The 111,216-nt window shown below is 67.5% G+C and carries 107 protein-coding genes, 1 tRNA gene and 3 pseudogenes (1 of these 111 only partly in view); 53 read left to right on the plus strand and 58 right to left on the minus strand.

Going from position 1 to position 111,216, the window contains the following annotated elements; translation table 11 throughout:
• A partial coding sequence (locus BXA03_RS27470) for a DUF4357 domain-containing protein (protein ID WP_143476446.1) occupies positions 1-256 on the plus strand: 256 nt, incomplete at its 5' end.
• 88 nt (positions 257-344) lie between these two features.
• Here the strand turns inward: BXA03_RS27470 and BXA03_RS24440 are convergent.
• The 7 genes from BXA03_RS24440 to BXA03_RS24465 all read right to left on the minus strand — a co-directional run bounded on the left by BXA03_RS24440 (position 345) and on the right by BXA03_RS24465 (position 6,118).
• Entirely contained in the window at positions 345-1,064 is a 720-nt protein-coding gene (locus BXA03_RS24440) for an AbiV family abortive infection protein (protein ID WP_076511787.1), read from the minus strand.
• An 804-nt stretch (positions 1,065-1,868) separates the two neighbouring features.
• Positions 1,869-2,654, minus strand: a complete 786-nt coding sequence (locus BXA03_RS26415; RefSeq protein ID WP_083716446.1) for an HNH endonuclease — start codon at positions 2,652-2,654, stop codon at positions 1,869-1,871.
• Positions 2,655-2,695: 41 nt separating this feature from the next.
• A complete protein-coding gene (locus BXA03_RS26740; RefSeq protein WP_143476447.1) occupies positions 2,696-3,697 on the minus strand; it encodes a hypothetical protein in 1,002 nt (333 codons plus the stop codon).
• Between the two features lie 231 nt (positions 3,698-3,928).
• Positions 3,929-4,360 (minus strand): hypothetical protein, encoded by a 432-nt coding sequence (locus BXA03_RS24460; protein WP_076511791.1) that lies wholly within the window; start codon positions 4,358-4,360, stop codon positions 3,929-3,931.
• A 23-nt stretch (positions 4,361-4,383) separates the two neighbouring features.
• Positions 4,384-4,782 (minus strand): hypothetical protein, encoded by a 399-nt coding sequence (locus BXA03_RS26745; RefSeq protein WP_143476448.1) that lies wholly within the window; start codon positions 4,780-4,782, stop codon positions 4,384-4,386.
• Between the two features lie 126 nt (positions 4,783-4,908).
• On the minus strand, positions 4,909-5,433 hold the full coding sequence (locus BXA03_RS26750) for a hypothetical protein (RefSeq protein ID WP_143476449.1): 525 nt from the start codon (positions 5,431-5,433) through the stop codon (positions 4,909-4,911).
• Positions 5,426-6,118, minus strand: coding sequence for a hypothetical protein (locus BXA03_RS24465; protein WP_076511792.1), 693 nt, complete (start codon positions 6,116-6,118; stop codon positions 5,426-5,428). Before BXA03_RS24465 ends, BXA03_RS26750 begins: the two co-directional genes overlap by 8 nt.
• Before the next feature lie 104 nt (positions 6,119-6,222).
• On the opposite strand from BXA03_RS24465, the gene BXA03_RS27590 reads away from it, so the two are divergent.
• Both BXA03_RS27590 and BXA03_RS26755 read left to right on the plus strand, forming a co-directional pair.
• A complete protein-coding gene (locus tag BXA03_RS27590) occupies positions 6,223-6,468 on the plus strand; it encodes an excalibur calcium-binding domain-containing protein (protein WP_369822471.1) in 246 nt (81 codons plus the stop codon).
• A gap of 764 nt (positions 6,469-7,232) precedes the next feature.
• Positions 7,233-7,712: a hypothetical protein gene (locus BXA03_RS26755; protein ID WP_143476450.1), complete on the plus strand. Its 480-nt coding sequence runs from the start codon at positions 7,233-7,235 to the stop codon at positions 7,710-7,712.
• Positions 7,713-7,727: 15 nt separating this feature from the next.
• On the opposite strand, the gene BXA03_RS24480 is transcribed toward BXA03_RS26755, so the two are convergent.
• Positions 7,728-7,976: a helix-turn-helix transcriptional regulator gene (locus BXA03_RS24480; RefSeq protein WP_076511794.1), complete on the minus strand. Its 249-nt coding sequence runs from the start codon at positions 7,974-7,976 to the stop codon at positions 7,728-7,730.
• 209 nt (positions 7,977-8,185) lie between these two features.
• On the opposite strand from BXA03_RS24480, the pseudogene BXA03_RS24485 reads away from it, so the two are divergent.
• The 3 genes and pseudogenes from BXA03_RS24485 (at position 8,186) to BXA03_RS24500 (ending at position 11,279) form a co-directional block, all read left to right on the plus strand.
• Positions 8,186-9,141: pseudogene (locus BXA03_RS24485) on the plus strand (Bug family tripartite tricarboxylate transporter substrate binding protein).
• 45 nt (positions 9,142-9,186) lie between these two features.
• Positions 9,187-10,509: a fumarylacetoacetase gene (gene fahA, locus BXA03_RS24495; RefSeq protein WP_076511797.1), complete on the plus strand. Its 1,323-nt coding sequence runs from the start codon at positions 9,187-9,189 to the stop codon at positions 10,507-10,509.
• The gene (locus BXA03_RS24500; RefSeq protein WP_076511798.1) at positions 10,506-11,279 is read left to right on the plus strand and encodes a cyclase family protein; all 774 of its coding nucleotides are present in this window, start codon (positions 10,506-10,508) and stop codon (positions 11,277-11,279) included. The genes fahA and BXA03_RS24500 overlap by 4 nt, the downstream gene beginning before the upstream one ends.
• A 181-nt stretch (positions 11,280-11,460) precedes the next feature.
• Here BXA03_RS24500 and BXA03_RS24505 read toward each other — a convergent pair whose 3' ends face one another.
• From BXA03_RS24505 to BXA03_RS24530, 6 genes are all read right to left on the minus strand, one after another.
• Positions 11,461-12,990 carry an ABC transporter ATP-binding protein gene (locus BXA03_RS24505; protein WP_083716451.1) on the minus strand — a complete coding sequence of 510 codons (1,530 nt, stop codon included), beginning with the start codon at positions 12,988-12,990 and terminating at the stop codon, positions 11,461-11,463.
• On the minus strand, positions 12,987-13,808 hold the full coding sequence (locus tag BXA03_RS24510; RefSeq protein WP_083716454.1) for an ABC transporter permease: 822 nt from the start codon (positions 13,806-13,808) through the stop codon (positions 12,987-12,989). The genes BXA03_RS24505 and BXA03_RS24510 overlap by 4 nt, the downstream gene beginning before the upstream one ends.
• Positions 13,805-14,713 carry an ABC transporter permease gene (locus BXA03_RS24515; RefSeq protein ID WP_234983830.1) on the minus strand — a complete coding sequence of 303 codons (909 nt, stop codon included), beginning with the start codon at positions 14,711-14,713 and terminating at the stop codon, positions 13,805-13,807. Before BXA03_RS24515 ends, BXA03_RS24510 begins: the two co-directional genes overlap by 4 nt.
• A gap of 128 nt (positions 14,714-14,841) precedes the next feature.
• Entirely contained in the window at positions 14,842-16,425 is a 1,584-nt protein-coding gene (locus BXA03_RS24520; protein ID WP_083716492.1) for an ABC transporter substrate-binding protein, read from the minus strand.
• An 86-nt stretch (positions 16,426-16,511) separates the two neighbouring features.
• Positions 16,512-18,617 carry a TonB-dependent siderophore receptor gene (locus tag BXA03_RS24525; RefSeq protein ID WP_369822469.1) on the minus strand — a complete coding sequence of 702 codons (2,106 nt, stop codon included), beginning with the start codon at positions 18,615-18,617 and terminating at the stop codon, positions 16,512-16,514.
• A 258-nt stretch (positions 18,618-18,875) separates the two neighbouring features.
• The gene (locus tag BXA03_RS24530; RefSeq protein WP_076511887.1) at positions 18,876-19,217 is read right to left on the minus strand and encodes a DUF2946 family protein; all 342 of its coding nucleotides are present in this window, start codon (positions 19,215-19,217) and stop codon (positions 18,876-18,878) included.
• A 772-nt stretch (positions 19,218-19,989) separates the two neighbouring features.
• Between BXA03_RS24530 and BXA03_RS24535 the strand changes: the two genes are divergently transcribed.
• Together BXA03_RS24535 and BXA03_RS24540 are read left to right on the plus strand one after the other, a co-directional pair.
• A complete protein-coding gene (locus BXA03_RS24535; protein WP_076511800.1) occupies positions 19,990-20,739 on the plus strand; it encodes an enoyl-CoA hydratase/isomerase family protein in 750 nt (249 codons plus the stop codon).
• 584 nt (positions 20,740-21,323) lie between these two features.
• Complete coding sequence (locus BXA03_RS24540; protein ID WP_076511801.1) at positions 21,324-21,641, plus strand: hypothetical protein; 318 nt, start codon at positions 21,324-21,326, stop codon at positions 21,639-21,641.
• 157 nt (positions 21,642-21,798) lie between these two features.
• On the opposite strand, the gene BXA03_RS24545 is transcribed toward BXA03_RS24540, so the two are convergent.
• The 8 genes from BXA03_RS24545 to BXA03_RS24580 all read right to left on the minus strand — a co-directional run bounded on the left by BXA03_RS24545 (position 21,799) and on the right by BXA03_RS24580 (position 30,919).
• Complete coding sequence (locus BXA03_RS24545) at positions 21,799-22,779, minus strand: IS5 family transposase (RefSeq protein WP_076511802.1); 981 nt, start codon at positions 22,777-22,779, stop codon at positions 21,799-21,801.
• Between the two features lie 147 nt (positions 22,780-22,926).
• Positions 22,927-23,622, minus strand: a complete 696-nt coding sequence (locus BXA03_RS24550; RefSeq protein ID WP_076511803.1) for a prepilin-type N-terminal cleavage/methylation domain-containing protein — start codon at positions 23,620-23,622, stop codon at positions 22,927-22,929.
• Positions 23,623-23,651: 29 nt separating this feature from the next.
• Positions 23,652-24,770, minus strand: coding sequence for a type II secretion system protein (locus BXA03_RS24555; RefSeq protein WP_076511804.1), 1,119 nt, complete (start codon positions 24,768-24,770; stop codon positions 23,652-23,654).
• On the minus strand, positions 24,767-25,819 hold the full coding sequence (locus tag BXA03_RS26935; RefSeq protein WP_159444753.1) for a prepilin-type N-terminal cleavage/methylation domain-containing protein: 1,053 nt from the start codon (positions 25,817-25,819) through the stop codon (positions 24,767-24,769). The genes BXA03_RS24555 and BXA03_RS26935 overlap by 4 nt, the downstream gene beginning before the upstream one ends.
• Before the next feature lie 5 nt (positions 25,820-25,824).
• Positions 25,825-27,033 carry a hypothetical protein gene (locus BXA03_RS26940; protein ID WP_076511806.1) on the minus strand — a complete coding sequence of 403 codons (1,209 nt, stop codon included), beginning with the start codon at positions 27,031-27,033 and terminating at the stop codon, positions 25,825-25,827.
• Positions 27,030-28,283: a type II secretion system F family protein gene (locus tag BXA03_RS24570; protein ID WP_076511807.1), complete on the minus strand. Its 1,254-nt coding sequence runs from the start codon at positions 28,281-28,283 to the stop codon at positions 27,030-27,032. The genes BXA03_RS26940 and BXA03_RS24570 overlap by 4 nt, the downstream gene beginning before the upstream one ends.
• Entirely contained in the window at positions 28,280-30,091 is a 1,812-nt protein-coding gene (locus BXA03_RS24575; RefSeq protein WP_234983827.1) for an ATPase, T2SS/T4P/T4SS family, read from the minus strand. The genes BXA03_RS24570 and BXA03_RS24575 overlap by 4 nt, the downstream gene beginning before the upstream one ends.
• A gap of 123 nt (positions 30,092-30,214) precedes the next feature.
• The gene (locus tag BXA03_RS24580; RefSeq protein ID WP_076511809.1) at positions 30,215-30,919 is read right to left on the minus strand and encodes a hypothetical protein; all 705 of its coding nucleotides are present in this window, start codon (positions 30,917-30,919) and stop codon (positions 30,215-30,217) included.
• A gap of 265 nt (positions 30,920-31,184) precedes the next feature.
• On the opposite strand from BXA03_RS24580, the gene BXA03_RS24585 reads away from it, so the two are divergent.
• The 6 genes from BXA03_RS24585 to BXA03_RS24610 all read left to right on the plus strand — a co-directional run bounded on the left by BXA03_RS24585 (position 31,185) and on the right by BXA03_RS24610 (position 37,773).
• Positions 31,185-31,748: a recombinase family protein gene (locus BXA03_RS24585; protein WP_076511810.1), complete on the plus strand. Its 564-nt coding sequence runs from the start codon at positions 31,185-31,187 to the stop codon at positions 31,746-31,748.
• A 535-nt stretch (positions 31,749-32,283) separates the two neighbouring features.
• Positions 32,284-32,751, plus strand: a complete 468-nt coding sequence (locus BXA03_RS24590; protein WP_083716473.1) for a FecR family protein — start codon at positions 32,284-32,286, stop codon at positions 32,749-32,751.
• Positions 32,748-33,392 carry an OmpA family protein gene (locus BXA03_RS24595; RefSeq protein WP_076511811.1) on the plus strand — a complete coding sequence of 215 codons (645 nt, stop codon included), beginning with the start codon at positions 32,748-32,750 and terminating at the stop codon, positions 33,390-33,392. Before BXA03_RS24590 ends, BXA03_RS24595 begins: the two co-directional genes overlap by 4 nt.
• A gap of 8 nt (positions 33,393-33,400) precedes the next feature.
• Entirely contained in the window at positions 33,401-35,467 is a 2,067-nt protein-coding gene (locus BXA03_RS24600) for a CHASE2 domain-containing protein (protein ID WP_083716475.1), read from the plus strand.
• A gap of 135 nt (positions 35,468-35,602) precedes the next feature.
• Positions 35,603-36,598: a DUF533 domain-containing protein gene (locus BXA03_RS24605; RefSeq protein WP_076511813.1), complete on the plus strand. Its 996-nt coding sequence runs from the start codon at positions 35,603-35,605 to the stop codon at positions 36,596-36,598.
• A 194-nt stretch (positions 36,599-36,792) separates the two neighbouring features.
• Positions 36,793-37,773 (plus strand): sensor domain-containing diguanylate cyclase, encoded by a 981-nt coding sequence (locus BXA03_RS24610; RefSeq protein ID WP_076511814.1) that lies wholly within the window; start codon positions 36,793-36,795, stop codon positions 37,771-37,773.
• 58 nt (positions 37,774-37,831) lie between these two features.
• On the opposite strand, the gene BXA03_RS24615 is transcribed toward BXA03_RS24610, so the two are convergent.
• Positions 37,832-38,845: a TerC family protein gene (locus tag BXA03_RS24615; RefSeq protein ID WP_076511888.1), complete on the minus strand. Its 1,014-nt coding sequence runs from the start codon at positions 38,843-38,845 to the stop codon at positions 37,832-37,834.
• A gap of 109 nt (positions 38,846-38,954) precedes the next feature.
• Between BXA03_RS24615 and BXA03_RS24620 the strand changes: the two genes are divergently transcribed.
• Positions 38,955-39,845 (plus strand): LysR family transcriptional regulator, encoded by an 891-nt coding sequence (locus BXA03_RS24620; protein WP_076511815.1) that lies wholly within the window; start codon positions 38,955-38,957, stop codon positions 39,843-39,845.
• Between the two features lie 112 nt (positions 39,846-39,957).
• Here BXA03_RS24620 and BXA03_RS24625 read toward each other — a convergent pair whose 3' ends face one another.
• From BXA03_RS24625 to BXA03_RS24640, 4 genes are all read right to left on the minus strand, one after another.
• Positions 39,958-40,311: a VOC family protein gene (locus tag BXA03_RS24625; RefSeq protein ID WP_076511816.1), complete on the minus strand. Its 354-nt coding sequence runs from the start codon at positions 40,309-40,311 to the stop codon at positions 39,958-39,960.
• A 131-nt stretch (positions 40,312-40,442) separates the two neighbouring features.
• Positions 40,443-41,042 carry a DUF938 domain-containing protein gene (locus BXA03_RS24630; RefSeq protein ID WP_076511817.1) on the minus strand — a complete coding sequence of 200 codons (600 nt, stop codon included), beginning with the start codon at positions 41,040-41,042 and terminating at the stop codon, positions 40,443-40,445.
• A gap of 31 nt (positions 41,043-41,073) precedes the next feature.
• A complete protein-coding gene (locus tag BXA03_RS24635) occupies positions 41,074-42,261 on the minus strand; it encodes an acetyl-CoA C-acyltransferase family protein (protein WP_076511818.1) in 1,188 nt (395 codons plus the stop codon).
• A 40-nt stretch (positions 42,262-42,301) separates the two neighbouring features.
• Complete coding sequence (locus BXA03_RS24640; RefSeq protein ID WP_076511819.1) at positions 42,302-43,087, minus strand: enoyl-CoA hydratase/isomerase family protein; 786 nt, start codon at positions 43,085-43,087, stop codon at positions 42,302-42,304.
• Positions 43,088-43,291: 204 nt separating this feature from the next.
• On the opposite strand from BXA03_RS24640, the gene BXA03_RS24645 reads away from it, so the two are divergent.
• A complete protein-coding gene (locus BXA03_RS24645) occupies positions 43,292-44,074 on the plus strand; it encodes a transporter substrate-binding domain-containing protein (RefSeq protein WP_076511820.1) in 783 nt (260 codons plus the stop codon).
• A 177-nt stretch (positions 44,075-44,251) separates the two neighbouring features.
• Here BXA03_RS24645 and BXA03_RS24650 read toward each other — a convergent pair whose 3' ends face one another.
• The 3 genes from BXA03_RS24650 to clpB all read right to left on the minus strand — a co-directional run bounded on the left by BXA03_RS24650 (position 44,252) and on the right by clpB (position 48,773).
• Positions 44,252-45,598, minus strand: coding sequence for an amidase (locus BXA03_RS24650; RefSeq protein WP_076511821.1), 1,347 nt, complete (start codon positions 45,596-45,598; stop codon positions 44,252-44,254).
• Positions 45,599-45,649: 51 nt separating this feature from the next.
• On the minus strand, positions 45,650-45,997 hold the full coding sequence (locus BXA03_RS24655) for a hypothetical protein (protein WP_234197022.1): 348 nt from the start codon (positions 45,995-45,997) through the stop codon (positions 45,650-45,652).
• A 154-nt stretch (positions 45,998-46,151) separates the two neighbouring features.
• Positions 46,152-48,773, minus strand: coding sequence for an ATP-dependent chaperone ClpB (clpB, locus tag BXA03_RS24660; RefSeq protein WP_076511823.1), 2,622 nt, complete (start codon positions 48,771-48,773; stop codon positions 46,152-46,154).
• Positions 48,774-49,005: 232 nt separating this feature from the next.
• On the opposite strand from clpB, the gene BXA03_RS24665 reads away from it, so the two are divergent.
• Complete coding sequence (locus BXA03_RS24665; RefSeq protein WP_076511824.1) at positions 49,006-49,962, plus strand: Bug family tripartite tricarboxylate transporter substrate binding protein; 957 nt, start codon at positions 49,006-49,008, stop codon at positions 49,960-49,962.
• A 126-nt stretch (positions 49,963-50,088) separates the two neighbouring features.
• On the opposite strand, the gene BXA03_RS24670 is transcribed toward BXA03_RS24665, so the two are convergent.
• The gene (locus BXA03_RS24670; RefSeq protein ID WP_076511825.1) at positions 50,089-50,568 is read right to left on the minus strand and encodes a molybdenum cofactor biosynthesis protein MoaE; all 480 of its coding nucleotides are present in this window, start codon (positions 50,566-50,568) and stop codon (positions 50,089-50,091) included.
• A 387-nt stretch (positions 50,569-50,955) separates the two neighbouring features.
• On the opposite strand from BXA03_RS24670, the gene BXA03_RS24675 reads away from it, so the two are divergent.
• Positions 50,956-51,864 (plus strand): 4-hydroxy-tetrahydrodipicolinate synthase family protein, encoded by a 909-nt coding sequence (locus tag BXA03_RS24675; RefSeq protein ID WP_076511826.1) that lies wholly within the window; start codon positions 50,956-50,958, stop codon positions 51,862-51,864.
• A gap of 50 nt (positions 51,865-51,914) precedes the next feature.
• Here BXA03_RS24675 and moaD read toward each other — a convergent pair whose 3' ends face one another.
• The 6 genes from moaD to BXA03_RS24705 all read right to left on the minus strand — a co-directional run bounded on the left by moaD (position 51,915) and on the right by BXA03_RS24705 (position 58,039).
• The gene (gene moaD, locus BXA03_RS24680) at positions 51,915-52,172 is read right to left on the minus strand and encodes a molybdopterin converting factor subunit 1 (RefSeq protein WP_076511827.1); all 258 of its coding nucleotides are present in this window, start codon (positions 52,170-52,172) and stop codon (positions 51,915-51,917) included.
• Positions 52,169-53,464 carry a molybdopterin molybdotransferase MoeA gene (gene glp / locus BXA03_RS24685; protein ID WP_076511828.1) on the minus strand — a complete coding sequence of 432 codons (1,296 nt, stop codon included), beginning with the start codon at positions 53,462-53,464 and terminating at the stop codon, positions 52,169-52,171. Before glp ends, moaD begins: the two co-directional genes overlap by 4 nt.
• Positions 53,457-54,002, minus strand: a complete 546-nt coding sequence (gene mobB, locus BXA03_RS24690) for a molybdopterin-guanine dinucleotide biosynthesis protein B (protein WP_076511829.1) — start codon at positions 54,000-54,002, stop codon at positions 53,457-53,459. The genes glp and mobB overlap by 8 nt, the downstream gene beginning before the upstream one ends.
• Positions 53,999-55,417: a threonine synthase gene (gene thrC, locus BXA03_RS24695; protein WP_076511830.1), complete on the minus strand. Its 1,419-nt coding sequence runs from the start codon at positions 55,415-55,417 to the stop codon at positions 53,999-54,001. Before thrC ends, mobB begins: the two co-directional genes overlap by 4 nt.
• Positions 55,418-55,427: 10 nt before the next feature.
• Complete coding sequence (locus tag BXA03_RS24700; protein WP_076511831.1) at positions 55,428-56,750, minus strand: homoserine dehydrogenase; 1,323 nt, start codon at positions 56,748-56,750, stop codon at positions 55,428-55,430.
• Positions 56,751-56,815: 65 nt separating this feature from the next.
• Positions 56,816-58,039, minus strand: a complete 1,224-nt coding sequence (locus tag BXA03_RS24705) for a pyridoxal phosphate-dependent aminotransferase (RefSeq protein ID WP_076511832.1) — start codon at positions 58,037-58,039, stop codon at positions 56,816-56,818.
• A 67-nt stretch (positions 58,040-58,106) separates the two neighbouring features.
• On the opposite strand from BXA03_RS24705, the gene BXA03_RS24710 reads away from it, so the two are divergent.
• The 6 genes from BXA03_RS24710 (at position 58,107) to BXA03_RS24735 (ending at position 62,806) form a co-directional block, all read left to right on the plus strand.
• Entirely contained in the window at positions 58,107-58,493 is a 387-nt protein-coding gene (locus BXA03_RS24710) for an Mth938-like domain-containing protein (protein WP_076511833.1), read from the plus strand.
• A gap of 152 nt (positions 58,494-58,645) precedes the next feature.
• A complete protein-coding gene (locus tag BXA03_RS24715; RefSeq protein WP_076511834.1) occupies positions 58,646-59,122 on the plus strand; it encodes a peroxiredoxin in 477 nt (158 codons plus the stop codon).
• A 194-nt stretch (positions 59,123-59,316) separates the two neighbouring features.
• Entirely contained in the window at positions 59,317-61,041 is a 1,725-nt protein-coding gene (locus tag BXA03_RS24720; RefSeq protein WP_076511835.1) for a PhoH family protein, read from the plus strand.
• Positions 61,042-61,208: 167 nt separating this feature from the next.
• Positions 61,209-61,580: a VOC family protein gene (locus BXA03_RS24725; protein WP_076511836.1), complete on the plus strand. Its 372-nt coding sequence runs from the start codon at positions 61,209-61,211 to the stop codon at positions 61,578-61,580.
• A 4-nt stretch (positions 61,581-61,584) separates the two neighbouring features.
• The gene (locus tag BXA03_RS24730; protein WP_369822470.1) at positions 61,585-62,088 is read left to right on the plus strand and encodes an EVE domain-containing protein; all 504 of its coding nucleotides are present in this window, start codon (positions 61,585-61,587) and stop codon (positions 62,086-62,088) included.
• Between the two features lie 16 nt (positions 62,089-62,104).
• On the plus strand, positions 62,105-62,806 hold the full coding sequence (locus BXA03_RS24735) for a helix-turn-helix transcriptional regulator (RefSeq protein ID WP_076511838.1): 702 nt from the start codon (positions 62,105-62,107) through the stop codon (positions 62,804-62,806).
• Between the two features lie 139 nt (positions 62,807-62,945).
• Here the strand turns inward: BXA03_RS24735 and dnaB are convergent, their stop codons facing one another.
• The 6 genes from dnaB to ppsA all read right to left on the minus strand — a co-directional run bounded on the left by dnaB (position 62,946) and on the right by ppsA (position 68,639).
• Entirely contained in the window at positions 62,946-64,358 is a 1,413-nt protein-coding gene (gene dnaB / locus BXA03_RS24740) for a replicative DNA helicase (protein WP_076511839.1), read from the minus strand.
• A gap of 186 nt (positions 64,359-64,544) precedes the next feature.
• Positions 64,545-64,997, minus strand: a complete 453-nt coding sequence (rplI, locus tag BXA03_RS24745; protein WP_076511840.1) for a 50S ribosomal protein L9 — start codon at positions 64,995-64,997, stop codon at positions 64,545-64,547.
• 19 nt (positions 64,998-65,016) lie between these two features.
• A complete protein-coding gene (rpsR, locus tag BXA03_RS24750; RefSeq protein WP_017757858.1) occupies positions 65,017-65,298 on the minus strand; it encodes a 30S ribosomal protein S18 in 282 nt (93 codons plus the stop codon).
• A gap of 20 nt (positions 65,299-65,318) precedes the next feature.
• Positions 65,319-65,624 (minus strand): primosomal replication protein N, encoded by a 306-nt coding sequence (gene priB, locus BXA03_RS24755; protein WP_076511841.1) that lies wholly within the window; start codon positions 65,622-65,624, stop codon positions 65,319-65,321.
• Position 65,625: 1 nt separating this feature from the next.
• Entirely contained in the window at positions 65,626-66,006 is a 381-nt protein-coding gene (rpsF, locus tag BXA03_RS24760; protein ID WP_017757860.1) for a 30S ribosomal protein S6, read from the minus strand.
• A gap of 239 nt (positions 66,007-66,245) precedes the next feature.
• On the minus strand, positions 66,246-68,639 hold the full coding sequence (gene ppsA, locus BXA03_RS24765; RefSeq protein WP_076511842.1) for a phosphoenolpyruvate synthase: 2,394 nt from the start codon (positions 68,637-68,639) through the stop codon (positions 66,246-66,248).
• Positions 68,640-68,841: 202 nt separating this feature from the next.
• Between ppsA and BXA03_RS24770 the strand changes: the two genes are divergently transcribed.
• Positions 68,842-69,663 (plus strand): posphoenolpyruvate synthetase regulatory kinase/phosphorylase PpsR, encoded by an 822-nt coding sequence (locus BXA03_RS24770; RefSeq protein WP_076511843.1) that lies wholly within the window; start codon positions 68,842-68,844, stop codon positions 69,661-69,663.
• On the opposite strand, the gene BXA03_RS24775 is transcribed toward BXA03_RS24770, so the two are convergent.
• Both BXA03_RS24775 and BXA03_RS24780 read right to left on the minus strand, forming a co-directional pair.
• Entirely contained in the window at positions 69,657-70,004 is a 348-nt protein-coding gene (locus BXA03_RS24775) for a DUF3861 domain-containing protein (RefSeq protein ID WP_076511844.1), read from the minus strand. The two genes, BXA03_RS24770 and BXA03_RS24775, sit on opposite strands and share 7 nt — an antisense overlap.
• A 26-nt stretch (positions 70,005-70,030) precedes the next feature.
• On the minus strand, positions 70,031-70,606 hold the full coding sequence (locus BXA03_RS24780; protein WP_083716481.1) for a PadR family transcriptional regulator: 576 nt from the start codon (positions 70,604-70,606) through the stop codon (positions 70,031-70,033).
• A 189-nt stretch (positions 70,607-70,795) separates the two neighbouring features.
• Here BXA03_RS24780 and BXA03_RS24785 point away from each other — a divergent pair, with 189 nt between their 5' ends.
• Together BXA03_RS24785 and BXA03_RS24790 are read left to right on the plus strand one after the other, a co-directional pair.
• Positions 70,796-73,666, plus strand: coding sequence for an adenosylcobalamin-dependent ribonucleoside-diphosphate reductase (locus BXA03_RS24785; protein ID WP_076511846.1), 2,871 nt, complete (start codon positions 70,796-70,798; stop codon positions 73,664-73,666).
• A gap of 105 nt (positions 73,667-73,771) precedes the next feature.
• The gene (locus tag BXA03_RS24790) at positions 73,772-74,548 is read left to right on the plus strand and encodes a Crp/Fnr family transcriptional regulator (RefSeq protein ID WP_076511847.1); all 777 of its coding nucleotides are present in this window, start codon (positions 73,772-73,774) and stop codon (positions 74,546-74,548) included.
• Between the two features lie 62 nt (positions 74,549-74,610).
• Here the strand turns inward: BXA03_RS24790 and hrcA are convergent, their stop codons facing one another.
• Positions 74,611-75,624, minus strand: a complete 1,014-nt coding sequence (gene hrcA, locus BXA03_RS24795; RefSeq protein WP_076511848.1) for a heat-inducible transcriptional repressor HrcA — start codon at positions 75,622-75,624, stop codon at positions 74,611-74,613.
• A 94-nt stretch (positions 75,625-75,718) separates the two neighbouring features.
• Here hrcA and BXA03_RS24800 point away from each other — a divergent pair, with 94 nt between their 5' ends.
• Genes BXA03_RS24800 through rapZ form a run of 3 tightly spaced genes read left to right on the plus strand, consistent with a single transcriptional unit; the run spans position 75,719 to position 79,188 of the window.
• A complete protein-coding gene (locus BXA03_RS24800) occupies positions 75,719-76,618 on the plus strand; it encodes an NAD kinase (protein WP_076511849.1) in 900 nt (299 codons plus the stop codon).
• Positions 76,619-78,301, plus strand: coding sequence for a DNA repair protein RecN (recN, locus tag BXA03_RS24805; RefSeq protein ID WP_076511850.1), 1,683 nt, complete (start codon positions 76,619-76,621; stop codon positions 78,299-78,301).
• Between the two features lie 5 nt (positions 78,302-78,306).
• Positions 78,307-79,188, plus strand: coding sequence for an RNase adapter RapZ (gene rapZ, locus BXA03_RS24810; protein ID WP_076511851.1), 882 nt, complete (start codon positions 78,307-78,309; stop codon positions 79,186-79,188).
• 65 nt (positions 79,189-79,253) lie between these two features.
• Here rapZ and mutY read toward each other — a convergent pair whose 3' ends face one another.
• From mutY to mutM, 3 genes are all read right to left on the minus strand, one after another.
• The gene (mutY, locus tag BXA03_RS24815; protein WP_369822472.1) at positions 79,254-80,348 is read right to left on the minus strand and encodes an A/G-specific adenine glycosylase; all 1,095 of its coding nucleotides are present in this window, start codon (positions 80,346-80,348) and stop codon (positions 79,254-79,256) included.
• A 5-nt stretch (positions 80,349-80,353) separates the two neighbouring features.
• Positions 80,354-82,324, minus strand: coding sequence for a dynamin family protein (locus BXA03_RS24820; RefSeq protein WP_076511852.1), 1,971 nt, complete (start codon positions 82,322-82,324; stop codon positions 80,354-80,356).
• A gap of 100 nt (positions 82,325-82,424) precedes the next feature.
• The gene (mutM, locus tag BXA03_RS24825) at positions 82,425-83,240 is read right to left on the minus strand and encodes a bifunctional DNA-formamidopyrimidine glycosylase/DNA-(apurinic or apyrimidinic site) lyase (protein WP_076511853.1); all 816 of its coding nucleotides are present in this window, start codon (positions 83,238-83,240) and stop codon (positions 82,425-82,427) included.
• Between the two features lie 226 nt (positions 83,241-83,466).
• Between mutM and BXA03_RS24830 the strand changes: the two genes are divergently transcribed.
• From BXA03_RS24830 to BXA03_RS24865, 8 genes are all read left to right on the plus strand, one after another.
• Positions 83,467-85,095 (plus strand): tetratricopeptide repeat protein, encoded by a 1,629-nt coding sequence (locus BXA03_RS24830; RefSeq protein WP_234983828.1) that lies wholly within the window; start codon positions 83,467-83,469, stop codon positions 85,093-85,095.
• Positions 85,092-85,589, plus strand: a complete 498-nt coding sequence (locus tag BXA03_RS24835) for an outer membrane lipoprotein LolB (protein WP_076511855.1) — start codon at positions 85,092-85,094, stop codon at positions 85,587-85,589. Before BXA03_RS24830 ends, BXA03_RS24835 begins: the two co-directional genes overlap by 4 nt.
• Positions 85,586-86,455 carry a 4-(cytidine 5'-diphospho)-2-C-methyl-D-erythritol kinase gene (gene ispE / locus BXA03_RS24840; protein ID WP_076511856.1) on the plus strand — a complete coding sequence of 290 codons (870 nt, stop codon included), beginning with the start codon at positions 85,586-85,588 and terminating at the stop codon, positions 86,453-86,455. The genes BXA03_RS24835 and ispE overlap by 4 nt, the downstream gene beginning before the upstream one ends.
• A gap of 69 nt (positions 86,456-86,524) precedes the next feature.
• A tRNA-Gln gene (locus BXA03_RS24845) sits at positions 86,525-86,601 on the plus strand.
• A 53-nt stretch (positions 86,602-86,654) separates the two neighbouring features.
• Complete coding sequence (locus BXA03_RS24850) at positions 86,655-87,629, plus strand: ribose-phosphate pyrophosphokinase (protein ID WP_076511857.1); 975 nt, start codon at positions 86,655-86,657, stop codon at positions 87,627-87,629.
• A 127-nt stretch (positions 87,630-87,756) separates the two neighbouring features.
• Entirely contained in the window at positions 87,757-88,392 is a 636-nt protein-coding gene (locus BXA03_RS24855) for a 50S ribosomal protein L25/general stress protein Ctc (protein WP_076511858.1), read from the plus strand.
• A 141-nt stretch (positions 88,393-88,533) separates the two neighbouring features.
• Positions 88,534-89,163: an aminoacyl-tRNA hydrolase gene (gene pth / locus BXA03_RS24860; RefSeq protein ID WP_076511859.1), complete on the plus strand. Its 630-nt coding sequence runs from the start codon at positions 88,534-88,536 to the stop codon at positions 89,161-89,163.
• Between the two features lie 29 nt (positions 89,164-89,192).
• Positions 89,193-89,693, plus strand: coding sequence for a hypothetical protein (locus BXA03_RS24865; protein ID WP_143476454.1), 501 nt, complete (start codon positions 89,193-89,195; stop codon positions 89,691-89,693).
• Positions 89,694-89,726: 33 nt separating this feature from the next.
• Here the strand turns inward: BXA03_RS24865 and BXA03_RS24870 are convergent, their stop codons facing one another.
• Complete coding sequence (locus tag BXA03_RS24870; RefSeq protein WP_076511861.1) at positions 89,727-90,011, minus strand: YfhL family 4Fe-4S dicluster ferredoxin; 285 nt, start codon at positions 90,009-90,011, stop codon at positions 89,727-89,729.
• 102 nt (positions 90,012-90,113) lie between these two features.
• On the opposite strand from BXA03_RS24870, the gene BXA03_RS24875 reads away from it, so the two are divergent.
• The 8 genes from BXA03_RS24875 to BXA03_RS24910 all read left to right on the plus strand — a co-directional run bounded on the left by BXA03_RS24875 (position 90,114) and on the right by BXA03_RS24910 (position 97,872).
• Positions 90,114-91,073 (plus strand): ABC transporter permease, encoded by a 960-nt coding sequence (locus tag BXA03_RS24875; protein WP_076511890.1) that lies wholly within the window; start codon positions 90,114-90,116, stop codon positions 91,071-91,073.
• A gap of 47 nt (positions 91,074-91,120) precedes the next feature.
• Positions 91,121-91,963, plus strand: coding sequence for an ABC transporter permease (locus tag BXA03_RS24880; protein WP_234983829.1), 843 nt, complete (start codon positions 91,121-91,123; stop codon positions 91,961-91,963).
• A gap of 58 nt (positions 91,964-92,021) precedes the next feature.
• Positions 92,022-93,017, plus strand: coding sequence for an ABC transporter ATP-binding protein (locus BXA03_RS24885; RefSeq protein WP_076511863.1), 996 nt, complete (start codon positions 92,022-92,024; stop codon positions 93,015-93,017).
• Positions 93,018-93,096: 79 nt separating this feature from the next.
• Complete coding sequence (locus tag BXA03_RS24890; protein ID WP_076511864.1) at positions 93,097-93,915, plus strand: ATP-binding cassette domain-containing protein; 819 nt, start codon at positions 93,097-93,099, stop codon at positions 93,913-93,915.
• A gap of 93 nt (positions 93,916-94,008) precedes the next feature.
• On the plus strand, positions 94,009-95,499 hold the full coding sequence (locus BXA03_RS24895; protein WP_076511865.1) for an ABC transporter substrate-binding protein: 1,491 nt from the start codon (positions 94,009-94,011) through the stop codon (positions 95,497-95,499).
• Positions 95,500-95,533: 34 nt separating this feature from the next.
• Entirely contained in the window at positions 95,534-96,889 is a 1,356-nt protein-coding gene (locus tag BXA03_RS24900; protein WP_076511866.1) for a tetratricopeptide repeat protein, read from the plus strand.
• A 3-nt stretch (positions 96,890-96,892) separates the two neighbouring features.
• On the plus strand, positions 96,893-97,597 hold the full coding sequence (locus BXA03_RS24905) for a phosphoribosyltransferase (protein WP_076511867.1): 705 nt from the start codon (positions 96,893-96,895) through the stop codon (positions 97,595-97,597).
• Between the two features lie 23 nt (positions 97,598-97,620).
• Complete coding sequence (locus tag BXA03_RS24910) at positions 97,621-97,872, plus strand: oxidoreductase-like domain-containing protein (protein ID WP_083716484.1); 252 nt, start codon at positions 97,621-97,623, stop codon at positions 97,870-97,872.
• Here the strand turns inward: BXA03_RS24910 and BXA03_RS24915 are convergent.
• The gene (locus tag BXA03_RS24915; RefSeq protein WP_076511868.1) at positions 97,860-99,044 is read right to left on the minus strand and encodes a M20 aminoacylase family protein; all 1,185 of its coding nucleotides are present in this window, start codon (positions 99,042-99,044) and stop codon (positions 97,860-97,862) included. The two genes, BXA03_RS24910 and BXA03_RS24915, sit on opposite strands and share 13 nt — an antisense overlap.
• A 153-nt stretch (positions 99,045-99,197) precedes the next feature.
• Here BXA03_RS24915 and BXA03_RS24920 point away from each other — a divergent pair, with 153 nt between their 5' ends.
• The 6 genes and pseudogenes from BXA03_RS24920 to BXA03_RS24940 all read left to right on the plus strand — a co-directional run bounded on the left by BXA03_RS24920 (position 99,198) and on the right by BXA03_RS24940 (position 104,644).
• Positions 99,198-100,793, plus strand: coding sequence for an ABC transporter substrate-binding protein (locus BXA03_RS24920; protein ID WP_076511869.1), 1,596 nt, complete (start codon positions 99,198-99,200; stop codon positions 100,791-100,793).
• Positions 100,794-100,811: 18 nt separating this feature from the next.
• Positions 100,812-101,108 (plus strand): annotated as a pseudogene (locus BXA03_RS27595) (ABC transporter permease); the annotation flags it as partial.
• A 102-nt stretch (positions 101,109-101,210) separates the two neighbouring features.
• Positions 101,211-101,777: pseudogene (locus BXA03_RS27600) on the plus strand (ABC transporter permease); the annotation flags it as partial.
• A 25-nt stretch (positions 101,778-101,802) separates the two neighbouring features.
• Positions 101,803-102,699, plus strand: a complete 897-nt coding sequence (locus BXA03_RS24930) for an ABC transporter permease (RefSeq protein ID WP_083716490.1) — start codon at positions 101,803-101,805, stop codon at positions 102,697-102,699.
• Positions 102,696-103,760 (plus strand): ABC transporter ATP-binding protein, encoded by a 1,065-nt coding sequence (locus tag BXA03_RS24935; protein WP_076511871.1) that lies wholly within the window; start codon positions 102,696-102,698, stop codon positions 103,758-103,760. Before BXA03_RS24930 ends, BXA03_RS24935 begins: the two co-directional genes overlap by 4 nt.
• Positions 103,757-104,644 carry an ATP-binding cassette domain-containing protein gene (locus tag BXA03_RS24940; RefSeq protein WP_076511872.1) on the plus strand — a complete coding sequence of 296 codons (888 nt, stop codon included), beginning with the start codon at positions 103,757-103,759 and terminating at the stop codon, positions 104,642-104,644. The genes BXA03_RS24935 and BXA03_RS24940 overlap by 4 nt, the downstream gene beginning before the upstream one ends.
• Positions 104,645-104,707: 63 nt before the next feature.
• On the opposite strand, the gene add is transcribed toward BXA03_RS24940, so the two are convergent.
• From add to BXA03_RS24960, 4 genes are all read right to left on the minus strand, one after another.
• On the minus strand, positions 104,708-105,751 hold the full coding sequence (gene add, locus BXA03_RS24945) for an adenosine deaminase (protein ID WP_076511873.1): 1,044 nt from the start codon (positions 105,749-105,751) through the stop codon (positions 104,708-104,710).
• 70 nt (positions 105,752-105,821) lie between these two features.
• Complete coding sequence (locus BXA03_RS24950; protein WP_076511874.1) at positions 105,822-106,754, minus strand: nucleoside hydrolase; 933 nt, start codon at positions 106,752-106,754, stop codon at positions 105,822-105,824.
• Positions 106,755-106,762: 8 nt separating this feature from the next.
• The gene (locus BXA03_RS24955; protein WP_076511893.1) at positions 106,763-107,434 is read right to left on the minus strand and encodes a histidine phosphatase family protein; all 672 of its coding nucleotides are present in this window, start codon (positions 107,432-107,434) and stop codon (positions 106,763-106,765) included.
• Positions 107,435-107,473: 39 nt separating this feature from the next.
• Positions 107,474-108,088, minus strand: a complete 615-nt coding sequence (locus BXA03_RS24960; protein ID WP_076511875.1) for a Yip1 family protein — start codon at positions 108,086-108,088, stop codon at positions 107,474-107,476.
• Positions 108,089-108,207: 119 nt separating this feature from the next.
• On the opposite strand from BXA03_RS24960, the gene BXA03_RS24965 reads away from it, so the two are divergent.
• Entirely contained in the window at positions 108,208-108,927 is a 720-nt protein-coding gene (locus tag BXA03_RS24965) for an alpha/beta fold hydrolase (RefSeq protein WP_076511876.1), read from the plus strand.
• A gap of 17 nt (positions 108,928-108,944) precedes the next feature.
• Here the strand turns inward: BXA03_RS24965 and coaD are convergent, their stop codons facing one another.
• The 3 genes from coaD to BXA03_RS24980 all read right to left on the minus strand — a co-directional run.
• Positions 108,945-109,448, minus strand: a complete 504-nt coding sequence (coaD, locus tag BXA03_RS24970) for a pantetheine-phosphate adenylyltransferase (RefSeq protein WP_076511877.1) — start codon at positions 109,446-109,448, stop codon at positions 108,945-108,947.
• 96 nt (positions 109,449-109,544) lie between these two features.
• Entirely contained in the window at positions 109,545-110,171 is a 627-nt protein-coding gene (rsmD, locus tag BXA03_RS24975; RefSeq protein WP_076511878.1) for a 16S rRNA (guanine(966)-N(2))-methyltransferase RsmD, read from the minus strand.
• A gap of 70 nt (positions 110,172-110,241) precedes the next feature.
• Positions 110,242-111,216: the 3' portion of a M16 family metallopeptidase gene (locus BXA03_RS24980; RefSeq protein ID WP_076511879.1), read on the minus strand. It continues 384 nt past the right edge of the window; the window shows 975 of its 1,359 coding nt (coding positions 385-1,359); its start codon lies off the right edge, out of view; it ends in the stop codon at positions 110,242-110,244.

The raw sequence follows: 111,216 nt of genomic DNA on the forward strand, positions 1-111,216 counted from the left end.
GGCGCCGTGCCGGCGCCGCAGCAAACCCAGGAGTAATCTCCTTCAACCCAGCGGATTCCTCAAATCGACTGGTACGGGTTCTGGGGGCAGGTCAGATGGCGAGTTCTATGTGTTCCAAGAGGACGTTCCATTTGGCTCCCCGAGCGGTGCTTCCGACGTTGTCACAGGTAACCCTTCGAACGGGTGGACGGTGTGGAAAAACAAGGATGGTAAGACGCTTGATGACTTGAAGCGTCCTAAGGTGCCTGCTTCCTGAATTTCGCTGAAAAGCGCTGTGGCTGCGTGCTGAAGCTAGGCGTCTCCTTCGCATTAACGAGCCGTTTGAGGAAGGAGCTAGCGTCAGATTAGTCCGTCGAGCCCTCTGACCGGAAGGTTTTGCGCTTGGATAGGTAGTTCGCATTGTACTCGACAGCGGCCGACTCTAGTGCCAAATTGCCTTGCTCCATGCGAGCAATGTAGTACCACCAAAAATCTGCGGTGCCAGCCATTTTCTGGAATACAGTTGGCTTCAGGGCAAAGAAAGAGTCTTGGATTCGCGAAGTTGCCGGTAGTACAGCTTGTTCCGCGTAGGGGCGAGCGTAGTGAAGTACTCTTTTGGCTAGTCGAACGCAGTCGGACGCGGCTTTTTCTCGTATTTGCTTCTGCGGAGTTGTGACAATCGCTTTCTCGGCGTGTATGTCTGTATACATTGAAGCTTCACGGCCGAACTGAATGTCAACCATGAGCTTGATGAAGTCCATAAACTGCTCGCGGATCTCCTGAGTGGCCTGCAACCATGGTGAAAATGCCGAGGTGATTTTCTGGGAGTGATCCTCAAACTGGAGTTTTAAGCGCTGAGTAACAGCAGGATCTTGTAGGTTCTTACCAAGGCCTTCGTACGCTTGGACAGCCTTTCCGGCCTCTTCGACGGATGACACCGCTAGAAAATAAGCGCGAGCAAAATGCCTATGCGCTAGCAGAAGCTCAGCTTCATCAAGTAGGATCTGTGAATTTGACAGCGAAGCGTCACGGTACTCTCTTAGCAACTCAGCCGTGAGTTTGTAGTCGCGATTCTTGGCGGGCATAAGCAGTGGGAAGAAGAGCCTTGATATCCTTACCTATATCAATTTTGAATCAGTAGCCATTCGACCGCATGCACCTTTGAAACATGCTGGCCGAAAATTTAGCCGGACTGCTTCCTTTTTTGTGCAAGTTAAAAAACGTGCGTGCTAGTTCCCCTATTATTCCATCACCATCACTAGACATTGAGATGAGAGTCTCTATGGTATCCCTTGTTGCCCCTTCATTTTTTAGCTCAGCAATTTGCTTCGAGAGCTCCTTTGCTTGATCACATTCTTTTTTAGCCTGCCATCTGGGAGGTTGTTGTGCTAGACAAATCGAAAATGCAGCACACACAGATGCAGCAGCAGCAATTTTAATTAGCGCACTTTTTCTCGCGAGACTTTTAGTGATGCCTACAATAATTTTGTAGGGGCATAAAATAAGCATTACCACCAGCTGCCTCCTATTTCAGGATTCCGAATTCTTTATAGCATGAATATAGCGAAATCGTTTTTAACTCGTTTGGTTTATATTTTCGATTTTCGTACACTGCATCAACGTAAACGTCGAACGTTGGAGGAAGTTTTATATTGCTTTTCTGCTCCATAAATTTTCTTACCTGTCGCTTAGGAACGCCCTCATCGCGTGCTTGCGCGACCCCAAGCATCAAATCTGCTCGGAGATCACAGAACTCTTTGTCCGTAACAGCAGAAGTTGGCTGACAAAAAATGAATACAAAAAGGTATAAGCAAAATTTTAGGATCGAGCCTAATTTATCTTTCACTTGAAATCTCCTTCTTAAAGCTTATTCAAATTTGCTAGCAAAATTAGCACGCTCTGGGCAATAGATTGCGAGCCAAAAATTTAGGGTGATTGGCTTCAAGCTCGGCTCGCCTTTCTAAGCTTACACGAACTCTCTCTAATGTTTTATTAGATATTTTTTTGACTAAATCCGGGTAAGGAGTACCTATCCACCCCTCTACTAAACTTACTTCGCCATTTGGCGAGATGCGAAGCACGTTTCGATCATAAAGTCGGTGTAAGTCGGCACGAAGAAGCAGTCCGTTTTCTGGATTGCCCGGCCTGGGGTCCAACTCGTGTGGAACAATATGCGCTGCATCGAGCGCTGGAGTACCAATGAACCCCGTCAGTTCGCAAGCACACTTCTCTTCACCGCCCACGCATTCGATAAGCGCTGTTCGAAATGCTTGCTGGCCAGCTCGTACTATGAGCTCGAACGTGCGGCGTTCCGGCGCAGTAAACACTTCGCAGCGCTTTGCAGGCCCGCTGGATTCTGGGTCTTCGCACAACCAAAATGCAATTGCCTTCCAAGTGCTCGGCGAAGCTTTTTCCATTTCAATACTGCTCTCCCCGAAGAGCCAGTCAGAACTTACTTTTGCGTTCTCTCCAACATGTCTTTGGTAGGACAGCGAGATTGAAATGTGCGTGTCTGATCGAGCAACACCAACACACTGAACAGTAAAAGTTGATGTCTCCGACTCGTCGCTCTGGACCGTAAGAAGCTCATCGCCGACCTCTAGTGTGCCGAGATCTACCTGAAAGGATTCTTTCGTGAGAGTCCACTGAATGTAGAAAGTGGTGAGGTTGCTCATTTTCTTTGCCTTGCCTTCAGATGAGTCGAGGACCAACGGCTTCAGCGTGTAGCTGTACCTTGCCCCACCCTCTCAGCTTCAGCCCTGAGTGCCTCTTGCTTCGAGAGCTCGCGCTTGTAGACGTCTCGAATCTTGAAGTACTCTGCCTTCGCGTTCTCGCCGGCAGTCTGGAGGGATTGTGTGAGCTGGGGCACACGGGTGCAGTCTTGTTTGAAGCTCTGTGTGTCAACGTCCTGCGGTGTCGTTTCTTGGCATGCTTTCGTCGCTTCAAGCAGCAGCGCGTGGAGTCGTTGCCATTCACGCATGGAATCCTCGTAGGCGTGCTTGACTTCGATATGCGGGTGCTGTGTTTCGTCTATCGAGGTGTGGAGCATGCTGGCGGTGAGCGTGCTGCGCTGACCAATCACCTCACCTGTATCACCCCTCGCCGCCTTCACCTGAGCAAGAAGGCCTTCGAGCTTCGCAGTGGTGGCCTCATACCTGGCCGGGTAGTCCGCGTAGGCGCGATAGCTGAGGCTTTGCATAGCGTTGTACCGAAGAGTAGCGAAGACAATTCCTTGCAGCGCCTCAGTGCGTTGTCTCCAGCTCTCCTGGCGCCGGGCCTTTGCTTCAGCGTTCTGCTTCGCAGCAGTAGCTTGCTGTGCTCCTTGCCTCAGTGCTTCAAGAGCCCTGGCTTCGTCTTCTTCAGTGGCAGGCCGCAGATTCGCGCGTAGGCCACCAGCGCCAGAGAGTTGGATACCACCACCCAGCATGCGCTTGGCCGAGATAGCGCGCACACCGCCGTCATACCAGGCGGCTTCAATCTTGCCAACGAACTGGTCACCACTGGCAGCGCCGCTGATAGGTGAGTCCAGCGTGTTCAGCTTGTTGTCTTTGCCAATCGAGACTTGTCGAAAGCGACCGACCACTGCACCGCCAGGCGATTCAACGAGCTGGACATAGAGTGTGAAGTCCTGCCCCACAGCCAGGTATGAACCCGACCAGCCTGAAGCAAAGGCCGGCGCAGCGCACACAACCAAACATGCGAAGACAGCACTCCTCATTGGGGTTTCGCCGTTCGAATGTAGCCCTGACGGTCGTTGATCCGAAGGCCAGCAGGCGTGACTATGTAGTAGGCCCCATGCTTGTCTCCCACTTTCACATAGGTGTCGCCAGCGGGGGCGAGCTCATACTCCCCTTTGCTTCCGTCTCCATTCACGCGCGTGAGCCAGGTCTTCCCGCCCTCTACGCGAATGGTGAAGGTTGCATTGAGGTAGCTGGGAGATCCCACGTCGTCATACCAACGGCCAATCGTTTGCCCAGCCGGCCGACGCCTGCGTTTCCCCTGAAGTCTTCAGGCACATAGCAATGGACTGCGGCTCACCCTTGGGGTTCTCCAGCACGAATGCCGCCATGAGAAGGTTGTAGCGCTTGAGCACGGTGGCGAGCTCGGCCGTACAGCTCTTCGTCTCCCATACCTTCGTGCGACCGTAATTTACGGCGTAGGCCGCCTTGTCTTCCTTCGCGTTGGGCAGCGACATGAGAGACGGTGAGCTTGTGGAGAACGACACGCGAAAGGTGTTGTCGCCCGTGCGCTCAACGCTCCTGAATCGGATAGCACGCTCTGGCGTCGAGTTCTCGAGTGCACGCGCGTAGGTGGCAAGGTCTTTCTCTGCCGGCGACTGAGCCAACGCAGTTGAGGACGCGAGCGTGGCGACGAGGGCCACTACGGCAAGGGTCCTTAATCGTTTCATGACTCGTCGCCTGTCTTAGCCAATGGACGTACGCCTGTCCTGAGCTCCTCCAGAACCGCTGCCGACGTCAAGTCGCGCTTTGGCCCAAAACACGCCCACACCCCTTTGGTTCTACGCCCGCCAAACTCTGACTCGTCTGCCAAACCAATCGCCTCAAGCCTGTCGGCAAGCTGCATTTCTTGGTGAATGCCATTGAGGACCACCCTGCGATACACCTTGCCTGACATGTTTTTGAAGGCCACAACGCTGTCTGATGAACCACCTGGCTTCCGCTTAGCCGAAGCAATCGCCTTGACGACCTCCGCGTCATGAGGGTGCGGTTCGATTCCTTCGAGCAAGCCGATTTCGAGTGGCTTCTTCTCAAGCTTCTTTCGTGGCGCGGTCGGTGTAGGCATGCTCAGTTTCCGTTGTACCCATGTACGCGAGTCAGCAAAACTTTCTTCCAGTGGGCCTCGCGGGCCAACACCTCTTCTCGCTGGAGATCGGGTGATTCGAGTTTCAGGATGTCAAAGAGCAGCACGTCATTCACCCTGTTCAATCTTCTTGGCTTCAGCCAGGACCAAGCCACGCCACCCCGCCATATCTGGGTCAACTTGGTATCGGGCGCGCACTCTTTCCTTGGCCTGACGCTCAATGCCAGCGTTCAAGACAGTTCCGAGCATGTGCCTCTCACCACGGGCGCGCCCTGTACCAACCACACTCCCCCTCGCGGCAAGTGCGGTCTTGAGCGCAGTAAGCTTTGCTTGGGTCGCAGCGCGTAGCTGAGCTTGTTCAGCTTTGAGCGTTGCAAGAAGCTCCGCTGTGTTGTGAAGCAGTTGCTCCCGCTCTTCGTCGGTAAGCCGTCTTTCGCCACTTGTGTGCGATGCCCCTTGAGTCTTCGAAGTCCAACCGAAGAGCTTCTTACAGCACTCGGAGCCGTACAGCTTGAACGCACCCTCCACGCTCAAGAGGTGAACTGCTTTGTAGACAGCGTGGTTGCAGCTTGGCGCCTGGCACCGCACTCGCTTTTCCTTGTCTACCTCAAAGACGCCGAGAAGCTCAGCCATGGGTGTTCCTGTACGCACTGCGCGCTGCGTTGTCAGCTTCAATGGCGTCCAGCACAGGCACGGCTTCGGCCTTCAACTGACGGTCGTTGATGGCACGCGGAAGAACATATGTCCAACGAGCATTGAGCGTCTTGGAGGCCTCACGCCCCACGCCTACTCCCAGGTATATCAATGTGTCGGGCTGGAGAGCTCGCACCAGTGGAGCTGCCACGAGTTCAAGAGACTTTTTCTGTGTGGAGGTGGACAGCGATTCGTCGTTGCGCGTTCGGTAAGGGCAAGCATTGAAGAACACCACGTCGTCCAAGGTCTCACCGAGCCGAGCGAGCACCCGCGCCAGCAGCACGCCAATGCCAATCGACGGAAGCTGGGCGTGGAAGGCAAGAGTGACGCCTTCAAGCAGCGCAGCAGTGGACCCGTCGGCGTCGTCCCGTAGCGCCAACAGGCGGCGCTGAACCTCAAGGTCCAACGCAGTGGGTGCGACTTGGCTATCACCGCCCCCGCCCGGATTCTTGGCTATCAGGACCGTGCCGCCCTGGTACTTGCGCCCTACCCAACCAAGGTATGGCGTGTATGCCGACTCAGAGAGCGAGACTGGCAACCCACCGTCTGCCTTGAAGAGCTGGTCACGTCTCACCCGAGCTGCAGCGCGAAACGCCTGCGCGATTGATTCCCTGCTGGTGTCCATTTGTCTCATGCAAGCTGAATCAGACCTGAATGTAAGATAGTGTAAACACACTTTAGCAGGAGGCGACCGTGTTTCGACTCGTCCTTTTGGTTCTTCTGGGCCTTGTGGCGTGGAAGGGGGTTGAGCACTACCAAGATAAGAGGCAGGCCACCACAGTTGCGCCGGCAGCTGACCTCGCGCTCCAAGCGCCCAACCAGCCCGCACAGCTCTTCCGGTGCGATGGCCGCAAGTACTGTTCTCAAATGACCTCCTGCGCAGAGGCCACCTACTTCCTGAAGAACTGTCCAGGCGTGAAGATGGACGGCAACGGCGACGGCGTGCCCTGCGAACAGCAGTGGTGCCGCCCCTGAGGAGGCCCTCCGTGTGCAACGCTTGGAATCACCCACCGGGTTGCTCGTGTGGCTGGGGCGGAGGCTGGCGTGGGTCGGGAAGCTTCACGCATATTCCGCCCGTCACGTATGAGACTTTTACGCGTTCAACGGGTTGTCCCGTTTGTGGCGCTCCTGTGTTCTTCTATCAATCGCCCGAGAGAGGAAGAGTTTTCTTCGACTCACTCGGCCCGCCATGGCCAAAGCACCCCTGTACTGACAACGGACGACCTGTATATCTCAGCAGAGAAAACACCACCTTTCCGTTGAGCAAATCAAGTGGCAATCAAAGGCCGTCTCTCTTGCCTTGGCAACGAGAGGGTTGGCAGCCATTCATTGTGAGCTTTGTCCTTGACTTTCACCCACAACTTCTTCGAGTTAGTGCGAGCATTCAAGGGCACGAGGTGGAGGTCTACGTCGTCAAGAGGAGCTTAAAGCAAGCCACAAGCCCAAGAGACTTCATTCTAGGTTCAGTCATTCAGTCCAGAGTGAAAAACAAAGGCGACTATGAGCTATCACTTTTAGGAACAGACTTGAGGTCCCTCCAACTCATAGGCTATGCCTCTTCTATCAATGCACTAAATGTCGCGCCCCAGGGATACTCTAGTGCGAGGAGAAGAAGCGCATACAGGCCCAAACGGTGAATCGAAGATAAATAATTTTCTTTGCCAATTCCTATCCAGCCCAGCCTAGAACGCCAAAATTGATGGCGACTTCAATGAGCGGGCAGTCAAAAGCCCTAGGTTATGAAATCTAAAACTTTCGCACTATCCCTTGCTTTTATAAGCAACTGGTCTCTTGCAAACCCTCCACAGTTCGAGAAATTTGCTTCTGACATAAACAAAGTTCTAAGCTGCAACTACACAAAAACAGCGCCACCCAACCAGCTTGGCGGCACCTTATACATGTGCATTGCTGGGAAAGCCGAAACTGCCAAGGTTTTCATGCATAAGAACGAGAAGACCGGCAAAGTCTTGAATCTCAAAATCATGTGGAATGATTGGTTCAAAGACACAGGATACGGCATTCACCCCGACAAAATTGAGGCAACAGGGTTTGTCGATCTACTAGGAAATCGCCTCACGCCAAATCACACCGCGCAGATGCTAAAGGTCTTTGAAGGCAAAGCTCCCGCCACCTTCTCAACTGAAGGCTGGGATGTGAAGTACACCTACGAACGCGGCCGGGCGATTGACGAGCGCCTGTTTGTTTTTACGCCCAAATGAACTGTGTTGGCTGTGCTAGCTTCTAGTCAAGAACCTGTCCAGCGTCTCGCCTGGCGCAGCGCTGCAGGCCTCGCACCACTTGACATAGATAAGCAGGTCCACGAACGACTCACCCCGTTCAATCTTGGAGACGTAGGACTGCCCAACCCCAAGGCGTTCGGCCAACTGGGTTTGCGTGAGCTCAGCTTCCAAGCGAATCAAGCGAAGAAGGTTCCTGATTTGCTCATAGTTGCGGTGGTAGATAGAGACGGAGGGCACAGCCATGCCCCGAGGTTCAAGTCTGCTTTGGAATAGTCCTAAGCCGACTAGAGGCTCCCTTTCCTTCCCCCCACACAGCTTCTAGAGCTACTGCACCAAACGCCCCAGGCGTGAGAACAATGCCTCACTTAGAATAGTCTGCAACGGACTATTTATGGATATGATGGACTCACCACAACCCATAGAAAACGTTCATGCACAAAACACTGATTGCTATGGCCCTAACCCTCACTGTCGGCCTGGCCCAGGCCAAAGACTGGGCATGGAACTACGAAACGGGCGGTAGTGGCGCCTCGCCTGTGAGTGGCACCCAGCGCCCCACGAGCGGCAAGAACCTGGCCGAGCTGGAGCAACAGAAGGACGGCAGCTACGAGTTCCGCATTCGTGGAAACACCGCACCCCGCGGCGGCGCGGCCACCATCATCGGCTGGGAGGCGGTGGCCAAATCGCCGGCCGACGGCTACATCCTGCTGATGGCCGGCATCAGCGGTCGCCGCATCCTGCCCAGCGTGGCGACAATCAACTACGACCCGGCCAAGGACTTGGTGGCCGTGACCCGGGTGGCCAACTCGCCCAACATCTTCGTCGTGCCCGCCGGCAAGGGGCCGCAGAACCTGAAGGATTGGGTGGCCTATGCCAAGACCCGCCCCGGTCTGCTCAACATGGGACTGGCCGCCCCGGGCACCCTGACCCAGTTCGCTGGCACGCTGCTGCAGCGCAACGCGGGCATCAGCCTCACCGAGATTCCCTACAAGGGCGGCGCGCCAACCGTCAACGCGCTGCTGGCCGGCGAGGTCGATTGCATGATTGCCGACCTGGGCGCAGTGCTGCCGCAGATCCAGAGCGGCAAGCTGACCGCGCTGGCGACCGCCGACCGCCGCCGTTCGCCTTTCCTGCCGCAGGTGCCCACATTGGTGAGTTGGGCCTGCCCGACATCGACGGCGTGAACGTGTTCGGCCTCTACGCCCCGGCCCGCACGCCAGCCGAGGTGGTGGACCGCATCGCCAAGGCCTCGGCCGAAATCCTGAAGCAGCAGGAGGTGCGCGACATCTTCGCCAAACAGGGCATGACCGCCGAGAGCAGTACGCCGGATGAATTCGAGGCCCTCAACCGCAGCCATACCGAGCGCTGGGCGCCCATCGCCAGGGCCAGCGGAGTGCGCATCAACTGAAGAACGGTGCGGCGCGCCACGCCCATTCCTCCAAAGGCAGTACCGATGACAGACCATACCCACGCCCCCGACACTTTCAGTTGGGTCGCCAGTGCCAATGCGGCCGACAGCGACTTCCCCCTGCAGAACCTTCCGCTGTGCGTGTTCCGCCCGTCCGACGCGCCGGCGCATGCGCCCGGCCGCATCGGGGTCGGCATCGGTGACCGGGTGCTGGACCTGCCCCGTGCCGCCCTGCTGCTGCCGGAACTGCCCCCGGCGCTGGTCCAGGCGCTGCAGGCGCCACGGCTGAACGGCCTGCTGGCCCAGGGCCGGCCAGCCCTGCGGCAGTTGCGCCACGCGGTCTGGGCCCTGCTGCGCGCAGGCGATGACCGGCAGGTGCAGGCCGAGCCCCTGCTGCTGCCGCAGGCCGAGGTCTCCTTCGGCCTGCCGTGCGACATCGGGGACTACACCGACTTCTTCGCTTCGCACAACCACGCCCGCAACACCTTCAACCTGTTTCGCCCCGGACAGGTCTTCCTGCCCAACTTCACGCACCTGCCCATCGCATACCACGGCCGTTCCTCCTCGGTGGTCGAGAGCGGGAGGCCCGTGGTCCGTCCCTGGGGCCAGACCGTGCAGGCTGCCGGCGGACAGCCGGAGTTCGGACCCTCGCGCAAGCTGGACTTCGAGGTCGAACTCGGCTTCCACGTGACGACGGGCAACCCGCATGGCGAGCGTGTGGCGCTGGTCGAGGCGGAGCAGTTCCTGGGCGGCGTCTCGGTGCTCAACGACTGGTCAGCGCGGGATGTGCAGGCCTTCGAGTCTCAACCGCTCGGCCCCTTCCTCAGCAAGAACTTCAGCTCCAGCCTGGCGCCCTGGGTGGTCACTCTGGACGCCCTGGAGCCGTTCCGGGCGCCACGCCTGCCGCGGGCGGCCGATGCGCCCCCGCTCCAGTCCTACCTGGAGGGGGCGCTGGACGCGGCGCGCGGCGCCTTCGACATCCGGCTCGACACGTTCCTGCAGTCCGCCGCCATGCGAGGCGCGGGCATGGCTCCCGTGCGCATCAGCACGGCCTGCTTTGCCCGCGACGTGTGCTGGACGCCAGCGCAAATGGTGGCCCACCACACCGTGGGCGGCTGCAACCTCCGGCCCGGCGACCTCATCGGCACCGGCACCATCTCCGGCCGCGACCAGGGCACGGAAGGCAGCATGCTGGAACTCACCGCCAATGGTGCCCGCCCGCTGCAGCTACCGGACGGCGAGACCCGCGCCTTCCTGCACGACGGCGACGAGATCACCATCACCGCCTGGTGCGAGCGCGAGGGTTTCCGCCGCATCGGCTTGGGCCGCTGCACGGCCCGCATCCAGCCTGCCAGGAGCCACGCATGAGCCGCATCGTCGATTTGTCGATTCCCCTGGAAAACGACGTTCTTTCCGACCCGAAGCCGCTGGCGCCGCAGATCACCTATTTCAACCACCAGGGCCCGGCGGTGGAGTCGATGCTGAAGTATTTCCCCGGGGCCACGCCGGAGGACCTGCCCGACGGCGCGGCCTGGGCCTTCGAGCGAGTGCAGCTCAACACCCACAACGGCACCCACCTGGACGCGCCCTACCACTTCCACCCGACCATGAACCGGGGGGAACGCGCCATCACCATCGACGAGGTGCCGCTGGAATGGTGCTTCCAGCGCGGGGTGAAGCTGGACTTCCGCCATTTCCCGAACGGCTATGTGGCCACGGCCGCCGATGTGCAGGCCGAGCTGCAGCGCATCGGCCACACACTCCAGCCGCTGGACATCGTGGTGGTCAATACAGCCGCCGGGGCGCGTTACGGGCACGACGACTTCGTGGAGTCCGGCTGCGGCATGGGCTACGAGGCGACCATGTACCTGCTCGAGCGTGGCGTACGGCTCACCGGCACCGACGCCTGGAGCTGGGATGCCCCGTTTTCCTACACCCGCGAAAAATTCAAGGAAACCGGCGACGCCAGCCTGATCTGGGAAGGCCACAAGGCCGGTCGCCACATCGGCTACTGCCATCTGGAGAAGCTGGGTCAGCTCGACGAGCTGCCGCCCACCGGCTACCGCATCGCCTGCTTCCCGGTGAAGGTGAAAGGCGCATCCGCCGGCTGGACGCGCGCGGTGGCAATCTTCGATTGACGCTTTTCTGAGGGCTTGGTGTCCAGCGACTGATGAGCCCTGCAAGTTGCTCCTAGGACTCCTGGGAGTCCGAGGCGTTCGCAGCCATGAACGGCCGAGCGGCTGCGTCCACGGCGGGTCGAGCGGATCACTCTGAAGCACCCTCTGCCGAGGCTGGCTGCGCTGATCGGCCGGGCCGGGATCAAGCACACCTTCGCATCGACAGACCACACGCCACACCTGTTCCGAACTCTTCCGTGGCGCGAGTCCGCCCCCCTGGGTCCAATCCCACGAACCGCGCGCCAATGGCCTTTGCGAGGTCACCGTCATGCGTCACCAGCACCAGCGCGGCGCCACCGTCGTCCACCGCGTCCAGCAGCACGCCGATCGCCTCCTGTTGCGTGATCGGGTCAAGCCGCGAGGTGGGTTCGTCGGCGAAGAGCAATGCCGGACGGGCCGCCAGCGCGCGGGCCAGCGCGATCCGTTGCAGCTCGCCGCCGGAGACGGCCGCCGGCCGGCGCGCCAGCAGGGCCGGGGCGACGCCCAGGCGCTCCAAGTGGCGCAGCATCGCGGACCAGTCCTGGCGGTGGCGGCGCGCTACATCCCGCAGGGCCTGCTCGAGCGACACCATGGGCGCGAAGGCGCCCACCGGATCCTGATAAAGCTTTTGCAGCGACGTGGGCGCAAGGCCGGCCGCACGCACGAGTTGGCCGCCGTCGGGCGGCATCAGGCCGAGCAGCACGTTGCCAAGCGTGCTCTTGCCGGTGCCACTCGGCCCCTGTACGACCAGGCGATCTCCGGCATGCAGCGTCAGGTCCAGGCCTTCGAACAGGGTGCGCCCACCGAGTTGCTTGCGCAGGCCCCGGGCCTCCAGCAACGATGCGCCGGGCACAGGCGCCGCGCGCCGTGGCCAGCGTGCCGGGTCCGCGTCGATGAGCCGACGCGTGAAGAGATGCTTGGGAGCAGCCAGCAGAGCGCGCGTGTCGCCCTGCTCGACCACCTCACCGGCGCGCAGCACCATCGTGCGACCACCCAGGGCGCGGGCCACGTGCAAGTCATGGGTCACCACCACAACGCAGCCGCCCCGGCGCCGTACCGCCTCCAGCAGGTCGATGGTGTGGCGGCGCCACTGGGCGTCCAGGCCTTTGGTGGGCTCGTCGGCCAGCAGTACCTGCGCGCCTCCCGCCTGCGCGATCGTGGCGGCCGCGCGCTGGGCCATGCCGCCGGAGAGCTGCCAGGGGTAGAGATGCTGCGCATGGCCGAGGCCGCTGGCGTCCAGCTGCCGCGCGGCATCCTGACGGGCCTCTGCGGGGCCGGTCCCGAGGACGAGTTCGTACGTCTCGACCAGCTGCGGCAGCACGCGCATCAGTGGGTCGAGGGCCTGGGCAGGCTCCTGCGGCAACAGTCCGATCGACCGGCCCCAGTGCGGGCGGCGGGCGGCACCGTCCTCGGCACGGGTGGTCCGGCCGGCCAGCGTGATGCTGCCACTGGCACGCAGGGCGGCCGGAAGGTTGCCCATCACGGCCTGCGCCAGCAGCGACTTGCCGGCACCGCTTTCGCCCAGCAGCGTCAGTGCCTCGCCAGGACGCAGGCAGAAGTCCACGTCGCGCAGCAGCATCTGCGCCCCCGCGCGCACGCACAGGCCTCGGACGTCGAGCAGGGGCGCATCGCCAGCCGCGGTGACATGCCCTCCCCGGCCCGTTTCGGCCGCGGTGGTGACGTGATTGCTCATTCGGGCATCTCCTCGCCGACGAACAGCATCATGCCGAGCACCAGCAGCATCAACAGCGCCACGGGCGCGGCGATGAGCCAGGGCGCCTCCGCGTAGAAAGGAAGGAATTCCGTCATCATCGATCCGAGTTCAGGGGTGGGCGGTTGGACGCCCACCCCGATGAAGCCCAGGGCCGCCAGGGCCAGCACGGCCTGGGCGGCGCTGAAGGGCAGCAGCGTGCCCAGCAGCGGCGTCAGCGCTGGCAGCAGGTGGCGGCGCAGAAGGTAGACCGGGCCGAAGCCCAGCAGCCGCGAGGCCTGGACGGCGTCGCCCGCGAGCACCGGCCGCGCGGCCGCGCGACTGACGCGGAAGTACTCCACCCACAACGACAACGACAGCCCCAGGTACAGCGCTCCGAGATTGCCAGGCGCCACGGCCGCCAACAGCAGCACCAGGAGCAGGCCGGGCAGCGACATTGCCGCGTCGGCCAGCAGCACCAGCGTGCGCTCGACAGCCCCGCCGCGCCAGGCTGCGATCAGCCCGAGCAGCACGCCGGGCACGGCGGCACTCAGCGCCGCCAGCAGCGCCAGGCCCAGCGACAGTTGCGCCGCATGGGTCAGTCGGGCGAACACGTCGCGCCCGAGCAGGTCGGTGCCCAGCCAGTGGTTCGAGTCCGGAGGCTGCAGGCTGTGAGCCAGTGACTGCACTGCCGGATCGACGCCGATGAGCCATGGGCCCAACAGCGAGAACGTGGCCACCAGCAGCAGCAGACCCAGGCCCAGCGCGGGTCGCAGCGGCCATCGCCGCGGCGGCAATGCCAGCGAGAGATGCACGGTCATGACGCATCTCCTTCCATGCGGCGCCGGGGATCCAGCAGCAGGCAGGCCGCGTCGACCAGCAGGTTGAAAACCACGAAAAGCAGGCCCATGCACAGCGCCGTGCCCTGGATCATCGGGATGTCACGGCCGAACACCGCATGCACCAGGGCATGGCCGATTCCCGGCCAGGCGAACAGCGTCTCCACGACCACGGCGCCTTCCACCAGCAGCACCGCTTGCACACCCAGGTAGGCGACCACCGGCACTGCCGCCGGCCGCAGCCCGTGGCGCAGCAGGGCCTGGCGGTCGCTCAGGCCCTTGGTGCGCGCGAACTCGAAGGCCGGCGAACCCACGGCGGCCCGCACCGCCCCGCGGGTGATCCGGGCGAGTCCGGCGGCCAGGCCCAGCGCCAGGGTCAGCGCCGGCAGCAGCACGCTGCCGCCATGGTCGTCACCGGCCACCGGCAACATGCCCAGCTGCACGGCCACCGCCAGCATCAGCAGCACCGACAGCAGGAAGGGTGGCGTGGCCCCCAGCACCACGGCCAGCACCACCGTCAGGCGGTCCAGCCAGCCACCTGCGCGCAGCCCAGCCGCCACGCCGAGCGGCAGGCCCAGCGCTGCTGCCATGACCAGCGTTGTCACGGCCAGGTCCAGCGTGGCGCCCAGCTGGTGCGCCACCTCGCGCCAGATCGACTGGCCGGTCACCAGCGACGTGCCGAGGTCCAGACGCAGCAGGTCACCCCACCAGCGCAGCAACGCCAGCCAGGCGGGCTGGTCCAGGCCCAGTTCCGCGCGGACCGCATCGGCGGCGTCGTTGCCGACCAGGTCGTAGCCGTAGCGGCCGGCAGCGATGCGCGTGGCCAGGTCGCCGGGCAGCCAGCGGGTCATGAAGAAGCAGGCGGTGCCCACGAGCAGCGCCAGCATCAGCACCTGCAGCGCGCGCCGCAGCAGCACGCGGCGCCAGGCGGTGCCCGCGACCTGATGGCGGCTCACCAGGCGGCTTGCCGCCTTGCCCTTGGCCGCCGCGTCATTCACAGGGGTCGGACGGGCGCTCACGATGCCCATCCCATGTCCAGCAGGCGATACGAGCGTTCGAGCGGGTCGAGGCTCACGCCCGTCACGCGGCGACTCACTGCCACCTGCTGGCGCTGCCACACCACCGGGACCACCGGCAGTTGCGCCTGCAGGAGGCCGGCGATGCGGGCACGCATGGCATCGCGCTGGGGCGAAGGCAGCGTGCCGGCGGCCAAGGCCTCCAGGGCCGTCGGCAGCTCGGCGTCCTGCCAGCCCATGGCGCCCCAGTCGCCACCCCGAGGACCGAAGTCCTGCATCAGCGTGCCCGTGGGATCGGGCACGCTCGCGTAGTTGCGTGCCGCGAGCCCCAGCTGCAGGCTGCCGTCGCGGTGGCCCAGCGGGATCTCGCCGGAATTGCCGATGGACACCTGCACCGCCACACCCAGCTGGCGCCATTGCTCCTGCAGGGCCGACGCGATGATGGGCAGTTCGGGTCGGTCGGGAAAGGTGCGCAGCGCCAGCCGCAGCGGTTCACCGCGCGCATCGCGCAGGCCATCCGGCCCGCGCTGCCAGCCGGCCTCGGCCAGCAGCCGCGCCGCGCGTGCAGGATCGTGCTGCAGCGGCGGCAGGCCGGGGTCGTGCCAGCCGCCCAGCGTGGGGGCGAAGAGCTGCGTGGCTGCCAGTTCGGGATCGCGCAGCACGGCGCGCGCGATGCCCACGCGGTCGATGGCCAGGCTCAGCGCCTGGCGCACGCGCACGTCGCGCAGCGCGGGCAGGCCGGCGTTGAGCTTGATCATCACCGTGCGCGGCAGGGTCACCGACGCCAGGCTCACCTGCCGGCGAAGCCGCAGGCGCGCGATGCTGGCCGGATCGAGGCCGAAGGCCAGGTCGGCCTGGCCGCCCTCGGCCATCAGGGCCCGCGTCTCGGAACGACCCGCCGCCAGGTAGCGCACGCGGAGGATGGCGGGGCGCCGGCCGTCGTAGCCCTCGAAGCGTTCGGCTTCCACCAGTTGCGGTGGCGCGATCGAGGCGACGCGGTAGGGCCCGCTGCCCACGATGCGTCGCACGCTGTCCTGCGGGCCGAAGGACGAAGGCGCCAGGACCAGGGTGCTGCTGTGCGCCAGCAGCGAGGCCAGGCCGCCATGCGGACGTGCCAGGCGGATGCGCACGGTGCGATCGTCTTCCACCTCGATGGCGTCCACCGGCGCCAGGCTCAGCATCGCCGGCGGCGTACAGGCCAGCTTCAGGCAGCGCACCACGGCCGCGGCATCGACCGCGCTGCCGTCATGGAAGCGTGCCCGCGGCCGCAGCATGAAGCGCCAGGTGCGACCGTCGGCCGACACCGTCCAGCGCTCGGCCAGGCCGGGCAGCGGGGTGCCGTCGTCCTGCGCATCGGCCAGTGTCTCGGCGATCTGCAGCCGGGTGAACACGTGGCCGCTCTTGGCGGGTGCCAGGCCAGCGAGCTCCCACGGGCCCACGATCTGCAACGGCCGTTCGGGCTGGGCAGCGGTGGCCCGCGCCGTCCAGGCACTGGCCGCCAGCGCGGCGCCGGTCTGGAGCAGACGTCGGCGACGGACAGGGGCGGGGCCGGTGGTGGTGTCGAAAGAGGATGTGTCGGGCAAAAGGAGGATTCCGTTCTCGTTGATGCGTGCCGCATGGCCATGCGGGCCACCCGCCTCGGCGCGGCTGCGGGTGGCCTTGGCAGTGGTCAGAACTTGGCCTGCAGCCCGACGGTGACCGAACGCGCCGCGCCCGGCGTCACCCACACGCGGCTGTACGAGCTGCTGTAGTAGGTGCTGTCGAACAGGTTGTCCACGTCCAGCGTCAGGCGCAGGCGCGGGTTGAGGCGCCAGTAGGCAACCAGCTTGGCGGTGGTGTAGCTCGGCAGCTCGAATGCCGGTGCGCCGGCATTGGCCTCGGCCTGGGTGCGCGCCTGGCCCAGCCGGCGGCCGACATGGGTCAGCCCGCCGCCGATGCCATAGCGCTGCCCATTGGCCAAGGCGTCCTCGTAGACCGCCAGCACACTGCCGTTGACCTTGGGCACGTTGAGCAGGCGGCCACCCACCTCCAGCGTGTTGTCGCGCGTGACTTCCACATCGCTCAGCACCAGGCTGGCATTGAGGCGCCAGTGGCGGCTCACCTGGCCGGTGAAGTCGAACTCGAAGCCGCGGCTGCGGATCTCGCCCGCCGCCACCGAGAAGCCGGTGTTCACCGGATCATTGGTCAGCACATTGCGCTTGCGGATGTCGAACAGCGCGGCCGTGGCGCCCATGCGCCGATCTTCGCTTTCCCACTTGACGCCCAACTCGGCGGCGCGGCCGGTCTCGGGCGCGAAGGCGCGCGAGACCACGTCGGTGCCGGTGTTGGGCCGGAAGGAGCGGCCGGCGTTGGCATAGACCGTCCATTGCGGCGAGGGCAGCCAGGCGAGTCCGATGCGCGGCGACGTCGCACTGGGCGTCTGGTCGGTCGTCAGCCCGGTGCGGCGGTTGAGCAGCGACTGGTCGTAACGGTCGGCACGCAGGCCGGCCACCAGGCGCCACTCGGGCGCAAGGCGGATTGCGTCCTGTACGTAGAAGGCGGTGTTGCGCTGGTGCTCCAGCGTGTCGGTGTTGGCCGTGGGCACGGGCGGCACCTGCCCGTACACCGGCGCGAAGATGTTGATGGCGTAGGGCCGCGCGGTGCTCGGGTTGACGCGCAGCATCAGGGTGTCCATGTCGAAGCGGTAGCGCTCCAGGCCCAGCAGCAGTTCGTGCTCCACCGCGCCCGTGCGCACTGTGCCCTGCAGCTCGGCCTGCAGGGCGATGTCGCTGGAGTCGTAGTCGCGAAAGCGCCGCTGGCGTGTCAGCGTGCCATCGCTGCGCAGGGCCGTGGGCTCCGTCGAGAAACCCTCGATGCCTGTGCTGCGGTACGACAGGCCGACCCGGCTGCACCAGTCCGCACTCCATTCGTGGGTCAGCATCAGCTGGTGGGTGCTGTTGCGCACGGTCACGTCGCCGTCGGCCGGCTCGCCCAGGAAGCGGTTGCGCGGAATGACGCCCAGCCGGTTGTCGACCGCCACTACGCCACGGTCCAGCGGCGTGCGGTGGCGCAGGTACTCGCCCACGTACTCCAGCACCGTGTCGCGGCCCAGCTTCCAGGTAAAGGCGGGCGCCAGCACCTCGCGGCGGGCCTGCACGAAGTCGCGGAAGCTGTCGCGGTCCTCCACCGCCACGTTCAGGCGGTAGGCAAAGCGGTCATTCACAGGCCCGGTGCTGTCGAAGGCGCCGCGGCGCAGGCCATCGGTGCCCACATAGCCTTCGACCGCATGGGCCGGCTTCCACAGCGGCCGCTTCGACACGATGTTGAGCGTGCCGCCGGGCTCGCTGCTGCCGTAGAGCGCTGCCGCCGTGCCCTTGAGGAACTCGATGCGCTCCACCCCGGCCAGGTCGCGCGGCGCATTGAAGCCCCGGTTGGACGAGAAGCCGTTGAGCAGCGTCGCCATGCCCGTGTTCTCGTTGCCGGGCAGACCGCGTATGGCGATGTTGTCCCACAGGCCGCCGAAGTTGTTCTGGCGCGAGACGCCGCCCACGTAGTCGAGCACGTCGTCGAGCTTGGTGGCGCCCAGATCGTCGATGGCCTGGCGGGTGACGATGCGCACCGACTGCGGCAGCTCGCGCAACGGCAGCTCGGTCTTGGCGCCCGAAGCTTCGTCGGCATGGTAGGCGCCGGACTCGGTGCGGCCGACCACCTCGACCGCGTCGAGTCCGCCCACGGCGGGGCTGGCGGAGACCTGGGCATGCGCCGCGCCCAGGCCCAGTAGGGCCAGGGCGGCCACGGCCGGCTGCAAAGCGCGCGACGGCAAGACGGGGGAAACGGGCGCGCGACGGGCGGCGGGGAGAGGAAAGTGCGAATGCATGGAGAAAGACAAAAGCGGCAGGGTCGCGGCCGACGCACTGCGGGGCGACGGCGCGCAACCTGGCATCGACCAGGGCAGCCGAACGAAGGGGCGAAGAGAAAGAGGCGCCAGAACGACCCGACTCCGCGGCGCCGGCCGGTGGCCGGGCAGCGAGCGGGCAATGGCGCCGAAAAGTGATCAGCCCCGCACGGGTGGATCGCGTGCGCCGTAACGCCAGGCGTTCGGCGCTGGCCTGGGCGTGTGAAGGCGCAGCAGCGGCTGCGCCATACCGAGAACGGCCACGCCCAGGAGGGCCGGAGGCGGCCAGATCGCACTCGCCAGTTGCGCCCCGAGATGGCACCAGACACAGACGGCGTCGGTCCTGGACTCGCCGGGTTCATCGGCATCGCCCAGGTCGGCGGCCGAGGACAGCGCGGCACCGGCCTCCCGCAGATGCACGCCCTCATGCAGCCAATGGCCCATGGCCGTGTTGAACAACACGGCGATCAGCAGAAGGCGTAGAACGGCAAGCAGGCGCATGGCTGCCGCCATTCTATTGAGAATGCAGTCTCAAAAAAAGGCTTCTTGTTCGATCGCTTTCGGCCCTGCCCTCCGCGTCGCCAAGCGCCCCAGACACGGACGTAGCGCACCAGCAGCGCTACTCTTTCTGGCCCGCGCGGCTGCACCATGGGGACCGGAACCGGCACATCGGAGCGCAGCGGTCACAGGAACGCGCCGCCGACAGGTGCTTCGCCCAGCGAGACTTGGCTCTCGAGCGGACAGTGCCATCCGTGCCAACGCCACCCGCGCTGTGCCATAACTGTGCCGTGAACAGGCTGTTTTCGGGGTGGGCAAGCGCTGCAAGTCATTGATTTCACTGACTTTCAGCTACCCCGAATTCGCCTCTTAATCCGTAGGTCGAGTGTTCGAGTCACTCAGGGCCCACCAAACAAAACGAATCAAGCACCTGCAGCCTTTGGCTCCAGGTGCTTTTTTCTTGCCTGTGCCACGGCGCATTCGCGTGCCGGCCTGAATGAGCGCACCGCGCCAACCACGCACCGGCCACCGTGCAGGCCAGGGCTTCGGCCGGCAGCCCCGGCCGGCAGGCAGACGTGCGCAGCCGTGGTGCATCGAATGGGCCCGCTCGCGTCCGCGCAGGCCCCGCCAGTGACGCACGGACATCTTCCCCGCCCCCAGCGTTGCAGCCATCAGCACTCGTAGATGGGCAGGCTTCCTGCTTCGAAAGCACTGGCGGACGCGCCCTCTTCCAGGGCACGGCCGACCATGCCAACAACAACAGGGAATACTCACCATGACCGTGGACGTCGCAACGCCCGACACCCCCCTTCTCACCTATGCGGGTGGCATCGCCACCATCCGACTGAACCGCCCGGCCAGCAGCAACTGGGTTCGCGGAGAAGACCTGCGATGGATGCTGAGCACCTTGCTCGCGCTCGACGCCGATCCGGCCGTGCGCGTGGTGGTGCTGACTGCCAACACGGGCGGCCAGGGACGGCCGGTGTTCTGTGGCGGATACGAGATCACACAGCCGGGCGCCGAGGACCAAGAGGCGCTCTTCGCGTCGCTCAGCACGGCACTCACGCAGATGCGACCCATCACGCTGTGCGCGCTGACGGGCGCGGTGTATGGACCCGCACTGGACTTGGTGCTTGCCTGCGACATCCGCGTGGCGGTCAGCGGCACGACCCTGCATCTGCCCCTGGAGATGAGTCCGCTGCACAGCCGCTCCTTCCAGGCCCGGCTCGTCCAGCATCTGGGCATCGATGGCACCCGTCGCGCGCTGCTGTCCGGGCGGGCCATCACGGTCGAGGAGCTGAGCCTGCGGGGTGTGTTCGAAGGTGTCGTCCGTCCGGATGCCTTCGATGGGTATGTGGGCGTGCTGGCCCGCCAGATCGCAGCACAGGACCCCGCGGTGGTCCAGCACGTCAAACGCACGCTGGAAACCGTCGTCCAAGGCTGCTCGTCAGCAGCAGGAGCGCCTCGGTCGATCCGTTCGGGCTGCGGCGCACTCTCCTCGCGGCCGCCCATGCCGCCATCTTGACCCGCAGGACGAGCGCGGTATCGGAATGCACACGTGGTCCTTGCCGCGTGCGGCAAGGACCTTTGCGCGGCCATTCACCACAAATGGCGCCAGTGAGGCCTGACTTGGAGCAGATCATTCAGTCCAGATCGGGGCAATTTCGCTGGAAAACACGCCTGATGCGTGACCTAGTCCGCTCCTCCCTTCATTTCGTCTGCAGATATTGCACATTTTGACCAGACGTGCGAAATCTTCCTGATTACCCTCGGAACGTGGTTAAGGGACGCATCTCCGTCCTCACCCCTTTTGTTTCCGCTTTATGGCGCCTGAACAATTGCTGATCATCGGCTTGGGGACTGTTCTTGGCCTCATCCTCTTCTTCGTCAGTGTCGAGGCCACGCCTACCCGTATGCTGGTCATATTCCTCCTGAGCGTGGCAATTTCGCTTGCGCTTTATCACTTTATGTAATTTTTGACATTTCTGAGATTTCACACAGGAAGTCAAGGCTACGTCCGACACACAGGCCGTTGAAAAATCAGAGCAAATTTCTTTCAATCGTGGTGTTGACGAAATGTCACAGCACCATGAGCAGGAATTCAAACGCATGAGTCCGCAATACCCGGAAAGCGCAATCAAAGCGCTGGCGCAATCCCATGAAGAACTGTCCGAGTTGCTGGAGGTTCAGGAGCAGGAAATCGCGGTCCTGCGCGAATTGACCGTCCGCCTTTTGCAGGCCCTCCATACGCGGCAGATCGTTTCCATTGAAGAGATCGCCGATGCAGCAGAGATGGGCGCGGCGTCCGATGTCGACGACCCGCACGCCCGACGACACGCGATGCTGCCGGCGGTGCTGCGCCTGCTGCGCCAGGCTGGGGACGAACTCGACGCGGGCCAGCACCCCAGCGGCACAAGTGCGGCCTAGGGATGCTCTTCACCAATCGTTAAATAGCCTGCTGATGGGGTTGGAAGGGCGGTTGCATCCGGTGACGACGCCGTTGTGCGTCGGCCAGGCCAGCAATGGTGCGCGAGGTGGGTTTGAGAAGGCGCCCAAGTCGCCCATTTCGCTGTTCACACGGCCCTCACGCGGCCGCCGGGCGCACCTCGGCCACCACCGCTGCCCTGACCATCCACAGATTGCTCAGCGCAAACAGCACCTTCAACTGCGCCGTGTTCTTCGCCAGCCCGCGGTAGCGCACCTTCACATGTCCGAACTGGCGCTTGATCACCCGAAACGGGTGCTTGACCTTTGCGCGCACGCTCGCCTTCATTCGCTCGATCCTCCCGGTCAGCGCATCAACCGCGTTGGTTGCTGGCTCCAGAACTCGGCGCAGTCCCGGGCGCATCGCCACATGCCAGCGCACATGCGCCTTCGCGTCCGGGCGCTTGTTCACACCCTGGTAGCCCGCATCGCCGAAGGCGAACTCCTCCTGCCCGTGCAGCAGGCTGTTGCCCTCGACCACGTCGTTGACGTTGCCGGCTGTGCCCCGCACCGTATGCACCAGCCCCGAGTCGGCATCCACGCCGATGTGGGCCTTCATGCCGAAGTGCCACTGGTTGCCCTTCTTGCTCTGGTGCATCTCGGGGTCTCGCTTGCCATCCTTGTTCTTGGTCGAACTAGGCGCAGCGATGAGCGTGGCATCCACCACCGTGCCAGCTTTGAGCATCAGCCCCTGCCCGGTGAGCAGTTCGTTCACGCGAGCCAGTATCTGATCGGCCAGTTTGTGCTGTTCTAGCAGCCGGCGAAAACGCAGGATGCTCGAATCGCTGGGCAGTGCGTCGCCCCAGTTAGACAGGCCCGCGAAGTCGCGAAAGACCGGCACATCGTGCAGCGCCTCTTCCATCGCCGGGTCCGACAGGTTGAACCACTGCTGCATGAAATGGATGCGCAGCAGCGTCTCCACCGCAAAGGGTTGCTGGCCGCGGCGGCCACTTTCGGGCGCGAAGCGCGCGATAAGCGCCACCAGATCGCGCCAGGGCACCACCCGGTCCATCGCATCGAGGAACTCGCGTTTGCGCGTGCGCTTGGTCGACAGCGGCAGCCCCAGGCTTGTTTGTTTCATAGTCCTCATGCTCGGCCTTCACGCCGCCGCAGGCAAGCACATGAGCGGGCTATTCGTGAAGAGCATCCCTAGAGCCATCAGCCGCGGCGCAACGCTTTCAAGCCCGAAGCCGGGCGCCTCGGCAGTCAGGCCGGAGCAACCGGCGAATCAACGCCCGACCAGCAGATAGGCCGTGAGCTCTACAGACTGACCTTCGGCCACCCCGCCCATGGTGGCGTTCTCATCCGCCGTCCATGCCGCAGCGGCAGTTCCCAGACCGGCTTCACTCCCCTGTTCACGGAACTCACCGACGCTGGCGTCGAGCGCCCCATCGGTCATCACGTCGAAGCTGGCCGCCGCTTCTGGCGTCAAGCCCGTCAGGCGCAACACGTGCCGCGGAGCGTTCTGGAAGGTGCCCACCGCTACAGGCAGCGTCCACGGCACCGTCATCATGCAGACGCGCAGTTCGTGCGGAATGCCTTGCTTGTCAGGGTAGACATAACGGTCCGGCGAACCGGCCGTACGACCCTGGGGCAGTGCGATCCCCCGCGCCTGCAGCGCATTGATCAGGGCGTCGCCACACAGCGGCGTGTTGACCGCGCCACCCACGGCATAGGCGGGGGCATTGCCGTTGTCCCCCGGCTGGACGCCGAAGCTGTTCGCCACGAAGGCGAGATAGGCCGTGCGCCAACCCATCACGAAATCGCCGTACATCCGCTGGACCATGGCCTGACGGTAGACATTGACGCCCGCCATGACGGCGCCGGCCAGGATGGCCATGACCACGAGCACCACCGACAACTCGACGAGGCTGAAGCCCTGGACGCGCTGGCGTGCGGGCAGTCGATGGCGGCACAGCATCATGGTGGGGTTCCTTGGTCGTCGGGGTCGCACTACTGGAGATGGATGCCGCTGGCCACGGCCGCACGCGCGCGCGCGGCAATGCCGGCCTCGAGCGCGGCGGCCTGGTCGGCCTCGGCTTGGCGCAGTTGGAGCACGTTGTCCGCCTGGACGCCGAGCGCCTTGGCCTGTTGCTGGAGGGCCTCGACCTTTTCCACGAGGTAAGCGATGTGGATCGCGACATCAAGGCCCCCGGTAATACAGGAGGCCGCCGCTCCTGCGACGCCCCAATACTGCTCAGGGGTTGCAGTCCCGGCCACGATATCGGCCGTCATGCTGGCTGCACTCGTGCAGGCCACGCCGGCATTGGCCAGCCTGGAAGGCTGGCGAAGGATCTCGGTCACCAGATCGACCACGGCATAGTCATAGGACGCATGCGCAGCATCGGTGTTCTTGCCCGCCAATAGCAGCTGTTCATCGGCCGAAATGCGCATCATCCGGGCGGCCAGCGCGGCATTCATGTGAGCCCGGCCGGCGCCAGCGATCAGGTCGCCGCAATGCAGCTCGGTCCACAGCTCGGGCAGCAAGCGCAAAACGCCTGCGCCGGCCGCGTCCAGCGGCGCGGCGTCCACGCGGGCGAGCGGCCCCGCCCCCCCGCTGAACACCCGATAGGCCATCTCCGCGCCCACCTGCTTCATGCGCAGACCGAGCACGTTGCACCATGGCAAGGTGGCGTTGCCCACGTCGCCCGACACCAGGATCTGCTGCAACTGCCGGTCTGGAATCTGCAGCGTCTCGATCCCAGGCGCGGCCTGCGCCAACGCGTCGGCAGCAAGCGCGTAGCGCAGGCTGCCAGCGCCGGCGTCCGGCAGGCCGAGCGTGCGCCAGGGCACGAAGCCCGGCGCAGCGGCCATGCCCGTGCGGCAGGACTCGGTGCCGCCGGCGTCAGCGGCAGGACATGGCAGGCGGGACTGCCTGGCCATGAAGGCGCGGATGCTCCGGTCGGCGCGTTGCACCAACATCTGGTCGGCCTCGTATCGGGTCTGCAGCACCACGCCGTGCTGGAACTTCCAGGCCGCCACGGCAAGCAGCCCGAGGATCAGCACGGCAATCACGACTTCAAGCAAGCCGAGGCCGGCCTGCCGTGCCCGGCTCGAGGTGCGGGTGTTCATGGCGCCAACCCCAAGGCCGCCAACCGCGCCAATTCCTGGCGGGCATTGGTCAGCGCCGCCTCGTAGGCCGACAGCTGCGCCTTGGCGCCGTCGAGCGCCGCCTCGGCCGCCTGCCGATCGACGTCTGTCCAGGTCCGCATCTCGTCACGGAACAGATCGCCTTGCAGGATCACCTGGGCAATGCTCGACCCATAGCCCGCCAGGACGCCCAGGTAAGCGGGCGCGGCCGGCAAGGACCACGGCAGCTTGCCGATGTGCATGAGGGTCAGGTTGGCCGCGTCGGCAATCAACAACCAGAGCCACTGGTCGAGCCGCCCCGTGGCAAGTGCGCGGTTCGCATTGCTCGCATCACCGGCCTCGATCGCGTTCTGCCAATGCTGGACATTGAGGCGGGCGAGCAGCAACAGATCGGCGGCCACGTCGGCGTACTTGCCCGCGGCGGCGACCCGTGCCAGCCGCTCACCGCACGAGAGGGCGGAAAACAGTTCGGGCGCAGAGATCGCGATGGCGGTGCGGCCTTGCACGCCGCGCGCAGCGGCCGCCGCCGAGCCGGGCACGGCCACATCGGCGACCGTCGCCGGCGCGCTGCCGGCCGAGCCGTAGTCGAGCACGGCGAGCACCCGGATGGTCGACGCGCCCTGCCCCATCGGCAGCAGACTGGCATCGGCAGCCCGTGCCAGCGACAGGCAGAAGTTGAGTCCCGGCGAGTTGATCGCCTGCTGCGCCGAAGGGTTGTAGACCGCAGCTGGCGGCTGCGTGAAAGTCGCGGCCACGAAGTACCGCAGCCGGTTGCCTCGCGCACCGCCCAGGGCGCGCGGCGCCCAGCCGCTGTCCGCCGCGGGCAGCCGTGCATTGGCCGCCGCGAAGCCGATCAGCGCCTCGTAGGCCGCCTGCAGGCCCATGTTGTCGGCATCGGCGTCGGCCGTGCGCGACGTGGTCTGGATGGCGCGGCCGATGGCGACCATCACCACGCCCAGGATCACCAACACCACCACCAGCTCCAGCATGCTGAAGCCCTGCGCGTGGCGCCGGGGGGAAGGGTTCGACACGCGCCTCATGGCAGCGCCACCGCACCCGAACCGGGCCCCAGTTCGTCGACCTTGAACAGGACGCGGTTGGTCACGTCCGCACCCTGGCTGTCCTGCCATAGGGGCACCGTCTCGTAGCTCGAATGGAAATTCTTGACCTTGGCCAGTTCGATGGCTGCGGCGATCACACGGGCCTCGAGGGCGAGCACATCGAGCGCCAGCGCCGCACCTTGGATGCCCACCATGATCAACTGTGCAACCTGCACGCCCGATGCGATACAGGCAGGGAACCAGAAGCCCGCGCAGACCATGTCGTCCTTGAACTCCGCGGCACTGATCCCTGCGGCCACGGCGAAGGTTTCCGTGATGAAGGTGGCCGACTCGGCCAGTGCCACCGTCTGAGACGTGACCAGGGCATTCGCCATGGGCCACACCGTGAAGAGGTCGTAGTCGTGCGCCGCCCCACTGCGCGCATTGGGCATCGCATCGTTCCATTGGCCCGCCGTGCGCAGCATGTTGAGCGAGCCGATGATGGCGCCGCAGTTCAGCGCCCAGGCCAGCGTCCGCGCATCACCCACGCGCACCCGCTCGCGGTAGACGGCGTCCTGCGCGCGGTACTCGTCCTCGAAGGCGCCGTTGGCCGCCAGGTTGCCGCCGGAAAAGCCCGCGGGCCCGGGCGCCGACAGACGGTACACGGCAGGGCTGCCGGTCGGGCCCGTGCCCGGCAGTCCGCCGTCCGGCCCGCCAGCCGGCGGGTACAGCAGGGCCAGCTGGCGGCACAGGTCGTGGCCGTTGATGCGGCTGGCGTCATGCGGATCGGGCGGAAAGACGTCCACCAGACGGCTCAGCCGCGCATCGGCGAAGTAGCGCAAGCCGGCCAGCCGCCCGCGCACGGCGGCCGGCGCCGACACCGATGCGGCCGGGAACCAGCCGGTGGACAGCGATCCACCACACTGCTCGCTGCCACCATAGGTGGGCGACGGGCACGGCAGGCGGCCCCGGCTCGCCACGAAGCCGCGCACCACCGCCTCGGCCTGATCCAGCAGCAGGTCCTGATCGTGCCGGTCCTGCGCCAGTTGGGTCACCGACCAGCGCTGGTAGGCCACTACGGCCATCAGCCCCAGCAGCGCTGCAAGGGCGGCCACCGCCAGCAGCGACAGGCCATGCTGCGCCGCGCGCCGGCCGAAGCGCGGGCGCCCGCCGACGGACCGGCGGTTCCTTTCAGGCCCGCTCATCGACGCACCGCCATCGACTGCCCGATGAGGTCGTAGATCGGCAGCACGAGCGCGACCACGAACAGGGCCATCAGCCCACCGGCAATGAAGATCACCACCGGCTTCAGGATCTCTGACAGGGTGGCGACCACCCGGCTCAGGCGGGTGCGGTACTCGCCCGCGAGGTAGTGCAGCTGTTCGTCGAGCGAGCCCGAGTCCTCGCCCACCGAGATCACCCGCAGCATCAGCGGCGGGAAGCCGCCCACCCGGCGCATCGCCGCCGACACCCGCTCACCGCGCTCCACATACTGGCGCACGATCATGAGCTTGTCGCGGTAGTACAGGTCGCGCGTGATGTTCTCCAGCACGCCCAGGGCCCGCACGATGTCGATGCCCGCGCGCAGCAGCAGCGCGAAGTACTCGGCGAAGAACGCCATGCCGCCGGCCGCGAGCAGCTTGCGGCTCACCGGCAGCACGTGCAGCAGCCGATAGACGCCGCGCCGGAAGGATTCGCTGGTGGTCCAGGCCACGACCAGCGTGCCCACCACCAGCGCCACGATGAGCAGGGCGGTGCCGACGTTGGCCGACAGCCAGCCCGAGGTGGCGATCACCGCCACGGTCAGCGCCGGCAGCTTGACGTTGAACTGCTTGAACAGCGAGGTCAGGTTGGGCACGACGTAATACAGCCAGAAGCCCGCCGCGCCCAGGATCGCGCTGAACACGAAGGCGGGGTAGATTAGCGCCTGCTTGGAGTCGGCCTTGAGGCTCACCAGGCGCTCGACGTGATCGGCCGCCTCGTGCAGCATCCGGTCCATGGCGCCGGTCGCGTCGCCCAGGCGAACGAGGTTGCGCACCGGCTCCGGAAAGGCGCCCGGCTGCCGGTCGAAGGCTTCGCCGAGAGTGGCACCCGCACGCAGGTCGACCAGCAGCCGGTTGGCCACGACAGCACACGCGCGACCCACCGAGTCCTCGTCCTCCGCCAGGGTGCGCACCGCGTCGATGATGGGCACCCCCGCCTTCACCAGCACCGCCATGTCGCGCAGCAGCACCACCAGGTCGGCATCGCGCAGGCGGGCGACGAACAACCGCTGCCACCACTGCGCCCCCTGGGCCAGGGCGGCGGGCACGGCACGCAGCACCAGCACCGCGCCCTCCTCGTATTCCTTTTCGAGCGTCTCCCGCACGGACTGCGGATCGGCGTCCGCAAAGGCGCGCGTGCCCGCGTGCACCGTACCCGCCGCGTCGATCACGCGATAGAAGTACCAGCTCATGGCCCGACCCCCAGGGAACGCACGACCTCTTCGCAGGTGGTCAGGCCGTCCAGCACGCGCCGGCGGGCACAGTGCTCGATGTCGCGGAAGCCATTGCGCTCCGCGGCCTTGCGCACCTCGGCGCGGCGCGCGTCGCTTGCGATCAGGTCGGCCAGTTCGTCATTGATCGCCAGGATCTCGTAGACCGGCACACGCCCCAGGTAGCCGCGACCGCGGCAGGCCTCGCATCCGCTGCCCCGCATGCCCTCGAAGCCATCGGGGCGACCCAGCCACCGGCACTCGCGCGCCGTCAACGCCACCTGCCGGCTGCAGGCCGGGCAGTTGCGTCGCACCAGACGCTGGTTCACCACGAGCAGCAGGTTCTCGGCCACGATGGGCGCCTGCCCGCCGAGCAGGGCCAGCCGCGGCACCGCGCCGAACACCGAGGTCACATGCAGCGTCGACAGCACCAGGTGACCCGTCGTGGCCGCATCCAGTGCCGCGACCACCGTTTCGGAATCGCGCATCTCGCCCACGAGGATCACGTCCGGGTCATGACGCAGGAAATGGCGCAGCGCCGACTGGAAGTCGTAGCCGGCCTTGCGGTTGACCTCGGTCTGGCCCGCGCCGGGCACGCGGTATTCGACCGGATCCTCCACCGTCAGCACGTTGCGCTCGATCAGGTTCTGCATGCGCAATGCAGCATGCAGGGTGCTGCTCTTGCCCGAGCCGGTGGGCCCGGTGATGACCACCAGCCCGGCCGGCCGGCCGAGGCCCTCTTCCAGCAGCAGGGCGTCCTCTTCGTAGTAGCCCATCTCACGCAGGCCCTTGAGGTCATGGCTCTCGGGCAGCAGACGCATCACCAGCCGCTCGCCCAGGTCGGTCACGATGGTCGACAGGCGCACCGAGTACGGCACGTCGAGGATCCACGTGCGGAAGCTGCCGTCCTGCGGCTTGCGCTTCTCGGAGATGTCGATCTCGGCCACCAGCTTGATGTAGCTGGTCACGCGCGTGAGTTCCGCCGGCAGGCCGAAGGCCGGCTGCAGCACGCCATCGACCCGCAGCAGCACATGCATGCTGGCTGCGCCGGGCGCGATGTGGATGTCGGTCGCACGCTCCTGCACGGCGAGATGCACAAGGTGCTGCAGGAAGCTCTCGGGACTGCGGTTGCCTTGCTGGTCGCCCACCAGGTTGCGGATTTCGGCGTCGATGAGTTCCGTGAGCGAATTCTGCGAGAAGAAGAAGCTGTGCCGAATCAGCGTGCGCACCCGCGAAAACTCGCCGATGACGAAGCGGCTGCCGGCGGCGGGGCTGGCCACGCTGACGGACTCGACCTTTGCGCGGGTGACGACGGTGGCCTCGGCGCCGGGCGCCAGCTCGTCGAAGACCCAGCGTGCCTGCCGGTATTCGTTGTAGGGGAGGTTTTCGGTACGGCCGTTGGGCAGCTTGCGCGTGAGCGGCTCAGCGCCGTACGTACCGGAGGCGGGTGCAAACTGCACCCCCTTCTTCGGCTGGGCCGAGCCGGGCACGTACTCGAGCCCTTCGGGCAGCGGAAGATTGGCCGCGACCGACTTCACGGGCTTCGTGCTGACGTTCTTGTAGACAGCCCGGTACTCCAGGACGTCATTGGGCTTGACGGTGTCGGCTTCGACCAGGGTCTCTCGACCCCGCTCGTCCTTCACGACCTTCTTTTGGCTGAGCACGACCGTGATGGGCTGTTGTTGCTGGGTGGATGCGGCTGCAGGCGCGGCTGCGGGAGCCAACTGCGCCCAAGCCGGGACGACGAGCGCGAGGCTCAACAGCGCTGCAGCGGAGATACGGAATTTCATGGACGTCACCTCGGTTTGGACGTGTGGGACAGGAAAGAACGACGAAACAGCCACGCGCTTCCGGGTTGCGCGTGGCTGCGAGACGTTGAAATCAAGGGAGGAAGTGGCACGAGTCGCGCAGCGCTAGACAGCCACGGCACTGCGGTGACCGAACCGTTGGCTATGGACTCTTTGTGAGTCGTAGCCCTGACCCATCGCCTCAGCGGGCGGTCGGTCCAGTGGACTGACCTCATCGCTGACGCGCAGTCGGTAACCCCAGCCATGTACCGAGCGGATGGGGCACGACGCGGTGGAGCCGCCGATCTTTTTCATCAAGCGCATCAGGATCATTCGCATGCTGCTCAGAGCCAGCGGCTTCTGCCCATAGACCGCACGCGTCGTTGCCATGAGTTGGAAGAAGGCGTCGAAGGAGATGGCGTGGTCCGCGGCATTCACGAGCGCAAGCAGCAAGGCTCGCTCGCAAATGTTGAGGCGAAGGCGGAAGCCGTCGGGTGCACACAGCAGCCAGCCTTCGCCGACGAGCGTCCAGCCCGTTTCGCCTAAGGGGCCTTCGCTCAGGGTCGGCGCGGTGCCGGCATGAAGCGTGAGATGGGGGCTGGCCGATGCCAGGAGGCTGGGGCTGCTCTCGGGAGAAGGAGCGATGCGCAGCGGCTCAGCCTCGGCGGTCGCGTCCTGGGGCGTGCCGCCCAGTCCATAGTCGCCAATGGCATTCCTGTAGGCACAGATGGTCGCCAGGAGATCGCGTAGCTCACGCTCCAGGCGATCGAGGCCGAAACGGTCGAAGCGCGTGGGCTTCAGACGCTGGGCGAGGTCGGGCTTGGCGCTCACAGCACGCCCCTCCCGATGTGCGCGCACGCAACGTCTGGGGCGTGGGCCGCGCTACAGCCGTAGACAAAAGGGAACCTTTAAGTCCTAATAGCTACTCCTAGCAGTAAAGCTACGTCTGTTACTCTTTGTAGTCCTTCAGTTAGAGGTTGCCAATGAACGCTGCAAAAAGGTTCCCTTTTGTCAATCTCTAGACTGTCGAATCGTTAACTACTTGGCAGGAAGATGTCGTGGCCCTGGCCCAGAACCCCCCCTGTCTCTTCTGAATATGAAGGTCGGATACGCACGAGTTTCCACTGACGAGCAAAGCGTCGATCTGCAGGTCCAAGCCCTGCAGCGCGCGGGTTGCGACTTAGTTTTTACAGATCGCGGTGTTTCTGGCGCTGTCTTCGAGCGCCAAGGACTGTCGCAAGCCATGCGACGGCTGCGCAAGGGCGACACGTTGGTCGTATGGAAGCTGGACCGCCTCGGCCGTTCGCTTTCCTCGCTGGTGCGGATCGTGTCGACGTTGGGCAGGCGCAACGTCCAGTTCTCCTCACTCTCGGAATGCATCGACACCGGCACCGCGGGCGGCGTCTTGATCTTCCACTTGATGGGGGCGCTCGCAGAGTTCGAACGCGCGCTGATCAGCGAACGCACGAAGGCCGGCATGGCGGCCGCGAAGCGGCGAGGCAGTCCGGTGGGCCGACCCAAGGCGCTTTCCTCGGAACAGATCGACGAACTGTATTTGTTGGCCAGCGTTCCTGAGATTGATCTCCAACGCCTTGCAGCGCACTTTCAAGTGCATCCTCGAACCGTGCGGCGATATCTCGATGCACTCTCATCCATTTAGGGGATGACGGGCGGTCAATTTATATTTATCTCGGACTGCGACAATTAAAAGTCCGATCTGATGGCCATGGATGCATTACGCGCTTCGGCTAAAGCGTGGGAATTGGCGGGCGCCCATTTCCCGATTTGAATTCCGCCCACCCCCTTGACAAAAGCGCCGTTCCGGCGCAGGCAAAGGTCAACCTGCCCGCGGGGCGGCAAAGCCTATTGGCGCCCCGGGCGGCACCCCGTGCGATACGGCCCCGTCCTACTCAAGTCGCGTGAGAGGCGGCCGATACAGAACACGTCGAGTCTCCTTTCCATTCATCGGTCACAACGGCCGGGCCCAAGGCGCGTGCCGCGACTCGCTGCCATGTCTCCCAGTGGCTTGGTCCGAATCGGTGGCGGACGGGGCGGGCATGGCACGGGCCATCCTTGGCCGGCTCGACCTTCCTCCCTCAAGGCCCGCACCCATGCCCCACCCTTTCGCTCCTTTCTTTCGTCCTCATGCCCCGGCAGCCAAGCATGAACGGCGCGCTTGCCACAGCGTGGTCGCCATGGCACTGATTGCGGTCTGTGCAGGCTTCGGCGGCGCAGCCCTTGCAGCAGAGCCGGCCAATCCCGCAGCAGACACAACGACCGCGAACGATGCGGACACCGTCGGGATCGTGAAGCAGGTCACCGGGACGGTCAGCCTGCATCGCCGGACGGTCCAGCAGCCGCTCAAGGAAGGCGAGGCTCTTCGCGCCACAGACCGCATCGTTTCGGGGCCCGATGGCGTAGCCGCGATCGTGTTCCGAGATGGCACGCGCCTGACCCTTGGCAGTTCGACAGACGTGCAGATGCGTCGCTACGCCTTCGAGCCGAAGTCCGAGGACTATGCCTTCGACATGTACCTCGCCAAAGGTCGCACGATCTACGCATCGGGCAAGATCGGCAAGCTGTCGCCTCAGTCGGTCAAGCTCGACACACCGACCGCCACCGTGGGCGTGCGGGGCACGCGCCTGATCCTGGAGGCCGAATGAGCCGGCCACGCTTTCATCGTCTGATGGGCCGCAACGCCCTCATGCTGGCCATGGTGGCAACGCTGGTTGTGAGCGGCTGCGCCACACCCCCGCCGCCGAAGCCAAGAACGACGCTGGTTCTCCTCCCGGACGACGACGGCCACGTGGGCAGCGCTTCACTCAGCACGAGCCAAGGCCAACAGATGCTGACCGAAGCCTTCTCGGCCACGTCCACGACCGACGCGCGCCAGATGCCCTCGGGAGCCGTGTCGATGGGCAGGTCTTCGGTGGACGCGCTGTTCGCGCCACTGCTGGCTGCGCAGCCGTCGCCCCCGCGCAGCATCACGCTGCACTTCCTGCTGGACCGCGCCGTGCTGACTGAAGCCTCCAAGGCGCAGCTGCCCGAACTGCTCCGCGTGGCACGAGAGCGCAAGCCCACCGTCATCAGCATCTTCGGGCATGCGGACGCGAGCGGGACGCGCGAATACAACCTGCGCCTCTCGCAAGAGCGGGCCCAGGCCGTCGCACGGTGGCTGCGGCAGAGCGACCCGACGCTCGACAAGCTCGACGTGCGTGCCTTCGGCAGCGCGGAGCCCATCTCGGAGCCGGGCGTGCGCCCCACCGATCCGCGCAATCGCCGCGTCGAAGTGCAGATCCTCTGAGCTGGCGCATGCCGATGCGCTCCCTGCAATTCGCCCATCGCCTGAGCCGCCGTCAGGCGCTGGGGTTCTTCGCGGCGGGGCTCGTCCTGGCCGCGGTGGTCGCGCTCACGCTGGCACTGCAGCCCAAGGCGCTCTCGCGCCTCGACCACCTCTGGCTGGATGCCCTGCTGCGCGCGACTGCGAAATCCGGCGTGGTCAAGGACACCGTGGTCGTCGACATCGACGAGGTCAGTCTGTCTGCCGTGGGCCAGTGGCCCTGGCCGCGCTACCGGATCGCGACGCTCGTCAACCGGATCGCCGAGGCAGGTCCGGCTTCGGTGGCGCTGGACATCGTCTTCCCCGAGCCGGATGGCAGCTCGATCAACACGTTGCGCGAGCGCTACCAGCGCGATTTCGGCCTGGCACTGGACGTCGCCGGTGTGCCCCCGGTATTGCAGGACAACGACGGATACCTGGGCCGCACCTTGTCGAGAACGGGCACCGTCGGTGCGCACTACCTGTACTTCGATCACCACACGGATGACGGGCCGCGCACCGCACCCTCGGCCACCCTGCCCGACGATCCTTCCTTCGCCGCGCTGGACCTGCCACGGGCCACGGGCCTCATGCTCAACACGCCGGCGGTGGACCGCGGCGTGCGTCGCAGCGGCTTCGTCAACAACCGCATCGACGACGACGGCCTGCTGCGTCGCGTGCCGCTGCTGATCTCGCGCGAGGGACAGGTCCACCCCAGCCTGGCGCTCGCGGCCGTCATCGAGGGCCGGCAGATCGAACATGTGCAGGTGCAGGACACACCCGATGGCTTGCGCCTCGTGGCCGGGCCCATCGATGTGGCCATTGATCATCGGGGTCAGGCTTTGCTGCGCACCGCACGGCAGGCCGCAGACTATCCCTCCGTCTCCGCGCTGGACGTGCTCAACGGCAAGGTACCCGCGAGCATATTCGCGGGTCGCATCGTGTTCGTCGGCAGTTCGGCCGTGGGCCTCAACGATCTTCATCACACGGCCGTGGAACCGCGTTTTCCGGGCCTGCGCATCCAGGCCGCCACGGCCGAGAACCTGCTGCACGACGGCTTCCTGCGCGAGCCCGGCTGGTCCGCGCTTGCCGCGGCCGCGCTGGCCGTCACCACGGCGCTGGCGATGGCGGCGGTCTTTGCCACGGGCCGCAGCAGCGGCGCCCTGCTCCTCAGCGGGCTCGCCCTGGGCTTGCTTCCCGCCGCGGGCAGCGCACTGCTGTTCGTGAACGACGGCACCGTCGTCTCGCCGGCAGCGCCTGCGCTGGTCGCGTTGCTGATGCTGGTGGGCGGCTTCGTGGGGCGCTATGCCATCGAACATCGCCGCGCCGGCACCTGGCTGCGGCAACTCGAGAACGCACGTGAGATCACGATCGAGTCCATGGCGTCGGTCGCAGAGACCCGAGACCCGGAGACAGGCGCACACATCAAGCGCACCCAACATTACGTGCGGGCCATTGCGTTGCAGCTGAGACGCGCGGGCCACTACACCCAGACGCTGACGCCCGACTACATCGAGCTGCTGTTCCTGTCCGCCCCGCTGCACGATATCGGCAAGGTCGGCGTGCCCGACCACATCCTGCTCAAGCCCGGTCGCCTGACGCCCGACGAGATGACGCAGATGAAGCGACACGCGGACTATGGCCGTCAGATCCTGCTGAGCACGGCCAAGCGCATCGACGGCGAGAACTTCCTCACCATCGCAGCCCAGATCGCAGGCGGCCATCACGAGAAATGGGACGGGACCGGCTATCCGCAGGGGCTGTCGGGCCAGGCGATCCCGCTGGCGGCCCGCATCATGAGCGTGGCGGACGTGTACGACGCGCTCATCAGCCGGCGCTGCTACAAGCCGGCATTCACCCATGCGCATGCCACGCGGCTCATGCAGGACCTGCGCGGCACGGCGTTCGATCCGGCGGTCCTGGAAGCCTTCTTCGCGATCGAACCCGAGATCCTCGACATCGCTGCACGCTACCGCGATGAGGACGAGAACGAGCCAGGCTTCATGACGTCCATCCTTGGCGCACTGGTCACGCGGCCAGCCCCTCTCTCCGCGCCCTAGGCACAGTCAGGGCGGGCATGCAGCAAGGATCTGCGACCGGACCGTCCAGGACGAAATCCAGGCGGGCCCACCGCTGCGGAACCTTTCGACCGGCTGACGAACCCATGCAACTGTTCTTTTGAAAAGGATGCCTGCATGGACGACACCACACTCCGCGCCACGCTCACGCTGTGCCTGATGGCGGCATTCGCCGATGGCGACAAGCATGAGCGGGAAAGGGAGGAGATCCGGCGTATCGCCCAGGGTCTGGGCTCGGATGCGGCGGTTCATCTGCCGACCCTCTACCAGGACGTCCTCCTGCAGCGCGTGACGCTCGAGAAGGTTGTCGGCGACCTCGCGTCACCGGGATCGCGACAACTGGCTTACGAGATGGCCGTGTGCGTCTGCGATGCGGATGGCGCGTTGTCGGAGAAGGAAAAACACTTTCTTGCCGAGGTCCGACGGGCTTTGCGCCTGGATGCGTCCGCCGAAACGTTCGAGGCCCAGGCCCGCACCCTGGCCGAGGCGCCGCTCGCCGGCCCGACCTCCCTGCTGCCTGCTGCCCCATCCACCGTCGCAGCCTCCGCCGCGGCCGAACGCTCGCCGACCACGCGCGAGCCCTCGACGCCGGTCGACACGGCTGAACTGGACGACCGCATCCTCAAGGCCGCCATCACCTGTGGCGCGCTGGAACTGCTGCCCGAAACACTGTCCACGCTGGCGATCATCCCGTTGCAGATGCGGCTGGTCTACACCATCGGCCAAGCGCATGGCTACGAACTCGACAAGGGGCACATCAAGGATTTCGTCGCGACGGCCGGCGTGGGGTTGACGTCCCAATACCTCGAGCAGGCGGGTCGCAAGCTCATCGGAGGTCTTCTGGGCAAGATGGGCGGCGGACTGCTGGGAGGGGTCGGGCGGCAGGCGGTGAGTTCCGGCATGAGCTTCGCCACGACCTATGCCCTCGGTCATCTCGCGCGGCGCTACTACGCCGCCGGGCGCAGCTTCTCGCCGCAGATGCTCAAGGACAGCTATGCATCGATCCTCGAGCAAGGCAAAGGTCTGCAAGGCAAGTACCTGCCTCAGATGCAACAGCAGGCCAGCCAGATGGATCTCACCCGTGTCATGGCGCTGGCGAAAGGCTGGCGCTGACGCTGACAGTTCCCTGCCGGCAAGTAGCCCTTTCGGCTGATCTTGCCGGGGGTGGCGCCCGCCCGCAGAATGAGTGACTCGGCAGGCTTCGCCGACGCGGCGCCCTGCACCCCGCCCTGATGGGACGAACCGCGTCACGCGGTCGTCGTATCAGCACTTGGCCGCCGGCCCATGCGCCGCTTCGCCTCTCGCCCATGATTGCTGCCCCCATTCCCCATGATGACGCGGCGCGCGTGTGCGCATTGCACGCCCTCGGGGTGCTGGACACGCCCCCCGAAGAACGCTTCGATCGCGTCACGCGGCTTGCACGCCGCATGTTCCATGTCCCCATCGCCCTGGTGTCGCTGGTCGATGCCGACCGGCAGTGGTTCAAGTCCTCGCAGGGCGTGCAGGACCGGCAGTTGCCGCGAGACACCTCGTTCTGCGGCCATGCGATCCTGCAGGACGACGTCATGGAAGTGCCCGATCTGGCCCGCGACGAGCGCTTCCACGACAACCCGCTCGTGGTGGACGGGCCACGGGTGCGCTTCTATGCGGGCGCACCCCTCGTGGATCCCCAGGGCATGCGCCTGGGCACGCTCTGCATCCTCGACCACAAGCCACGGGAGATGAGCGACGACGACCGCGCCGTGCTGCGCGATCTGGCGGACATGGTCCGCGAGGAACTCGTCGCCCAGCATGCCGCAACGACCGATCACCTCACGCAACTCAACAACCGGCGCGGGCTCGAACTCCTGGGCCGGCATGTGCTGGCGGCCTGCAGCCGAAACGGACACCCGGCAAGGCTCCTGTTTCTGGATCTGGACGGATTCAAGCAGATCAACGACCGCTTCGGCCATGCGGAGGGCGACATCGCGCTCCAGCGATTCGCCGATGCCATGCGCAGGGTGTTCAGGGCCACCGACGTCAGTTCCCGACTGGGTGGCGACGAGTTCGTGGTGCTGATGGGGGATGCGGACGACGCGGCGGCGCGCGCAGCACTCGATCGCCTCAGCGACGTGATCGATGAATGCAACCGCGCCAGGCCGCCAGGACTGGCCCTGCGCTACAGCGCGGGATTGGCGCGATGGGCTCCGGGGGGCGCACCGGCCGTCGCTGCGTTGCTGCACGATGCCGACCGGGCGATGTACCAGGAAAAGCAACAGCGCCCGTCGCGTTCCACGCGCACCCACTAGCCGGCAACAAGAAGCGGCCGGAGCAATGCTCCGGCCGTCTTGCGAACTGCGCCTGCGGTCAACGCGCCGCTGGCGGGGCCGGCAGGCTGGGCGTCTGGGCTTGCTGACCCCGAGTGCGATAGAGCGAATACAGCACGCCGCCCGCGATGAGGCCGAAGGTCACTGCCAGCGAGATGGCCGGCGGGAACTTGCCGATGAAGTTCACCAGGAAGATCTTGGTGCCGATGAACACCAGCACCAGAGCCAGCGCGTACTTGAGGTAATGGAAGCGGTGGATCATCGCGGCCAGCGCGAAGTACAGCGCGCGCAGGCCCAGGATGGCGAAGATGTTGCTGGTGTAGACGATGAACGGATCGGTGGTGATGGCGAAGATGGCGGGCACCGAATCCACGGCGAACACCAGGTCCACGATCTCGATCAGCACCAGGGCCAGCAGCAGCGGCGTCGCGAAGCGGGCCACGCGGCCGGTCTTGGGGTCGACCTCCTTCACCGTGAAGGCATTGCCGCGCAGACCCTCGGTCACCCGCATGCGACCACGCAGGAAGCGCAGCACCGGGTTGCTGGCGATGTCGGGCTCGGCATCGGCCATGCGCCACATCTTGATGCCGGTGAACACCAGGAAGACACCGAAGAAATACAGCACCCAGCTGAAGTTGGTGACCAGGGCCGCACCTGCACCGATGAGCAGCGCCCGCAGCACGATCACGCCCAGGATGCCCCAGAACAACACCCGGTGCTGGTACTGCCGCGGGATGGCGAAGAAGCTGAAGATCAGCGCGATGACGAACACGTTGTCCATCGACAGCGACTTCTCGATCATGAAGCCGGTGAGGTATTCCATGCCGCTCTGCGCACCCAGGCTCCACCAGACCCAGCCGCCAAAGATCAACGCCACGCTGATGTAGCCGCCTGAGAGCAGCAGGCTTTCGCGCACGCCGATCTCGCGGTCGCCCTTGTGCAGCACGCCCAGGTCGAGCGCCAGCAGGGTGACGACGATGGCCATGAACGCCAGCCAGAGGCCGGCCGGCCGGCCGAGGAAGTCGGCCGCAAGGAAGGAGAGCAGGGTTTCCATGTTGTCGATGCTGATGAAGTGGAACTGGCGAAGATGATGCCGGGCCACACACACAAGAAAAACCAGCCGAAGATTGAACAACCCTTCGGTTTTTACGAAACTTGAAGGCATGGCCTCCTACGACTTCAACTACCGGCACCTGCACTACTTCTGGACCGTGGCGCGGGAGGGCGGCTTTTCCAAGGCTGCCGCACGGTTGGGCGTGGCGGTGCAGACGGTGAGCGCCCAGGTGCGTGAGCTGGAGAAGTCGCTGGGCCACCAGTTGCTCAAGCCCGAAGGCAGAAGCGTGGCGCTGACCGAGGCCGGCATGGCCGCCCTGCGCCGCGCCGAGGAGATCTTCCAGTTGGGCCAGGATCTGCCGGAACTGGTACGACAGGCGGCCACCGAGCCGGCCATGCGGCTGGCAGTGGGACTCTCCGATGGCATCTCCAAGCTCGCTGCGCATGCCATCGTCGAGCCGGTGCTGCGCGCCCCCGCGCTACGCCTGATTTGTCATGAAGGCGAACTCGAGCAGTTGCTGGCCGAAGTCGCCATGCACCATCTGGACATGGTGCTGGCCGGCCAGCCCGCACCCTCACGGCCAGCGCTGAGGCTCGCCAGCCGTCGCATTGCCGAGGCACCGGTGGACTGGTGGGGTCCGGCTGCCCTGGTGCGTGCGGCCGCCATGCGTGAGTTTCCGCAGAGCCTGGCCGACCTGCCGGTGCTGTTGCCGACCGCGCATTCCGCCCTGCGGCCGCAGCTGGACCGATGGTTCGACCGGCACGGTCTGCACCCGCGGATCGCGGGCGAATTCGAGGATTCGGCGCTGCTGGCGGTGTTTGCAGCGCGAGGGCTTGGCGTGTTTCCCGTCAGCCGACTAGGCGCGGGCGACCTGGGATTGATGCGCGGCTTGCGTCTGCTCGGCCGCAGTGAGGACCTGCACGAGGAAATCCACCTGATCCGCTCGCGCAGAGGTGAGCACCACCCACTCGTTCAACAGATTGAACGTCAGGCCTTCTAGCCCCGCCGTGTTTTGTGGCGTCGAACGCTGCGCATCGGCTCGAACAATTGCGAGTGCCCACCCGCGCTTGGGGGCCAGCAGCGGCACTGTGACCGTCGCGGCGAGCGCAGCTTCAGCTGGCCAGCGCAGCGCTCATCACCTGCACCAGCGCCAGCTGGTTGCCATCGGGATCGCGCACGAAAGCAATGCGAACGGCCTCCGCATCCTTGCGCTGAATGGGGCGCAGACCGGCATTGCTCATCTGCTCGAGCTGCTCATCCAGGTCATCCACGACCATCGTCACGGCACCGCCGAAGAAGCCGCCTTGCTGCTGTGTCAGTCGCAGGCAACAGCCACCTTCGAAATGCCACTCGGCCCCCTCCGCGCTGCGCCGCGTCGGCGCGCTGCCGGTGAGCAGCGCATACCAGGCGATGGATTGGGAGAGGTCCTTGACGGCGACGCCGGCCAGCAGGTTGGTGATGCGCATGGGTGTGTATGCAGAATGCGCTGCAACTTTGCATCTGCAAAAACGAGCTTGCCGAGAGACGCTGGCGCCGCGAAGCGTAGGAACAACGCCTGCCCGTCACCAGGAATGCCGCCTCGCGAGCACGTTCCTGTTCAACGCTCCCGGCGGAACACGACCAGCAGGTTGTTGGCCGGCATGGACACCCGTTCCACCCCGGCCAGCCCAGCTTTCGCCGCCTCGGCCTGGACGGCCGCCAAGTCACGCAGTCCCCACGCCGGATCGCGGCGACGCAGGTCGGCGTCGAAGGCCGCGTTGCTGGGCGCCAGAGGCTCGCCGTCGACCACATAGGGGCCGTAGAGCACCAGCAGCCCACCCGGCTGCAGCGCCCGGCCCGCGCCGCGCATCAGCCCGGCGGTGCAGTCCCAGGGCGAGATGTGGATCATGTTGGCGCAGTACACGGCGTCCAGGCTCGCAGGCGCAACGGGCCACGCTTCACGCACATCCAGCGCCACCGGCGCCAGCACCTGCGGCATGTTGGCCGTGCGCACCGCGATGGCGGGCAGCAGGGCGGCGTCGGGCTCGGTGGGCAGCCAGCGCCAATCGGGCAGTGCGGCGGCGAAGTGCGCCGCGTGCTGGCCGGTGCCCGCAGCCACCTCCAGCATGTGGCCACGCACCGGCAGCAGACGAAGCAGCTCGGCCAGGATCGGTCCCTTGTTGCGCTCGGCCGCCGGGCTGGTGATCAGGCCCGGCATGGCGTCGCCCTCGCCTGTCTGCGCATCCGCGTCACACGCGCTCGAAGATGGCGGCGATGCCCTGGCCGCCGCCGATGCACATGGTCACCAGCGCATAGCGGCCCTGCACCCGGTGCAGCTCGGCCAGCGCCTTGACGGTGATGATGGCGCCGGTCGCGCCCACCGGATGGCCCAGCGAGATGCCCGAGCCATTGGGATTGACCTTGGCCGGGTCGAAGTCCAGCTCCTTCATCACGGCGCAGGCCTGGGCGGCGAAGGCCTCGTTGGACTCGATGACGTCCAGGTCGCTCACCTTCAGGCCGGTGCGCGCCAGCACCTTGCGCGTGGCCGGCACCGGGCCGATGCCCATGTACGCGGGCTCCACGCCCGCATGGGCATAACCCACCAGGCGCGCCAGCGGCTTGAGCCCCAGCGCCTTGACGCGCTCGCCTTCGGCCAGCACCACCGCGCCGGCGCCGTCGTTGATACCCGAGGCATTGCCGGCGGTGACCGTGCCGCCCTCCTTCTTGAAGGCAGGCTTCATGCCGGCCAGCACCTCGACGGTGGTGGACGCCTTGACGTGCTCGTCGGTGTCGAAGACGACCACGCCCTTGCGGGTCTTGATCTCGACCGGGACGATCTGCTCCTTGAAGCGGCCCGCGGCGATGGCGGCGGCGGCGCGGCGGTGGCTCTCGGCGGCCAGGGCGTCCTGCTGCTCGCGCGTGATGCCGTGGCGCTCGGCCACGTTCTCGGCCGTGATGCCCATGTGGATCTTCTGCCAGGGGTCGTGCAGGATGCCCAACATGTAGTCGACCAGCTGCACGTCGCCCATGCGGGCGCCGTAGCGGGCAGCGGTGTCGAAGTACGGGCCGCGGCTCATCGACTCGGAGCCGGCGCCGATGGCGATGTCGCAGTCGCCCAGGGCGATAGCCTGCGCCGCCGACACGATGGCCTGCAGGCCCGAGCCGCACAGCCGGTTCACGTTGAAGGCCGGCGTCTCGATGGGGCAGCCGGCGTCGATGGCGGCCACGCGGCTGAGGTAGGCGTCCTTGGTGTCGGTGGGAATCACGTTGCCCATCACCACATGGCCGATGGCGTCGGGCGCCACGCCGCTGCGGGTCAGGGCCGCCTTGACGGCGGTGGTGGCGAGCTGGGTGTTGGGCACGTCCTTGAGGGCGCCGCCGAAGGTGCCGATGGCCGTGCGGGCGGTGCTGACGACGTAGATGTCGCGTGGGGTCATGGTGAAGTCCTCGTCGTGAAAGTCGAAAGCGGGCGGCGGATCAGCGGCCCTGGAAGGCGGGCTTGCGCCGGGCGAAGAAGGCGTCGACGCCTTCGCGGAAATCGGCGGTGGCGGCGCAGGCCTGGAAGGCGGCCTCCTCGGCCGCCAACTGTGCCGGAAGATCGCGCTCCACACTGCCGCGCAGGAGACGCCGCAACTGGCCCAGCGCACGGGTGGGGCCGGCGGCCAGCCGCTGCGCCAGCGCCATGGCCTCGGCCGGCAGCGCGTCGGCCTCGACCACGCGGTTGATCAGGCCCATGCGCTCGGCCGCCTCGGCGTCGAGCATGTCGCCCAGCATCGCGATCTCCAGCGCGCGGCGCAGGCCCACCCAGCGGGGCAATGCCCAGGAGGCGCCCACGTCGCAGCTGGCGCCGATGTTGACGTAGGCCAGGTTGAAGCGGGTGCCCTTCGCCGCGAGCACGAAGTCGGCCTGCAGCATGAGGCTCAGGCCCGCGCCGGCCGCCACGCCGTGCACCTGGGCGACGACGGGCACGTCGAGCGTGGCGAGCAGTTGCAGCGCCTCGTGCAGCGGCCCGATCAGCGCGGCGGCGCCGCCCTGCGGGTCGGCCGACAGCACCGCCAGGTCGCCACCCGCCATGAAGCCCTTGCCCTCGCCGCACAGCAGCAGGGCCCGTACGCCCGGATCGGCGGCCAGCCCCCGCACGGCCGCCAGGAAGGCCTGGGCCATGGGCACGTCGATGGCATTGAGCGCCTGGGGCCGGTTGAAGCGGAGGATGGCCACCGCGCCTTCGCGCGAGGCCAGCAGGGGAGATGCGTCGTCGCTCATGCTCGTTTATCTCCGATGAAGGATGCCCGCTGCCGGCGATGGACGGGCGGGCCGCCGGATTCTAGGGACGGCCCCCTGCGGCGCGCGCCCCGGCACCGCGGCGCCGCGCCGGTCGCCGATGCCGGCCACGCGTCACCCATGCCGGAGCGCGGCGGGCGCGCCGCACAATGCGCGCACTTCCACTTTCCCGAAGAGCCAACGCCCATGCTCACCCGTCGTTTCTTCTCCCTCGCGGCCACCGCCCTGGTCGCCGGCCTTACGATGATCTCGGCCGCCCATGCCGGCCCGCGCCTGGACCGCGTGCTGGACACCAAGGTGCTGCGCGTCGGCACGCCCGGCGACTACCGGCCCTTCGCCATCAAGACCGGCGACGGCTACTCGGGCCATGACATCGACCTGGTCGAGCGCATGGCCAAGGAGCTGGGCGTTCGCATCGAATGGGTGCCCACCACCTGGCCCAACCTGCTCAAGGACATGCAGGCCGACAAGTACGACCTGGCCGTAGGCGGCATCACCCGCAATGTCAACCGCATCCGCGTGGTGGCGATGCTCCCGGGCTATGCGCCCTTCGGCAAGGTGGCGCTGGTGCGCGCGGCCGACAAGGCCAGGTTCACCACGCTCGAATCGCTCAACCAGCCCGGCGTGCGCATCATCAAGAACCCCGGCGGCACCAACGAGACCTTCGTGCTGGAGAACCTCAAGGCCGCCCAGGTCAGCACCCACGAGAAGAACGCCGAGATCCCCGCGCTGATCGCCGAGGGCAAGGGCGATGTAATGATCACCGAGACCTACGAGGCGCTGGTCTACGCCAAGGCCGACCCGCGCCTGCATGCCGCCTTCATCGACGCACCGCTGACGCCCCCGAGCAAGCTGGGCTTCATGCTGCCGGCCGACGACACCGACTATCTGCGGGTGATGAACTTCGTCTGGGACCAGTTGGAGACGCGCGGCGCGCTCAAGCAGGCCGCGGACAAGTGGTTGAAATAAGGATCGCCCCCAGGCTTCGCGCTTCGCGCTCCGCCAACCCCCTCGCGGGGGCACATCCGGCGGCCCGGCAAAGCCGGTTCCGCGGATGTCCGCGCATGGCCTGCTCCGCGGCCTTCTGAACGGCCAGCAGCGGGGGTGCCGTCGGCGGCGGCGTCCTGAGTCGCCCGGCGACCCGGGTCAGGCCAGCGCCGCCTCCACCGCCAGCCCGGCCGCTGCCAGCCGCGCATCGTCGCCGCGCACCGAGGCCAGCATCAGCCCCACCGGCAGTTCGCCCGGCGCCTGGCAGGGCAGGCTGAAGGCGCAGCCGTCGAGGAAGTTGATGGCGAAGGTGTTGCGCAGCAGCAGGCCATTCGCCTTGAAGAAAGCCTCGTCGCTGGCCAGCAGCTCAGCGATGGGCGGCGCGGTGATCGGCACCGTAGGACAGACCAGCGCGTCGAAACCCTGCAAGGCCGCCTCCATGCGCGCGATCCAGGTCCGGCGGCCGTCCTGCATGGCGATGTAGTCGGCCGCCCCCACCGACATGCCCAGGTCGATGCGGGCCGCCACGCGGGGGTCGTATTCGGCTCGCCGTGCGCCGATGCGATGGCGGTGCACCGCCGCAGCCTCCACCGGCGAAAAGCCCCCGGGTGCGTTGATGCGGGCGATCTCGGCCAATCCCTCCAGCGGCACTTCGGTCACCAGCGCCCCTGCGGCCGACAGGCGCGACAGCGCACGGTCGAAGGCGCGGGACACGGCCGGCTCGACGCCGTCGAACATGAGCGAGGTCGGCACGGCCAGGCGCAGCCCGGCGACGCTGTCGCGCCGACGCAGGACCAGCGGCGCGTCGGCGATGGCAGCGTCCAAGGCCAGGCAATCCTCGACCGTGCGCGCCATGGCGCAGACGGTATCCAGCGAGCGGGCCAGCTCGAAGGCCCCGTCCCGCGGCGTGCGCGACTGCGTGCTCTTGAACCCCACCAGGCCGCACAGCGCGGCCGGGATGCGGATGGAGCCGCCCGTGTCCGAGCCCAGCGCACCCACCGACAGCCCGAGTGCCACCGACACCGCGGCGCCGCTGGAGGAGCCGCCGGGAATGCGCGCCACCTGCGCATCCGCCGGATTGCGCGGCGTGCCGTAGTGCGGATTGATGCCCACGCCGGAGAAGGCGAACTCGGTCATGTTGGTCTTGCCGACGATGGCGGCGCCCTGGAGCCGCAGCCTCGCCACGGCGGCTGCGTCGTGGGTGGCTGGAGGCTCGCCCTGGCAGGCCACCGAGCCGGCCAGCGTGACCTCGCCCGCCACGTCGTACAGATCCTTGACAGACACCGGCAGCCCGGCCAAAAAGGGCATCGGCACGCCTGCGGCCTGCATGGCATCGGCATGGCGCGCGGCCGCCCGCGCGGCGTCGGGATAGAGGCGGGTGAAGACGTGGCCCGCGGCCGGCGCCGAGGCGCCTTCGAGCACCTGCTCGACCAGCGACGCATGCGTCAGGGCGCCGCCAGCGAGGCGCCGGCGCAGTTCGGGGATGGGAGGAAGCGCGGAGGTCATGCGGGCGTTTCTAGCACGCCCCGGCGGCGGGCCGCGCGCCCGCAAGGATGCTCAGTCGTCGCGGCCGACCGGACGGGCGCTGACGTCGCTCACGTCGGCATTGAAGCCGCGACGGCCGGCAGGCACCAGCTCGCCGCGGGCCCGCGCGGCCATTTCGTCGGCCGCGGTGCGCTCGGGCTTGCGGGCCTCGGCCGCGGCGCGGAAGCGCTCGAAGCCGGCCCGCGGATCGAAGCGGCTGCCGAACACCGCCGCACCCAGGGGCGACACGGGCTTGCCCGTCAGCCGCGCCCACAGGCTCCGAACCATCAGCACGGCCGCCAGCAGCAGGGCTGCGACGGCGAGGCTCGCCGCAAAGACGAGGCCGATGAGCACGAGGACGATTCGGATCAGAAAGTTCATCATGAAAGCTTAGGCGAAGGCGGAAACCTGTGGTTCCCGCATCGATACGAATTGAAAAGAAGCGGCAGGAGACTCGCGTGCGCGCAGGGCGCAGATGCACGAAGGCCTGCGCCTTCAAAGGGCGCAGGCCTCGTGTGGGCGCCAGGCGCTGCGATCAGGCAGCCGCCTCGACACCCTCGCCCGCCTTGGCGAAGTGGAAGGCGCCCGGCTCGCGGATCGGGTCCACGGTGACGCGCACTTCGTCCTTCGGCCCGAAGCGGCCCTCCAGCAGCAGCTTCGACAGCGGGTTCTCGATGCGCTGCTGGATCGCCCGCTTGAGCGGCCGCGCGCCGAACACCGGGTCGAAGCCCACCTTGGCCACTTCGGCCAGCGCTGCCGGCGCCACGTCCAGACCGATCTCGAGCTTGGCCAGGCGCGCCTTGAGCACCTGCAGCTGGATGGCGGCAATGGCCTCGATGTTCTTCGCGTCCAGGCCGTGGAACACCACCGTCTCGTCGATCCGGTTCAGGAACTCGGGACGGAAGTGGTTGCGCAGCTCGTCCCACACCGCGTCCTTCACCTCCTGCTGGTCGCGCCCCCCCATCGCCTGAATGATGGGCGAGCCGATGTTGCTGGTCATCACGATCACCGTGTTCTTGAAGTCCACGGTGCGGCCCTGGCCGTCGGTCAGGCGGCCGTCGTCCAGCACCTGCAGCAGGATGTTGAACACGTCCGGATGCGCCTTCTCCATCTCGTCGAGCAGCACCACGCTGTACGGCTTGCGGCGCACGGCCTCGGTCAGGTAGCCGCCTTCGTCGTAGCCCACGTAGCCGGGCGGCGCGCCGATCAGCCGGCTTACCGAATGCTTCTCCATGAACTCGCTCATGTCGATGCGGATCAGGTGGTCCTCGCTGTCGAACAGGAAGCCCGCCAGTGCCTTGCACAGTTCGGTCTTGCCCACGCCCGTGGGCCCCAGGAAGAGGAAGGAGCCCGTCGGCCGGTTCGGGTCCGACAGGCCCGAGCGCGAACGGCGGATGGCGTTGGCCACGGCGGTGATGGCCTCGTCCTGGCCCACCACGCGCTCGTGCAGCTTGTCTTCCATGCGCAGCAGCTTCTCGCGCTCGCCCTGCATCATCTTGGACACCGGGATGCCGGTGGAACGCGAGACCACCTCGGCGATCTCTTCCGCGCCCACCTCAGTGCGCAGCAGGCGGTTGCCGCTGCCCTTGCCGTCGGCGCCGGCTTCTTTGGCCTGCGCTTCCTTGAGGCGCTTCTCAAGCTCGGGCAGGCGGCCGTACTGGATCTCGGCGACCTTGTTGAAGTCACCCTTGCGAGTCGACTCCTCGATCTGGAAGCGCAGCTTGTCGATCTCTTCCTTGATCTGGGCCGAGCCCTGGGCCGCGGCCTTCTCGGACTTCCAGATTTCCTCCAGGTCGGAGTACTCCTTCTGCACTTTGGCCACTTCCTGGTCGAGCAGTTCGAGGCGGCGCATGGAGGCCTCGTCGGTCTCCTTCTTCATGGCCTCGCGCTCGATCTTGAGCTGGATCAGGCGCCGGTCGAGGCGGTCCATCTGCTCGGGCTTGGAGTCGATCTCGATCTTGATCTTGGCCGCGGCCTCGTCGATCAGGTCGATGGCCTTGTCGGGCAGGAAGCGGTCGGTGATGTAGCGGTTGGCCAGCTCGGCCGCCGCGACGATGGCCGCGTCGGTGATCTCCACGCCGTGGTGCACCTCGTACTTCTCCTGCAGGCCGCGCAGGATGGCGATGGTGTCCTCCACGCTGGGCTCGCCCACCAGGATCTTCTGGAAGCGGCGCTCCAGCGCGGCATCCTTCTCGATGTACTTGCGGTACTCGTCCAGCGTGGTGGCACCGATGCAGTGCAGCTCGCCGCGCGCGAGGGCAGGCTTGAGCATGTTGCCGGCGTCCATGGCGCCCTCGGCCTTGCCGGCGCCGACCATGGTGTGGATCTCGTCGATGAAGACGATGACCTGGCCTTCTTCCTTGGCCAGCTCGTTGAGCACGTTCTTGAGCCGCTCCTCGAACTCGCCGCGGAACTTGGCACCGGCCAGCAGTGCCGCCAGGTCGAGCGACAGGACGCGCTTGCCCTTGAGCGAGTCCGGCACCTCGCCGGCCACGATGCGCTGGGCCAGGCCTTCGACGATGGCCGTCTTGCCCACGCCGGGCTCGCCGATCAGCACGGGATTGTTCTTGCTGCGGCGCTGCAACACCTGGATGGCGCGGCGGATCTCCTCGTCGCGGCCGATCACCGGGTCGAGCTTGCCGATGCGCGCGCGCTCGGTGAGGTCGAGCGTGTACTTCTTGAGGGCCTCGCGCTGGCCTTCGGCGTCGGCGCTGTTGACCGACTGGCCGCCGCGCACGGCATCGATGGCCGCTTCGAGCGACTTGCGCGTCAGGCCGTTCTGGCGGGCGATGTCGCCCACGTTGCCCTTGGCGTCGGCCACGGCCAGCAGGTAGAGCTCGCTGGCGATGAACTGGTCATTGCGTTTGATGGCCTCCTTTTCGGTGGCCTGCAGCAGGCGACCGAGTTCGGGGCCGACCTGCACGCCGTCGCCGCCCTGCACCTGCGGCAGGTTCTTGACGGCCTGCTCGGCCGCCTGGCTCAGGCCCGACACGTTGACGCCGGCGCGTTCCAGCAGCGGGCGCGGGCCGTCGCTCTGGCGCAGCATGGCCAGCAGCAGGTGGGCGGGTTCGATGTAGGCGTTGTCATTGCCCAGGGCGAGCGATTGGGCGTCGACCAGGGCTTCCTGGAACTTGGTGGTGAGTTTGTCTTGGCGCATGGTGGTGAAAAACCTCCGGGTTGACGGGGAGATTGGGCTGCGGCGGAGCGATTCAAGACCTAGGCGGGCACATCTCTTGCGTTGGCTCAAACCTCTCGCATGATCCATTGGTGAAACCATGGATCATTCCTTCAACAAACGCGTGATTCCCCTCGCCCCGTTGCGGGTACGCTCGCTTTTTTCCTCGGAGTTCTGCCCCATGTCCTTGCCTTCTGTCTTTCGTCCGGGCCTGATGCGCCGCACCTTCGCATTGGGCGCGCTGCTGGTCGCCGCCGGCCTCGCCCAGGCCCAGTCGACCGGCCCGATCCGCCTGCTGGTCGGCTTTCCGGCTGGCGCCGGCACCGACGCGCTGGCCCGCACCATCGCCGACAAGCTCAAGGACGAACTGGGCGCGCCGGTGGTGGTGGAGAACCGGGCCGGCGCGGGCGGGCAGATCGCCGCGCAGTACCTGAAGACCGCACCGGCCGACGGCCACGTCTTCTTCGTCTCGCACGACCACACGATCTCGATCCTGCCGGCCGTGACCAAGAACCCCGGCTTCAACCCCGCCACCGACTTCACGCCGGTGGCCGGCATCGCCACCTTCTCCAACGTGCTGGCCGTCTCAGGCGGCACGCCCGCCAAGACGATCCAGGAATACGTCCAGTGGGTGAAGACCAAGAAGGACGGCAAGGACTCCATCGGCGTGCCCGCGCCGGGCTCGATCCCGGTCTTCCTGACGCAGCTGATCGGCAAGAAGTACGGCATCGACGTGCAGGCCGCGCCCTACCGCGGCGGCGCGCCCCTGCTGGCCGACATGATGGGCAACCAGATCGCCGCCGGCATCGCGGGCGTGCCCGACCTGATGGAACTGCAGCGCACCGGCAAGGTCCGCGTGGTGGCCGCCATCGGCGCCAAGCGCGACCCGCTGCTGCCCCAGGTGCCCACCTTCACCGAGCTGGGCTTCGACAACCTCGACGACTATCCCTGGTACGGCGTCTTCGCCCCCGTGGGCACGCCCCAGCCCGTCATCGACAAGTTCAGCGCGGCGCTGCAGAAGGTGCTGGCCCAGCCCGAGACCAAGAAGAAGCTGGTCGACATGGGCCTGCATGTGAACTATGAGCCGCAGGGCCAGTTCGCCGGGCGCGTGCGCAGCTACACCCAGACCTGGGAACGCATCATCAAGGACAGCGGCTTCCAGCCGCAATGAGCGCACGGGGCCCGCGGGGCCGCGTGCCCACGGGCCCGGGCCGCGTGCCCGGCGTCGATCAGCCCCTCGGCCGCGCGCCGCGGGGCTTTTTCATTGCGTGCGGCGGTCCGTCGCAGCAATGCCCGCTCATGCGTTGGTCAGCTGCAATCCCCAGCGCGCGAGCGCGGCGTCGTCGCTCACCCGCGCGTCGACCCAGCGGGCACCGTCGGGCGTGGATTCCTTCTTCCAGAACGGGGCCTGCGTCTTGAGGTAGTCCATCAGGAATTCGCAGGCCTGGAAGCTCTGGCCGCGGTGGGCCGAGACCACCGCCACCATCATGATCTGCTCCTCGGCCTGCAAGGGCCCGACGCGGTGCACAACGCGCGCCCCAAGGATGTCGAAGCGGCGATGCGCCTCGTCGATCATGGCCTCGATGGCGGTCTCGGTCATGCCGGGATAGTGCTCGAGTTCCATGGCGGCCACGGCGGAACCCGCGTTGTGGTCGCGCACCGTACCGACGAAGGCACAGACGGCACCGACGCCGGCATTGCCCGCACGCAGTTGGGCCACCTGGGCAGAAAGGTCGAAGTCCTCGGTCTGGATGCGAACGCGTGGGGCAGCTTTCATTTGTGCATTCTGCCGTCACCGGTGGCGGCGTCGCCGCCTGGTGCAGCCACGTCCAGGCGGATGGCGCAGGCTCGCCTAAACTCGCGCCCCATGGCCTCCCACCCCCTGCATACCGTCTTCGCCTGGCATCGCGTCCAGGCTGCCGGTGTTGCGGTTGCGGTCACGGCCAAAACCAAAAAAGCCCAGCTCATCTGACCGGAGCTGCGGCTGCCGTCGTCGGATGAGCGACACGGCAGCCTCTGGGCGGCAGCAGCCGCCCTGGTCTCTCCCTGTTGCACGCCTGCGCCGACGGCCTGTCCTCGGTCGAACCCTGCTGTTCAAGGAAAACGCGTGTCTTCTTCCTCTTCCCTCTCTTCGCCCACCCCGGTTCGGGCGCACACCCCCTCGTTGCAAAGTGCCTCGACGAGCGCCCCAGCCACGCCGGACCTCTCGGGCCTCTGGGTGCCACTGGTCACGCCATTCCGCGAGGGCGCCGTAGACCATGCGGCGTTGGGCGCCCTCGTACGCCGGCTGGCGGCCGAACCCATCGCCGGCTTCGTGGTCTGCGGCTCGACCGGCGAGGCGGCGGCCCTGAGCGATGCAGAGCAAGGGGCGGTGCTGGCGACGGTTGCCCGCGCCGCACCCGGACTGCGGCGCGTGCTCGGTGTCTGCGGCCACCACCTGGCCGACACGGCGTCACGGCTGCATAGCCTGCGGGGTGCGGACCTCGCCGGCGTGCTGCTGCCCGCACCGCTGTACATCCGGCCTTCGCAGGCTGGCCTGGTCGACTGGTTCCTGCAGCTGGCCGATGCCAGCCCCCTGCCGGTCATCGTCTATGACATCCCATACCGCACGGGCAGCACCTTGTCCCGTGACAGCCTGCTGGCCTTGGCCGCGCATCCGCGGATCGTGGGGATCAAGGACTGCGGTGGCGATTTCGGCAAGACCCGCGCGCTGATCGCCGACGGCAGGCTGCAGGTGCTGGCCGGCGAGGACGCCCAGATCTTTCCGACAGTGGCCGAAGGCGGATGTGGCGCCATCGCGGCCTGCGCCCATGTGCAGACCACCCGGCTGGCCGGGGTCATCGCGCTGCTGCGCGAGGGACGGCTGCCGGAGGCCCGCGCTTTGTGGCAGCCGCTGCTGCCGCTGATCGAGGGCCTTTTCGAGGAGCCCAATCCGGCGCCGGTCAAGGCGCTTCTTAGCGCCCGGGGCGAAATGGCTGACGAGTTGCGCACGCCAATGACCACCGCGGGTGTGGCGTTGAAGGCCAGGCTGCTAGCGCTGGACCAAGCGCTGTCTGCGTGCCCTGGCGCCTGAGCGGCACCGCCCGGGCCGTGCGCATGGAGCGCTGCGGCCCGGTTCGGCGCTCAGCCGCCGGTGACGGGCGGAAAGAACGCGACCTCGGCGCCGTCGTGCAATGCCGCGTCTTCCTTCGCCATCACCTGATCTAGGGCCAGGCGCACGGCGCGTCCACGGGCCAGGGCGGAAGTATGCGGCTCGCCGCGCCCGATCAATTCGTCACGCAGGGCCCCCAGCGTCTCGGCCCGCGTCGTGACGGTCTCTTCGGCGGTGCCCAGCGCCTCGCGGATCGACGCGAAATAGCGCACGCGGACGGACTTCGTCATGCCAGCCACGCCGAGAAGGGAATGAAGCGCACCGTGTCGCCGACTGCGATGGCTTGGCCGCCGGGGTTGTCGATCACCCCGTCGCCCCAGACGGTCGACGTGAGCACGCCCGAGCTCTGGTTGGAGAAGAGCGCGAGACGGCCGTCGGCCCCGATGCGTGCGCGCAGGAACTCGCGCCGCCGGTCGGGGCGTGGCCAGTCGAAGCCCGCCGTCATCTGCACCGCGTCCGGCACGGCCTGGGTGGTGCCCAGCAGCCCCATCAGGAAGGGCCGCACCAGCAGCAGGAAAGTCATGAAACTGGACACCGGGTTGCCCGGCAGCCCGCAGACATGGCACAGCTCGCGACCGCCTTCTTCGAGCGCCGGCCGCGCGATGGTGCCGTACGCGAACGGCTTGCCCGGCTTGATGGCCAGCGCCCAGTGCTCCAGCGTGCCGAGCGACTGCACGGCGGCCTTCACATGGTCTTCCTCGCCCACCGACACGCCGCCGGTGGTGATGATCAGGTCGTTCTGCGAGGCGGCGGCGCGCAGGCCGTCGATGGTGGCCTCCAGCCGGTCGGGCACCAGCCCGAGGTCCTGCACCTCGCAGCCCATGCGCAGCAGCAGCGCGCGCAGGAAGAAGCGGTTGGAATTGTAGATGGCGCCGGGCGGCATGGCCTCGGGCGCGATGGTGCCGGGCATGACCAGCTCGTCGCCGGTGGAAAGCATCGCCACGCGCGGCCGGCGGCGCACCGGCAGGCTGGCGAAGCCGATGCTGGCGGCCAGGCCCAGCGCCTGGGGCGTGAGACGCTGGCCGGCGGCGAGCACCACGCTGCCGCGCTCGACGTCCTCGCCAGCGCGGCGGATCCATTGGCCGGCCTGCGGCAGGTTCGTCACACGGACCCGGCCCAGGCTGCCCTCTTCGGGCAGTGCCTCGGTGTCTTCCTGCATGACCACGGCATCGGCACCGGGCGGGATGGGCGCGCCGGTGAAGATGCGCGCCGCCGTGCCGGCCGCCAGCGGCTCGCCCGTGCTGCCGGCCGGGATGCGCTGCGCCACGCGCAGCACCGTGCCCGGCGCGGCGCAGTCGGCGGTGCGCACCGCATAGCCGTCCATGGCGCTGTTGTCCGCCGGCGGCACGGTGAGCGCCGCGACGAGGTCACGCGCCAGCACGCGGCCATCGGCGTCGAAGGTGTTGCAGTCCTCGATGCCCGCCAGCGGCTGCGCCTGGGCCATCAGCCGGGCCAGGGCGTCGTCCAGGGGCATCAGCGGGCGGCGCGCAGCTGGCGCCGGGGCAGCGGTTGCGTCAGACATGGTGCTCGGGGTGGTAGACGAAGCGTTCGCCGCTCTGCAGCAGCCACTGCGCCACGCCCGCGGCATCGTCCAGGTCGAAGACCGGCAGGCCGGTGGGCTGGGGCAGGTTCTCGGTCGTGTCGGTGGCGATGGCGCAGACGGAATCGTCCAGCGGATACAGCGCCGGACGCGGTTCCTGGCCCGGCTCGATACGGCGCATGACCTCGACCTTGTGCAGGTCGCAGTGCTTGAAGCCCTCGACCAGTACCCAGTCCACGCCGTCCCACAGTTCGGCCAGCAGGTGGTGCACGTCGGGCTCGGTCGGCTGCTCGAATTCGCGCATCAGCGCCATGCGCCGGTCGGAGGCGACCACCACCTCGAAGGCGCCCGCCTGGCGATGGCGCCAGCTGTCCTTGCCGGGATGGTCGATGTCGAATTTGTGGTGGGCATGCTTGATGACCGACACGCGCTGGCCCTGGCCGCGCAACTCGGCGATCACCCGCTCGACCAGGGTGGTCTTGCCCGCCCCGGAGTAGCCGGCAAAGACCACGACCTTCATGCGGCGCAGTGCTCGGCGATGTAGCGCTTGACCTGCTCGGCGTCGGCCGGCATGCGCACCACGCGCTTGGGCAGCGACTCGATGCCCTCGAACCTGGCCGGCCGGTCGGGCTCGCGGCCCAGGGCTTCCACGATGGTGGCGGCGAACTTGATGGGCAGCGCCGTTTCCAGCACGACCATCGGCACGCCGGGCTCGACGTGTTCGCGCGCCACCTTCAGCCCATCGGCCGTGTGGGTGTCGATGAGCACGGCAAAGCGCTCGTCGGTGTCGCGGATGGTGGCCAGGCGGTCGGCATGCGTGCTGCGGCCGGAGCGGAAGCCGAAGCGGCCCGCCGCATCGGCGAAGACCGGGTCGGCGCTCAGGTCGAAGCGGCCCTCGCGCGCCAGCGCGTCCTGGAACAGCGCCTTGGTACGCCCGCCGTCGCGGCCCAGCAGGTCGAACACGAAGCGCTCGAAGTTGCTGGCCTTGCTGATGTCCATGGACGGGCTGGAGGTCTCGTGCGTGTCGACCGCGCCGCGAACGCGGTAGACGCCGGTGCGGAAGAACTCGTCGAGCACGTCGTTCTCGTTGGTGGCGACCACCAGCTTGCGGATCGGCAGGCCCATCATGCGCGCCACATGGCCAGCGCAGACGTTGCCGAAGTTGCCCGAGGGCACGGTGAAGCTCACTTCGCCGCCGTGCGGACCCGTGGCCTCGATCCAGCCCTTGAAGTAGTAGACGACCTGGGCCAACAGACGCGCCCAGTTGATCGAGTTGACCGTGCCGATGCGGTACTGGCGCTTGAAGGCTAGGTCGTTGCTCACCGCCTTGACGATGTCCTGGCAGTCGTCGAACACGCCGGTGACGGCGATGTTGTGGATGTTGGCGTCCTGCAGACTGAACATCTGCGCCTGCTGGAAGGGACTCATCCGGCCGTCGGGCGAGGTCATGAAGACGCGCACGCCCTTCTTGCCCTTCATCGCGTATTCGGCGGCGCTGCCGGTGTCGCCGCTGGTGGCGCCCAGGATGTTGAGTTGCTCGCCGCGGCGACCCAGTTCGTACTCGAACAGGTTGCCCAGTAGCTGCATCGCCATGTCCTTGAAGGCGAGCGTCGGGCCGTTGGACAGACCTTCGAGGTAGACGCCGTCCTCCAGCTCGCGCAGCGGCGTGATGTCGGCCGTACCGAAGACCTCTTCGGTGTACGTCTTCGCGCACAGGGCGCGCAGGTCGTCGGCCGGGATGTCGTCGATGTAGAGCGACAGGATCTCGAAGGCCAGCTCGTGGTAGGCCAGCGTGCGCCAGCGCGCGAGCATGGCGGCATCAACCTGCGGATAGCGCTCGGGCAGGTACAGGCCGCCATCAGGGGCCAGGCCTTCGAGCAGGATCTCGCAGAACTTGCGGGGCGTCGGGTCCCCACGGGTGGAAAGGTAGTTCATCGCGGCGTCTTCAGCGCAGTTCTTCCTTGCGCAGGCGCACCACCGGGGCGAGCACCGTGGGCAGCGCCTGCAGTTCGGCGATCACGCTGTCCACCGCGCCTTCGCGCGCGTCGTGCGTGAGGATGATCAAGTCGGTGTCGGTGGAGCCTTCGCCGCCCACGTCCTCGGCCTCGCGCTGCAGCACGGCGTCGATGCTGATGCCGGCGGTGGCGAGCAGGCCCGTCACCTTGGCGAGCACGCCGGCCTGGTCGGCCACGCGCAGGCGCAGGTAGTAGCTGCTGGTGACCTCGCTCATGGGCAACACCGGCAGGTCGCTCATCGACTGCGGATGGAAAGCGAGGTATGGCACCCGGTGCTGCACGTCGGCCGAATGCAGGCGGGTGATGTCCACCAGGTCGGCGATCACGGCGCTGGCCGTGGGCTCGCTGCCCGCGCCCTTGCCGTAGTACAGCGTGGTGCCGACGGCGTCGCCGTGCACGACCACGGCATTCATGGCGCCCTCCACATTGGCCAGCAGGCGCTTGGTCGGCACCAGCGTAGGGTGCACGCGCAGCTCGATGCCCTTGGCCGTCCGGCGCGTCACGCCCAGGAGTTTGATGCGGTAACCCAGCTGCTCGGCGTACTTGATGTCCTGCGCGGCCAGCTGCGTGATGCCTTCGACATAGGCCTTGTCGAACTGCACCGGCACGCCGAAGGCGATGGCGCTCATCAGCGTGAGCTTGTGGGCGGCGTCCACGCCTTCGATGTCGAAGGTGGGATCGGCCTCGGCATAGCCCAGACGCTGCGCTTCTTTCAGCACGGTGCCGAAGTCCAGGCCCTTGTCCCGCATTTCCGACAGGATGAAGTTGGTGGTGCCGTTGATGATGCCGGCGATCCATTCGATGCGGTTGGCCGTCAGGCCTTCGCGCAACGCCTTGATGATCGGGATGCCGCCGGCCACCGCGGCCTCGAAGGCCACCATCACGCCGCGCTGGTGGGCGGCCGCGAAGATCTCGGTGCCATGCACGGCCAGCAGGGCCTTGTTGGCCGTGACCACGTGCTTGCCGGCCGCGATGGCCTCGAGCACCAGCGCCTTGGCGATGCCGTAGCCGCCGATCAGCTCGATCACGATGTCGATCTCGGGATTGGCGATCACCTCGCGGGCGTCGCCCACCACCTTCACGCCCTCGCCCACCACGCGGCGGGCGCGCTCGGTGTCGAGGTCGGCCACCATGGCGATCTCGATCCCGCGGCCGGCGCGGCGGCGGATCTCTTCCTGGTTGCGGCGCAGCACCTCGAAGGTACCGCTGCCCACGGTGCCGATGCCGAGCAGGCCGATCTGGATGGGTTTCATGGATTCAGTCGTCATAGCGGGTCACTCCCTCTTCATTCATCTGGATGCGCGGCGCATGGAAGCGCTCAGGCGTGGCGCTGGCGGTAGCGCGCGAGGAAGCGCTCGATGCGGCCGATGGCCTCGCGCAGGTCGTCTTCATGTGGCAGGAAGACGATGCGGAAATGCTGCTGGTCGGGGAAGTTGAAGCCCGTGCCCTGCACCAGCATCACGCGGGTTTCCTTGAGCAGTTCGAGGAAGAACTGCCGGTCGTCCGCGATGGGATAGACCTTGGGGTCGAGCCGCGGGAACATGTACAGCGCCGCCTGCGGCTTGACGCAGCTCACGCCGGGGATCGAGGTGATCAGGTCGTAGGCCAGGTCCCGCTGGCGGCGCAGCCGGCCGCCGGGGCCGACCAGCTCGTTGATGCTCTGGTAGCCACCCAGCGCCGTCTGGATGGCCCACTGACCCGGCACGTTGGAGCACAGCTTCATGTTGGCCAGCATGTTCAGGCCTTCGATGTAGTCGCTGGCGGCACGCTTGTCGCCCGACACCACCATCCAGCCCGCGCGGTAGCCACAGGAGCGGTAGCTCTTGGACAGCGAGTTGAAGGTGAGCGTCAGCACGTCGGTGGACAGGCTGCCCAGCGCCGTGTGCTTGACGCCGTCGTACAGCACCTTGTCGTAGACCTCGTCGGCCAGCAGCACCAGTTCATGCTCGCGGGCGATCTCGACCAGCCCCTTGAGCAGCTCGTCGCTGTAGACCACGCCCGTCGGGTTGTTCGGATTGATCACCACGATGCCCTTGGTGCGCGGCGTGATCTTGGCGCGGATGTCGTCCAGGTCGGGCATCCACTGGTTGGCCTCGTCGCACAGGTAGTGCACCGGCTTGCCACCAGAGAGGCTGGTGACGGCTGTCCACAGCGGATAGTCGGGCGCGGGCAGCAGCAATTCGTCGCCGTCGTCCAGCAGCGCATTGGTGGCCATGGCGATCAGCTCGCTGGCACCGTTGCCGAGGTAGATGTCCTCGAGCGTGACGCCGGCGATGCCCTGCTGCTGGGTGTAGTGCATCACCGCCTTGCGCGCGGCAAAGATGCCCTTGCTGTCGGAGTAGCCCGCCGACGCCGGCAGGTGGCGGATCATGTCCTGCTGCACCTCTTCGGGCGCATCGAAGCCGAAGGGCGCGAGGTTGCCGATGTTCAGCTTGATGATCTTCTGGCCCTCTTCCTCCATCTGCTTGGCCGCGTCCATGATGGGACCGCGGATGTCGTACAGCACATGGGCCAGCTTGGCCGATTTCTTGATCGCTTTCAAAGTCCCTCCGAGGGGCGCACAAAAAGGGGAAACCTACAATTGGAACACAGATGAAAGCCCCCGCCCGATGAAGCTCCAGCCCGACAAACACGACGTCCAGACCGTCACCGCGACCGGGCCCGGATGGGTCGCCCTCAATGGTCAGCGGGTGGAAACGAGCGTGGTGGTGGGCTCGCGCGACGAGCGTTTCGACTGGCCGTGCGATCGCTTCGATGCATTGACATCGGCCCACTTCGCGCAACTGGCCGAGTTGAAGGCCGAAGTGGTGATCTTCGGCAGCGGCGATCGCATCCGCTTTCCCAAGCCTGCTTGGATCGCGCCCCTGATCGCGGCCGGCACCGGGGTGGAGACCATGGACACCGCGGCAGCCTGCCGCACCTACAACATCCTGGCCGCCGAGGGGCGCCATGTGGTCGCAGCCCTTCTTTTGGAAGCACCGACGGCTATCCGCTGATTTGCAATCGGGATAAAATCGGCGGTTGCAGACCGGACCGCGTTTCCTCGAATAACTGCAGGCGATGGCGTCGTGGAGCGCAATCCCGTGGCATCGAAGAACCCAGGTTTCGCGTCATTCCTCGGGAACCCAGAGCGGAGATTACAAGTTTCATGGCGATCGTTGTCAACAAACCCATTCCCGAATTCGATGCCAGCGCCACCGGCGGAATCAAGGTCTCGAACACCACGCACCTCGGTCAGACCGTCGTGCTGTACTTCTACCCCAAGGACAACACGCCCGGCTGCACCACCGAGGCCATGCAGTTCCGCGATCACTACAAGGATTTCGTGAAGGCCGGCGCGGTGGTCTTCGGCGTGTCGCGCGACAACATGAAGTCGCATGATGAGTTCAAGGCCAAACTCGAGTTGCCCTTTGAACTGATTGCCGACACCGAAGAAAAGATGTGCCACATGTTCGGTGTGGTCAAGAACAAGATCATGTACGGCAAGAAGGTCAAGGGCATCGAGCGCAGCACCTTCCTGATTGGACCGGACGGCGTGCTCAAGGCCGAATGGCGTGGCCTCAAGGTCCCAGGTCACGTGGACGAGGTCCTCAAGGAAGTCAAGGCTCTGAAGAAGGCTGCCTGATTGCCATCCAGACGCGCAGCGCCAAGGCGCGTTGTCCGTCAACAGGCAGGCCCTTGCCGATGTGCATAATGGGTCCATGCCGTTGAGCACGACGACAGCATCCCCCGAAAGAAGCCGCACTGGTCTCCAGGCGGCTTTTTCGTTTTTCGGCCCCAGCGCCTTCGTGCGCGTTTTTTCAGCGAGCCTGTTCCTCCATGCCCCTGCCCCCCGCCCCGACCAAGCGTGCAGCCCTGCTTTCGCCGGAAGCGCTCGACGCACCGGCGCGCGCCGCCCCCAAGGCGCGCCGTACTTCGGCTGAACGGCAGACGGACGCGCGGAAAGAATCTCCCACGCTGTTCGATGACCGCCAGTTGCCCGACGCAGGCGGCGCCCCGCTGGCGCCGCCCACCGTTGCAGCGACCGCGCGCGCTTCGGAACCGGTCGTCGCTCCCCTGCCGCCCGCCCCGCTGGCCAGCCGCGTCGTCGAAGAGCCGGCGCAGGACCGCCGCAAGCGCAGCGTGAAGAAGACGGGTCCCAAGCGCCTCTTCGTGCTCGACACCAATGTGCTCCTGCACGACCCGACCTGCCTGTTCCGCTTCGAGGAACACGACATCTACCTTCCGATGATCGTGCTGGAGGAACTGGACGGCCACAAGAAGGGCACGACCGAAGTTGCGCGCAACGGCCGCCAGGCCAGCCGCACGCTCGACGCCCTGGCCGGCGCGCAGGGCGCCGACATGAGCGAAGGGCTCAAGCTCGACACCACCGGCCACAAGGAAGCGGGCGGCCGGCTGTACTTCCAGACCCAGCCGCTCGATTACCAGTTGCCCACCAGCCTGCCGCAGGGCAAGGCAGACAACCAGATCCTGGGCGTGGTCCAGGCGCTTCGAGCGCTGCACGAGAAGAACAAGGGCGCGGACCGGCGCGAGGTGGTGCTGGTGTCCAAGGACATCAACATGCGCGTCAAGGCGCGTGCCCTGGGCCTGGCCGCCGACGACTACCAGAACGACAAGGCGCTCGAGGACGGCGACCTGCTGTATTCAGGCTCGCTTGCGCTGCCACCCGACTTCTGGACGCGCCAGAGCAAGGCCGTGGAGAGCTGGCAGTCCGGCAGCAGCACCTTCTACCGCATCACCGGACCGCTGGTGCCCAGCCTCTACATCAACCAGTTCGTCTACTTCGAGGCCCCGGGCGAGCCGAGCATGTACGCCCGCGTGACCGAAGTGCGCGACAAGACGGCGGTGCTCAAGACGCTCAAGGACTACAGCTCGGGCAAGAACGCCGTCTGGGGCGTGACCACGCGCAACCGCGAGCAGAACTTCGCCATGAACCTGCTCATGGACCCGGACATCGACTTCGTCACCCTGACCGGCACCGCCGGCACGGGCAAGACGCTGATGGCCCTGGCCTCGGGCCTGACGCAGGTGCTCGACGACCGCCGCTATACCGAGATCATCATGACCCGCGCCACCGTGAGCGTGGGCGAGGACATCGGCTTCCTGCCTGGTACCGAAGAAGAGAAGATGGGCCCCTGGATGGGCGCACTGGACGACAACCTGGAGTTCCTGGCCAAGGGCGACAACGGCGGTGCCGGCGAATGGGGCCGCGCGGCCACCAATGAACTGATCCGATCCAAGATCAAGATCAAGAGCATGAACTTCATGCGCGGCCGCACCTTCCTCAACAAGTACGTGATCATCGACGAGGCGCAGAACCTGACGCCCAAGCAGATGAAGACGCTGATCACCCGCGCGGGCCCAGGCACCAAGATCATCTGCATGGGCAACCTGGCGCAGATCGACACGCCCTACCTCACCGAGGGCTCGTCGGGCCTTACCTTCGCGGTCGACCGTTTCAAGGGCTGGCCGCACAGCGGCCACATCACGCTGGCGCGCGGCGAGCGCTCGCGGCTGGCCGACTTCGCCAGCGACGTGCTCTGACCCTCGTCCGTCGGACCGCCAACAGCCCGCGCCGCCGCAAGGTCGCGCGGGCTTTTTCTTGAATGTCGCACGGCTGCCGATGCACCCCGTCAGCCTCCTGACAACACGCTGTCAGGAGTCCCGGCGCAGCATCACGCTCCTGTTCAACCCCAACGAGGAGCCTTTCCATGCGCAACGCCAACACCTGGTTCGACATTCCCGTCGCCGATCTCGCCGCCGCCCAGCGCTTCTATGAACGCCTGCTGGACCGGCCCATGCGTGGCACCGAAGACCTGGGCGGCGACACGATGGTCGTGTTCGCCCACGACAAGCCGGCCGCCGGCGGCTGCCTGGCGCACCGCCCCGGCCACAAGGCCACCGAAGGCGGTACCGTCGTCTATCTCGACTGCGCGCCCAGCGTGCAGGCCGCCCTCGACCGTGCCGTCGAGGCGGGCGGCCGGGTCGTCACGCCGCGCACCTTGATCGCGCCTGAGGTCGGCTACTTCGCGCTGCTGCGCGATCCGGAAGGCAATCTGGTCGGACTGCACGCCAAGGAGTGAGCCCGTGCCCACTGCACCGATTGGACTGCTGATGCCGGTCGCGAACCGGCGCCCGCGAGTGGCTCGCTGCTGGATCGCCGTGGCCAGCGCCGAGCATGCGCGTCTGGGCCGCGACCACCGGCCGGCCGGCTTCATGCAGGTCTGCCATGGCCGCGGAGAACCCCTGAAGCGCTTGGCGCCCGGCGACTGCGTGGCCTACTACGCCCCAACCGAGCGCTTCGGCGGCAGCAGTCGGCTGCAGGCCTTCGTGTCCGTCGGCACCGTGGCAACCGGCCGGCCTTACCAGGCCGACATGGGCAACGGCTTCGTGCCCTGGCGGCGCGATGTGCACTATGCCGAAGCCCGCGAGGCGGCCATCTCAGGCCTGCTCGACCGACTGGCGTTCACCCGCGACTCACGCCACTGGGGCTATAAGCTGCGCTTCGGCCTATTCGAGGTCAGCCCCGACGACATGCACCTGATCGCAAGCGCGATGCAGGCCACGCTCGATTTCCCATCGCCCCACTGAACCGCACTTCGGACCCATGCGCCGCGCCGACCGCCTCTTCCAGATCGTCCAGTTGATCCGCGGTCGGCGCCTGACCACCGCTGCCTTCCTGGCCGGACGGCTTGAAGTGTCGGAACGCACGGTCTACCGCGACATCGCCGACCTGCAACGACAGGGCGTGCCGCTCGAGGGTGAAGCCGGCATCGGCTACCGGCTGGGCCAGGGGTTCGACCTGCCCCCCTTGATGTTCACGCAGGACGAGGCCCGCGCGCTGGTCGCCGCGGCGCGGCTGGCGCAAAGCTGGGTCGATCCAGCCCTCGGCGCCAGCATCGACGGGGCGCTGGGCAAGATCCTGTCGGTGTTGCCCATGGCGTCGCGCGCGGCGGCCGAATCACTGGCGTTGTATGCGCCGGCCATCGCACTGGACGACGTGACGCGGGCACACCTTCGCACCCTGCGCGAGGCGGTGCAGGCGCGCCGCAAGCTGTGGCTCGACTACCGCGACGAGGGCGGCAAGGCCAGCGAGCGCCAGGTGCGCCCGCTGGGCTGCTTCTATTGGGGGAAGGTCTGGACGTTGGCCGCCTGGTGCGAGCTGCGGCAGGACTTCCGCGCCTTCCGCATGGACCGGATCCGCGACGCACAGATGCTGGAGGACGTCTTCAGGGACGAGCCCGGCCGCACACTCGCGGACCTGCGTCGCCGCATTGAAGCCAACTGCGCCGAAGGCCGCACCATCTGAGCGGCCGACTGTCGGCGCTCACTGAATGGGCCGCGCTGATAGCCACGAAGGCGCACCGCACACTGAGCACTAAGTGTGCGTCCAGCCACGCCGGCCGGCCGCTGCGGCGCAGCAGCAGCAAGTCGGCGGTCGCTTCTACTCAGAAGTCATCACCGCCGAAGCCGCCTGCCAGGTTCTCGAACTTCGTCAGAGGCTTCAGGAAAGCCAGCTTCACCGTGCCCGTCGGGCCGTTACGTTGCTTGGCGATGATCACTTCGGCGACGCCGGGTTCCTTGGAGTCCTTGTTGTAGTAGTCGTCGCGGTAGATGAACATGATCACGTCCGCGTCCTGCTCGATGGCGCCCGATTCGCGCAGGTCGCTCATCATGGGGCGCTTGTCCGTGCGGCTTTCCACGCCCCGCGACAACTGCGACAACGCGATCACCGGGCACTTGAGCTCCTTGGCCAACATCTTGAGGCCACGCGAAATCTCGCCCACTGCCGTCGCGCGGTTCTCGTCGGCCATGCCGCCCGAAACGCTCATCAGCTGGAGGTAGTCGACCACGATCAGGCCCAGCTGGCCGCACTGGCGCGCCAGGCGCCGCGCATTGGCGCGCAGCTCGCTGGTGGACAGGCCCGGCGTCTCATCGATGTGCAGCGAGATGTTGCGCAGCTTCTCGATGGCCTCGGTCAGGCGCGGCCACTCCTCGTCGGTCAACTTGCCGGTGCGCAGGTGACCCTGATCGATGCGGCCGATGGAACCCACGATACGCACTGCAAGCTGCGAGGCGCCCATTTCCATCGAGAACACCGCCACCGGCAGCCCCTCGTTGAGCGCCACATGCTCGGCGATGTTGATGGCCAGCGAGGTCTTGCCCATGGACGGGCGCGCCGCCAGCACGATCATGTCGCCGGCCTGCATGCCCGAGGTCATGCGGTCGAAGTCGTAGAAGCCGGTCGGCACCCCCGTGATGTCGTTGGGGTTGTCGGCCATCTCGGTCACGCGGTCCAGCAGTTCGACCACCAGCGAGTCCATGCTGTGAAAACCCTGCTTGTTGCGCGAGCCCTCTTCGCCGATGTTGAAGATCTTCTGCTCGGCCTCGTCCAGGATCTTGTCCACGGCCTTGCCCTGCGGGTTGAAGGCGGCGGTGGAGATCTCGTCCGCGGCGGAGATCAGCTTTCGCAGCACCGCGCGCTCGCGCACGATCTCGGCGTAACGGCGGATATTGCTCGCGCTGGGCACGAACTGCGCCAGCGAGTTGAGGTAGGCCAGGCCGCCCGTCTCCTCGGACTGGCCGAGGTTCTGCAGGTGCTCGTGCACCGTGATCACGTCCGCCGGCTTGTTGCCGTTGATCAGCTGGCCGACGGCAGCAAAGATCAGCTTGTGTTCGTGGCGGTAGAAGTCGCCCTCGGTGAGCAGATCGCCCACACGATCCCAGGCGCTGTTGTCCAGCAGCAGGCCGCCCAGCACGCTGGATTCGGCCTCCACAGAGTTCGGCGGCACGCGCAGCTGTGCCACCTGGCGGTCACCGGAAGGGTCGTTGGGAGCGAAGGGAGAAAAGACAGCGGACATGGCGTGCAGGGCAGTCGGCGATGCTAGGCCGCCATGGCAGCCAAGTCACGGGATAAGTCTGGGGACAACCCGTGGGCTTCCAGTGCGCAGGCCGGGACAACTGGCCGATGCACCAATGACAAGGCCGCCCGGAGGCGGCCTTGGGTTGCGAGGGTAGGCGCGATGCGCCGGCCGTTCGCAGGGGGATCAGGCGGTTTCGCCGTAGACCGTGACGGTGATCTCGACGACCACGTCCGTGTGCAGGGCCACGCTCACCGTGGTGTCGCCCACGGTCTTGATCGGGCCGTTGGGCAGACGCACTTGCGACTTGGCCACGTCGTAGCCGGACTTCTTCAGTTCGTCGGCGATGTCGTTGTTGGTCACGGAGCCGAACAGGCGGCCGTCCACGCCGGCCTTTTGGGTCAGCTTGACGGTGGAGCCGGACAGCTTCTCGCCCTGGGACTGGGCTTCGGCCAGCTTGGCGGCAGCAGCCTTTTCCAGTTCGGCACGCTTGGCTTCGAACTCGGCCTTGGCCGACTCGGTGGCGCGGCGCGCACGGCCAGTGGGGATCAGGAAGTTGCGGGCGTAACCGTCCTTGACCTTGACGATGTCGCCAAGCGCGCCGAGGTTGACGATCTTGTCCAGAAGAATGACTTGCATGGGATGGATTCCTTCCGGCTCAGACGCGGTGCTGGTCGCTGTACGGCAGCATCGCGAGGAAGCGGGCACGCTTGATCGCGGTGTTCAGCTGACGCTGGTAGATGGCGCGGGTGCCGGTCAGGCGGGCGGGGACGATCTTGCCGTTCTCGCCGACGAAGTCGCGCAGGGTGTCGATGTCCTTGTAGTCGATCTCTTCCACACCGGCGACGGTGAAGCGGCAGAAACGCTTGCGCTTGAAGAGCAGCGACTGGGTGTTGCGCTTCGGACGCTTGTCCTTGTTGAATTTCTTGAACGTGGCCATTGAGGGACCTCTGTCGAAAATTAATCTTGCTGAAAATCCGTGACGTGGAGCACAGGGTGCTTGCCGCTGCGGGGGTTGGCCAGGAAACCCTGGAACCGCCACTGGCTGCCCAGCGCCTGCCGCGCGAGCCGCTCGGCCACTGCGCCAAAGGCCACTGCCTTGAGTGCCGCCTTCACCTGCCGAGTCTGTCCGGCTTCGTCCTGGGTCGACTCATGGTCGAGCCGCAGGTCGATGGCCGGAAGCCCGGCCGGGGTGAAACGCAAGGCGGCGATCTCTTCGATGCAGGCCGTCAGGAGCAGGTGGTTGGCCGCCGCGGGCGCAGCCACATCAGTTGCTGCTGTTGTTGGCGGCGTACTCGGCCTGCTGGGCCTTGCGGGCTTCCTCGCGCTCGACGGTCTTCATCATCGAGGAGGGGCCGGTGTCGGCCTTCTTCTTCAGCACGGTCAGGTGGCGCAGCACGGCGTCGTTGAACTTGAAGGCATGCTCCAGTTCGGACATCACGGCCTGGTCGGCCTCGATGTTGACGCACAGGTAGTGGGCCTTGTTCAGCTTGTTGATCTGGTAGGCCAGCTGGCGGCGGCCCCAGTCTTCGACACGATGCACCTTGCCGTTGCCGGCGGCGATCATGCCCTTGTAACGCTCCAGCATGGCCGGAACCTGCTCGCTTTGATCAGGATGGATCAGCAGAATGATTTCGTAGTGACGCATGACACTCCTTGGGGGTTTGCGGACCAGGCGCGCATGCGCGCAGTCCAGAAAAGCCACCCGCCGCGTCCAGGCAGTGTGGCAAGGGAAAGCCCACGAGTATATGCTGAAACGGGCCGACCTCGCCATCGGCCTCCCAGAAGCTGCAAAGACAAAGGCGGCCCGCACAGACGGGCCGCCCTTTTCATGTTCGTCCGTCCCGACGACATGCCGGGACGGTCTGGCAACACTGCAGGCTGCGATCAGCGCTGCGCCAGACGCTGCCAGGTCTCGATCACGCTGTCCGGGTTGAGCGAGATCGACGCGATGCCCTGGTCCGCCAGCCACAGGGCGAAGTCGGGATGGTCGCTGGGGCCCTGGCCGCAGATGCCGACGTACTTGCCCTGCTTCTTGCACGCCTCGATGGCGCGCGAGAGCATGGCCTGCACGGCTGGATCGCGCTCGTCGAAGTCGGCCGCCAGCAGTTCCAGACCGGAATCGCGGTCCAGGCCCAGGGTGAGCTGCGTCAGGTCGTTCGAGCCGATCGAGAACCCGTCGAAATACTGCAGGAACTCGTCGGCCAGGATGGCGTTGCTGGGCACTTCGCACATCATGATGATCTTGAGCTCGTTCTCGCCGCGCTTGAGGCCGTGCTCACCCAGCAGCGTCGTCACGCGCTCGGCCTGCTTCAGCGTGCGCACGAAGGGCACCATGATCTGCACGTTGGTCAGGCCCATCTCGTTGCGCACGCGCTTGAGCGCCTCGCACTCCATGGCGAAGGCCTCGCCGAATTCGGCGCTGATGTAGCGCGCCGCGCCGCGGAAACCCAGCATCGGGTTTTCTTCTTCCGGCTCGTAGCGGCTGCCGCCGATCAGCTTGCGGTACTCGTTCGACTTGAAGTCCGACAGGCGCACGATCACCGGCTTGGGCCAGAAGGCCGCCGCGATGGTGGCGACACCTTCGGCCACCTTGTCGACGTAGAAGGCCTTGGGCGAGGCATGGCCGCGGGCCACCGATTCCACGGCCTTCTTCAGGTCGGGGTCGACCTGCGGATAGTCCAGGATGGCCTTCGGGTGCACGCCGATGTTGTTGTTGATGATGAACTCCAGCCGCGCCAGGCCCACGCCCTCGTTGGGCAACTGCGCGAAGTCGAAGGCGAGCTGCGGGTTGCCCACGTTCATCATGATCTTGGTCGCGATCTTGGGCATCGCGCCGCGCTGCACCTCGGTGACCTCGGTCTCCAGCAGGCCGTCGTAGATGTGGCCGGTGTCGCCCTCGGCGCAGCTTACGGTGACGAGCGTGCCGTCTTTAAGCAGGCTGGTTGCGTCACCGCAGCCCACCACGGCCGGGATGCCCAGCTCGCGCGCGATGATGGCCGCGTGGCAGGTGCGGCCGCCGCGGTTGGTCACGATGGCGCTGGCGCGTTTCATCACCGGCTCCCAGTTGGGGTCGGTCATGTCGGTGACCAGCACGTCGCCGGCCTGCACCTTGTCCATTTCGCTGATGCTGTGCACCAGGCGCACGGGGCCGGTGCCGATCTTCTGGCCGATGGCGCGGCCTTCGGCCAGAACGGTGCTCTTGCCCTTGAGCTTGAAGCGCTGTTCGACCTTGCCCTGCTGCTGGCTCTTCACCGTTTCGGGGCGGGCCTGCAGGATGTAGAGCTCGCCGTCGGTGCCGTCCTTGCCCCACTCGATGTCCATCGGGCGGCCGTAGTGCTTCTCGATGACCAGGGCGTACTTCGCCAGTTGCTCGACCTCGGCGTCGGTCAGCGAATAGCGGTTGCGCAGCTCGGTCTTGACGTCGGTGGTCTTGACCAGCTTGCCCGAGGCCTTCTTCTCCTCGGGCGTGGCGAATTCCATCTGGATAAGCTTGGAGCCCAGATTCCGGCGGATCACCGCGCGCTTGCCGGCTTCGAGCATCGGCTTGTGCACATAGAACTCGTCGGGGTTGACGGCGCCCTGCACCACCGTCTCGCCCAGGCCGTAGCTGGAGGTGATGAAGACGACCTGGTCGAAGCCCGATTCGGTGTCGATGGTGAACATGACGCCCGCGGCGCCCAGGTCGGAGCGCACCATGCGCTGCACGCCGGCCGACAGAGCGACCACGTCATGGGCGAAGCCCTTGTGCACGCGGTAGCTGATGGCGCGGTCGTTGTAGAGGGAGGCGAACACCTCCTTCATCTTGTGCAGCACGTCCTCGATGCCGACGACATTCAGGAAGGTCTCCTGCTGGCCGGCGAAAGAGGCATCGGGCAGATCCTCGGCGGTGGCGGAAGAACGCACCGCGAAGCTGGCCTGGTCATTGCCCGCGCTCAGTTGGGCAAAGTGCTCACGCACCGCCGTCTCGAGGTTGGCGGGGAAGGGCTGGGCTTCGATCCAGCCGCGGATCTCAGCGCCGGCGGCGGCCAGGGCACGCACGTCCTCGATGTCGAGGGTGGCCAGGCGCTGGGCGATGCGTTCGGTCAGGCCTTCATGCGCCAGGAACTCGCGGAAGGCATGGGCGGTGGTCGCGAAGCCGGTGGGCACGCGCACGCCCTCGGGCAGTTGGGAAATCATCTCGCCGAGGCTGGCGTTCTTGCCGCCAACGGCCTCGACATCGCTCATCCTCAGGTTTTCGAAGGGCACGACCAGGGCGGTCGCTTCGAACAGTGCAGACATGGGAAGACTCCGGAGTTTAAAAAGCGGTGCGTTCCATGCAGCGGACAGCAGGGCGCGATCGTTCTTCTAGCTCTGGGTGCGCGAGGCGACTGCATGGGAAGGGATGCGGGTGCGGCGCGCGGAGGGCACGCGCCGATAATCTGCAGGATTGTAGGCGGCGGTCCGGACCGCCGCCGCAGGACAGAAACTACAGGCCGCCCCCATGCACAAGCGCACCGTTTTCTTCGTTTCGGACGGCACCGGCATCACCGCCGAGACCTTCGGCAATGCCGTGCTCAACCAGTTCGAGCTCAAGGCGCGCCACGTGCGCATGCCATTCACCGACACGGTGGACAAGGCCCACCAGGCGGTGCGCCAGATCAACCACACGGCCGAGCTCGAAGGCTACCGCCCCATCGTCTTCACCACGCTGGCCAACATGGAAGTGCTGGAGGTAATCGAGACCGGCTGCAAGGGCATGCTGCTCGACCTGTTCGGCACCTTCGTGCGGCCGCTGGAGATCGAGCTGGCGATGAAATCCAACCACCGTATCGGGCGCTTCTCGGACATCAGCAAGAGCAAGGAATACCACGACCGCATCGCCGCCATCGACTTCAGCCTGCAGCACGACGACGGCCAGAGCCATGCTGACCTGGAGGCGGCAGACGTGATCCTGGTGGGGGTGAGCCGAAGCGGCAAGACGCCGACCTCGCTCTACCTCGCCATGCAGCATGGGCTGAAGGCGGCGAACTACCCGCTGATCCCCGAGGACTTCGACCGCCGGCAATTGCCGCCAGCGCTGATCGCCTTCCGCAAGAAAATCTTCGGCCTGACGATCCAGCCGGAACGACTGGCCGAGATCCGCAACGAGCGGCGACCCAACTCGCGCTATGCCAGCCTCGAGAACTGCCGCCATGAGGTGAGCGAAGCCGAGGCCATGATGCGCCGCGCCGGCATCCGCTGGCTGTCGACCACCACCAAGTCGATCGAGGAGATCGCGACCACCATCCTGCAGGAGCTGCGGCCGGAGCGGCTCAACTACTGAGGGTCCGAGCCGGGCGCGGCTTCGGCTGCGGTCGCGTCTGCGCCGGACCTTTGCGCGCCATTCTTCAGGTGCTGCATGAAGGCGCGGAAGTGCGGCGCGAAATCCACGAAGAGCGGATGGCCGCGGTTCTCCAGCATCACTTCGCTGAACAGCTTCAGGCCCACCGCCAGCGCGTTGGCAGTGTCGGGCGGGAATTCGCCGCGGCTCCGCATGCGGCCGGCGATGGCGAGGATGTCGTCGTGGTTGCCGGCCTCGAAGCGAAGCGGCTCGGCGTGAGTGGACGGGTTGCCGTGCGCATCGGCCAAGTGTTCGACGGTAATCTGGTAACGGTGTTGCTTCATGGTCGGTCTCTCTGTCGGGGCGCCACTCAGGCGCGTTCCACCTCGACCGCGGCGCGGTCGATGATCTCGGCGAGCCGGCGGACGAGTTCCGTCGACGCCATCTCGCCTTCCAGACGCAGGCGCAGCGCCATCTTCAGGTTTTCCATCGCGCGGCGGATTTCCGGCAACCGGCGTGCGTGGGCACGGGCCCGGGCCTGCTCCAAACGCTCCAGCACCGCCGTGATCGCCTGCGCCTGCGCGCCCCGTTCCGCCTCGCCCTGGGGCGTCAGGTGGAAGCGCTTGCGGCCACCATCGCTGGCTTCCGAGCGAGCGAGACCCAGGTCCTCCAGCAACGCCAGCGTCGGATAGACAGTGCCCGGGCTGGGGGTGTAGTCGCCCCCGACCCACTCTCCGATCGCCTTGATCAGTTCATAGCCATGGCTCGGCTGGGCGGCCAATGCATGGAGCATCAGCAGGCGAAGGTCGCCGGGCTCCAGCTGGCGCGGGCGCCGGCCGCCGCCGCGGCCTTCCATCGCCCCCTCGGCCAGCGTGTCGGCGCCTGGACGCCGATGGCCATGGCCTCGACCGCCGCCGCGCCCCGGGTGCATCCATTCTTCAGTCATCACGCTCTCCCAATAAGCTCAAGATAAATCAATGATATATCTTGAAAGATCATGAACGAGTCGGCGTACTACAGCCCACGGCACCGAAGGGGTCTTCCGACAGACCGCGAGACTGGATTTCCATACAGTTCACCTGATCGCTGCCACGCCCTCCCAGCAGTGCAGTGACCCACCCGCCAGGAGTTGCCCATGCCCATCCTGAACAGCACCGCCCTGCCCGCCCAGACCATCAGCCACGACGTACTGCGAGAGAAATACGCCAAGGGCGACGAACGGGAAGTCGGCGACGTCCGGCGGCGGGTGGCCCAGGCGCTGGCTGCCGTCGAGGCACCGGAGCGCCGCGCCCATTTCGAAAACGTCTTCTTCGATGCGCTGGAGGCCGGCTTCATCCCCGCTGGCCGCATCCTTTCGGCCGCGGGCACCCCGCTGGAAGCCACGCTCATCAACTGCTTCGTCCAGCCGGTGGGCGATTCCATCGCTGAGGACGACGACGGCCATCCCGGCATCTACACGGCCCTGACCGAAGCGGCCGAGACCATGCGGCGCGGCGGCGGCGTGGGCTACGACTTCTCGCGCATCCGGCCCAAGGGCGCCCGGGTGCGCAGCACCCAATCGAGCGCCTCGGGCCCGGTGAGCTACATGCGCGTGTTCGACCGCTCCTGCGAGACGGTGGAATCGGCCGGCGCGCGCCGGGGCGCCCAGATGGCCGTGCTGCGCTGCGACCATCCGGACGTGGAGGACTTCATCCACGCCAAGGACGCGGGCGACCTGCGCAACTTCAACATCTCGGTCGGCATCACCGACGCCTTCATGCAGGCCGTGCAGGCCGATGCCGACATCGAGCTGGTGCACCGCGCCGAGCCCGGCGACGCGCGGAAGGCCGAAGGCGCCCGTCCGCGCGGCGACGGCCTGTGGATGTACCGCCGCGTGCCGGCCCGGGCGCTGTGGGACCAGATCATGCGGGCCACCTACGACCATGCCGAACCTGGGGTGCTCTTCCTGGACCGCATCAATGCCGACAACAACCTCGGCTACTGCGAGACCATCGCCGCCACCAACCCCTGCGCCGAACAGCCGCTGCCGCCCTACGGCTGCTGCTGCCTGGGCTCCATCGACCTCACGCGCTTCGTGCGCCAGCCCTTCGAGCCCGAGGCGCGCTTCGACGAGGCCGCCTTCGACGCGCTGATCCCCACCTGTGTGCGCATGCTGGACAACGTGCTCGACGTGTCGCTCTGGCCCCTGCCCCGCCAGCGCGAGGAAGCGATGGCCAAGCGCCGCATCGGCCTGGGCTTCACCGGTCTGGGCGATGCGCTGGCCATGCTCGGCCTGCGCTACGACGAGGAGCCGGCGCGGCAGATGGCGGCGCGCATCGCCGAGCGGCTGCGTGACGGCGCCTATGGCGCCTCCGCCGAACTGGCGCGCGAGCGCGGCGCCTTCTCCCTGTTCAATGCCGACCTCTACCTGCAGCGGGGGCGCTTCGCCTCACGCCTGCCGCCCGCGCTGCGCGAGCGCATCCGCCGCCACGGCCTGCGCAACTCGCACCTGCTGTCGATCGCGCCGACCGGCACCATCAGCCTGGCCTTTGCCGACAACGCCAGCAACGGCATCGAGCCGCCCTTCAGCTGGACATACCAGCGCAAGAAGCGCATGGCGGATGGCACCTTCCAGGAGTTCGCCGTAGAGGACCATGCCTGGCGCCTGTTCCGCCACCTGCGCGGACAGGACGCGCCGCTGCCACCCGCCTTCGTCACGGCGCTGGAGATGAGCGCGCAATCGCACGCGGCCATGGTGGCCGCCGTCGCGCCCTTCATCGACACCTCGATCAGCAAGACGGTCAATGTGCCGGCCGACTACCCCTACGCGGCCTTCCAGGATCTTTACCTGCAGGCGTGGCAGTCTGGCCTGAAGGGCCTGGCCACCTACCGGCCCAATGCCGTGCTGGGCGCCGTGCTCAGCGTTCCGCAGCAGGCCGCCGCCCTGCCCGCGCCGGGCATCGCCGACCGGCGTCTGGCCCTGGAGCGCCTGCCACGCGAGCCCGTTCTGGCTTCGCTGCGCTGGCCCGGTCGGCCCGACTTTCCCGCCGGCAATGCGGCCTGGTGCACCATGGTCCGGCATCCGCACGGGCAGTTCGCGCTTTTCGTCGGTGAGGCACCGGCCGGCGGCGAGTGCGCCCGGCCGCTGCCCTTCGAGGTGTGGATCAATGGCGCCGAGCAGCCGCGCGGCCTGGGCGCCCTGGCCAAGACGCTGTCGATGGACCTGCGGGCGCGCGACGCCGAATGGGTGCGCCTCAAGCTCGACGCGCTGGCCACGGTGCAGGAGGAACGTCCCTTCGACATGCCCTTCCCACCCCATGGCGAGGTGCGCACCTTCCCGGGCGTGGTTGCCGCCACCGCCGCCGTGCTGCGCTGGCGCTGCGAGCAGTTGGGTCTGTGGAACCCGCCCGCGCCCGGCACGCCGGTGCTCGACGCCCTGTTCAGCCTGGACGAGCCGCACACCGGCCCCTCCGGCACGCTGGCATGGGCGGTGGACATCGAGAACCCGGCCACGGGCGAGGCCTTCACCCTCACACTCAAGGAGGTGCTGCTGCCCAGCCCGGGTGGCGCCACCCACACCCGGCCTTGCGCCCTGGGCTTCTCCGGCAACTACCCGCGCGCGCTCGACGGCCTGGCGCGCGTGCTGTCGCTGGACATGCGGGTGATCGACCCCGCCTGGATCGGCATGAAGCTGCGCAAGCTGCTGAGCTATGCCGAGCCGCTGGGCCACTTCATGGCCTTCGTGCCCAGCCTGGACCCGAAGGTGCGGCGGCAGCAGACCTGGCCCTCGACCGTCGCCTACCTGGCGCGGCTGGTGATCCATCGCTACGCCATGCTCGGTGTGCTGGACGAGGAAGGTTTTCCGCTCCAGGAGATGGGGATCCTGGCCGCGCCCGCAGCCGTGGCGCCCGGCGCGCAGCAAGCCATGGCCGGCGCCGCCTGCCCCGAATGCGGCAACGCCACCCTGATCCGCAAGGACGGCTGCAGCTTCTGCACCGCCTGCGGCTTCACCGGACTGTGCGGCTGAGGGCAGGCGGCGGCCGATCCGCCAACCCTTGCGCTGGCTCAAGGCAGCGCGGTCGCATCGTGGGCAGAGTCGGGCATCGACCACCTGACCCCACCCCGACCTTTCATGCTGCCGGCCCTGTCTTCCCTGACCTCCGACGCACCGCGCCCCGAAGCGCGGCGCTGGAAAGCCGCCACTGGGCGGCGGCCGGTCGTCCTGTCCGGCGTGCCCTTGTTGCGCGGCGCCTTCGCCCCCTGCGAGCCGGCGCCGGCCACGCTGGAGCGGCTGGCCAGCGCCTTGCGCCTGCATGTGCTGCCCAAGGGCGCCATCGCCGCCATGCCGGACAAGCATCCGCCCTCGTGGTGGCTCGTCGCCGAGGGGCGCATCGTGGTCGGCCGCATCGGTGCGGATGGCGGTCTGGTCGAGAACCGCGTCCTGGGCCCGGGCCAGTGGCTGGATCTGGCCTCCGCCTGGCTGGAATCGGACTGGATCGAGTCGGCCGTGTGCCCGGCCCGCGTCACGCTCGCAGCGCTGCCGCTGGAGCACCTGCTCGAAGCCGCCCGACAGGACCCCGCCCTGCAGCGCGCCGTGGGCCTGGTGATGGCCGAGCGCATCCGCCAGTTGACCGATGGCCGGCACGAACTGGCCACCAAGGACGTGCTGGGCCGCTTGGCTGCCTGGCTCCTGCGCGAGCCCTTCGAGCCGGCCGGCAAGGACCGCTCGGTCCGGCTGCCGGTGCAGAAGCGCTCCATCGCGCGCCAACTCGTGATGGCGCAGGCCACGCTGTCCCGCTGCTTCCGGCGGCTGGTGGAACTGGGCTGCATCGAGATGCATGGCTACGTCGTGCTGATCCGCGACGTACAAGCGTTGCAAGCCCTTGCCGGGGGGACGCCCGCACGCTGAGACGATTTCGCCCGAACGGCTGGCTCAGTGTCTGGGCAGTCCGACACTGCGGCGCCGGACGACTACTTGTTGTTGTGGCTCAGCGCGTTGCTGACCAGCCGCGACGTGATGTCCACGATCTGGATCATGCGGTCGTAGGGCATGCGGGTCGGTCCGATCACGCCCAGGGTGCCGACCACCTCGCCATTGACCTCGTAGTTGGCGCTGACCACCGACAGCTCTTCGTACGGCACCACCTGGCTTTCGCCGCCAATGAAGATGCGCACGCCGTCGGACTTGCTGGACATGTCCAGCAGCCGCATCAGCTCGGCCTTCTGCTCGAACAACTCGAAGGCGCGTCGCAGCTGGCCCATGTCGCTGGAGAAGTCGCTCACGGCCAGCAGGTTGCGCTCGCCGGCAATGATGACTTCTTCCTGCGCCTGCGAAAACGCCTGCGAACTTGCCTGCACCGCCGCCTGCATCAGCGAGGCGATCTCTGCGCGCAGGCCGTCCATCTCGCCCTTCAGGCGGTCGCGCACCTGCTCGATGGACAGCCCGCCGTAATGGGCGGTGAGGTAGTTCGACGTTTCGATCAGCTCCGACTGGGTGTAGTCCCGGTCGGTGAAGATGACCTGGTTCTGCACGTCGCCCTCGGGCGAGACGATGATGACCAGGAGCCGCCGCTCAGACAGCCGCAGGAATTCGATGTGCCGGAAGGCCGTGGTGCGCCGAGGGGCCATCACCACGCCGACGAACTGCGACATGTTCGACAGCAGCTGCGCTGCGCTGGCGATCACCTTCTGCGGCTGGTCGGGCGGCAGGCTGGGCGGCGTGGCCTGCAATTGCGCCCGCTGCGCCGTCAGCATGGTGTCGACGAAGAGGCGATAGCCGCGGGCCGTCGGAATGCGGCCGGCCGAAGTGTGGGGACTGACGATCAGCCCCAGGTCCTCGAGGTCGGCCATCACGTTGCGGATGGTGGCAGGGGAAAGCTCGAGACCGGCGGCGCGCGAGAGCGTGCGCGAGCCGACGGGTTGTCCGTCGGCGATGTAGCGTTCCACCAGGGTCTTGAGCAGCAGCTTGGCGCGGTCGTCCAGCATCGGCAAATGATACCCCGCGCCCCGCAATCCACAGGCGGCGAACGAGGGCTCGCCACGCGGTGGGATGCCTCCGGTGTCGTGATGTAATTTGCGCATGCACGCACCCTTCCGCCATGTGGCGCTCATCGGCAAGTACCAGGCGACGGCGGCGCGCGAGCGCGATGCCGTCATCGAAGGCATTGCAGCGTTCCTGGAGTCGCGCGGCTGCATCGTGGTGCTCGAGCGCAGCAGCGCCGAATGCGGCGAGGACGGCGTGCCACGCGCCGGCCGCTGGGCCCTGCTCACGGTGCAGGAGATCGGCGAGCAGTGCGACCTGGGCCTGGTCGTCGGCGGCGACGGCACCATGCTCGGCATCGGCCGCCAGCTCGCCCGCTACGGCGTGCCGCTGATCGGCATCAACCGCGGCCGCCTGGGCTTCGTCACCGACATCCCGCTGGAACATTACGAGGCCACACTGACCCCGATGCTGGCCGGCGAGTACGAGGAAGACCACCGCAGCCTGATCCAGGCGCGGGTCATGCGCGCCGGCGAGGTCGTGTTTACCGCCCAGGCGATGAACGACGTCGTGGTCAACCGCGGTGCCACCTCCGGCATGGTCGAGCTGCGCGTTTCGGTCGGCGGGCACCTGGTGGCCAACCAGCGCGCCGACGGCCTGATCATCGCCACGCCCACCGGCTCCACCGCCTATGCGCTGTCGGCGGGCGGGCCCATGCTGCATCCGTCCATCCCCGGCTGGGTGATGGTGCCGATCGCGCCGCACACGCTGTCGAACCGGCCGATCCTGCTGCCTGACGCCGAGGAGATCTCGGTCGAGGTAGTGGGCGGGCGCGACGCCAGCGCCAATTTCGATATGCAGTCCCTTGCCTCGCTCGCCCATGGCGACCAGGTGCTGGTGCGGCGCTCCGAGCACCGCGTGCGCTTCCTGCATCCGCGCGGCTGGAGCTATTTCGACACCCTGCGCAAGAAACTTCACTGGAACGAAGGAGGCTCCTGAGTGGCCCTGCGACGCATCGTCCTGCGCGATTTCGTGATCGTCCGCGCACTGGAACTGGACCTGACCGAGGGCTTCACCGTGCTCACCGGCGAGACCGGCGCGGGCAAGTCGATCCTGATCGACGCGCTGCAGCTGGCGCTGGGCAACCGGGCCGACGCCGGCGCCGTGCGCGAAGGCGCGGAGCGGCTGGACGTGAGCGCCGAATTCGACGCCGACCCGGCGCTCGGCGCCTGGCTGGAAGAAGGCGGCTTCGAGGCCGGCGACACCCTGCTGCTGCGCCGCACCGTCGACACCCAGGGCCGCAGCCGCGGCTGGATCAACGGCAGCCCGGCCACAGCCACCCAACTGCGCGAGCTGGGCGCTCACCTGCTGGACATCCACGGCCAGCACGCCTGGCAGAGCCTGACACGGCCCGATGCCGTGCGCGGCCTGCTGGACGCCTACGCCGGGGTCCGGACCACCCCCCTCGACGTCGCGTGGCAGAACTGGCGCCAGGCGGGCAGCGCGCTGGAAGCCGCCCGCAATGCGCAGGAAAGCCTGCTGCGCGAGCGCGAGCGCCTCCAGTGGCAGATCGGCGAGGTCGACAAGCTGGCGCCGGGCGCGGACGAGTGGGAAGAACTCTCCGGCCAGCACACCCGGTTGGCCAACGCCCAGTCGCTGATCGACGCCGCGCAGGCCGCCGCCGGCCTGCTGGAAGAGGACGAACAGGGCGCCCTGGCCTTGCTCTCGCGCGCCGCCGACCGGCTGCAGGACCTGGCCCACATCGAACCCGAATTCAAGGCGCTAGGCGACGAACTGTCGGGCAGCCTGGCCCAGGCCTCCGATGCGCTGCATGCGCTGCACGGCTACCTGCGCCGCACCGAGACCGACGCCGACCAGTTGCAGGCGTTGGACGAACGCCTGGGCCTGTGGATGTCGCTGGCACGCCGCTACCGCCGCCCGCCCGAGGAGCTGCCCGCCCTGCTCGCCAGCTGGCGGCAGGAACTGCAGACGCTGGAAGCGCAGGCCGACCTGGCCGCGCTGGAGCAGGCCGAGCAACAGGCGCGCCTGGCCTTCGACAAGGAGGCCCGCGCCATCGGCCAGGCGCGCAAGAAGGCGGCCCCCAAGCTCGCCGCGGCCATCACCGAAGCGATGCAGGGCCTTGGCATGCAGGGCGGCCGCTTCGTCGTCGAGCTGCAGCCGTTGCCGCAACCGGCGCGCCATGGGCTGGAAGACATCGCCTTCCTCGTGGCCGGCCATGGCGGCGGCACGCCGCGGCCCGTGGGCAAGGTGGCCTCGGGCGGGGAGCTGTCGCGCATCGCGCTGGCCATTGCCGTGACCACCAGCCAATTGGGCACGGCGCAGGCGCTGATCTTCGACGAGGTGGACACCGGCATCGGCGGTGCGGTGGCAGACACCGTGGGTCGCCTGATGCGCCAGCTCGGCCACGACCGCCAGGTGCTGGCCGTGACCCACCTGCCGCAGGTGGCGGCCTGCGCCGACCACCATCTGCGCGTGGCCAAGCGCACGCTGAACGCGGCGACCACACCAGGTGGCAAGCCGCAGCCGATTACCGAAAGCACGGTCGCTCCGCTCGACGGCGAGGGCCGCATGCACGAGATCGCGCGCATGCTGGGCGGCGAGCGCGTCTCGGCCGCCTCCCTGGCTCACGCCCGCGAAATGCTGAGCCCGCAGGAAAGCTGACGACGATGAACCCCTCCATGGATCTGGTGCTGATCACCGGCATGTCCGGTTCCGGCAAGTCGGTGGCGCTCGCCGCACTCGAGGACGCCGGTTACTACTGCGTCGACAACCTGCCGCCCGAGCTGCTGGATGACTTCATCCGCCTGCAGAAGGAAAACCAGGCGCCGCTGGTGGCCGTGGCCATCGATGCGCGCAGCGGCACCTCGCTGTCGAAAGCCCCTATCCGCCTGGCGGCGCTGCGGCAGGAAGGGATGGCCGTGCGCTCGTTGTTCCTCGACGCAACCACCGAGGCCTTGGTGCGCCGTTATTCCGAGACGCGGCGGCGGCACCCCCTGTCGCGACAGCACGGCGGCGTCGACGCGCCCGAACAGGAGCGCGCGCTGATCCAGGCGATCGAACTGGAGCGCGAACTGCTGGCGGAACTGCGCGAAGGTGCCGACCTGATCGACACCAGCCTGATCCGCCCGGCCCAGCTGCGCACCTACATCAAGGCGCTGATCGAGGCGCCGCAGCGCACGCTGACCCTGGTGTTCCAGTCCTTCGCCTTCAAGCGCGGCGTGCCGCTGGATGCCGACTACGTCTTCGATGTCCGCATGCTGCCCAACCCGCATTACGTGGCGGCGCTGCGCCCGCTGACCGGCCGCGACCAGCCGGTGATCGACTGGCTGCGACAGCACGATGCCGTGGCACGCATGTTTGGCGATATCGAGCAGTTCCTGCAGCACTGGATGGACGCCCTGGCGGAGGACCACCGCAGCTATGTCACCGTAGCCATCGGCTGCACGGGCGGCCAGCACCGCTCCGTATTCCTGGTCGAGCAGCTCGCCCGCACATTCGGCGAACGCTGGGTGACGCTGCGGCGGCACCGCGAGCTGGACGCCGAATGACCGCTGGTCGCCCTGGCTCCAGCGCCCCGGGCGAGGCGTCCTGACCGGGGTCCCACCCAGCGGAATCAGCCGATCCGGGTGGCGCGCTCTTCCAGCAACCGACGCACCGGCGCAGGCAGGCCCAGCGCCGGCCAGTCCTCGGCCGCCACCCACCGCCCTTCAAGACCAGCCATCTCGCTGCGCGCCGCGTCGACCTCGACCGGATGCAGGTGCAGGTCCTTGTGCGTGAGCACATGCAGAAAAGCCGGCAGATGCCGCAACGCCGGCCGCAACGCCGTCGGCAGGGCGTCCTCCAGCGCTTCGGCGCTATCGAAGACTGGCAACGCATGCAGGCCGGCCCAGATGCCGGTGGCCGGCCGCTTCTGCAGCCACACCGCGTCCCCATTACCCGAGCGCGCCAGCAGCAGCCACAACGACTGCGAGCTGCGCTTGAGCTTGCGCGTCTTGACCGGAAGTCGCGCCGGATCGCCCTGCCGACGGCCTTCGCACAGCGCCTCGACGGGGCAGATCAGGCATTGCGGCTGGCGCGGCAGGCAGACGGTGGCGCCCAGGTCCATCAGTCCTTGCGTGTAGCGCGAGATGGCCTCGGTGTCGCCTTCGGGCGGCAGCAGTTCGTCGGCCGCCTTCCACAGCAGTTTCTCGTTGGCGCCGCTGGCCAGGTCGGCGTCGAAGGCCAGCAGGCGCGAGAGCACCCGCTTGACGTTGCCGTCCATGATCGACACCCGCTCGCCGAAGCAGAAGGCGGCGATGGCGGCTGCGGTGGAGCGGCCGATACCCGGCAGCGTCTGCAGCAGTTCGGCGCTGTGCGGGAACTTGCCGCCGAAGCGCGCCACCACCTCCTGGGCGCAACGGTGCAGGTTGCGCGCGCGGCTGTAGTAGCCCAGGCCGCTCCACAGGCCCATGACCTCGTCCTCGGGCGCCCCGGCGAGCTCCGCCACCGTGGGGCAGCGCGCCAGGAAGCGCTCGTAGTAGCCCAGCACGGTCGACACCTGGGTCTGCTGCAGCATGATTTCGGACAGCCAGACGCGATAGGGGTCACGGGTGTTCTGCCAGGGCAGGCTGCTGCGACCATGGACCTCCTGCCAGATGACCAGACGCGCCCAGAATGCATCGGCGCATTGCCGTGCCTGCCGCACGACCGGTGCGGCGTCCGTGACGATGTCCCTCACGCGGCTCTCAACTGGGCGGCGCCCGACGCTGGCACTGCCTCGGGCTCTGGCTTGCGCCCGGCCAGCACCTCGGACAGGTCACGCAGCCGCTGTTCCAGCGCCTTGAGGTGTGCACCCTGGCCGGCGAGTTCGGCCAGCCGCCCGTCCAGGCTTCCGGCGGCTTCGCGCACGCGGGTCATCGACTCCACGCGCTTGGCATAGGCCGCGCGGCGCTCGCTCATCTGGCGGTCCATCTGCGAGAAGGCACTGCGGCGCCATTCGTCAATCTCGGCCAGCGCCGCGTCCCGCGCCGTACGCACGCGGCTGGCCAACGCCTGTGCCAGCCGCTCGCAGAACTCGGATTGCACGAGGCGCAGGACGTTGCCCATGCCCAGGTAATGCAGATGGCTCTGCTCGATGCTGCTCATCTCGGCAATGTACTGCGCCAGGTCCGGCTCGGCCGGTGCCTGAAGTGCGAAGCCATGCTCGGCATTGAGCTGCCGGAAGGCCGCATGGAGCATCGTCTGCAATTCGGCCATGGTGGCCTGCACGTCGGCCAGATTGGTCCGAAGGGCGTCGAAGGTCCGCGCATAGACCTGGGTCAACTGGAGCTTGATGCCCGGGCGGCGCAGTGCCTGCGCAAATTGCGCCAGGTCGGACTTGAGCGCCGTCGGGCCAAGCACCGCCTGCGTCTCGCGCAGGCGCTTGACCAGCACGGCGCGCAGTGCGGAGACACGTTCCGCCCCAGCCTCGAACTCTGCCTGCTCCTGCTCGACACGCCGTTGCATATGCCGCAGGGTCGCCGTGTTCTTGCCGCGCAGGCCTTCGAGCTCCAGGGCCTGCTCGGTCAATTCGCGTTGGCGCAGGCGCAGGATGCGTTCGGCCTCGGCGCGCAGCGCCTCCAGGCTGCCTTCGACTGCGCGGCGCAGGATCGCTTCGCGCTCGGCGAGCAGGCCCTGCCCCAGCAGGGCCTCAAGGGCGGGCAGCCGGCTGGCCTGCAGCAGCGCGGCGTCGTCGGCAATGCGGGCCTGCAGGCCTTTCTGCGCAGAGACGGCAAGCACGCGCCGCCGCGGCACCCCCAGCAGGTCGGCAGACAGGGCGCACTGCCGCTCGATCTGGGCCTCGATCTGACCGGGCACGCTGAGCGAATCCCACAGTGTGTCGATCTTGTTGAGTGCCACGATGCGCGAGGCCATGCCCGGCGCCGCGTCGCCCAGATGCTCGCGCCAGATGGCGAGATCGGAGCGCGTGACTCCGGTGTCGGCGCCCAGGATGAACAACACGGCATGGGCCTGCGGCAGCAGGCTCATCGTCAACTCGGGCTCGGCGCCGATGGCGTTGAGGCCCGGCGTATCCAGGATGACCAGGCCCTGCTCGAGCAGCGGATGCGGCAGGTTGAGCACGGCATGGCGCCAGCGCGGCACTTCGACCTGCCGCTGCGCATCGACGGGCGGCGCCTCATCCCCCTCGTCCTCGCGCCAGAAGCCGAGCGCCTGTGCCCGCTCCAGCGGGACGCGCTCGACCTCGGCCACCTTCTGCATGGTGGCCGCCAGTTGCTCACCGTCCTCAGGGGCCAGTGCGATTTCGGTCCAGCCCTCTGCCGAGTCGCGCCATTGCTGCAGCGACTGCGGGGCCAGCCGCGTGTCGATGGGCAGCAGCCGCAGGCCGACCGGCCGCTGCGCGTCGTAGCGCAACTCGACGGGACACATGGTGGTGCGTCCGGCGCTGGCCGGCATGACGCGCCGGCCGTAGCCGGCGAAGAACAAGGCGTTGATCAGCTCGGACTTGCCGCGCGAGAACTCGGCCACAAAGGCCACCATCACCTGGCTGCCGCGCATCAGCGCTTCGACGTGCCTGAGACGTTCGCCCACGGCATCGTCGAGGAGATCGTTGTCGCTCAGCCAGGAAGCCAGCCAGCGCAGCCGATGGGCCAGGCTGCGTCGCCAGGCGCCGTGCTGTTCGAACTGCTGGGAGAAGGAAACGCTCACGAAAGCCTGCGGGATGATTTACAAAATATAACAGTTGGAGAGGTTTGCTGCCGGCCACGATGCAGGCCGGAGTTCGGCCTTGATCGACAGCAGCATCCCATCAGGGCTTCTGGCAATTCGCGCAGAAATAGGTCGAGCGCTGACCCTGCCGCAGGAGGCGGATCGGGGCGCCACACTGGCGACACGGCTCGCCCGCTCGGCCATAGACCATGGCCTGCAACTGGAAGTGCCCCGCCTGGCCGTCGATGTGGGAGAAGTCGCGCAACGTGCTGCCGCCGGCCTCGACCGCGCGGGCCAGGACCTCGCGCACCGCGGCATGCAGGCGCACCGCACGCGGCCGCGAGATCCGCGCCGCCGGCACGGTGGGCCGGATGCCGGCAAGGAACAGCGCCTCGGACGCATAGATGTTGCCGACGCCCACCACGACGTCGCCAGCCAGCAGCACTTGCTTGATCGGCGCGCGACGCCTTCGCAGGCCTTCATGGAAGCGCTCGACGTCGAAGGCATCATCCAGCGGCTCCATGCCAAGCCCGCCAAGCAGCTTGCGCGCCAGGGGCGCCTCCTCGCTCTCCACGTGGATCACTGCACCGAAGCGGCGGGGATCGTTCAGGCGCAGCGTGCCGCGCGTGGTGGTCATGTCGAAATGGTCGTGCGGTCCAGGCTCGGGCAGCGCCGGCGCGAATCGCAGGCTCCCGGACATGCCCAGGTGAACCAGCAGCAGGCCGGCGTCGAGATCGATCAGCAGGTACTTGCCGCGCCGCCGCACGCTGACCACGGTGCGGCCGACGAGCGAATCCGGATCCACCTCCAGCGCCCATCGCAAGGGCTTGCCCACACGCAGGGCGGTGACGACGCCGCCGGCGATGCGGTCGGCAAAACCGCGGCGTGTGACTTCGACTTCAGGGAGTTCAGGCATCGGAAACTACGCCACACATGCGGCGCGCGGGGCCATCGCCCTCGCCCCAGATGCGGACAAAGTCATGGATTATTATGGTTCGATGAGTCCCTTGCCCCGCCGGCGCCATCTGGCGACAGCCGTTCTGACCCTCGCTTCGCTCAGCGCCGCCGCGCAGTCGGTACCCCCCGGTCCGCCGCCCGCGCCTGCTGCTGCCGCGGCATCGGAGCCGGCACAGCCTTCGGCGATGACCGCGGAGCTCTTCTACGAGGTGCTGCTTGGCGAGCTCAACGCCCGCGGTGGCGATCCGGTCGAGGGCTTCCAGTTGCTGCTGGACTCGGCACGCCGAACGCGCGAGCCCGCACTGTTTCAACGTGCGGTGGACATCGCGGTCCGCGCCCGCTCGCCGGAAGCGGCCCTGGTGGCCGTGCGCGCCTGGAAGCAGGCCATCCCCGATGCCCGGGAACCACGCCGGCTCGAATTGCAGATCCTCATCCTGCTGGGTCGCCTAGCCGAAACCGTCGACCCCCTGCGGGCAGACATCGCAGCGACGCCGGTCCCGGAGCGGCCCGGCGCGTTGGCCAGTGCCGTACGTGCCTATAGCCGCGCCTCGAATAAGCAGGCCGCTGCGCAGGCCTTCGAGCAGGGCATGTCCGACGAATTGAAGGCCGGCTCGCCTTCGGCCGGCCTGGCGTGGGCTGCGGTCGGCCGCCTTCGGCTCAATGCCGGCGATGCTGCAGGAGCGCTCGCCGCCGCTCAGCAAGGCAGTGCGGCCGACGCCAATGCCGATGCGCCCGCCGTGTTGGCCCTCGAACTGATGGACCCCGCACGCCCGGAGGCCGAAGCGATCGTCCGCCGCTATCTCGCGCAATCGGACGCATTGCCTGAGGCACGGGTCGCCTACGCGCGGGCGTTGGCACTGGGTCAGCGTTACGACGAGGCGACCACGCAGATCGAGGCGCTCACGCGCACCCGCCCGGATCTGCCCGATCCCTGGCTGCTGCTTGGGTCGCTGAAGGCGCAGGCCCATCAGGACGCGGCCGCTCAGACAGCACTCCAGCGCTACCTTGAGCTCGCCACGCGTCAGAGCGACGCTGACGAGCGGGCGCGCGGCATCGCGCAGGCTTATCTACAGCTCGCCCAACTCGCCGAACGCCGCAAGGACTTCGCCGCGGCCGAGCAGTACCTGTCACGTGTCGAGGGCGATGAAGACATGGCGGCCGCCCAACTGCGCCGTGCGCTGCTGCTGGCCAGACAGGGCAAGGTGGCGGAGGCGCGCCAGATCGTGCGCAGCATGCCCGCTCGCACCGACGCCGACCGGCGCCAACAGTTGCAGGCCGAAGTGCAGGTGCTGCGCGAGGCGAAGATGAATCAGGCCGTCTACGACCTGCTCGCCGGCGCAAGTGCCCAGACGCCCGACGACACCGAGTTGCTCTACGACCTCGCGATGGCGGCCGAGAAGCTCAACCGCCTTGATGAAACCGAGCGCCTGCTGCGCCGCGTGATCGCGCTCAAACCGGACAGCGCCAATGCATACAACGCGCTGGGCTACTCGCTTGCCGAACGGAATGTGCGGCTCCCCGAGGCCCGCCAGTTGATCGGCAAGGCGGTGGAGCTCGCGCCCAATGACCCCTTCATCGCCGACAGCCTGGGCTGGGTGGAGTTCCGGATGGGCAACCTCGCCGAGGCGCAACGCATTCTGGAGAGCGCCTACAAGACACGACCCGATCCGGAGATCGGCGCCCATCTGGGCGAGGTGCTGTGGGCCCAGGGCCAGCGCGACCGGGCCATGAGCATCTGGCGCGAGGCCTCAATGGCGGACGCGGAGAACGAAACCCTGCAGGCCACGCTGCGGCGCCTGCGCGTCAAGCTGTGAAGCGCCGCGCCCTGGTTGCCGGCACGGCGGTTGCCGGCCTCGCCCTGACTGGCTGTGCAGCCCCACGGGCACGCCGTGCGGACACTGGGAGCAGCCACTGGAGCGGACGTCTGTCGCTGTCGGTCGACGGCAACCCGCCGCAGTCGTTTGCCGCCGTGTTCGAACTCGACGGCAATCCGGAGCAAGGTGAGTTGTTGCTGACCACGCCTCTGGGCAACACGCTGGGAGCCCTGCAATGGAGTCCTGGCACGGCCGTGCTGCGTGAAGGCACACAACAGCGTCGCTTTGCCTCCCTGGCGGCCCTGACCGAAGCTGTTACGGGTGCGGCGCTGCCCGTCGACGCATTGTTCGACTGGTTGCAGGGCCGTCCAGCCGATGTGCCCGGCTGGCGAGCGGAACTCTCGCAAGTTGCGCAGGGGCGCCTGCAGGCGACGCGCGATGCGCCTCTGCCCATGGCCCAGCTGCGCGTCGTCTTCGAGCGGCCGTCGCCGTGAAGGCGCTCTACGACCTCCCTGCGCCCGCGAAGCTGAATCTTTTCCTCCATATCACGGGTCGACGCGCAGACGGCTACCACCTGCTGCAGTCGGTGTTCATGCTCATCGACTGGTGCGACACGCTGCATGTGGAGCAGCGCGAGGACGGTGGCTTGTCGCGTGAAGATCTGGGAACGCCGCTGCCCGCCGACGACCTCGTGCTGCGCGCAGCCCGCGCTTTGCAGCACGCCACCGCCACGCCGCGCGGCGCGCACATCGGCGTACTGAAGCAGGTGCCGGCCCAGGCCGGCATGGGCGGCGGCTCCTCCGACGCGGCCACCTGCCTCCTGGCGCTGAACCGGCTGTGGCAGTTGAACCTGTCATTGGCGGAACTCGAACGCATCGGGCTGGCGCTGGGCGCCGACGTGCCCTTCTTTCTGCGTGGGAGCAATGCCTGGGTCGAAGGCATCGGCGAGCACATCACACCGCTGACACTGCCCAAGGCCCGCTTCGCGGTGCTCAAACCAGAAGCAGGCCTGGACACACGCCTTATTTTTTCTGCGGATGATCTTCACAGGTCCACAAAACCTGCTATAGTTTCTGTCTTCGCTGCTCAGGACGGCAAACGAATCTTCAGATTCGGACACAACGACCTGCAGCCGGTTGCCCAGCGGCTTTGTCCGCAGGTGAATCAAGCCCTGCAGCGGCTTGGTGCACATGGCCTCAGCGCCAGGATGACCGGCTCCGGAAGTGCCGTCTTCGCGCAGCTGCCGAACGATGTGCCGCAAGGCTCGGTCGACGACCTCTTCAAGGATCTTCCTGAGGGTTGGCAACACCGGATCTGCAGCAATCTCGCACACCATCCCCTTCAGGGTTGGGCCGCGTAGGCAAGACCGATCGCTTGCGGTTGGTTGCGACATTCATCGGTGGATGGTCACTGGATCATCCTCCTGTGTAGGGGAGTCGCCAAGTTGGTTAAGGCACCGGATTTTGATTCCGGCATTCGAGGGTTCGAGTCCTTCCTCCCCTGCCAAATGCTCTAAGCATCAGGCCCCACCTTTTCTCTCTGACCGCCGGGAAGCACACATGCAGGCCCCACATCCTGACTTCATGGTTTTCACCGGCAATGCCAACCCGGGGCTGGCAGCAGAGATCGTTCAGCATCTTGGCACCTCCCTCGGTGCGGCGCGTGTCGGCCGCTTCTCCGACGGCGAGGTCACCGTCGAGATCAACCAGAACGTCCGGGCTCGCGAAGTCTTCGTGGTGCAGTCCACCTGCGCCCCGACCAACGAGAACCTGATGGAACTGCTGATCATGGTCGACGCGCTCAAGCGCGCCTCGGCCGAGCGGATCAGCGCCGTCATCCCCTACTTCGGCTATGCCCGGCAGGACCGCCGCCCGCGCTCCTCGCGCGTCCCGATCTCGGCCAAGATCGTGGCCAACCTGCTGCAGACCGTCGGCGTCTCGCGCGTGCTGACCATGGACCTGCATGCCGACCAGATCCAGGGCTTCTTCGACATTCCCGTCGACAACATCTACGCCTCGCCTGTTCTGCTGGGCGACCTGCGCACCAAGAACTACGAAGACCTGATGGTGGTGAGCCCCGACGTCGGCGGCGTGGTGCGTGCCCGTGCCATCGCCAAGCAACTGGGTTGCGATCTGGCCATCATCGACAAGCGCCGCCCCAAGGCCAACGTCAGCGAAGTGATGCACGTCATCGGCGAGATCGAAGGCCGCAACTGCGTGATCATGGACGACATGATCGACACGGCCGGCACGCTGGTGAAGGCAGCCGAGGTGCTCAAGGAGCGCGGCGCCAAGAAGGTGTACGCGTACTGCACGCATCCCGTGTTCTCCGGCCCGGCCATCGAGCGCATCGCCCAGGGCAGCGCCCTCGACGAGGTCTGCGTCACCAACACCATCCCGCTGTCTGACGGCGCGCTGGCCTGCGGCAAGATCCGCCAGTTGTCCGTGGCACCGCTCTTCGCGGAAACCATCCACCGCATCGCCAACGGCGAGTCGGTCATGAGCCTGTTCTCGGATTCGGACAGCGCCGCCTGAGGCGTCGTCCAGTCCCGGAACTTTCAGTGGGCGCCCCTCGCGGCGCCTTTTTGTCGAACGGCACCGCACTGGTCGCGGTGGGTGCCACAGAGGCGGGTCTTCGACCCGGACCTCACAGGAGTCACTTATGAAATTCGTCGCTTTCGAGCGCGCCAAGCAGGGCACGGGTGCGAGCCGCCGTCTCCGCAATTCGGGCAAGACCCCCGGCATCGTCTACGGTGGCGAAGGCCAGCCGCAACTGGTCGAGCTCGACCACAACGCGCTGTGGCACGCCCTGAAGAAGGAAGCCTTCCACTCCTCCATCCTCGAGATGGACCTGGGCGGCAACGTGACCAAGGTGCTGCTGCGCGACGTGCAGTACCACCCGTACAAGCAACTGGTCCAGCACGTGGACTTCCAGCGTGTCGATGCCCGCACCCGCCTGACCGTGAAGGTGCCGCTGCACTTCAAGGGTGAGGAAGAGTCCGAAGCCGTCAAGCTGCACCAGAACCTGGTGAACCACGTGATGACGGAAATCGAAATCAGTGTGCTGCCGGCCGACCTGCCCGAGTTCATCGAGGTCGACCTGTCGGGCCTGTCCAACGCCGCCACCGTCCACCTGAACGACATCAAGCTGCCCGGCCGCGCGAAGGCCATCACCCATGGCAGGCCGAACCCGGTGATCGTGTCGGCTGTGCCGCCCGCACCGGAAGAGGAAGAGGCGCCTGCCGCCGCCGCCGCTCCGGCTGCCGAGCCCGCCAAGGGCAAGGGCAAGAAGAAGTAATCGCTTCTTCGCCCAAGGCCACGCCCTGGCGCGCCGGCCTTTCGCCTCGCAGAAGGCCCGCCCCATGGCGGGCCTTTTTCATTGTTCGTTCGCCCAGTCTTGCACGCCCTGGCCCGGAAAGGCGCCTGGATAATTCAGCCCATGATCAAGCTCTTCGTTGGCCTCGGCAACCCGGGGCCCGAGTATGAGGACACGCGCCACAACGCAGGCTTCTGGTGGATCGACGCCCTCGCCCGCGACTGGAAGCTCCACCTCGCGCCGGAGCGCAGCTACCACGGCCTAGTGGCCCGCGCAACCATCGCGGGCCAGACGGTCTGGCTCCTGGAGCCGCAGACCTTCATGAACCTGTCCGGCAAGTCGGTGGCGGCACTTGCCCGCTTCTTCAAGATAGCGCCCGAAGAGATCCTGGTCGTGCACGACGAACTGGACGTTGTGCCCGGCCAGGCCAAGCTCAAGTTCGGCGGCAGCCATGCCGGCCACAACGGCCTGCGCGACATCCATGCCCAGTTGGGCACCGGCGACTACTGGCGGCTCCGCATCGGCATCGGCCATCCGGGCGTGAAGTCCGAGGTGGTGAACTGGGTGCTCAAGAAGCCGCTGCGCGAGCAGCGCGAAGCCATCGACGACACCATCGTCCGCAGCCTGCGGGCGCTTCCCCCACTCCTGGCCGGCGACATGACCGCCGCGATGCAGCAGATCCACACCCACAAGCCACCTCGGCCCAAACCGCCGCGTCAGGAGAGCGTGCCTGGAGAAAAACCGCCAGGCTGACCCACCATTCGTTCGATCAGGGAGGAACCGTGCGACCCATTCACACCACATATCCGGCGCACATTGATCATCGGCAGCACCACAGGGCCTGGGGCATGGGCCTGCTCGCATTGGCCTTTGCCATGATCGGCACCGGCGCCACCGCACAGCCACAAGCGGCACGTGGCAGCACCATCTACCGCTGCGGCAACACCTACAGCCAGATCCCGTGCGAGAACGGGCGGACGTTGGAGGAAGCAGCCCCATCGTCAGCGCAAAAAGCACGCGAAGCGCAGGCACAGACCGACCGCATCCAGCGCCGCGCCGACGCCATGGCCCACGAACGGGAGCGGCTGGAAGACCGGGCGTCAGGCCAGCGACCAGCCATCTTCGAGCATCCGCAGCGCCAATCCACCACCTCCCGCGTCGATGAGGCGCGGCTGCACAAGCCGCATGCCCCCAAGCGCCAGACGGCGGGCGGCGACTTCACGGCACGCGGCGCAGGCGAAGCGCCTGCGGGCAAGAAGAAAAAGAAGCAGCGCCTGGATTGAGGCAAGCCCTGGCGCTGGCAGGGCAGAGGCCGCTCAGCGCTCCGAAGTAGCTGAGGTGTCGGGCTGCGGCGTCGCGCCGGTCAGCCGCTCGTACTTGGCCATCAGCATCGGTCGGGTTTCCACATGCGCCGGGTTGACCGGGATGCACGCCACCGGGCAGATCTGCACACACTGCGGTTCGTCGAAGTGGCCCACGCATTCCGTGCAACGGTGCGGATCGATCTCATAGAAGGATTCGCCCATCGAGATCGCGTCGTTGGGGCACTCCGGCTCGCAGACGTCGCAGTTGATGCATTCGTCGGTGATCATCAGGGCCATCCCCGGATTATCCCTGGGCAGGCACGCACGTTGCATGCGCGTGAATCATTCCCCTGTCCGGTTATGCTGCGCCGCTTGGCTTCGCGGGCCCAGCCCTCCACGATGAGTCTCTTTCTTCTCAAGCGTCTGGCGACGCTGATCGGCACCCTGATCGGGGCGTCGGTCATCATCTTCCTCGTTCTCGAAATCCTGCCCGGCAACGCAGCCCAGATGCTGATGGGCCCGGATGCCTCGCCCGATGCGGTGGCGGCCCTGGCCACCAAGCTGGGGCTAGACCAGCCGGCCTGGACGCGCTACTGGCACTGGGTGGGCGGCATGCTGACCGGCAACCTGGGCGACAGCTACACCTATGGCTCCCCGGTGGCCGAGCTGATCCTCGAGCGGCTGCAGCTGACCATACCCCTCGCCTTCATGGCCATGCTGCTGACCACCGTGCTGGCACTGCTCGTGGGCATGACGGCCGCCGCGCGCCACAACCAGCTGGGCGACGTGGGCCTGATGGGCCTGACGCAGGTGGGCATCGCCATTCCCAACTTCTGGTTCGCGATCCTGCTGATCCTGCTGTTCTCGGTGAAGCTGCAGTGGTTCTCGGCGGGCGGCTTCGACGGCTGGGGCGAAGGCGTGGGCGGCATCCTCGACGGCGTGAAGTCGCTGCTGTTGCCGGCGCTGTCGCTGGCGGTGGTGCAGGCCGCCATCCTGGCGCGCATCACGCGCTCGGCCGTGCTCGAAGTGATGCGCGAGGACTTCGTGCGCACCGCCCGCGCCAAGGGCGTGAGCCAGCGCGCCGTGCTGTGGCTGCATGTGCTGCGCAATGCCCTCATCCCGGTCATCACCGTGATGGGCATGCAGTTCTCCGAACTGCTGGCCGGCACCATCGTGGTGGAGAACGTGTTCTACCTGCCCGGCCTGGGCCGCCTGATCTTCCAGGCCATCAGCAACCGCGACCTGGTCGTGGTGCGCAACTGTGTGATGCTGCTGGCCGCCTTCGTGGTGATCGTCAACTTCGTGGTCGACGTGCTCTATGCCGTGATCGACCCGCGCATCAAGGCTTCCGACATATGAGCAGCGCCGGCATTCCTGCGGCCACGCCCTCCGCCACTGGCCGCCCCATGCGCCGACACGGCTTCTGGCAGCGCGCGCTGCGCCACCACAGCTTCATGATCGGCGGCGTGCTCACGCTGGCGCTGATCGTGGCGGCCGCGCTGTCCTTCGTGTGGACGCCCTGGTCGCCCTACGACATGGACATGGCCAACAAGCTGGCCGGCCCCTCGGCCAAGCACTGGCTGGGCACCGACGCCTTCGGCCGCGACGTGGCCTCGCTGCTGCTGGTGGGCGCGCGCGCGTCCATCCTGGTGGGCATCATCGCGGTGGGCATCGGCCTGGTGGCCGGCACGGCGCTGGGCCTGCTGGCGGCGGCCAGGCGCGGCTGGGTCGAGGAGGCCATCATGCGCCTGACCGACTTCTCGCTGGCCTTCCCGGCGATCCTGCTGGCGATCATGCTGACGGCCGTGTTCGGCGCGGGCATCGTCAACGCCATCATCGCCATCGGCATCTACAACATCCCGATCTTCGCGCGCATCACGCGCGCCTCGGCCAATGCGGTGTGGTCGCGCGAGTACATCGCGGCGGCGCAGGCCTGCGGCAAGGGGCCGTTCGCGATCACGATGCAACACGTGCTGCCCAACATCTCGGCGGTGCTGATCGTGCAGATCACCATCCGCTTCGCCATCGCCATCCTGGCCGAGGCGGCGCTGTCGTACCTGGGCCTGGGCACGCAGCCGCCGCAGCCCTCGTGGGGCCGCATGCTGAGCGAGGCGCAGACGCTGATGTTCCAGCAGCCACTGCTGGCCGTGTGGCCGGGTGCGGCCATCGCCATGGCGGTGCTCGGCCTGAACCTCATGGGCGACGGCCTGCGCGACCTGCTCGATCCCCGCCTGGCCCGCGCCCGATGAACCGCATTCATTCCGCCTTCCCTTACGCGCCCGGCCTGCACCGGGCGGCGCGCTGACCATGGCCCTGCTCGACGTCAACGACCTGCACATCGGCCTGCAGACCCACCGCGGCCCGGCCGAGGCGGTGCGCGGCATTTCCTTCTCGCTGGAGCGCGGCGAAACGCTGGGCATCGTCGGCGAGTCCGGCTGCGGCAAGTCCATCACCGTGATGGCGCTGATGGGCCTGCTGCCCAACACCGCGCGCGTCACCGGCAGCATCCGCTTCGACGGCCAGGAACTCGTGGGCCTGCCCGAGAAGGCACTGTGCGGCATTCGCGGCAATCGGATCGGCATGGTGTTCCAGGAGCCGATGACGGCGCTGAACCCTGTGCACACCATCGCCCGCCAGGTGGGCGAGCCGCTGCGGCTGCACCGCGGCCTCTCCAAGGCCGACGCGCGCAAGGAAGTGCTGGCGCTGCTGGACCGCGTGGGCATCCCCGACGCGGCCTCGCGGCTGGACGCGTACCCGCACCAGTTCTCCGGCGGCCAGCGTCAGCGCATCGGCATCGCCATGGCGCTGGCCTGCGGGCCCGACCTGCTGATCGCCGACGAGCCCACCACCGCGCTGGACGTGACCATCCAGAAGCAGATCCTCGATCTGATCCAGGATCTGGTGAAGGAGCGCGGCATGGGCCTGATCCTGATCTCGCACGACCTGGGCGTGATCGCCAACAACGTCCAGCGCATGCTGGTGATGTACGGCGGCAGCGTGGTCGAGAGCGGTCCCACGGCCTCGGTGTTCGCGGCCAAGGCGCATCCCTATACCCAGGGCCTGTTCGCGGCCCGACCCGTGCTGGGCGCACCGCGCGGCGGCCGGCTGGCCACCATTCGCGGCAGCGTGCCCGAACTGGTCGACCTGCCGGCCGGTTGCCCGTTCGCCGGCCGGTGCAGCTTCACCGAAGACTATTGCCACACGACGCCGGTGCCGCCCACGCTGCTGCCGGGCGACCATGCGGTGCGCTGCCTGCGGTTGGAGGCCGTCGCCGCGGCTGCTGCCGAAGGAGCCACGGCATGAGCGCGCGCCAAGCCCTCATCACGCGCGCAGACGCAGCCGCCGCGATGCGCGACGCTTCCCTCCTCTCCCAGGCCTTCCGATGAGCACCCCGCCCCTGCTGAAGGTCACCGACCTGGTCCGCCACTACGCGCTGCCGCGCGAAAAGCTCTTCTCGCCGCCCCCCACCGTCAAGGCCCTCAACGGCGTGAGCTTCGAGGTGCAGGCCGGGCGCAGCCTGGGCATCGTGGGCGAATCGGGCTCGGGCAAGTCCACCATCGCCCGGCTGGTGATGGCGCTGGACAAGCCCACCTCCGGCCGCATCGAGCTGCTCGGCCGCGACCTGAACCAGCTGTCGGCCGCCGAGCTGCGCACCGCGCGCCGCGACTTCCAGATGGTGTTCCAGGACCCCTACGGCTCGCTCGACCCGCGCCAGACCGTGGGCCGCATCGTGGCCGAGCCGCTGGACGCGCTGGCCAACGCCTCGCGCGCCGAGCAGCGCGAACGCGCCGCCGAATCACTCGCCGCCGTGGGCTTGCGCAGCACCGACATCGACAAGTACCCGCACGAGTTCTCGGGTGGCCAGCGCCAGCGCATCGCCATCGCCCGCGCCCTCATCACCAAGCCCAAGCTCATCGTGGCCGACGAGCCGGTGAGCGCGCTGGACGTGTCGGTGCAGGCCCAGGTGCTCAACCTCATGCAGGACCTGCAGCAGCAGTTCGGCGTGAGCTACCTGCTCATCAGCCACGACCTGGCCGTCGTCAACCACCTGTGCGACGACGTCTGCGTGGTGCTCAAGGGACGCATCGTCGAGCAGGGCCCGCCCGAGCGGCTGTTCCGCGAGGCGGAGCACCCCTACACCCGCAGCCTGCTGGAGGCGGTGCAGCATGCGCCCTCCGGCGACGTGCTGCACGCGGCCTGAAAGCCGCTCCAGAGTTGGGCCACAATGGCCCGCGCCGAGGGGCCTCCGGCCGCTCGTGACCCGTTTCCGTCAGCCTTTTTCGGAGATCACCTCATGTTGAATCGTCGCACCCTCCTGGTCACCGGCAGCGCCTCCGTCGCGCTGGCCAGCCCCCTCGCCTCGCTGGCCCAGAGCCGCAAGGACACCATGGTGCTGGGCATGACGCTGGAGCCGCCGGGCTTGGACCCGACCGCCGGCGCTGCCTCCGCCATCGGCGAGGTCGTGCTCTACAACATCCTGGAGACGCTCACCAAGATCAATGCCGACGGCAGCGTCTCGCCGCTGCTGGCCGAGAGCTGGGAAGTCTCGCCCGACCTCAAGACCTACACCTTCAAGCTGCGCCGCGGCGTCAAGTTCAGCAACGGCGAGCCGTTCAACTCGCAGACCGTCAAGTTCGCCTTCGACCGCGCCGGTGGCGAGAAGAGCACCAACAAGGACAAGCGCACCTTCGCCGCCATCAGCACGCAGGCGGTGGACGAGTACACCGTGGTGCTCATCAACAAAGAGATCGACCCCGACCTGCCCTTCGTGCTGGGCCAGGCCACCGCCGTGATCGTCGAACCGAAGAGCGCCGACGGCAACGCCGCCAAGCCCGTGGGCACCGGCCCGTACAAGCTGGACGCCTGGGCCAAGGGCTCCACGCTGACGCTGAGCAAGTGGGACGGCTTCCGCGACCCCAAGCTGGCCAAGCTCAACAAGATCGTCTTCCGCTTCATCTCCGACCCGGCCGCGCAGGCCGCCTCGCTGATGGCCGGCGACGTGGACGCCTTCCCGCGCATCGCCACCCGCGTGGTGCCGCAGTTCAAGGCCAATCCGCAGTTCCAGGTGATCCTGGGCGGCTCGCGCGCCAAGACCATCGTGGCCATCAACAGCAAGAAGAAGCCGCTCGACGACGTGCGCGTGCGCCGCGCCATCCTGGCCGCCATCGACCGCAAGGCCTTCATCGACGGCGCGGCCGACGGGTTCGGCACGCCGATCGGCAGCCACTACGTGCCCGGTGCGCCCGGCTACGTGGACACCACCGGCGTCAATCCCTATGACCCCGAGAAGGCCAAGAAGCTGCTGGCCGAGGCGGGCGTCAAGCTGCCGCTGGAACTGACGATGACGCTGCCGCCCCCGCCCTATGCCCGCCAGGGCGGCGAGGTGGTCGTGGCGCAGCTGGCCAAGGTCGGCATCAACGTCAAGACGCAGAACGTCGAATGGGCCCAATGGCTCAGCCAGACCTACGGCGGCGGCCACAACTACGACCTGTCCATCATTTCGCACGTCGAGCCCTTCGACCTGGGCAACTATTCCAAGCCCGACTACTACTGGGGCTACGACAACAAGGCCTTCACCCAGCTCTACGACAAGATCAAGACGACGGGCGACGCCAAGGAGCGCAACAAGCTGCTGGGCGACGCGCAGAAGCTGCTGGCCCAGGACGCGGCCAATGGCTTCATGTACCAGCCGCAGTTCCCGGTGATCGCCAAGAAGAGCGTGAAGGGCCTGTGGACGCAGATGCCCATCTTCTGCAACGACCTGGCCGCGCTGCACTGGGGCTGATGCCCGGTTGAAGAGGCGGCGGCAGAATGGATGCATGCCCGCCGCCTCCAACTTGCCCGCCGATCCGTTCGGCAACCCGATCAGCGTCAGCGACACCACCAGCCGACGGCTGATCGACGACTTCGCCTCTGGCTTCCTGGCCTGCGAATCCACGGCGGCCAACCTGGTCACCGAAGGCCACGACGACGACGCGCCGCTCTTCCAGGCCTATGCGGCGGCCCTGCAGATGTTCGCGGAGACGGGCGATGCGCCCGCCGCCGCCCGGCCCCACATCGAGCGCGCACGGGCGGGTGCCGCCAGCGTCACGCAACGCGAAGGGCGCTTCATCGAGGCCGTGGCCGCCTGGGTGGAGGGCAACATGCGCCGCGCGGTGCAACTGCATGAGGAGCAGGCACGCGACTTCCCGCGCGACCTGGTCTCCGTCAAGCTGGGCCAGTACCACTGCTTCAACCTGGGCGACTGCGCCGGCATGCTGCGCCTGGGCCTGGCCGCCCTGCCGCATGCGGCCGACGTGCCGCAGGTGCATGGCATGGTGGCCTTTGGGTTCGAGCAATGCCATCGACTGCGCGAAGCCGAGGCCAGCGCCCGCCGCGCCATCGCCATGCAGCGCAAGGAACCCTGGGCCCACCATGCACTGGCGCACGTCATGCTCACCGAAGGCCGGCTGCGCGAAGGCCTGGCCTTCATGGAGGACGTGAGCGAGACCTGGACCGGCCTGAACTCCTTCATGGTGACGCACAACTGGTGGCACCTGGCGCTGTTCCTCATCGACCTGGGCCGCGCCGACGAGGCGCTGGCCGTGCATGACCGGCATTGCTGGGGCGTCGCCAAGGCCTATTCGCAGGACCAGATCGGCGCCGTGTCCCTGCTCGCGCGGCTGGAGCTGGCGGGCCAGGACGTGGGCGAGCGCTGGACCGAACTGGGCGGCTACCTCGCGCAGCACACGCAGGACCAGGTGCTGCCCTTCCTCGACCTGCAGTACCTCTACGGCCTGGCCCGCGCCGGCCGGCCCGAGGCCGACGCGCTGCTGGCACGCATCGAGGCCTTCGCGCCCCAGGCGCCGGAAGCCAGCCGCCATGCCTGGCAGAAGGTCTGCGTGCCCGCGGCGCACGGGCTGGTGGCCCATGCACGCGGCAACTTCAAGAAGGCGGCCGAGGCACTGGACACCGCGCTGCCCCGCATGATCGAGATCGGCGGCAGCCATGCGCAGCGCGACCTCTTCGGCCAGATCCATGTCGACGCGCTGGTGCGCAGCGGCGAGGCCCGGCACCTGGCGCAGGCGCTGGATGTGGTGCAGCCGCAGCGCAATGGCCAGCCCGAATCGCTGCGGCTGGCACGGCTGGCCGATACGATCCACGCCGGCCTGGGGCTGCCACCCGAGGCGCGCTGAACCATGACCACGCCCGTCCCGCATTTCACCGAGCCGACGACCCACTACTGGCAGCAGCTGCTGCCGGCCGACGCCACCCCGGTGCCCATGCCGCCCTGGCGCCACGGCGTACCCGCCACGCTGCCGGGCGGACGGGTGCTGATGCTGCCCATCCGCCAGATGGCCGACGACCCGGGTTTGGCTGTCGCCTCCTTCCTGTGCAACCAGGCCTCGCTCGACGTGGTGGATGAACTCGGCCGCCTGCTGGCCGACCGCTTGGCGCCCCTGGCACCCGAGGTCGTGATCGGCCTGCCCACGCTGGGCCTGACCTTCGCGCCGCTGGTGGCCCGCCACCTGGGCCATGCGCGCTACGTGCCGCTGGGCTACTCGCGCAAGTTCTGGTACGACGAGGCGCTGTCGGGCGCGGTGCAGTCGATCACCACGCCGACCGGCGGCAAGCGCGTCTACCTCGACCCGCACCTGCTGCCGCTGGTGCAGGGCAAGCGCGCCGTGGTGGTGGACGATGCCGTGAGCAGCGGCCGCACGCTGCTCGCACCCTGGACCATGCTGGAGTCCATCGGCGTGCAGGTGGCGGCGGTGGGTGTGGCGATGCGCCAGGGCAACCGATGGCGCGACACGCTGGGGCCCGAGCGCGCCGCCCGCGTGGTCGGCGTCTTCGAAAGCCCGCTGCTGCGCTCGACCGACGAGGGCTGGGTGCCGCGGGACTGAGCCTGGCATCGACACCACACCGCATGACGCCCCTCACGCCCCACGTGCCGGAAACGCTGCCCCAGGTCCGCGCACTTTTCGCCCAGTGGCAGTCACGGGCTGCCGAGGCCGGCGTGCCGCTGCGCCCACCGCCGCCCGAGCCCACCACCTGCTGCGGCCGCGGCTGCAACGGCTGCGTGTGGGACGGCTTCTATGCCGCCGCCGACTGGTGGATGGAGGACGCGCAGAAGGCGCTCACCGCCGCGAAGGCCGCAGGCAGCGATCAGCGCAAGTAGGCCTGCACCAACGACACCCAATAGCTCGCCGTACTGGGCAGGATCTCGTCGTTGAAGTCGTAGCCCGTGTTGTGCACCATGCAGCCCGGCCCGTTGCCCGGTGTGCCGTCGCCGTTGCCCACGATGAAGTAGCAGCCTGGCACCGCGTTCAGCATGAAGGCGAAGTCGTCGCTGGCCTGCAGCGGCGCCATGTCCGCGATCAGCGCCCGCTCGCCCATGGTCTGCAGTGCCACCTCGCGGGCGAAAGCGGCGGCGTCGGCATCGTTGACGCAGGGCGGCATCTTCCACTGGTAGTCGACCTTGGCCGTGGCGCCATGCACCGCCGCCTGTGCCTGCGCCATGGCCGTGATGCGGTCGCGCAGCAGCGCCCGCACCTCAGGCCGCCGCGCGCGGATCGTGAGCTTGAGCTCGGCCGTGTTGGGAATCACGTTGGGCGCCTGCCCCGCGTGCACCGAGCCGACGGTGACCACCGCCATGTCGTTCGGGTCGACCTCGCGCGACACCAGCGTCTGCAGCGCCAGGATGAGGTGCGCCGCCACCACCACCGGATCCACCGTGGTGTGCGGCATGGCGCCGTGGCCGCCCTTGCCCTCGACGGTGATGACTGCCGTGTCGGACGAGCTGTAGATCGGCCCCGCCAGAAAGCCGAAGCGTCCGGCCGGGAAGCCCGGCTCGTTGTGGTACGCATAGACGGCGTCGCAGGGAAAGCGCTGGAACAGGCCTTCCTCGACCATGCGCTTGGCGCCCATCAGGCCTTCCTCGGCCGGCTGGAAGATGAGGTTGAGCGTGCCACTGAAGGCGCGGCTTGCGGCCAGCACCTGGGCCGCCGCCAGCAGCGTGGCAGTGTGGCCGTCGTGGCCGCAGGCATGCATGCGGCCCGGCTGTCGGCTGGCCCATGGCAGGCTGGTGGTCTCGGTCATCGGCAGCGCATCCATGTCGGCACGCAGGCCCAGGCGCTTGCCCCCCGCGCCCACCGTCAGCGTGCCCACCACGCCGGTGCCGCCGAGGCCGCGGTGCACGGTGTAGCCCCAGCGCGCCAGACGCTCGGCGACCAGCGCACTGGTCTGCTCCTCCTCGTAGCCCAGCTCGGGATTGGCGTGGATCTGCCGGCGCAGGCCCACCATGTCGTCGAGGTGAGCGGCGATGCCGGGATGGATGGGGACGTCGATCATGGGAAGGGCCTTGCAGTTGCCATGCCACGCGAGCGGCGGTCGGCGCCGGTCAGCGAAAGCCGCGCATTCTGCGCCCCTACCGCAGCCCGCAGCAAATGGCCCCGAACTTGCTATAAACAGTGCCCTCCCGGCCTGCCCAGAAACCACAACACCATGGCTCCCTCCGATCTCCTTCCTTCTCTCACGCGCCGCCAGCTCGGCCTGGGCGCCATCGCCCTGGCCGGCGGGCTGGCCACGGGCCCGCGTGCCTGGGCCGCCACCGGCAAGGGCACGGCCGTGCTGGGCATCGACGCCGATCCGCCCACGCTCAACCTGGGTACCACCACTGACTTCGCGGCCGGCGACGTGTCGGCCAAGATCCTCGAAGGCCTGGTCTGGCTGGACCAGCAATACAACCCGCAGCCCTCGTTGGCCACGGCCTGGACCGTCTCGCCCGACGGCAAGAACTACCGCTTCACGCTCCGCAAGGGCGTCAAGTGGCACGACGGTCGCGACTTCAGCAGCGCCGACGTGCGCTTCTCGCTGACCGAGATCGTGGGCAAGCTGCATCCGCGCGCGGCACCGGTGTTCAAGAACCTGGGCGTGGAGGTCGAGGCGCCCGATGCCTCCACCGTCGTCATCAGGCTGCAGAAGCCCTATGCGCCCCTCCTGTCGCAGATGACGGTGTTCGACGCACCCATCCTGCCCCGGCACCTGTACGAGAACGGCAACGTCGGCACCAACCCCGCCAACCAGAAGCCGGTGGGCACCGGCCCCTTCAAGTTCAGCGAATGGAAGCGCGGCTCCACCCTGACGCTGGTGCGCAACGACCAGTACTGGGACGCCGGCAAGCCCTACCTGCAGAGCCTGATCTTCCAGGTCATCCCGCAGGCGGCCAACCGCGTGCCGGCGCTGCAGACGGGCGAGATCGACGAGCTGCTGGACTTCTACACGCCCAAGCCCGAGGTGCCGCGCATCCTGGCCGACAAGGGCCTGGCCACGCGCCGCGGCGTCAACATCCCGGCCATCTACTTCCTGATGTTCAACACGCAGTCGCCGCTGCTGTCGAAGGTGGAGGCACGCCATGCGCTGGCCTTCGCCATCGACCGGCAGCGGCTGGTCAAGCAGGTGATGAACGGCATCGCCCGGCCGGGCGCCGGCGCCTTCGGCGACGGCTTCAAGTGGCTGATGAACGACGAGGTGGGCTACGACCGCAAGTACCCGCTCAACCCGACCAAGGCCAAGGCCCTGCTCGACAAGCTGGGCGTCAAGCCCGGCACGACCACGCTGCGCATGCCCTTCGATGCCGGCCGCGCGCAGATGCGTGCACAGGCACAGATCATCCAGGACAACCTGCGCCAGATCGGGCTGGAGGTGAAGCTGGAGCCGCTGGAGCGCTCGGTGTACTACGACCGCGTGTTCGCCAAGCGCGACTTCGACATGACGCTGGCCTCGTACTTCTCGGCCGGCGATCCGGCCATCGGCTACACGCGCCTGTACAACACCTACACCGGCACGGCGCCCAACACCAACGCCAGCGGCTATTCCAACCCCAAGGTCGATGCGCTGCTGGCCGAGGCCGCCACCTCGGTGGACCGCGCGCAGCGTGCCCGCGACTACAAGGCGCTGCAGGTGATCCTGAACGAGGACCTGCCTTCGCTGGTGCTGTTCGACGAGGAGACGGTGGACACCGCCTCGAAGAAGCTCAGCGGCGTGTTCCCCGCGCTGGACGCCCGCGACCAGTGGGCCGGCGTGCGCCGCGCGGACTGAGCGCGGGCCACCAGCCCGATGGGACGCTTCATCCTCCGACGCCTGCTGCAGGCGGTGCCGCTGCTGCTGGCGGTGGTGGTGCTCAACTTCCTGCTGATCGCCTTCACGCCCGGCGACCCGATCACGCTGCTGGTCGGCGACTTTCCGGCCCCGCCCGAATACCTCGCGCAGATGCGCCACGACTACGGCCTGGACCAGCCCGTGTGGATGCAGCTGCTGCGCTACCTGGGCAAGGTGCTGCAGGGCGACTTCGGCTATTCCTTCGCCAACCAGCAGCCGGTGGCCAGCCTGATCCTGGCGCGGCTGGGCGCCACGCTGGAGCTCACGCTCACCGCGCTCGGCCTGGCCAGCGTGCTGGGCGTTGCCTTCGGCGTGCTGGCGGCCCGGGCGCGCGGCGGGCCGGCCGATTCGGCCATCCAGGCGGCATCGTCCGCTGGCTATGCGGTGCCCGACTTCTGGCTGGGCCAGCTGCTGATCCTGGCCTTCGCAATCGGCCTGGGCTGGCTGCCTTCGCAGGGCTACAACCCGGTGCGCGGCGTGGCGCCGGGCTGGGAAGGCTTCGTGCAGCACCTGCGCTACCTGCTGCTGCCGGCGCTGGCGCTGTCGATGCGCTACCTCACGCTCATCACCCGCATCACCCGCGCCTCGATGCTGGAGGTGATGAACGCCGACTACATCCTGGCCGCCCGTGCCCGGGGCAGTGCGGAATGGCAGGTGGTGCTGGGCCATGCGCTGCGCAACGCTGCGGCGCCGGTGCTCACCGTGATTGGCTACAACCTCGGCTTTGTGCTGGCCGGCTCGGCGCTGATCGAGGCCGTGTTCGCCTGGCCGGGCATCGGCCGGCTGCTCTACGAATCCATCGCCAAGCGCGACTACCCGGTGATGCTGTCGATCCTGCTGATGGTGTCGGTGACGGTGGTGCTGGCCAATCTGCTGACGGACATCCTGCATCGCCTGCTGGACCCACGCCTGGAACGCGCATGACGCACGGACTCGGCGCTCAACCACGATGAACTCCTCTTCTCCTTCCTTGCCGCTGACCGCCGAGCCTGCGGTGGGCACGGCCTTCCAGCGCGCCGGCTTCTGGCGCCGGCTGCTGCGCCGTCCGGGCAGCCGGCTCGCGCTGGCCTGGCTGGTGCTGCTGCTCGCCACGGCAATCCTTGCGCCCTGGGTGGGCCGGGTCGATCCGCTCTCGGGCGGCGGCGATGCGCTGCTGCCGCCACTGTCCGCCGGCCACTGGCTGGGCACCGACGACCTGGGCCGCGACATCTGGGCGCGGGTGGTGCACGGCTCGCGCATCTCGCTGATCGTGGGCGTTGCGAGCGCGCTGCTCGCGGTGGCCGTCGGCGTCGTCGTGGGCGCGCTGGCCGGTTACTTCGGCGGGCTGCTCGATGCGGTGCTCATGCGCACCGCCGAGTTCTTCCAGACCCTGCCACGCTTCGTGGTGGCGCTGATCGTCATCGCGCTCTACGGCACCAGCGTCGCCAAGATGGTGATGGTGATCGCGGCGCTCTCGTGGCCACAACTGGCGCGCGTGGTGAGGGCGTCGGTGGCGAGCCTGCGCCAGTCGCAGTTCGTGGAGGCGGCGCGCGTAGCGGGCATGGGCCATGGCGGCATCATCCTGCGCGAGATCCTGCCCAACGTGGCCGCGCCCATCATCGTGCTCGGCTCGCTGGACATCGCCATGGCCATCCTGATCGAGGCCAGCCTGAGCTTCTTCGGCCTGGGCGATCCGAACCTGGTCTCCTGGGGCACCATGCTCAACGAGGCCCAGCAGTACCTGCGCGACGCCTGGTGGATGTCGGTCTTCCCGGGCCTGGCCATCGCGCTCACCGTGCTCGGCTTCAACCTGATGGGCGACGCCCTGAACGATGCGCTCAATCCGCGCGGGGAGTCTTTCCGATGAACGGCGCCTCCTCCACGGTGTTCGTCGGCGATCCGCGGGATGCGCCCACCGAGCAGCCGCTGCTCGACGTCCGCGGCCTGTCGGTCGACGTGGGCCGTGGCACGCAGGCGCTGCGCGTGGTGCGCGATCTGAGCTTCACCGTGCGCCGCGGCGAGGCCGTGGGCCTGGTGGGCGAATCGGGCTCGGGCAAGTCGATGACGGCCTTCGCGCTGATGAACCTCTTTCCCTCGCCGCTGGCCCGAGTGGCCGAAGGCGAGGTGCGGCTGCAGGGCCGCGACCTGCGCGGCCTCGACGCCGAATCGATGCGGCAGGTCCGCGGTGCAGGCATCGGCATGGTCTTCCAGGACCCGACCAGCTACCTCGACCCGCTGATCCCCGTGGGCCACCAGATCGCCGAGCCGCTGCGCGCCCACGGCCGCACCGACGGGCTCGAAGCCCGCGTGCGCGAGCTGATCGAGCTGATGGAACTGCCCCAGCCCGCGCAGACGGCGCGCAAGTACCCGCACGAGCTGTCGGGCGGCCAGCGCCAGCGCATCCTGATCGCGGCAGCACTGGCCATGCGCCCCGCGCTGCTGATCGCCGACGAACCCACCACCGCGCTCGACGTGACGGTGCAGGCCGGCATCCTGCAGCTGCTGGCGCGGCTGCGGCGCGAGCTGGACCTGGGCATCCTGCTCATCACCCACGACCTGGGCGTGGTGGCCGAGACCTGCCAACGCGTCAACGTGATGTACGCCGGCGAGATCGTCGAGCAGGAAGCCGTCGGCCCGCTCTTCGCGGCACCGCGCCACCCGTACACGCAGGGGCTGCTGGGCAGCATCCTGACGCCGCGCTCGCGGGCGCATTCGCTGTTCTCCATTCCGGGCGCGGTGCCCATCGCCGGTCGCTGGCCGACGGGCTGCCGCTTCCATCCGCGCTGCCCGATCGCGCGTCCCGGTCTGTGCGACGTGCAACCGCCGGCGCTGCTGGGCAGCGGCATGGGCGAAGGCGCGGACCGCTGCCACCTGAGTGCCGAGCGTGGCAGCGCCAATGCGTGGCGCTCCGTGGAGATCGGCGCATGACGGGCCACACGATGACGCCCGACATCCCCGCTTCTTCTACCCTGGCCAAGGACCAGAGCTCGACCAGCACTGTGCCGCTGCTCGAAGCTCGCAACGTCGGCCGCAGCTTCGCCCAGCGCGGCACCGGTGGCCTGTGGCGCGCCCGCCAGACCCAGTTGGCGGTCGATGGTGTCTCCCTCCAGATCCACCCCGGCGAGGTGGTCGCGCTGGTCGGCGAAAGCGGCAGCGGCAAGACCACGCTGGGCCGCATGCTGCTGGGCCTGACGGCGCCCAGCAGCGGCCAGGTGCTGTTCCGCGGCGAGGACGTATCGCAGCTGCGCGGCGCCGCCTGGCAGCGCTTCCGCCGCGAGGTGCAGGTCGTCTTCCAGGACACCGGCGGCTCGCTCAACCCGCGCCACACCATCGGCCAGAGCGTGGCCCTGCCATTGCGCCACAACCGCGGCCTCGACGCGGCTGCGAGCGCACGCGAGGTCGATGCGCTGCTGGAACAGGTCGGCCTGCCGCCCGCGCACTTCCGCCAACGGCTGCCGCACGAGCTGTCGGGCGGCCAGCGCCAGCGCGTGGGCATCGCCCGTGCCCTGGCCTCGCAGCCCGCCGTGATCGTGGCGGACGAGCCCGTCTCGGCGCTGGACGTCTCCATCCGCGCGCAGATCCTGCGGCTGATGGCCGAGCTGCAGCGCGCGCGCGGCCTGGCCTACCTGTTCATCACGCATGACCTGGGCGTGGTCCGCGCCCTGGCCGACCGCGTGCTGGTGATGACCGGCGGCCGCGTGGTCGAAAGCGGTAGCGCCGACGAGGTGCTGGAGCGGCCGCAGCATGCGTACACCCGGCGGCTGCTGGCGGCGACGCCGGTGCCGGATCCTGCGAGACAGCGGGCGGACTGAAGCGCGGCGGATGACGCCTGGCTTCTGCTTTGGTGGATCGCCTGTCTAAGCGACCGCCGACGCTCAGCCCTGCGCCATCAGCGCATCGAACTCGCGCGTGAACGCCGCACGCCAATCCCGCCGCGTGCTGTCGTCGATCCAGGCCGCGTCCAGGCCATTGAGCATGAAGCCGCGCAGGTCCTCGCGCGTGAAGCCGAAGTCGCTCACCATCTTGCGCCAGGCCTGCGTGGGCGTGACCAGGTGCAGCGTCGGGTCGTCGGTGTTGGGATGGATGCGCAGGCCCAGGCCCGGCATGCGGCGGATGGGATGGTCCAGCGCCCAGCGCTCGGGCGGCAGCGTGCGCAGGTAGTAGGAATTGGTCGGCACCACGGTGAAGACGATGCCGCGCTCGGCGCACTCGCGCGCGAAGTCGGGTGCATCGACGATGGTGTAGCCGTGGTCGATGCGGTCCACCTTCAACAGCTCGACGGCGGTGCGCACGTTGGTCCAGGGCATGCCGAACTCGCCGGCGTGGGCCGTGGTCTTGAGCCCGGCCTCGCGCGCCAGCGCATAGGCGGGTGCAAACCATTCGGGCGGATGGTCGATCTCGCTGTAGTCGATGCCGATGCCCACCACCTCGTCCACGCGGTGCGCCCGTACCCAATCGACCATCTCCACCGCGGCCTCGGGCGAGGCCTCGCGGTCGATGGCGGGAATCAGCCGGCCCACGATGCCATGGTCCGCCTGGGCGTCATGGATGGCGCGCACGATGGCGGCCAGCGCCTGCGGATAGGCGATGCCCGACTTCTGCGCCGTGCCCGTGGGGTTCCAGAAGAACTCGGCATAGCGCACGCTGTGGGCGGCGGCGTCCTCCAGGTATTCGTAGGTCAGCCGATGCAGGTCGTCGGGCGAGCGGATGAGCTGCGCGTCCAGCGTGCGCAGGGCCTTGAGCACGCCCACCGGCTTTTCGCCGCGGATGTAGAAGGCGTCGATCTCGGGCTGGGTGATGGCGGCCTTGGCTCGCCGCGCCAAATCGCTGAAGGTGGCGTGGCGCACGGTGCCGAGCAGGTGGCAGTGCAGTTCCACCTTGGGCAGGGCATGGCAGAAGTCGGTGAGCGCGTCGGTCATCGGGGCATCGTAGTGCGGGGCTGCTCGGTGAGCGTGATGTGCAGCATCCGACCCAGCGCAGGGCTCGGGCTCAGGCCGCGGCGGCGGCCAGGGCGTCCAGCACCACGCGCCGCACGCGCGCCTCGTCGGCGATGTGGGCCACGCGCGCATTGGCCGCGGCCTTGCGCGGCACGCGCCACTCCACCACGGTCATGCCGCGCGTATGCCGGCCATCGCATTCCGCCACCACATGGGCCGGGCGCCACTGCATGCAGTCGGCGTCCACCAGCGCCGCGGCGGCCGTGGGGTCGTACAGCGACATGGGCAGGCGGCCGTCGGGGCTGGCGATGCGCACATAGCCGAGCAGCAGGTCGCCCAGCAGCCGGCCGCGCGGCGTGCTCAGATCGCGCAGGCGCTGCGCGTCGTCGGCATGCACGCGCACCTGGCGGCAGGCATCCAGGCCCACCATCTCCAGCGGCACGCCGGCATCGAGCACGATGTTGATGGCCTCCGGGTCCACCGCGGCATTGAACTCGGCCGCCGCCGTGTGGTTGCCCGGGCCGGCGCTCCCGCCCATCCAGACCAGCCGGCCGATGCGCGGTGCCAGCGTGGCGTCGCGCTCCAGCAGGGTGGCGATGTTGGTGAGCGGGCCCAGCGCCAGCACGGTGGCCGGCGCCTCGGCGTGGCGCAGCCAGGCGGCCAGCGCATCGACGGCGGGCAGCGCATCGAGCACCGCGCGCACGGGCGGCAGTTGCTCGCCGGCCGAGGCCATCGCGTCCTCGCCCAGGATGTTCTGCGCCGTGACCAGCGCGCCCACCAGCGGCGCGGCGCAGCCTGCATGGATCGGCATGCGCCAGCCGAAGCAGTGCGCCGCGCGCAGGGCGTTGTCCGTCACCACCGGCAGCGGCGCATTGCCGGCCACCAAGGAGAGTCCGCCGATGGTCCAGCCCGGATGTTGCGCCACCGTGATCACGGCGGCCAGGTCGTCGAAGCCGAGGTCGGTGTCGATCCAGACTTGGTTCATGCCGCAGTTCACCCCAGCTTGAGATGCCGCCGCTGGTCGTAGCTGGGCTGCGGGCCCAGGCCTTCCAGGTGCGCCGTCTCGGCCCAGCCGACGATGACCAGGGCCTCGGGCCGGGCCGGGTCGTCGATGCGGATGCGGTTGATGCCGGCGTTGGGAATGTCGCTCTGCCGCGGCCCGTCCAGGCCCAGGCCGTGCACCGTGCGCCAGACCATGTCGAGCACACCACCGTGCGTGACCACCAGCACCGGCCCGTCCGCGTACTGCGCGGCGATATCGGCCAGCGCCTGTATCGCGCGGGCATGGAACTGCCGCGTGCTCTCGCCGCCCGGCAGCGAGCGGTCGGCCTCGAAGCGCAGCCAGCCGTCCCAGGCTTCGGGATGCTTCTCGCGGATCTCCTCGGCCCGCAGGCCCTCGCCCACGCCGAAGGCCTGTTCGCGCAGCGTGACCGTGGTGCGCACCGGCAGGCCGAGTTGCTGCGCCGCGGGCGCTGCGGTCTGCTGGGTGCGCAGCAGGTCGCTGCAGACGATGTGGCGCACCGGCTCGTGCGCCAGGGCCAAGCCGAGGCGCCGCGCCTGTTCGTGGCCGGTGTCGTTGAGGGGAACGTCGATGTGGCCCTGGAAGCGCAGTTCGCGGTTCCAGTCCGTCTCGCCATGGCGGATGAGGATCAGGTCGGTGGGCATGCGCCGGCCATTGTCCATGGCCTCGGGCGCAGCCCGGTGTCAGGCGAAGACCAGCGCCGTGGCCACGCTTCCCACCGGCATGCGCGGGGTCGGCGTGAACACCGACAGCAACGCGCCCAACACCAGCGAGGCCACGATGGCGCACAGCGCGAACACCACCGTGTAGACCAGCGCCTTGTCCGCCGGGCATTTCATGAGCACCGGCACGCCGGTGTAGAAGAGATAGACCGAATAGAGACCCACCAGCGCCCCCAGCACCGCAAGCGACGGCAGCAGGCTGAAGATGCCGCCCACGAAGCCGGCCGTGCTGGCATAGGCCACCAGCTTGAGGGCCTGGATCGGGCTGCGCTGCCCGCCGAAGCTGGGCGCCAGCGCGTCCACGACCAGCGCCAGCACATAGACCATCACCAGCGACAGCCCGTAGCTCACGACGGCCTGCACCAGCCCGGTCACGATGGGCAAACGGAAGCTGACGCCGAACGCGCCCGCACCGATGATCGACAGGCCGATGAAGCCGGCAATGGCCGGGATCGCCGCCAGGATCAGCACGTACTCGCGGTAGAGCGTGGCCGCGTCGGTGGATTCGGCCTCGATCTCGGGCCAGGTGCGCTTGGGGCGCAGCAGGATGTCCTGCACGCGTTGGACCAGGTTCATGGAAAGGGGCTCCGGCGTTGGATCGACGCGCAGTCTAGGCAGCCGGGGTCGCGCTGGCTGCTGGCCGTGCAGCCTATGCCGATGGCGCACCGGGCAACCACCGCTGCAACAATGGCCGCATGTCCGACACCGCCCTGCCCCGCCTCGTCTTCCTGCCCGGCCTTGCCTGCGACGAACGCCTCTGGGAGGCACAGATGCCGGCCATGCCGGCCGCGCTGCGCCCCCGTGTGGCGGACGTCAGCCGCCACCACGGCACCATCGAGGCCATGGCCGCCGCGCTGCTGGCGCAGGAAGACGGCCCGCTGCTGCTGGCCGGTGCCTCCATGGGCGGCATGGTGGCCATGGAGGCCGCGCGCCAGGCGCCCGGGCGCATCGCCGGACTGGCGCTGCTCGGGACCTCGCCTCTGCCCGAGACGCCCGAGATGCACGCGCTGCGCAGCGCCGCCATCGAGGAGTTCGCCGCCGGCCGCGCGGATTCAGTGATCCGCGCCAACGTGGCATTCGCCTTCCATCCGGCGAATGCCGCCGACCCGGCGCTGGTGCAGCGCTACCTGGCCATGGTGCTGGATGCCGGCGCCGAACAGCTGATCCGCCAGAACCGCACCGTCATGGCACGGCCCGATGCGCGGCTGCACCTGGGCGCCCTGCGCTGCCCCGTGCTGCTCATGTGCGGCGAGGCCGACCGGCTCACGCCGCCCGACTGCACGCGCGCGATGGCCGCGCTGATCCCGCAGGCCGAGGTGGTGTGGCTGCCCGAGGCCGGACACATGCTGACGATGGAATGCCCCGACGCCGTCAACGCGGCGCTGCTGCGCTGGCTGGCGCCCTTTGCGGACTGAACGAGCGACGCCCGCGTCTACTCGCGGCCCAGGCTGCGCACCTTGTCCGCCAGCCGCTGCTGCACGTGGGGGGAGACGAACTTGTCCACCTCGCCGCCCAGCATCGCGATCTCGCGCACGAAGGTGCTGGAGATGAACTGGTACTTGTCGCTGGGCGTGAGGAAGACGGTCTCGACCTCGGGCATGAGCGAGCGGTTCATGCCGGCCAGCTGGAATTCGTAGTCGAAGTCGGTGACGGCGCGCAGGCCACGCACCATGGCCTTGCCGCCACGGGCGACGACGAAGTCCCGCAGCAGGCCGGAGAAACTCTCGACCGTCACGCAGCCGCCGAAGGGCTCGGCCACGGCGCGCGCCATCTCGATGCGCTCGGCCAGCGAGAACAGCGCCTTCTTGTGGTGCCCGGCCGCGACGGCCACGATCACCTTCGGAAACAGTTGCGTGGCGCGGCGGACCACGTCCTCGTGGCCGAGCGTCATGGGGTCGAAGGTGCCGGGGTAGACGGCTATCACATCGGTCGTCATCTCTTCCTCCTGGGTGCGGGGGCCGGGGTTGTCTCGGCGCGCATTATGTACGCCTCGCTGCACTGCACCATCGGCGCTGCGCCACGGGCGCGGCCCTCAGGGTGCGGCAGGAACGGGCTTGAGGAGGTGGGCATGCACGGCGCCCGCCTTGAGGTGGCGGAAGACGGCGAACCCGAATGGCGCAAGGCGCTCGTCCGTCCAGGCCTGGTCGGCTTCCAGATAGACCACCCCTTGTGCGTTCAGCGCCGGGCCCGCCGCCTTGAGCGCACGTTCGTACAGGGCCGCCTGCTCGAAGGGCGGGTCGAGGAAGATGACGTGCCAGTGATGCGCACCGCTGCGCGCCAGCCAGGCGGCGCCGTCGCCACGCTGCACCTGCACGGCCTGGGCCTGCAGCTTGTCGCGCGTGGCCTTCATCTGCTGGAGCAGCGAAGGGTCCTGTTCGCAGACCAGCACCTCGGCCGCCCCGCGCGACGCCGCTTCGAAACCCAGCGCGCCGGTGCCGGCGAAGACGTCGATGCAGCGCCAGCCCGGCAGTTCGCCGCCGCTGGCGCCTGCCACGCTGGCCAGCCAGTTGAACAGGGTTTCGCGCACCCGGTCGGGCGTGGGCCGCAGGCCGGGCCGATCGGCCACCGGCAGCCGCGTGCGGCGCCACGCGCCGCCGATGATGCGGACTTCGCGGGGCCGGCCGGCGCCGACTTTCGTGGAGGACTTGCTTCGGGTCATCGCACCGAGCTTAACGGCGCGCGCAGGCTTGCCCGGAAGCACCGGGACCCCGGCGCGCCCGGCGGCCCGTTCAGCGCGCGTTCTCGGTGCCGCCCACGATCACGGTGACCATGCGCTGCGGCTGCAGCTTGCGCTGGAACGCGGCACGGACGTCCTCGACGGTGACGGCGTTCATGCGCTCACGCCAGGTGTCGAGGTAATCCAGCGGCAAGTCGTTCCACGCGATGTTGGCCACGTTGCCGACCAGCTTGCGGTTGCTGTCCAGCAGCAGGGGAAAACCGCCGATCAGGTTGTCCTTGGCGGCTTGCAGTTCGGCCGCCGTCGGCCCGTCGGCGACGAACTTCGCCAATACCTCGCGCGCGACGGTCACAGCCTGGTCGGCCTGGTCGGGCCGGGTCTGGAAGCCGATGCGAAACGCCCCCGCATGCAGGCCGGGCGAAAAGCCGCTGTAGACGCTGTAGGCCAGCCCGCGCTGCTCGCGCACCGCCTCGGTCAGGCGCGAGACGAAGCCACCACCTCCCAGGATGTAGTTGCCCAGCGTGAGCGCGAAGTGGTCGGCGTCGGCCCGCCGGTAGCCGGGCTGGCCGATCCACACGTGCACCTGCGCGGCGTTGAAGGGAATGCGGTCCACGCGAGCCTCGGTCAGCGGCGGCACTTCGGGCACCGCTGCGAGCGCTGCGCAGCCCTGCTGCGGCAGCCGCGAGAGCAACTGCGTCGCCAGGCGCTCCGCCCCTGGCCGATCAATGGCACCCACCACACTCACCTTGGCGCGGCAGGGCCGCACGAACTCGGCGTGGAAACGACGCATGTCCTCGGTGCCGATGGCCGCCAGCGTGGCCTGGGTCATGTCCTGGCCATACGGATGGCCGCCGTAGACATCGCGCGCGAAGGCGCGACCCGCCACGCTGGCGGGACGGGTGTCCGCCTCGCGCAGTCCGGCGCCGATGCGCTCGCGCTCGCGTCGCCAGACCTCGTCGGGGAAGGCCGGCTCGCCGATCTCGCGCGAAGCCAGGGCCGCCGCCCGGGCCAGCAGGGCCGGGTCGGC

Origin of the sequence: Pseudacidovorax sp. RU35E (genome assembly GCF_900156165.1) — a bacterium.
In the GTDB taxonomy this organism is placed as follows: domain Bacteria; phylum Pseudomonadota; class Gammaproteobacteria; order Burkholderiales; family Burkholderiaceae_C; genus Xenophilus.

Excerpts from the sequence above, each read along its gene's own strand:
- BXA03_RS24550 (WP_076511803.1), bottom strand. The coding sequence starts at position 23,622 with ATGATGCTGTGCCGCCATCGACTGCCCGCACGCCAGCGCGTCCAGGGC.
- BXA03_RS24775 (WP_076511844.1), bottom strand. The coding sequence starts at position 70,004 with ATGAAGCAACACCGTTACCAGATTACCGTCGAACACTTGGCCGATGCG.
- BXA03_RS24910 (WP_083716484.1), top strand. The coding sequence starts at position 97,621 with ATGACGCCCCTCACGCCCCACGTGCCGGAAACGCTGCCCCAGGTCCGC.
- BXA03_RS26415 (WP_083716446.1), bottom strand. The coding sequence starts at position 2,654 with ATGAGCAACCTCACCACTTTCTACATTCAGTGGACTCTCACGAAAGAA.
- BXA03_RS24665 (WP_076511824.1), top strand. The coding sequence starts at position 49,006 with ATGCGCCGCACCTTCGCATTGGGCGCGCTGCTGGTCGCCGCCGGCCTC.
- rplI (WP_076511840.1), bottom strand. The coding sequence starts at position 64,997 with ATGCAAGTCATTCTTCTGGACAAGATCGTCAACCTCGGCGCGCTTGGC.
- BXA03_RS24915 (WP_076511868.1), bottom strand. The coding sequence starts at position 99,044 with ATGATCGACGTCCCCATCCATCCCGGCATCGCCGCTCACCTCGACGAC.
- BXA03_RS24920 (WP_076511869.1), top strand. The coding sequence starts at position 99,198 with ATGGCTCCCTCCGATCTCCTTCCTTCTCTCACGCGCCGCCAGCTCGGC.
- BXA03_RS24710 (WP_076511833.1), top strand. The coding sequence starts at position 58,107 with ATGAAGCTCCAGCCCGACAAACACGACGTCCAGACCGTCACCGCGACC.
- BXA03_RS24900 (WP_076511866.1), top strand. The coding sequence starts at position 95,534 with ATGCCCGCCGCCTCCAACTTGCCCGCCGATCCGTTCGGCAACCCGATC.
- BXA03_RS26755 (WP_143476450.1), top strand. The coding sequence starts at position 7,233 with ATGAAATCTAAAACTTTCGCACTATCCCTTGCTTTTATAAGCAACTGG.
- BXA03_RS24715 (WP_076511834.1), top strand. The coding sequence starts at position 58,646 with ATGGCGATCGTTGTCAACAAACCCATTCCCGAATTCGATGCCAGCGCC.
- dnaB (WP_076511839.1), bottom strand. The coding sequence starts at position 64,358 with ATGTCCGCTGTCTTTTCTCCCTTCGCTCCCAACGACCCTTCCGGTGAC.
- BXA03_RS24540 (WP_076511801.1), top strand. The coding sequence starts at position 21,324 with ATGAGTCCGCAATACCCGGAAAGCGCAATCAAAGCGCTGGCGCAATCC.
- BXA03_RS24965 (WP_076511876.1), top strand. The coding sequence starts at position 108,208 with ATGTCCGACACCGCCCTGCCCCGCCTCGTCTTCCTGCCCGGCCTTGCC.
- BXA03_RS24785 (WP_076511846.1), top strand. The coding sequence starts at position 70,796 with ATGCCCATCCTGAACAGCACCGCCCTGCCCGCCCAGACCATCAGCCAC.
- BXA03_RS26940 (WP_076511806.1), bottom strand. The coding sequence starts at position 27,033 with ATGAGCGGGCCTGAAAGGAACCGCCGGTCCGTCGGCGGGCGCCCGCGC.
- BXA03_RS24605 (WP_076511813.1), top strand. The coding sequence starts at position 35,603 with ATGGACGACACCACACTCCGCGCCACGCTCACGCTGTGCCTGATGGCG.
- BXA03_RS24960 (WP_076511875.1), bottom strand. The coding sequence starts at position 108,088 with ATGAACCTGGTCCAACGCGTGCAGGACATCCTGCTGCGCCCCAAGCGC.
- BXA03_RS24440 (WP_076511787.1), bottom strand. The coding sequence starts at position 1,064 with ATGCCCGCCAAGAATCGCGACTACAAACTCACGGCTGAGTTGCTAAGA.
- BXA03_RS24855 (WP_076511858.1), top strand. The coding sequence starts at position 87,757 with ATGAAATTCGTCGCTTTCGAGCGCGCCAAGCAGGGCACGGGTGCGAGC.
- BXA03_RS24465 (WP_076511792.1), bottom strand. The coding sequence starts at position 6,118 with ATGGACACCAGCAGGGAATCAATCGCGCAGGCGTTTCGCGCTGCAGCT.
- BXA03_RS24905 (WP_076511867.1), top strand. The coding sequence starts at position 96,893 with ATGACCACGCCCGTCCCGCATTTCACCGAGCCGACGACCCACTACTGG.
- BXA03_RS24575 (WP_234983827.1), bottom strand. The coding sequence starts at position 30,091 with ATGAAATTCCGTATCTCCGCTGCAGCGCTGTTGAGCCTCGCGCTCGTC.
- BXA03_RS24935 (WP_076511871.1), top strand. The coding sequence starts at position 102,696 with ATGAACGGCGCCTCCTCCACGGTGTTCGTCGGCGATCCGCGGGATGCG.
- moaD (WP_076511827.1), bottom strand. The coding sequence starts at position 52,172 with ATGACGAAGTCCGTCCGCGTGCGCTATTTCGCGTCGATCCGCGAGGCG.
- BXA03_RS24895 (WP_076511865.1), top strand. The coding sequence starts at position 94,009 with ATGTTGAATCGTCGCACCCTCCTGGTCACCGGCAGCGCCTCCGTCGCG.
- BXA03_RS24720 (WP_076511835.1), top strand. The coding sequence starts at position 59,317 with ATGCCCCTGCCCCCCGCCCCGACCAAGCGTGCAGCCCTGCTTTCGCCG.
- ppsA (WP_076511842.1), bottom strand. The coding sequence starts at position 68,639 with ATGTCTGCACTGTTCGAAGCGACCGCCCTGGTCGTGCCCTTCGAAAAC.
- BXA03_RS24885 (WP_076511863.1), top strand. The coding sequence starts at position 92,022 with ATGGCCCTGCTCGACGTCAACGACCTGCACATCGGCCTGCAGACCCAC.
- coaD (WP_076511877.1), bottom strand. The coding sequence starts at position 109,448 with ATGACGACCGATGTGATAGCCGTCTACCCCGGCACCTTCGACCCCATG.
- thrC (WP_076511830.1), bottom strand. The coding sequence starts at position 55,417 with ATGAACTACCTTTCCACCCGTGGGGACCCGACGCCCCGCAAGTTCTGC.
- BXA03_RS26745 (WP_143476448.1), bottom strand. The coding sequence starts at position 4,782 with ATGCCTACACCGACCGCGCCACGAAAGAAGCTTGAGAAGAAGCCACTC.
- BXA03_RS24890 (WP_076511864.1), top strand. The coding sequence starts at position 93,097 with ATGAGCACCCCGCCCCTGCTGAAGGTCACCGACCTGGTCCGCCACTAC.
- BXA03_RS24545 (WP_076511802.1), bottom strand. The coding sequence starts at position 22,779 with ATGAAACAAACAAGCCTGGGGCTGCCGCTGTCGACCAAGCGCACGCGC.
- BXA03_RS24735 (WP_076511838.1), top strand. The coding sequence starts at position 62,105 with ATGCGCCGCGCCGACCGCCTCTTCCAGATCGTCCAGTTGATCCGCGGT.
- glp (WP_076511828.1), bottom strand. The coding sequence starts at position 53,464 with ATGTCTGACGCAACCGCTGCCCCGGCGCCAGCTGCGCGCCGCCCGCTG.
- BXA03_RS24830 (WP_234983828.1), top strand. The coding sequence starts at position 83,467 with ATGACCGCGGAGCTCTTCTACGAGGTGCTGCTTGGCGAGCTCAACGCC.
- BXA03_RS24655 (WP_234197022.1), bottom strand. The coding sequence starts at position 45,997 with ATGAACTTTCTGATCCGAATCGTCCTCGTGCTCATCGGCCTCGTCTTT.
- fahA (WP_076511797.1), top strand. The coding sequence starts at position 9,187 with ATGACAGACCATACCCACGCCCCCGACACTTTCAGTTGGGTCGCCAGT.
- BXA03_RS24635 (WP_076511818.1), bottom strand. The coding sequence starts at position 42,261 with ATGACCCCACGCGACATCTACGTCGTCAGCACCGCCCGCACGGCCATC.
- BXA03_RS26740 (WP_143476447.1), bottom strand. The coding sequence starts at position 3,697 with ATGAGGAGTGCTGTCTTCGCATGTTTGGTTGTGTGCGCTGCGCCGGCC.
- BXA03_RS24480 (WP_076511794.1), bottom strand. The coding sequence starts at position 7,976 with ATGGCTGTGCCCTCCGTCTCTATCTACCACCGCAACTATGAGCAAATC.
- hrcA (WP_076511848.1), bottom strand. The coding sequence starts at position 75,624 with ATGCTGGACGACCGCGCCAAGCTGCTGCTCAAGACCCTGGTGGAACGC.
- BXA03_RS24515 (WP_234983830.1), bottom strand. The coding sequence starts at position 14,713 with ATGCTGGCGCTGCTCGTGGGCACCGCCTGCTTCTTCATGACCCGCTGG.
- BXA03_RS24650 (WP_076511821.1), bottom strand. The coding sequence starts at position 45,598 with ATGACCTCCGCGCTTCCTCCCATCCCCGAACTGCGCCGGCGCCTCGCT.
- pth (WP_076511859.1), top strand. The coding sequence starts at position 88,534 with ATGATCAAGCTCTTCGTTGGCCTCGGCAACCCGGGGCCCGAGTATGAG.
- mutM (WP_076511853.1), bottom strand. The coding sequence starts at position 83,240 with ATGCCTGAACTCCCTGAAGTCGAAGTCACACGCCGCGGTTTTGCCGAC.
- BXA03_RS24930 (WP_083716490.1), top strand. The coding sequence starts at position 101,803 with ATGAACTCCTCTTCTCCTTCCTTGCCGCTGACCGCCGAGCCTGCGGTG.
- mobB (WP_076511829.1), bottom strand. The coding sequence starts at position 54,002 with ATGAAGGTCGTGGTCTTTGCCGGCTACTCCGGGGCGGGCAAGACCACC.
- BXA03_RS24510 (WP_083716454.1), bottom strand. The coding sequence starts at position 13,808 with ATGACCGTGCATCTCTCGCTGGCATTGCCGCCGCGGCGATGGCCGCTG.
- BXA03_RS24530 (WP_076511887.1), bottom strand. The coding sequence starts at position 19,217 with ATGCGCCTGCTTGCCGTTCTACGCCTTCTGCTGATCGCCGTGTTGTTC.
- BXA03_RS24590 (WP_083716473.1), top strand. The coding sequence starts at position 32,284 with ATGGCACTGATTGCGGTCTGTGCAGGCTTCGGCGGCGCAGCCCTTGCA.
- BXA03_RS24950 (WP_076511874.1), bottom strand. The coding sequence starts at position 106,754 with ATGAACCAAGTCTGGATCGACACCGACCTCGGCTTCGACGACCTGGCC.
- BXA03_RS24850 (WP_076511857.1), top strand. The coding sequence starts at position 86,655 with ATGCAGGCCCCACATCCTGACTTCATGGTTTTCACCGGCAATGCCAAC.
- BXA03_RS24770 (WP_076511843.1), top strand. The coding sequence starts at position 68,842 with ATGCACAAGCGCACCGTTTTCTTCGTTTCGGACGGCACCGGCATCACC.
- add (WP_076511873.1), bottom strand. The coding sequence starts at position 105,751 with ATGACCGACGCGCTCACCGACTTCTGCCATGCCCTGCCCAAGGTGGAA.
- BXA03_RS24555 (WP_076511804.1), bottom strand. The coding sequence starts at position 24,770 with ATGAACACCCGCACCTCGAGCCGGGCACGGCAGGCCGGCCTCGGCTTG.
- BXA03_RS24670 (WP_076511825.1), bottom strand. The coding sequence starts at position 50,568 with ATGAAAGCTGCCCCACGCGTTCGCATCCAGACCGAGGACTTCGACCTT.
- BXA03_RS24700 (WP_076511831.1), bottom strand. The coding sequence starts at position 56,750 with ATGAAACCCATCCAGATCGGCCTGCTCGGCATCGGCACCGTGGGCAGC.
- BXA03_RS24595 (WP_076511811.1), top strand. The coding sequence starts at position 32,748 with ATGAGCCGGCCACGCTTTCATCGTCTGATGGGCCGCAACGCCCTCATG.
- rpsR (WP_017757858.1), bottom strand. The coding sequence starts at position 65,298 with ATGGCCACGTTCAAGAAATTCAACAAGGACAAGCGTCCGAAGCGCAAC.
- rsmD (WP_076511878.1), bottom strand. The coding sequence starts at position 110,171 with ATGACCCGAAGCAAGTCCTCCACGAAAGTCGGCGCCGGCCGGCCCCGC.
- BXA03_RS24955 (WP_076511893.1), bottom strand. The coding sequence starts at position 107,434 with ATGCCCACCGACCTGATCCTCATCCGCCATGGCGAGACGGACTGGAAC.
- BXA03_RS24535 (WP_076511800.1), top strand. The coding sequence starts at position 19,990 with ATGACCGTGGACGTCGCAACGCCCGACACCCCCCTTCTCACCTATGCG.
- BXA03_RS24615 (WP_076511888.1), bottom strand. The coding sequence starts at position 38,845 with ATGGAAACCCTGCTCTCCTTCCTTGCGGCCGACTTCCTCGGCCGGCCG.
- BXA03_RS24600 (WP_083716475.1), top strand. The coding sequence starts at position 33,401 with ATGCCGATGCGCTCCCTGCAATTCGCCCATCGCCTGAGCCGCCGTCAG.
- BXA03_RS24625 (WP_076511816.1), bottom strand. The coding sequence starts at position 40,311 with ATGCGCATCACCAACCTGCTGGCCGGCGTCGCCGTCAAGGACCTCTCC.
- BXA03_RS24725 (WP_076511836.1), top strand. The coding sequence starts at position 61,209 with ATGCGCAACGCCAACACCTGGTTCGACATTCCCGTCGCCGATCTCGCC.
- BXA03_RS24500 (WP_076511798.1), top strand. The coding sequence starts at position 10,506 with ATGAGCCGCATCGTCGATTTGTCGATTCCCCTGGAAAACGACGTTCTT.
- BXA03_RS24940 (WP_076511872.1), top strand. The coding sequence starts at position 103,757 with ATGACGGGCCACACGATGACGCCCGACATCCCCGCTTCTTCTACCCTG.
- BXA03_RS24570 (WP_076511807.1), bottom strand. The coding sequence starts at position 28,283 with ATGAGCTGGTACTTCTATCGCGTGATCGACGCGGCGGGTACGGTGCAC.
- BXA03_RS24875 (WP_076511890.1), top strand. The coding sequence starts at position 90,114 with ATGAGTCTCTTTCTTCTCAAGCGTCTGGCGACGCTGATCGGCACCCTG.
- BXA03_RS24880 (WP_234983829.1), top strand. The coding sequence starts at position 91,121 with ATGCGCCGACACGGCTTCTGGCAGCGCGCGCTGCGCCACCACAGCTTC.
- BXA03_RS24870 (WP_076511861.1), bottom strand. The coding sequence starts at position 90,011 with ATGGCCCTGATGATCACCGACGAATGCATCAACTGCGACGTCTGCGAG.
- BXA03_RS24505 (WP_083716451.1), bottom strand. The coding sequence starts at position 12,990 with ATGAGCAATCACGTCACCACCGCGGCCGAAACGGGCCGGGGAGGGCAT.
- BXA03_RS24610 (WP_076511814.1), top strand. The coding sequence starts at position 36,793 with ATGATTGCTGCCCCCATTCCCCATGATGACGCGGCGCGCGTGTGCGCA.
- clpB (WP_076511823.1), bottom strand. The coding sequence starts at position 48,773 with ATGCGCCAAGACAAACTCACCACCAAGTTCCAGGAAGCCCTGGTCGAC.
- BXA03_RS24630 (WP_076511817.1), bottom strand. The coding sequence starts at position 41,042 with ATGCCGGGCCTGATCACCAGCCCGGCGGCCGAGCGCAACAAGGGACCG.
- BXA03_RS24790 (WP_076511847.1), top strand. The coding sequence starts at position 73,772 with ATGCTGCCGGCCCTGTCTTCCCTGACCTCCGACGCACCGCGCCCCGAA.
- BXA03_RS24640 (WP_076511819.1), bottom strand. The coding sequence starts at position 43,087 with ATGAGCGACGACGCATCTCCCCTGCTGGCCTCGCGCGAAGGCGCGGTG.
- BXA03_RS24585 (WP_076511810.1), top strand. The coding sequence starts at position 31,185 with ATGAAGGTCGGATACGCACGAGTTTCCACTGACGAGCAAAGCGTCGAT.
- BXA03_RS24800 (WP_076511849.1), top strand. The coding sequence starts at position 75,719 with ATGCACGCACCCTTCCGCCATGTGGCGCTCATCGGCAAGTACCAGGCG.
- BXA03_RS24780 (WP_083716481.1), bottom strand. The coding sequence starts at position 70,606 with ATGACTGAAGAATGGATGCACCCGGGGCGCGGCGGCGGTCGAGGCCAT.
- BXA03_RS26750 (WP_143476449.1), bottom strand. The coding sequence starts at position 5,433 with ATGGCTGAGCTTCTCGGCGTCTTTGAGGTAGACAAGGAAAAGCGAGTG.
- BXA03_RS24620 (WP_076511815.1), top strand. The coding sequence starts at position 38,955 with ATGGCCTCCTACGACTTCAACTACCGGCACCTGCACTACTTCTGGACC.
- BXA03_RS24645 (WP_076511820.1), top strand. The coding sequence starts at position 43,292 with ATGCTCACCCGTCGTTTCTTCTCCCTCGCGGCCACCGCCCTGGTCGCC.
- rapZ (WP_076511851.1), top strand. The coding sequence starts at position 78,307 with ATGAACCCCTCCATGGATCTGGTGCTGATCACCGGCATGTCCGGTTCC.
- rpsF (WP_017757860.1), bottom strand. The coding sequence starts at position 66,006 with ATGCGTCACTACGAAATCATTCTGCTGATCCATCCTGATCAAAGCGAG.